Source organism: Actibacterium sp. D185-2 (assembly GCF_054954595.1).
On record NZ_JBPWNX010000002.1, the window covers coordinates 1 to 109732 of the forward strand.

The 109732-nt window shown below is 65.1% G+C and carries 119 protein-coding genes, 1 pseudogene and 1 riboswitch (1 of these 121 cut by a window edge); of the genes and pseudogenes, 76 read left to right on the forward strand and 44 right to left on the reverse strand.

Annotated features, from left to right (window positions below):
* Positions 1–267: transposase (locus tag ACSR1C_RS03440; RefSeq protein ID WP_460257943.1), on the reverse strand; the 267-nt coding region annotated here is incomplete at its 3' end.
* Between the two features lie 63 nt (positions 268–330).
* Between ACSR1C_RS03440 and ACSR1C_RS03445 the strand changes: the two are divergent.
* A pseudogene (locus ACSR1C_RS03445) lies at positions 331–591 on the forward strand (integrase core domain-containing protein); the annotation flags it as partial.
* 421 nt (positions 592–1012) lie between these two features.
* On the opposite strand, the gene ACSR1C_RS03450 reads toward ACSR1C_RS03445, so the two are convergent.
* Genes ACSR1C_RS03450 through rsxA form a run of 8 tightly spaced genes read right to left on the reverse strand, consistent with a single transcriptional unit; the run spans position 1013 to position 7560 of the window.
* Positions 1013–2065 (reverse strand): FAD-dependent oxidoreductase, encoded by a 1053-nt coding sequence (locus ACSR1C_RS03450; protein ID WP_460257944.1) that lies wholly within the window; start codon positions 2063–2065, stop codon positions 1013–1015.
* A gap of 28 nt (positions 2066–2093) precedes the next feature.
* Positions 2094–2351, reverse strand: a complete 258-nt coding sequence (locus ACSR1C_RS03455; protein ID WP_460257945.1) for an RnfH family protein — start codon at positions 2349–2351, stop codon at positions 2094–2096.
* Complete coding sequence (locus ACSR1C_RS03460) at positions 2348–3079, reverse strand: electron transport complex subunit E (RefSeq protein ID WP_460257946.1); 732 nt, start codon at positions 3077–3079, stop codon at positions 2348–2350. Before ACSR1C_RS03460 ends, ACSR1C_RS03455 begins: the two co-directional genes overlap by 4 nt.
* Positions 3079–3753, reverse strand: a complete 675-nt coding sequence (rsxG, locus tag ACSR1C_RS03465; protein ID WP_460257947.1) for an electron transport complex subunit RsxG — start codon at positions 3751–3753, stop codon at positions 3079–3081. The genes ACSR1C_RS03460 and rsxG overlap by 1 nt, the downstream gene beginning before the upstream one ends.
* Positions 3750–4826, reverse strand: a complete 1077-nt coding sequence (locus ACSR1C_RS03470; RefSeq protein WP_460257948.1) for an RnfABCDGE type electron transport complex subunit D — start codon at positions 4824–4826, stop codon at positions 3750–3752. The genes rsxG and ACSR1C_RS03470 overlap by 4 nt, the downstream gene beginning before the upstream one ends.
* The gene (rsxC, locus tag ACSR1C_RS03475; RefSeq protein ID WP_460257949.1) at positions 4823–6391 is read right to left on the reverse strand and encodes an electron transport complex subunit RsxC; all 1569 of its coding nucleotides are present in this window, start codon (positions 6389–6391) and stop codon (positions 4823–4825) included. The genes ACSR1C_RS03470 and rsxC overlap by 4 nt, the downstream gene beginning before the upstream one ends.
* Positions 6388–6957: an RnfABCDGE type electron transport complex subunit B gene (locus ACSR1C_RS03480; protein ID WP_460257950.1), complete on the reverse strand. Its 570-nt coding sequence runs from the start codon at positions 6955–6957 to the stop codon at positions 6388–6390. Before ACSR1C_RS03480 ends, rsxC begins: the two co-directional genes overlap by 4 nt.
* A 21-nt stretch (positions 6958–6978) precedes the next feature.
* A complete protein-coding gene (gene rsxA / locus ACSR1C_RS03485; RefSeq protein ID WP_460257951.1) occupies positions 6979–7560 on the reverse strand; it encodes an electron transport complex subunit RsxA in 582 nt (193 codons plus the stop codon).
* A gap of 414 nt (positions 7561–7974) precedes the next feature.
* Between rsxA and ACSR1C_RS03490 the strand changes: the two genes are divergently transcribed.
* The 26 genes from ACSR1C_RS03490 to ACSR1C_RS03615 all read left to right on the forward strand — a co-directional run bounded on the left by ACSR1C_RS03490 (position 7975) and on the right by ACSR1C_RS03615 (position 29529).
* Positions 7975–9288, forward strand: coding sequence for an FprA family A-type flavoprotein (locus ACSR1C_RS03490; protein WP_460257952.1), 1314 nt, complete (start codon positions 7975–7977; stop codon positions 9286–9288).
* Between the two features lie 22 nt (positions 9289–9310).
* Positions 9311–9598: a 2Fe-2S iron-sulfur cluster-binding protein gene (locus ACSR1C_RS03495; RefSeq protein ID WP_460257953.1), complete on the forward strand. Its 288-nt coding sequence runs from the start codon at positions 9311–9313 to the stop codon at positions 9596–9598.
* Positions 9599–9687: 89 nt separating this feature from the next.
* Positions 9688–9888, forward strand: a complete 201-nt coding sequence (locus ACSR1C_RS03500) for a 4Fe-4S binding protein (protein ID WP_460257954.1) — start codon at positions 9688–9690, stop codon at positions 9886–9888.
* 2 nt (positions 9889–9890) lie between these two features.
* On the forward strand, positions 9891–10391 hold the full coding sequence (locus ACSR1C_RS03505; RefSeq protein WP_460257955.1) for a SoxR reducing system RseC family protein: 501 nt from the start codon (positions 9891–9893) through the stop codon (positions 10389–10391).
* Positions 10388–11491: an FAD:protein FMN transferase gene (locus tag ACSR1C_RS03510; RefSeq protein ID WP_460257956.1), complete on the forward strand. Its 1104-nt coding sequence runs from the start codon at positions 10388–10390 to the stop codon at positions 11489–11491. The genes ACSR1C_RS03505 and ACSR1C_RS03510 overlap by 4 nt, the downstream gene beginning before the upstream one ends.
* 216 nt (positions 11492–11707) lie before the next feature.
* A complete protein-coding gene (locus ACSR1C_RS03515; RefSeq protein WP_460257957.1) occupies positions 11708–12079 on the forward strand; it encodes a 2Fe-2S iron-sulfur cluster-binding protein in 372 nt (123 codons plus the stop codon).
* 328 nt (positions 12080–12407) lie between these two features.
* Complete coding sequence (nifH, locus tag ACSR1C_RS03520) at positions 12408–13298, forward strand: nitrogenase iron protein (protein WP_460257958.1); 891 nt, start codon at positions 12408–12410, stop codon at positions 13296–13298.
* A 68-nt stretch (positions 13299–13366) separates the two neighbouring features.
* Positions 13367–14875 carry a nitrogenase molybdenum-iron protein alpha chain gene (nifD, locus tag ACSR1C_RS03525; protein ID WP_460257959.1) on the forward strand — a complete coding sequence of 503 codons (1509 nt, stop codon included), beginning with the start codon at positions 13367–13369 and terminating at the stop codon, positions 14873–14875.
* A 107-nt stretch (positions 14876–14982) separates the two neighbouring features.
* Positions 14983–16521: a nitrogenase molybdenum-iron protein subunit beta gene (gene nifK / locus ACSR1C_RS03530; RefSeq protein ID WP_460257960.1), complete on the forward strand. Its 1539-nt coding sequence runs from the start codon at positions 14983–14985 to the stop codon at positions 16519–16521.
* Positions 16522–16742: 221 nt separating this feature from the next.
* Positions 16743–18323 (forward strand): nitrogenase iron-molybdenum cofactor biosynthesis protein NifE, encoded by a 1581-nt coding sequence (gene nifE / locus ACSR1C_RS03535; protein ID WP_460257961.1) that lies wholly within the window; start codon positions 16743–16745, stop codon positions 18321–18323.
* A gap of 2 nt (positions 18324–18325) precedes the next feature.
* Positions 18326–19711: a nitrogenase iron-molybdenum cofactor biosynthesis protein NifN gene (gene nifN, locus ACSR1C_RS03540; RefSeq protein WP_460257962.1), complete on the forward strand. Its 1386-nt coding sequence runs from the start codon at positions 18326–18328 to the stop codon at positions 19709–19711.
* Entirely contained in the window at positions 19686–20162 is a 477-nt protein-coding gene (gene nifX / locus ACSR1C_RS03545) for a nitrogen fixation protein NifX (protein WP_460257963.1), read from the forward strand. Before nifN ends, nifX begins: the two co-directional genes overlap by 26 nt.
* On the forward strand, positions 20162–20635 hold the full coding sequence (locus ACSR1C_RS03550; protein ID WP_460257964.1) for a NifX-associated nitrogen fixation protein: 474 nt from the start codon (positions 20162–20164) through the stop codon (positions 20633–20635). The genes nifX and ACSR1C_RS03550 overlap by 1 nt, the downstream gene beginning before the upstream one ends.
* A gap of 146 nt (positions 20636–20781) precedes the next feature.
* Entirely contained in the window at positions 20782–20991 is a 210-nt protein-coding gene (locus ACSR1C_RS03555; RefSeq protein WP_460257965.1) for a CCE_0567 family metalloprotein, read from the forward strand.
* Positions 20992–20995: 4 nt separating this feature from the next.
* Positions 20996–21301, forward strand: a complete 306-nt coding sequence (gene fdxB / locus ACSR1C_RS03560) for a ferredoxin III, nif-specific (protein WP_460257966.1) — start codon at positions 20996–20998, stop codon at positions 21299–21301.
* Positions 21285–21839 (forward strand): nitrogen fixation protein NifQ, encoded by a 555-nt coding sequence (locus ACSR1C_RS03565; protein WP_460257967.1) that lies wholly within the window; start codon positions 21285–21287, stop codon positions 21837–21839. Before fdxB ends, ACSR1C_RS03565 begins: the two co-directional genes overlap by 17 nt.
* Positions 21826–22275 (forward strand): hypothetical protein, encoded by a 450-nt coding sequence (locus ACSR1C_RS03570; protein WP_460257968.1) that lies wholly within the window; start codon positions 21826–21828, stop codon positions 22273–22275. Before ACSR1C_RS03565 ends, ACSR1C_RS03570 begins: the two co-directional genes overlap by 14 nt.
* A 183-nt stretch (positions 22276–22458) precedes the next feature.
* Positions 22459–22779: a HesB/IscA family protein gene (locus ACSR1C_RS03575; protein WP_460257969.1), complete on the forward strand. Its 321-nt coding sequence runs from the start codon at positions 22459–22461 to the stop codon at positions 22777–22779.
* 15 nt (positions 22780–22794) lie between these two features.
* Positions 22795–23817 carry a Fe-S cluster assembly protein NifU gene (gene nifU / locus ACSR1C_RS03580; protein ID WP_460257970.1) on the forward strand — a complete coding sequence of 341 codons (1023 nt, stop codon included), beginning with the start codon at positions 22795–22797 and terminating at the stop codon, positions 23815–23817.
* Between the two features lie 12 nt (positions 23818–23829).
* Positions 23830–25047, forward strand: coding sequence for a cysteine desulfurase NifS (gene nifS, locus ACSR1C_RS03585; RefSeq protein WP_460257971.1), 1218 nt, complete (start codon positions 23830–23832; stop codon positions 25045–25047).
* An 11-nt stretch (positions 25048–25058) separates the two neighbouring features.
* A complete protein-coding gene (gene nifV, locus ACSR1C_RS03590) occupies positions 25059–26243 on the forward strand; it encodes a homocitrate synthase (RefSeq protein WP_460257972.1) in 1185 nt (394 codons plus the stop codon).
* Positions 26240–26992: a serine O-acetyltransferase gene (gene cysE / locus ACSR1C_RS03595; RefSeq protein ID WP_460257973.1), complete on the forward strand. Its 753-nt coding sequence runs from the start codon at positions 26240–26242 to the stop codon at positions 26990–26992. The genes nifV and cysE overlap by 4 nt, the downstream gene beginning before the upstream one ends.
* Positions 26993–27009: 17 nt before the next feature.
* The gene (nifW, locus tag ACSR1C_RS03600; RefSeq protein WP_460257974.1) at positions 27010–27357 is read left to right on the forward strand and encodes a nitrogenase stabilizing/protective protein NifW; all 348 of its coding nucleotides are present in this window, start codon (positions 27010–27012) and stop codon (positions 27355–27357) included.
* 41 nt (positions 27358–27398) lie between these two features.
* Positions 27399–28139, forward strand: coding sequence for a molybdate ABC transporter substrate-binding protein (gene modA / locus ACSR1C_RS03605; RefSeq protein WP_460257975.1), 741 nt, complete (start codon positions 27399–27401; stop codon positions 28137–28139).
* Positions 28139–28834: a molybdate ABC transporter permease subunit gene (gene modB / locus ACSR1C_RS03610; protein WP_460257976.1), complete on the forward strand. Its 696-nt coding sequence runs from the start codon at positions 28139–28141 to the stop codon at positions 28832–28834. The genes modA and modB overlap by 1 nt, the downstream gene beginning before the upstream one ends.
* A complete protein-coding gene (locus ACSR1C_RS03615; protein ID WP_460257977.1) occupies positions 28831–29529 on the forward strand; it encodes an ATP-binding cassette domain-containing protein in 699 nt (232 codons plus the stop codon). The genes modB and ACSR1C_RS03615 overlap by 4 nt, the downstream gene beginning before the upstream one ends.
* Positions 29530–29535: 6 nt before the next feature.
* On the opposite strand, the gene ACSR1C_RS03620 is transcribed toward ACSR1C_RS03615, so the two are convergent.
* Entirely contained in the window at positions 29536–29763 is a 228-nt protein-coding gene (locus ACSR1C_RS03620) for a hypothetical protein (protein ID WP_460257978.1), read from the reverse strand.
* Between ACSR1C_RS03620 and rpoN the strand changes: the two genes are divergently transcribed.
* The 8 genes from rpoN to ACSR1C_RS03660 all read left to right on the forward strand — a co-directional run bounded on the left by rpoN (position 29755) and on the right by ACSR1C_RS03660 (position 37116).
* On the forward strand, positions 29755–30987 hold the full coding sequence (gene rpoN, locus ACSR1C_RS03625) for an RNA polymerase factor sigma-54 (protein ID WP_460257979.1): 1233 nt from the start codon (positions 29755–29757) through the stop codon (positions 30985–30987). The genes ACSR1C_RS03620 and rpoN overlap by 9 nt on opposite strands.
* Before the next feature lie 263 nt (positions 30988–31250).
* A complete protein-coding gene (gene nifA, locus ACSR1C_RS03630) occupies positions 31251–33002 on the forward strand; it encodes a nif-specific transcriptional activator NifA (RefSeq protein ID WP_460257980.1) in 1752 nt (583 codons plus the stop codon).
* Positions 33003–33216: 214 nt separating this feature from the next.
* Positions 33217–34704, forward strand: coding sequence for a nitrogenase cofactor biosynthesis protein NifB (gene nifB / locus ACSR1C_RS03635; RefSeq protein WP_460257981.1), 1488 nt, complete (start codon positions 33217–33219; stop codon positions 34702–34704).
* A gap of 69 nt (positions 34705–34773) precedes the next feature.
* Entirely contained in the window at positions 34774–34968 is a 195-nt protein-coding gene (locus ACSR1C_RS03640; RefSeq protein ID WP_460257982.1) for a 4Fe-4S binding protein, read from the forward strand.
* A gap of 4 nt (positions 34969–34972) precedes the next feature.
* On the forward strand, positions 34973–35716 hold the full coding sequence (locus ACSR1C_RS03645) for a 4Fe4S-binding leucine-rich repeat protein (RefSeq protein ID WP_460257983.1): 744 nt from the start codon (positions 34973–34975) through the stop codon (positions 35714–35716).
* Positions 35717–35719: 3 nt separating this feature from the next.
* Complete coding sequence (locus ACSR1C_RS03650; protein WP_460257984.1) at positions 35720–36070, forward strand: nitrogen fixation protein NifZ; 351 nt, start codon at positions 35720–35722, stop codon at positions 36068–36070.
* Positions 36067–36285: a putative nitrogen fixation protein NifT gene (gene nifT / locus ACSR1C_RS03655; RefSeq protein WP_460257985.1), complete on the forward strand. Its 219-nt coding sequence runs from the start codon at positions 36067–36069 to the stop codon at positions 36283–36285. The genes ACSR1C_RS03650 and nifT overlap by 4 nt, the downstream gene beginning before the upstream one ends.
* A 3-nt stretch (positions 36286–36288) precedes the next feature.
* Positions 36289–37116, forward strand: coding sequence for an SIR2 family NAD-dependent protein deacylase (locus ACSR1C_RS03660; RefSeq protein ID WP_460257986.1), 828 nt, complete (start codon positions 36289–36291; stop codon positions 37114–37116).
* Between the two features lie 375 nt (positions 37117–37491).
* On the opposite strand, the gene ACSR1C_RS03665 is transcribed toward ACSR1C_RS03660, so the two are convergent.
* The 8 genes from ACSR1C_RS03665 to ACSR1C_RS03700 all read right to left on the reverse strand — a co-directional run bounded on the left by ACSR1C_RS03665 (position 37492) and on the right by ACSR1C_RS03700 (position 46161).
* Complete coding sequence (locus tag ACSR1C_RS03665) at positions 37492–38541, reverse strand: ABC transporter ATP-binding protein (RefSeq protein ID WP_460257987.1); 1050 nt, start codon at positions 38539–38541, stop codon at positions 37492–37494.
* Complete coding sequence (locus ACSR1C_RS03670; RefSeq protein WP_460257988.1) at positions 38523–39791, reverse strand: MGH1-like glycoside hydrolase domain-containing protein; 1269 nt, start codon at positions 39789–39791, stop codon at positions 38523–38525. The genes ACSR1C_RS03665 and ACSR1C_RS03670 overlap by 19 nt, the downstream gene beginning before the upstream one ends.
* Positions 39788–41023, reverse strand: coding sequence for a carbohydrate ABC transporter permease (locus tag ACSR1C_RS03675; RefSeq protein WP_460257989.1), 1236 nt, complete (start codon positions 41021–41023; stop codon positions 39788–39790). Before ACSR1C_RS03675 ends, ACSR1C_RS03670 begins: the two co-directional genes overlap by 4 nt.
* A gap of 64 nt (positions 41024–41087) precedes the next feature.
* Positions 41088–42335: a carbohydrate ABC transporter permease gene (locus tag ACSR1C_RS03680; RefSeq protein WP_460257990.1), complete on the reverse strand. Its 1248-nt coding sequence runs from the start codon at positions 42333–42335 to the stop codon at positions 41088–41090.
* Between the two features lie 76 nt (positions 42336–42411).
* A complete protein-coding gene (locus tag ACSR1C_RS03685) occupies positions 42412–43773 on the reverse strand; it encodes an ABC transporter substrate-binding protein (protein WP_460257991.1) in 1362 nt (453 codons plus the stop codon).
* 372 nt (positions 43774–44145) lie between these two features.
* Entirely contained in the window at positions 44146–45192 is a 1047-nt protein-coding gene (locus tag ACSR1C_RS03690) for a YeeE/YedE family protein (RefSeq protein WP_460257992.1), read from the reverse strand.
* A gap of 44 nt (positions 45193–45236) precedes the next feature.
* Positions 45237–45521 carry an ArsR/SmtB family transcription factor gene (locus tag ACSR1C_RS03695; RefSeq protein WP_460258560.1) on the reverse strand — a complete coding sequence of 95 codons (285 nt, stop codon included), beginning with the start codon at positions 45519–45521 and terminating at the stop codon, positions 45237–45239.
* A gap of 253 nt (positions 45522–45774) precedes the next feature.
* The gene (locus ACSR1C_RS03700) at positions 45775–46161 is read right to left on the reverse strand and encodes a hypothetical protein (RefSeq protein ID WP_460257993.1); all 387 of its coding nucleotides are present in this window, start codon (positions 46159–46161) and stop codon (positions 45775–45777) included.
* Between the two features lie 66 nt (positions 46162–46227).
* Between ACSR1C_RS03700 and ACSR1C_RS03705 the strand changes: the two genes are divergently transcribed.
* The 14 genes from ACSR1C_RS03705 to ACSR1C_RS03770 all read left to right on the forward strand — a co-directional run bounded on the left by ACSR1C_RS03705 (position 46228) and on the right by ACSR1C_RS03770 (position 58995).
* Positions 46228–46965: a cytochrome c biogenesis CcdA family protein gene (locus tag ACSR1C_RS03705; protein WP_460258561.1), complete on the forward strand. Its 738-nt coding sequence runs from the start codon at positions 46228–46230 to the stop codon at positions 46963–46965.
* 20 nt (positions 46966–46985) lie between these two features.
* Positions 46986–47561: a thioredoxin family protein gene (locus ACSR1C_RS03710; protein WP_460257994.1), complete on the forward strand. Its 576-nt coding sequence runs from the start codon at positions 46986–46988 to the stop codon at positions 47559–47561.
* Between the two features lie 158 nt (positions 47562–47719).
* On the forward strand, positions 47720–48202 hold the full coding sequence (gene soxX, locus ACSR1C_RS03715) for a sulfur oxidation c-type cytochrome SoxX (RefSeq protein ID WP_460257995.1): 483 nt from the start codon (positions 47720–47722) through the stop codon (positions 48200–48202).
* A 37-nt stretch (positions 48203–48239) separates the two neighbouring features.
* Entirely contained in the window at positions 48240–48656 is a 417-nt protein-coding gene (gene soxY / locus ACSR1C_RS03720) for a thiosulfate oxidation carrier protein SoxY (protein WP_460257996.1), read from the forward strand.
* Between the two features lie 18 nt (positions 48657–48674).
* The gene (gene soxZ, locus ACSR1C_RS03725; RefSeq protein WP_460257997.1) at positions 48675–49004 is read left to right on the forward strand and encodes a thiosulfate oxidation carrier complex protein SoxZ; all 330 of its coding nucleotides are present in this window, start codon (positions 48675–48677) and stop codon (positions 49002–49004) included.
* Positions 49005–49037: 33 nt separating this feature from the next.
* A complete protein-coding gene (gene soxA / locus ACSR1C_RS03730; RefSeq protein ID WP_460257998.1) occupies positions 49038–49892 on the forward strand; it encodes a sulfur oxidation c-type cytochrome SoxA in 855 nt (284 codons plus the stop codon).
* Positions 49893–50023: 131 nt separating this feature from the next.
* Positions 50024–51715 (forward strand): thiosulfohydrolase SoxB, encoded by a 1692-nt coding sequence (gene soxB, locus ACSR1C_RS03735; protein WP_460257999.1) that lies wholly within the window; start codon positions 50024–50026, stop codon positions 51713–51715.
* Positions 51716–51783: 68 nt separating this feature from the next.
* Positions 51784–53049: a sulfite dehydrogenase gene (gene soxC, locus ACSR1C_RS03740; protein WP_460258000.1), complete on the forward strand. Its 1266-nt coding sequence runs from the start codon at positions 51784–51786 to the stop codon at positions 53047–53049.
* Complete coding sequence (locus tag ACSR1C_RS03745; RefSeq protein ID WP_460258001.1) at positions 53033–54085, forward strand: c-type cytochrome; 1053 nt, start codon at positions 53033–53035, stop codon at positions 54083–54085. Before soxC ends, ACSR1C_RS03745 begins: the two co-directional genes overlap by 17 nt.
* A 186-nt stretch (positions 54086–54271) precedes the next feature.
* Complete coding sequence (gene phnC / locus ACSR1C_RS03750) at positions 54272–55096, forward strand: phosphonate ABC transporter ATP-binding protein (protein ID WP_460258002.1); 825 nt, start codon at positions 54272–54274, stop codon at positions 55094–55096.
* Positions 55097–55150: 54 nt separating this feature from the next.
* Positions 55151–56053 carry a phosphonate ABC transporter substrate-binding protein gene (gene phnD, locus ACSR1C_RS03755; protein WP_460258003.1) on the forward strand — a complete coding sequence of 301 codons (903 nt, stop codon included), beginning with the start codon at positions 55151–55153 and terminating at the stop codon, positions 56051–56053.
* Between the two features lie 65 nt (positions 56054–56118).
* A complete protein-coding gene (phnE, locus tag ACSR1C_RS03760; RefSeq protein WP_460258004.1) occupies positions 56119–56991 on the forward strand; it encodes a phosphonate ABC transporter, permease protein PhnE in 873 nt (290 codons plus the stop codon).
* Entirely contained in the window at positions 56988–58307 is a 1320-nt protein-coding gene (phnE, locus tag ACSR1C_RS03765; RefSeq protein ID WP_460258005.1) for a phosphonate ABC transporter, permease protein PhnE, read from the forward strand. The genes phnE (ACSR1C_RS03760) and phnE (ACSR1C_RS03765) overlap by 4 nt, the downstream gene beginning before the upstream one ends.
* A gap of 70 nt (positions 58308–58377) precedes the next feature.
* Positions 58378–58995, forward strand: a complete 618-nt coding sequence (locus ACSR1C_RS03770) for an LbetaH domain-containing protein (RefSeq protein WP_460258006.1) — start codon at positions 58378–58380, stop codon at positions 58993–58995.
* A 210-nt stretch (positions 58996–59205) separates the two neighbouring features.
* On the opposite strand, the gene ACSR1C_RS03775 is transcribed toward ACSR1C_RS03770, so the two are convergent.
* The 3 genes from ACSR1C_RS03775 to phnF form a co-directional block, all read right to left on the reverse strand.
* Positions 59206–60432, reverse strand: a complete 1227-nt coding sequence (locus tag ACSR1C_RS03775) for a glycerophosphodiester phosphodiesterase family protein (protein ID WP_460258007.1) — start codon at positions 60430–60432, stop codon at positions 59206–59208.
* Positions 60433–60524: 92 nt separating this feature from the next.
* Complete coding sequence (locus ACSR1C_RS03780) at positions 60525–61706, reverse strand: alpha-D-ribose 1-methylphosphonate 5-triphosphate diphosphatase (protein ID WP_460258008.1); 1182 nt, start codon at positions 61704–61706, stop codon at positions 60525–60527.
* Positions 61707–61786: 80 nt separating this feature from the next.
* Positions 61787–62497: a phosphonate metabolism transcriptional regulator PhnF gene (gene phnF, locus ACSR1C_RS03785; protein WP_460258009.1), complete on the reverse strand. Its 711-nt coding sequence runs from the start codon at positions 62495–62497 to the stop codon at positions 61787–61789.
* Positions 62498–62603: 106 nt separating this feature from the next.
* Here phnF and phnG point away from each other — a divergent pair, with 106 nt between their 5' ends.
* Genes phnG through ACSR1C_RS03800 form a run of 3 tightly spaced genes read left to right on the forward strand, consistent with a single transcriptional unit; the run spans position 62604 to position 64754 of the window.
* Positions 62604–63062 carry a phosphonate C-P lyase system protein PhnG gene (gene phnG / locus ACSR1C_RS03790; protein WP_460258010.1) on the forward strand — a complete coding sequence of 153 codons (459 nt, stop codon included), beginning with the start codon at positions 62604–62606 and terminating at the stop codon, positions 63060–63062.
* A 4-nt stretch (positions 63063–63066) separates the two neighbouring features.
* Positions 63067–63663 carry a phosphonate C-P lyase system protein PhnH gene (phnH, locus tag ACSR1C_RS03795; RefSeq protein ID WP_460258011.1) on the forward strand — a complete coding sequence of 199 codons (597 nt, stop codon included), beginning with the start codon at positions 63067–63069 and terminating at the stop codon, positions 63661–63663.
* Entirely contained in the window at positions 63663–64754 is a 1092-nt protein-coding gene (locus ACSR1C_RS03800; RefSeq protein ID WP_460258012.1) for a carbon-phosphorus lyase complex subunit, read from the forward strand. The genes phnH and ACSR1C_RS03800 overlap by 1 nt, the downstream gene beginning before the upstream one ends.
* Before the next feature lie 5 nt (positions 64755–64759).
* On the opposite strand, the gene ACSR1C_RS03805 is transcribed toward ACSR1C_RS03800, so the two are convergent.
* A complete protein-coding gene (locus ACSR1C_RS03805) occupies positions 64760–64906 on the reverse strand; it encodes a hypothetical protein (protein ID WP_460258013.1) in 147 nt (48 codons plus the stop codon).
* A 53-nt stretch (positions 64907–64959) separates the two neighbouring features.
* On the opposite strand from ACSR1C_RS03805, the gene ACSR1C_RS03810 reads away from it, so the two are divergent.
* The 5 genes from ACSR1C_RS03810 to phnN all read left to right on the forward strand — a co-directional run bounded on the left by ACSR1C_RS03810 (position 64960) and on the right by phnN (position 68887).
* Entirely contained in the window at positions 64960–65838 is an 879-nt protein-coding gene (locus ACSR1C_RS03810) for an alpha-D-ribose 1-methylphosphonate 5-phosphate C-P-lyase PhnJ (protein ID WP_460258014.1), read from the forward strand.
* Positions 65839–65923: 85 nt separating this feature from the next.
* Entirely contained in the window at positions 65924–66694 is a 771-nt protein-coding gene (gene phnK, locus ACSR1C_RS03815) for a phosphonate C-P lyase system protein PhnK (protein WP_460258015.1), read from the forward strand.
* 3 nt (positions 66695–66697) lie between these two features.
* Positions 66698–67648 carry a magnesium transporter CorA family protein gene (locus ACSR1C_RS03820; RefSeq protein WP_460258016.1) on the forward strand — a complete coding sequence of 317 codons (951 nt, stop codon included), beginning with the start codon at positions 66698–66700 and terminating at the stop codon, positions 67646–67648.
* Between the two features lie 16 nt (positions 67649–67664).
* Positions 67665–68345 (forward strand): phosphonate C-P lyase system protein PhnL, encoded by a 681-nt coding sequence (phnL, locus tag ACSR1C_RS03825; protein ID WP_460258017.1) that lies wholly within the window; start codon positions 67665–67667, stop codon positions 68343–68345.
* Positions 68345–68887 (forward strand): phosphonate metabolism protein/1,5-bisphosphokinase (PRPP-forming) PhnN, encoded by a 543-nt coding sequence (gene phnN, locus ACSR1C_RS03830; protein ID WP_460258018.1) that lies wholly within the window; start codon positions 68345–68347, stop codon positions 68885–68887. The genes phnL and phnN overlap by 1 nt, the downstream gene beginning before the upstream one ends.
* Here the strand turns inward: phnN and ACSR1C_RS03835 are convergent.
* Positions 68869–69561, reverse strand: coding sequence for a DUF1045 domain-containing protein (locus ACSR1C_RS03835; protein WP_460258562.1), 693 nt, complete (start codon positions 69559–69561; stop codon positions 68869–68871). The two genes, phnN and ACSR1C_RS03835, sit on opposite strands and share 19 nt — an antisense overlap.
* Before the next feature lie 80 nt (positions 69562–69641).
* Here ACSR1C_RS03835 and ACSR1C_RS03840 point away from each other — a divergent pair, with 80 nt between their 5' ends.
* Together ACSR1C_RS03840 and ACSR1C_RS03845 are read left to right on the forward strand one after the other, a co-directional pair.
* Positions 69642–70781, forward strand: a complete 1140-nt coding sequence (locus ACSR1C_RS03840) for an alpha-D-ribose 1-methylphosphonate 5-triphosphate diphosphatase (RefSeq protein WP_460258019.1) — start codon at positions 69642–69644, stop codon at positions 70779–70781.
* Between the two features lie 94 nt (positions 70782–70875).
* Positions 70876–71208: a phasin family protein gene (locus ACSR1C_RS03845; protein ID WP_460258020.1), complete on the forward strand. Its 333-nt coding sequence runs from the start codon at positions 70876–70878 to the stop codon at positions 71206–71208.
* A gap of 9 nt (positions 71209–71217) precedes the next feature.
* Here the strand turns inward: ACSR1C_RS03845 and argE are convergent, their stop codons facing one another.
* Both argE and ACSR1C_RS03855 read right to left on the reverse strand, forming a co-directional pair.
* Positions 71218–72375 carry an acetylornithine deacetylase gene (gene argE, locus ACSR1C_RS03850; protein ID WP_460258021.1) on the reverse strand — a complete coding sequence of 386 codons (1158 nt, stop codon included), beginning with the start codon at positions 72373–72375 and terminating at the stop codon, positions 71218–71220.
* 1 nt (position 72376) lies between these two features.
* On the reverse strand, positions 72377–73561 hold the full coding sequence (locus ACSR1C_RS03855; RefSeq protein ID WP_460258022.1) for a M24 family metallopeptidase: 1185 nt from the start codon (positions 73559–73561) through the stop codon (positions 72377–72379).
* 149 nt (positions 73562–73710) lie between these two features.
* Between ACSR1C_RS03855 and eutB the strand changes: the two genes are divergently transcribed.
* From eutB to ACSR1C_RS03875, 4 genes are all read left to right on the forward strand, one after another.
* Positions 73711–74715 carry a hydroxyectoine utilization dehydratase EutB gene (eutB, locus tag ACSR1C_RS03860; RefSeq protein WP_460258023.1) on the forward strand — a complete coding sequence of 335 codons (1005 nt, stop codon included), beginning with the start codon at positions 73711–73713 and terminating at the stop codon, positions 74713–74715.
* Positions 74705–75697 carry a cyclodeaminase gene (locus ACSR1C_RS03865; protein WP_460258024.1) on the forward strand — a complete coding sequence of 331 codons (993 nt, stop codon included), beginning with the start codon at positions 74705–74707 and terminating at the stop codon, positions 75695–75697. Before eutB ends, ACSR1C_RS03865 begins: the two co-directional genes overlap by 11 nt.
* 7 nt (positions 75698–75704) lie before the next feature.
* Complete coding sequence (locus ACSR1C_RS03870) at positions 75705–76187, forward strand: Lrp/AsnC family transcriptional regulator (protein WP_460258563.1); 483 nt, start codon at positions 75705–75707, stop codon at positions 76185–76187.
* Between the two features lie 140 nt (positions 76188–76327).
* Positions 76328–77698: an aminotransferase gene (locus tag ACSR1C_RS03875; protein WP_460258025.1), complete on the forward strand. Its 1371-nt coding sequence runs from the start codon at positions 76328–76330 to the stop codon at positions 77696–77698.
* Between the two features lie 139 nt (positions 77699–77837).
* On the opposite strand, the gene ACSR1C_RS03880 is transcribed toward ACSR1C_RS03875, so the two are convergent.
* The 11 genes from ACSR1C_RS03880 to ACSR1C_RS03930 all read right to left on the reverse strand — a co-directional run bounded on the left by ACSR1C_RS03880 (position 77838) and on the right by ACSR1C_RS03930 (position 89742).
* Positions 77838–79523, reverse strand: coding sequence for a bifunctional protein tyrosine phosphatase family protein/NAD(P)/FAD-dependent oxidoreductase (locus tag ACSR1C_RS03880; protein ID WP_460258026.1), 1686 nt, complete (start codon positions 79521–79523; stop codon positions 77838–77840).
* Positions 79524–79635: 112 nt separating this feature from the next.
* Positions 79636–80337 (reverse strand): HAD-IA family hydrolase, encoded by a 702-nt coding sequence (locus ACSR1C_RS03885; protein WP_460258027.1) that lies wholly within the window; start codon positions 80335–80337, stop codon positions 79636–79638.
* Positions 80334–80993, reverse strand: coding sequence for a phosphoglycolate phosphatase (gene gph, locus ACSR1C_RS03890; protein ID WP_460258028.1), 660 nt, complete (start codon positions 80991–80993; stop codon positions 80334–80336). The genes ACSR1C_RS03885 and gph overlap by 4 nt, the downstream gene beginning before the upstream one ends.
* Positions 80990–81547 carry a thioredoxin family protein gene (locus tag ACSR1C_RS03895; protein WP_460258029.1) on the reverse strand — a complete coding sequence of 186 codons (558 nt, stop codon included), beginning with the start codon at positions 81545–81547 and terminating at the stop codon, positions 80990–80992. The genes gph and ACSR1C_RS03895 overlap by 4 nt, the downstream gene beginning before the upstream one ends.
* Positions 81547–82491: an MBL fold metallo-hydrolase gene (locus ACSR1C_RS03900; RefSeq protein ID WP_460258030.1), complete on the reverse strand. Its 945-nt coding sequence runs from the start codon at positions 82489–82491 to the stop codon at positions 81547–81549. Before ACSR1C_RS03900 ends, ACSR1C_RS03895 begins: the two co-directional genes overlap by 1 nt.
* 67 nt (positions 82492–82558) lie before the next feature.
* Positions 82559–83254, reverse strand: coding sequence for a ribulose-phosphate 3-epimerase (gene rpe / locus ACSR1C_RS03905; RefSeq protein ID WP_460258031.1), 696 nt, complete (start codon positions 83252–83254; stop codon positions 82559–82561).
* 84 nt (positions 83255–83338) lie between these two features.
* Positions 83339–84727, reverse strand: coding sequence for a ribulose-bisphosphate carboxylase (locus ACSR1C_RS03910; RefSeq protein ID WP_460258032.1), 1389 nt, complete (start codon positions 84725–84727; stop codon positions 83339–83341).
* Positions 84728–84743: 16 nt separating this feature from the next.
* Positions 84744–85826: a class II fructose-bisphosphate aldolase gene (fba, locus tag ACSR1C_RS03915; protein ID WP_460258033.1), complete on the reverse strand. Its 1083-nt coding sequence runs from the start codon at positions 85824–85826 to the stop codon at positions 84744–84746.
* 21 nt (positions 85827–85847) lie between these two features.
* Entirely contained in the window at positions 85848–87836 is a 1989-nt protein-coding gene (tkt, locus tag ACSR1C_RS03920) for a transketolase (RefSeq protein ID WP_460258034.1), read from the reverse strand.
* A gap of 12 nt (positions 87837–87848) precedes the next feature.
* Positions 87849–88721 (reverse strand): phosphoribulokinase, encoded by an 873-nt coding sequence (locus ACSR1C_RS03925; protein ID WP_460258035.1) that lies wholly within the window; start codon positions 88719–88721, stop codon positions 87849–87851.
* A gap of 13 nt (positions 88722–88734) precedes the next feature.
* On the reverse strand, positions 88735–89742 hold the full coding sequence (locus ACSR1C_RS03930; protein WP_460258036.1) for a class 1 fructose-bisphosphatase: 1008 nt from the start codon (positions 89740–89742) through the stop codon (positions 88735–88737).
* Positions 89743–89845: 103 nt separating this feature from the next.
* Between ACSR1C_RS03930 and cbbR the strand changes: the two genes are divergently transcribed.
* Positions 89846–90766: a LysR family regulator CbbR gene (cbbR, locus tag ACSR1C_RS03935; protein WP_460258037.1), complete on the forward strand. Its 921-nt coding sequence runs from the start codon at positions 89846–89848 to the stop codon at positions 90764–90766.
* Between the two features lie 6 nt (positions 90767–90772).
* Here cbbR and ACSR1C_RS03940 read toward each other — a convergent pair whose 3' ends face one another.
* Both ACSR1C_RS03940 and ACSR1C_RS03945 read right to left on the reverse strand, forming a co-directional pair.
* A complete protein-coding gene (locus tag ACSR1C_RS03940; RefSeq protein WP_460258038.1) occupies positions 90773–91261 on the reverse strand; it encodes a hypothetical protein in 489 nt (162 codons plus the stop codon).
* Positions 91258–91812 (reverse strand): permease, encoded by a 555-nt coding sequence (locus ACSR1C_RS03945; RefSeq protein ID WP_460258039.1) that lies wholly within the window; start codon positions 91810–91812, stop codon positions 91258–91260. The genes ACSR1C_RS03940 and ACSR1C_RS03945 overlap by 4 nt, the downstream gene beginning before the upstream one ends.
* A gap of 117 nt (positions 91813–91929) precedes the next feature.
* Positions 91930–92133, forward strand: a riboswitch (cobalamin riboswitch).
* Between the two features lie 138 nt (positions 92134–92271).
* Between ACSR1C_RS03945 and ACSR1C_RS03950 the strand changes: the two genes are divergently transcribed.
* The 9 genes from ACSR1C_RS03950 to ACSR1C_RS03990 are packed head-to-tail and all read left to right on the forward strand — an operon-like array spanning position 92272 to position 99661.
* Entirely contained in the window at positions 92272–94119 is a 1848-nt protein-coding gene (locus ACSR1C_RS03950; RefSeq protein WP_460258040.1) for a TonB-dependent receptor plug domain-containing protein, read from the forward strand.
* On the forward strand, positions 94094–94954 hold the full coding sequence (locus ACSR1C_RS03955) for an ABC transporter substrate-binding protein (RefSeq protein WP_460258041.1): 861 nt from the start codon (positions 94094–94096) through the stop codon (positions 94952–94954). Before ACSR1C_RS03950 ends, ACSR1C_RS03955 begins: the two co-directional genes overlap by 26 nt.
* The gene (locus ACSR1C_RS03960; protein WP_460258042.1) at positions 94954–95943 is read left to right on the forward strand and encodes a FecCD family ABC transporter permease; all 990 of its coding nucleotides are present in this window, start codon (positions 94954–94956) and stop codon (positions 95941–95943) included. The genes ACSR1C_RS03955 and ACSR1C_RS03960 overlap by 1 nt, the downstream gene beginning before the upstream one ends.
* Entirely contained in the window at positions 95940–96698 is a 759-nt protein-coding gene (locus ACSR1C_RS03965) for an ABC transporter ATP-binding protein (RefSeq protein WP_460258043.1), read from the forward strand. Before ACSR1C_RS03960 ends, ACSR1C_RS03965 begins: the two co-directional genes overlap by 4 nt.
* Positions 96695–97483 carry a cobalamin-binding protein gene (locus ACSR1C_RS03970; protein WP_460258044.1) on the forward strand — a complete coding sequence of 263 codons (789 nt, stop codon included), beginning with the start codon at positions 96695–96697 and terminating at the stop codon, positions 97481–97483. Before ACSR1C_RS03965 ends, ACSR1C_RS03970 begins: the two co-directional genes overlap by 4 nt.
* The gene (locus ACSR1C_RS03975; protein WP_460258045.1) at positions 97480–98097 is read left to right on the forward strand and encodes a MotA/TolQ/ExbB proton channel family protein; all 618 of its coding nucleotides are present in this window, start codon (positions 97480–97482) and stop codon (positions 98095–98097) included. Before ACSR1C_RS03970 ends, ACSR1C_RS03975 begins: the two co-directional genes overlap by 4 nt.
* Entirely contained in the window at positions 98097–98471 is a 375-nt protein-coding gene (locus tag ACSR1C_RS03980) for an ExbD/TolR family protein (RefSeq protein ID WP_460258046.1), read from the forward strand. Before ACSR1C_RS03975 ends, ACSR1C_RS03980 begins: the two co-directional genes overlap by 1 nt.
* Before the next feature lie 12 nt (positions 98472–98483).
* The gene (locus tag ACSR1C_RS03985; protein ID WP_460258047.1) at positions 98484–98864 is read left to right on the forward strand and encodes an ExbD/TolR family protein; all 381 of its coding nucleotides are present in this window, start codon (positions 98484–98486) and stop codon (positions 98862–98864) included.
* Positions 98861–99661, forward strand: a complete 801-nt coding sequence (locus tag ACSR1C_RS03990; RefSeq protein WP_460258048.1) for an energy transducer TonB — start codon at positions 98861–98863, stop codon at positions 99659–99661. The genes ACSR1C_RS03985 and ACSR1C_RS03990 overlap by 4 nt, the downstream gene beginning before the upstream one ends.
* On the opposite strand, the gene ACSR1C_RS03995 is transcribed toward ACSR1C_RS03990, so the two are convergent.
* The 6 genes from ACSR1C_RS03995 to ACSR1C_RS04020 all read right to left on the reverse strand — a co-directional run bounded on the left by ACSR1C_RS03995 (position 99658) and on the right by ACSR1C_RS04020 (position 106562).
* The gene (locus ACSR1C_RS03995) at positions 99658–99888 is read right to left on the reverse strand and encodes a formate dehydrogenase subunit delta (RefSeq protein ID WP_460258049.1); all 231 of its coding nucleotides are present in this window, start codon (positions 99886–99888) and stop codon (positions 99658–99660) included. The two genes, ACSR1C_RS03990 and ACSR1C_RS03995, sit on opposite strands and share 4 nt — an antisense overlap.
* Positions 99878–100702 carry a formate dehydrogenase accessory sulfurtransferase FdhD gene (gene fdhD / locus ACSR1C_RS04000; protein ID WP_460258050.1) on the reverse strand — a complete coding sequence of 275 codons (825 nt, stop codon included), beginning with the start codon at positions 100700–100702 and terminating at the stop codon, positions 99878–99880. Before fdhD ends, ACSR1C_RS03995 begins: the two co-directional genes overlap by 11 nt.
* Complete coding sequence (fdhF, locus tag ACSR1C_RS04005) at positions 100699–103572, reverse strand: formate dehydrogenase subunit alpha (RefSeq protein ID WP_460258051.1); 2874 nt, start codon at positions 103570–103572, stop codon at positions 100699–100701. The genes fdhD and fdhF overlap by 4 nt, the downstream gene beginning before the upstream one ends.
* Positions 103569–105110, reverse strand: a complete 1542-nt coding sequence (locus ACSR1C_RS04010; protein ID WP_460258052.1) for a formate dehydrogenase beta subunit — start codon at positions 105108–105110, stop codon at positions 103569–103571. Before ACSR1C_RS04010 ends, fdhF begins: the two co-directional genes overlap by 4 nt.
* Positions 105107–105583, reverse strand: a complete 477-nt coding sequence (locus tag ACSR1C_RS04015; protein WP_460258053.1) for a formate dehydrogenase subunit gamma — start codon at positions 105581–105583, stop codon at positions 105107–105109. The genes ACSR1C_RS04010 and ACSR1C_RS04015 overlap by 4 nt, the downstream gene beginning before the upstream one ends.
* Positions 105584–105671: 88 nt before the next feature.
* A complete protein-coding gene (locus ACSR1C_RS04020; protein WP_460258054.1) occupies positions 105672–106562 on the reverse strand; it encodes a LysR family transcriptional regulator in 891 nt (296 codons plus the stop codon).
* A 194-nt stretch (positions 106563–106756) separates the two neighbouring features.
* Between ACSR1C_RS04020 and ACSR1C_RS04025 the strand changes: the two genes are divergently transcribed.
* The 3 genes from ACSR1C_RS04025 to ACSR1C_RS04035 all read left to right on the forward strand — a co-directional run.
* Positions 106757–107341 carry an ANTAR domain-containing response regulator gene (locus ACSR1C_RS04025; protein ID WP_460258055.1) on the forward strand — a complete coding sequence of 195 codons (585 nt, stop codon included), beginning with the start codon at positions 106757–106759 and terminating at the stop codon, positions 107339–107341.
* Complete coding sequence (locus tag ACSR1C_RS04030; RefSeq protein ID WP_460258056.1) at positions 107338–108516, forward strand: CmpA/NrtA family ABC transporter substrate-binding protein; 1179 nt, start codon at positions 107338–107340, stop codon at positions 108514–108516. Before ACSR1C_RS04025 ends, ACSR1C_RS04030 begins: the two co-directional genes overlap by 4 nt.
* A gap of 265 nt (positions 108517–108781) precedes the next feature.
* Positions 108782–109732, forward strand: the 5' portion of a protein-coding gene (locus ACSR1C_RS04035) for a CmpA/NrtA family ABC transporter substrate-binding protein (RefSeq protein WP_460258057.1). The gene runs 417 nt beyond the window's last position; the window shows 951 of its 1368 coding nt (coding positions 1–951); it begins with the start codon at positions 108782–108784; its stop codon lies off the right edge, out of view.

Genomic DNA, 109732 nt, shown 5'->3' on the forward strand with positions numbered 1-109732 from the left:
ACCGTCCCGATCACGCGGCACGGCAATTGGCACCTCGCCGTCCTGCCCCTTCAGCCGCTTGGAGGATGTGCCGTTGCGACGGTTGCGCTGTCCCGCGGGCGCGTCCTTGCCATCCTCATAGCCAAGATGCGCGGTCAGCTCAGCCCCCAGCATCCGCTCCATCAGCCGGATCTTCAGCTCCTTCATAAGTCCGGCATCGCCAAGCAAATCCTCAGGCCGCTCGCAGCCCTTCAGAAGTTCGTCCAGCAGTTCTTTGGAAATCGTCATCGTCCTTGCTCCTCTCAGGAAGCATGGACCAAACCGAAGTTACACAGAAGATCGGACACTCTCATCAGTGGAAAGCTAATGGAATGGGCCGAGAAACAGGGAATTACCATCCAGCACATCCAACCCGGACAGCCACAACAGAACGCCTACATCGAGCGCTACAACCGAACGGTTCGGCATGAATGGCTCGACCAATACATCATCGAAAGCATCGAGGAGGCACAAGATCACGCCACGCAATGGCTATGGACTTACAATAACGACCGCCCGAATATGGGCATCGGCGGCATCACACCCGCACAGAAACTGAAAATGGCCGCGTGAATTCTACGGCTGAACCCCGTTAAAAATGGGGGGATTACCTTTTGACAAAGAATGAGCCGTACACGCCGAGAACCGCCTAAAAGGATCTGAACAACACGAGATAGCAAGACCTGCGAAATGATGGTGCAAAAGTCAGCCGCAACAACCAAGACACCCCGTCGAATGTCCCAGGCGTTATTGCCCGCAAAGCAGAAAGGGACTTGGTATGCGGAACCCATCAGGGCCAGCGGTCGAAACCGCGCAAACAGGCCGGACACAAGACTGCTTCTGACAAATGCACAAATCGGATCAAAAATGTCTTGCTATGCAGGAGCCATCCACACAAGACATTCGCTTGTTAGGATTTTGGATTTGGCAGCTATCCAGACCGCCGCCCCCGCGATGGCGACCGGATTGCGAACCGCCGTCATCTGTCTTGCTTTCAGGTCGGCCGGTCATCGAGGGCGGCGGTCCGCGCGGACAAGACCGCGCCTTCAATGGTGCGCGCCGATCCTGTCCGGGCGTCCCCGAGGATCGAAACCCGGGCGCGCAGCGTGGATCGGCCCTGCGGGTCGCAGGGGCACCAGCCGCTGGCATCCACAAGCCCGGCGCTGCGGGCGATCTGTCCGGCGCCATGGGGTGTCACGAAGTTCACCACATCGGCGCGCAGCAGGCCGGCATCGGTCTCCAGCAGGCCACGCCGGGCATCGACGCGCAGAACGGTCCCGCCCTGCGTCCTTGACCGCCACACGGTCTGGTCAAGGCCCCCGGTCTTTCCGGCTGCCATGGCAAAACTGTCGGCAAGACGCGGGTCAGATGTGGCATCCAGAACGGTCAGTCGGGCCCGCGGGCGATGCCGGTCCAGGAAAGACGCAAGGTCACAGGCGCGCGACAGGGCGGCCTTGGGGTGGCTCAGGGGACCGGCTGGCAACCGCAGCACGACGTGGCCGGTTTCGGGCAACGCGGACAATTGCGCCGACAGGCGCAGCGCTTCGCGGGGGCTGCCCCAGGCGGCAGGCCAGCGATGATGGGCAATGGCGTCCATTCCCTCGATCGCCTCGTCAACCGGCGCCGTTCCGGGCGCCATCAGGAGCCTGTCGAAGGCCACGCCGCGCCCGCTGAAGAGTGAAAGCCGCGATGCGGTCCAATCCACCTCCACCACTTCGTCCAGCGCGACCTCGACGCTGGCAGCGCGCAGGGCGCTGAAGTCAAGCGCTGTGGAGGGACGCGAGAAAGGGCGTGGCGCAGGGCGGTTTTCGGCAAGTCGGCCGGGATCACGTTCGATGAGCAGGATCGCGAGGTCCGGGCGCATGTGGCGCAGCGCCAGCGCGGCGGCGGTGCCGGCGGGGCCACCGCCAACGATGACGGCCTTCCCGGATGCACGCGCCTGGCGGAGGGCGCTGCCGGTACCACCCAACAGGACGGCACCGGCAAGCAGGGAGTGGGCAAAGCGGCGGCGGTTCAGGGTCTGCATGTTCAGCTCTCCAGTCGTCATGCGGGGTCCGCGGATCGGGCGGACAGGGTCAACGCTTCTTTTCCAGCAATTCGGCGTCGGGATGGATGGGGCGGTAAATCTCGACCCGGTCACCTTCCTTCACCAGCTTGTCCAGTCTGGCGACCGAGCCAAAGATGCCGACCTTGTTGACCTCCAGGTCGATCTCGGGGAATTGCTGCAAGAGCCCCGATTGCTCTATGACGTTGCGCACCGTGGCACCCTCGGGCGCCTCGATATTCTTCCATATCTGCGCGGTCGGTTTGGCAAAGGCGACACCTACGTTCATGATGGTTCTCCGGCTTCGCGCCGCGGCGACAGTACCCCGGCGGCGGTGAAAATCTGTTCGGCGGGCAATCCGTCGGCGCCCAGGGCACTGCTGCGACGCCGACTGCCAGCGGCGGCTTTCAGGGCGAGCAGAAGGCCAAGCGCAATGAACCCGCCCGGCGGAAGGATCAGCAGCAAAAACCCGGGATAGTCCGGAAAGATGGTGAGTTCGAGAAAGCCGAACCGTGGCCCCAGAAGCACCGAGGCATTGGCAAAGAGCGTACCGGAGCCAAGGACCTCGCGCATCGCGCCAAGGGTAACCAGCGCAAGGGCAAAGCCCGCGCCCATCATCAGACCGTCGAAGGCCGCGGCCAGAGGATGCTGGCGCGATGCAAATGCCTCGGCCCGTCCGAGAATGGCGCAGTTGGTGACGATAAGCGGGATGAACAGGCCCAGCACCTTGTGCAGGTCATGGGCCCAGGCATTCAGGACCATGTCCACCATGGTCACGATACAGGCGATGACCAGAACGAAGGCCGGGATGCGGATTTCCGGCGTAATGGCACCGCGCAGCAGCGACACGGCCAGACCAGAGGCCACGAGCACGGCCATCGTCGCAAGGCCCATGCCCAGGCCGTTGGTGGCGGTGCCGGTGACGGCCAGCAGCGGGCAGAGCGCCAGAAGCTGGCCGAAGACGATGTTGTTGTCCCAAAGCCCGTTGCGGGCGATCTTTGCATAATCCGTGGCCATCAGCCGCTCTCCTTGTCATGGGTGCCGGGCGGGGGGCGCAGCAGTGTTTCGCGACTGCGTTCGAACAGTTCGAGCCCGCGATGAACGGTGCCGACCACGGCACGCGGGGTGATCGACGCCCCGGAGAACTGGTCGAAAACGCCGCCGTCGCGCTTGACCTTCCAGCCCGCCGGGCCGGGATCGCCGAGCGAGCGGCCCTCAAAGCCGTGGACCCAGCCGCTTTTGGCCAGTTCGACCTTGTCGCCCAGCCCGGGGGTTTCGGAATGGCTGAGCACCCGCACCCCCAACAGGCTGCCGGTGGGCGCGATCCCCATGAGAACCCGGATCGCGCCGGAATAGCCGTAGCCGGTCAGCTCGAAGGCAACAGCGGTCACGGTCGGGCCCTGCGTCGCCACATAGACCGGGACCGCGCCTTCCCGGGCATCCGCCAGTATCCGCAGGCCGGCGCTCAGGTCGTTGTCGTGCAGCGCGTCCGGGATCACCTGCGCGAGCGACGCATAAAGGTCTTCGGTGGCGCGGTCGTCGATCGCCTGGCGCGTCATCTGGTCCGAAAGCGACAGCAGGAACGCGGTGACGAGGGAGAAGAGGGCCAGAAGCACGGCAGGCGCGGCAGAGCCCTTGCGGAAAGTCGCAATGCGAGAGATCGGTGCGGCCGGATTTGTCCTGTCGGTCATCTCCGCGCCTCCAGTTCGAGTGGCTTGCCGGCGCGCGTCCGTCCGAAGATGCGCGGGCGTACATAGTGGTCGATCAGCGGCGTGCATGCGTTCATCAACAGGACGGCAAAGGCGACGCCCTCGGGGAAGGCCCCCCAGGTGCGGATGACGAAGATCAGCGTGCCGGTGCCCAAGCCGAAGATCAGCTTTCCCATTCCGGTGACCGGCGAGGTCACGTAATCGGTGGCGATGAAGAAGGCGCAGAGCATCACCGCGCCAGAGGTCAGATGCAGTTGCGGCGGCACGAAATGCGCCGGGTCGATCAGCCAGGTCACGCCGGAGAGTGCGGAAATCGCGCCGAGGACGCCGAGAGGCGTGAGGGGGTTGATAATCCGGAGCAGGACGAGACACAGCCCGCCCACCAGCAAAAGCAGAGCGCTGGTTTCGCCAAGGCTTCCTGGTACGAATCCAAAGAACTGATCGCGAAGATCATGGGTCTGGGCCAGGATCTGCGGCATCGGCAGGCCGGCATCAAGCTGGCTTTTCACATACCCGAGGGTCGAGGCGCTGCTGACCGCGTCGACATCCAGCGACTGGCCGAAGGTAATGGCCAGCGCCTGTGCGAACGCCGGCGCGCCGGGGGTGCCGATGGGCGCGGGCATCACCCAGACGGTCATCTGCACCGGCAGCGCCACCAACAACATCGCCCGTGCCACCATGGCCGGGTTGAACAGGTTCTGTCCCAGCCCGCCAAAGACATGCTTGCCGATCACGATGGCAATTCCGGCGCCGGTGACCGCAACCCACCAGGGCGCCCAGGGCGGCAACGTCATCGCCACCAGCCAGCCGGTCAGAAGTGCCGAACCATCTGTCGCGAAGCGGAGCACGGGCTTGCCCGCGATGACAAGACAGAGGACCTCGAAGATGTAGGAAGATACGATGGTCAGCGCGAACAGAAAGATCGCGGGCCAGCCGAACTGGTACAGCCCGAAGGCGGTGGCCGGGGCAAGACAGGCCATGACGGCGACCATCGTGCGCGCCACATTGAACATCGAGTGGCAGTGGGGGGCGGGGCGCAGCGTAAGATGCGTCATTGTGCGGCCTCGCCGGATGGGGCGCTGCCGGCCGTCGGAACATCCGCCGGGGCGGACGGTTGCGCCGCCGCTTCCGCTTCGCGCCTTTTCTTTTCCGCCATCTCGGCCCTGCGTCTGGCCATGGCCTGACGCTTGGCTTCGGCGATGGCCTCTTCGCGCGCCTGCCGGGCGGCGGCCAGGCGCTTTGTCTCTTCCTGCTGGTGTTTCTGGCTCTGTTTCTCTGCGAGTTTGCCTTTGGCGAAGTTGAACCCCTGGACCAGCGGAATGTTGGCCGGGCAAATATACGAGCACGACCCGCACGAGACACAATCAAGCAGGCCGATGCCGACCGCGCCATCCAGATCGCCCGACTGGATACGGGCGTTCAGTTCCAGCGGGGTCAGGCCGCAGGGACAGACCTGAACGCACGAACCGCAGCGGATGCAGGGCATGATTGCGGTCGTGCGGGTCTCTGCCGCGGTAAGGGCAAGGATGCCGTTCGTTCCCTTGACGACGGGCACGCGCAGGTTCCGGATGGGCTGCCCCATCATCGGACCGCCGAGCAGCAGCCGGTCGGGTTCGCCCACCAGGCCGCCGCAATGCGCCAGGATATCCGCCACGGGCGTCCCCATCAGAACCCGGATATTCGCGGGCCGCGCCACGCCGTTCCCCGACACCGTGACCACGCGGGAAATCAGCGGTTCGCCATAACGCACAGCCAGATGCACCGCATGGGCGGTGGCCACATTATGCACGACGATGCCCAGTTCGGCGGTCAGCGCGCGGGCGGGCGTTTCCGCCCCGGTCAAGGTCTGGACAAGGTGCTTTTCCGACCCCATGGGATATTGCGTCGGCACGGCCTTGACTTGGGCAGAGTGGCCCAGCCCGGTCAGGTGCCGCTGCATGGCCGCGATGGCGGCGGGCTTGTTCGATTCGATGGCAATAAGAATCCGCGTCGCGCCCAGGGCCCGGGCCATGATCTTCACGCCGTCGGCGATCTCGTCGGCATATTCGCGCATGAGGCGGTCGTCGCAGGTCAGATAGGGCTCGCATTCGGCGGCATTGATGATCAGCGTGTGCAGGTCGTATTTCGCCCGCAGGTTCAGCTTGACCGCCGAGGGAAAGGTGGCGCCGCCCATGCCGACGATGCCGGCCTCCAGAACGCGGTTGGCGATCTCTTCGGGGTCCGAAGCTTCGGGCCGCAGACGGGGCAGGCGGGGTCCCCAGCGATCTTCGCCATCGGGGCGGATGGTGATCGTGGGGATCGGCAGACCGGACGGGTGGGGCGCCGCGAACTGGCCCACGGCGATCACCCGGCCCGACGTCGGCGCATGAATATTGGCTGAGATCACGCTTCGCGCCTTGCCGATAAGCTGCCCCTTCAACACATGATCGTCGCGTTTGACGACCGGGATGGCCTCGGCCCCGATATGCTGTTGCAACGGCACCCGGATCAGGGCCGGGATCGGCATCGGTTCGATGGCGCAGTTGGCGCTCAGGAACTTGCGGCTTTCCGGGTGGACCCCGCCGCGGACGGGGAACAGCCGCGACGGGTCTTTCAGCGCGGCGAGAGACAGAAGGTTCATGCCTGACCTCCCGTGGCGATCCGGGCGAACGGTTGTTCGGGCTTTTCCCAGTACCAGTTGCGCAGGGTCCGGGGCTTGGTGCGGTGAATGATCGCCTCGGTCGGGCAGACCTCGATACAGGCGTCGCAGCCGATACAGGCATCGAAGACCACGGTATGGATTTGTTTGGCCGCGCCGACGATGGCGTCGGTCGGGCATCGCTTGAAGCATTTGGTGCAGCCGGTGCAGTGGTCTTCGAAGATGAAGGCGACGATGGGCTGGCTTTCCTGCATCTCGCCGACATCGGGGCCGCCATGGCAGTCCACACCCACGATATCAGCCAGCTGAAGCGCCACATCGCGCCCGCCCGGCGGGCAGAGCGTGACCGGCGCCGCGCCCTCGGCGACCGCCTCGGCGGCGCCCCGGCACCCGGCATAACCGCATTGGCCGCAATTGGTGCCGGGCAGAAGGGTTTCGATCTCATCCACGATGGGGGGCGTCTCGACGTGGAACCTGCGCGCAGCGGCCCCAAGCAGCAGACCGAGCCCCAGACCAAGAGCGGACATGGATGCGACGGCGTGGATCATGGGCTGTCTCCTTTCTGTCGATCAGTTCGGGACCAGCCCGGCGAAGCCCATGAAGGCCATGGACAGCAACCCGGCAGAAATGAAGGCGACCGGCGGCCCGGCGAACGGGGCCGGAACCGAAAGCTGGGCAAGCCGTTCGCGCATGCCTGCGAACACGACAAGCACAAGGGTGAAGCCAAGCGCCGAGCCGAAGCCGTAGAGCAGGCTTTGCGCGAAGCTGTGGCCTTCCTGGATGTTGAGCAGGGCGACGCCGAGCACGGCGCAGTTGGTCGTGATCAGCGGCAGGTAGATGCCGAGCGCGCGATAGAGCGCAGGCGAAACCTTGCGCAGGACGGTTTCGGTGAACTGTACAATGGCCGCGATCACCAGAATGAAGCTGAGGATGCGCAGGTATCCCAGATCCAGCGGCACGAGGATCAGCGTTTCAACCGCCCAGCTTGACGCTGCGGCGAGGGTCAGGACGAAGGTCGTCGCGAGTCCCATTCCGATGGCCGCGTCGATCTTTTTCGAGACCCCCATGAACGGGCAGAGCCCCAGGAACTTGACCAGAACGACGTTGTTGACCAGTGCCGTTCCCAACAGGATCAGAAAGAACTCGTGCATGTGGCATTTCCTATTTTCGGCGACGGTTTCCCTTTGACACCGCGGCGGCAGAGGGCACGTTGCCTCGTGGCTCATCAGGAAATGCAGCACGAAGTGTGCCAAGTGCGCGGGGCGGACGCGGCGGGCTGCGTTCCCGGCCAGTTTCCGCGCGTGATTGCCTGAAGACCCCGGAATCGCGCCGGGGCCGGGGGGCGGCGCGCCGGATCCGACAAGGTGGACAGTGTTGCCTTGCCTACAATTTGTCGGACGGCTTGTGCGGTGCGATCTGCCTGGTGACGCACGTCACCGCCTTCCCGGGTGGGGTTTGCGCGGCGTTTTCAGGTGCCGCAGGGCTTGGCATGCTCCTTGCTGCATTTCTTGCTGAACGTAAATCCGAGACCGAAAGCCGAAGCCGCCGACGAGGATCGCACACCTATGCCATCATCCATTGTCCCACCTGTCGTCCGCGAAGGGCGGCCCGTGTCGCCGACCTCGCCCGGCGCGACGCAGGTCGCGGATGGGGTTACGTGGATTGGCGCGCTGGACCCGATGTTGCGGAATTTCGACGTCATTCTGAAGACGGCCAACGGCACCAGCTACAACGCCTACGCGGTGCGGGGCAGCACTGGTGTGGCCATCATCGATACTGTCAAGCAGGAGTTCACGGAGGTCTTCCTCGGGCATCTCGAACAGGTTGCGGGGTATGACGAGATCACCACGCTGGTGCTCAACCACCTCGAGCCCGATCATACCGGCGCGGTGCCAGAGCTGCTGCGCAGGGCGCCACATGTGAACATCTGCGTCTCGCCCCGCGGCATGCAAGTGTTGCGCGCGCTTTTGAAAGACGACTTCGACCGTTATTCGATTACTGCTGTTTCGACGGGGGATACTATTTCCCTGGGCGACCGGACGCTACGGTTTCTCACCACGCCTTATGTTCACTGGCCGGATACGCAATGCACCTATCTCGAAGAGCTTGACCTGCTCTTTACCTGCGATCTTTTGGGGTGCCATTTCTGCGACGCGCGGCTTTTCAACGACAAGGTCGGCGATTTCCGCTTTTCGTTCGAGTATTACTTCGAACATATCATGCGACCGTTCAAACGCTTTGTCGCGGACGCGCTCGACCTGATCGAACCGCTTCAGATCGAGATGATCGCACCGGCACACGGGCCGATCCTGCGGTCGCATCCGCGCGAATACATCCGCCATTACCGCCGCCTGACCAAATCCCGGCTGCCCAGCGAGGTGGGGACCGAAAAGACGCTTCTGATTTTCTATGTCAGCGCTTATGGCGCGACCTCGCAAATGGCCTATGCCGCCTATGCCGGTGCTGCGGAAAGCCCGGATGTGCGGGTGTCGCTGTTCGATCTTCAGGGCGGAGAGGTCACGCCTTTCATCCATCTGATCGAAGAGGCCGACGGGCTGGTCTTCGGCACACCCACGATCAACGGTGACGCGGTGCGCACGGTCTGGGACCTGCTGTCGGGTCTCGTGGATATCGAAACCAAGGGCAAGCTTGGCGCGGCCTTCGGTTCTTACGGCTGGACCGGAGAGGCCGTGCGCATGGTCGAGGCGCGCCTGCAGGGGCTGAAGATGCGGGTACCCGAAGAGGGGCTGCGCATCAAGCTTCATCCGACCGAGGACGAACTGGAGGAATGCCGCGACTTTGGCCGGCGCCTGGCGGCGCACCTGACCGGTCGGAATGCCCCGCAAGAAATTGACATGTCACAGATTCTCGCCCCGTGACACCCAAGAGAAGGAGGCCGAAATGGCCAAGGCAAAACTGACCTTTACCGATGTCGCCCTGACGGTGAACGTGCCCTCGGGGACCCGGATCATCGAGATTTCGGAAAAGATCGGGGCGGGTATCACCTATGGCTGCCGCGAGGGCGAATGCGGCACCTGCCTGACCCATGTGATCGAAGGGGCCGAGAATCTGTCTGAGCCTTCGGTGCTGGAAACCCGGGTGCTGAAGGAGAACCTTGCCGGCCATAACGACCGGCTGGCGTGCCAGTGTCAGGTGCTGGGCGGCGAAGTGAAGGTGCGCCCGGGCTGACCAGTCCCATTCATTGCGCGCGACATTACAACAAACCGCTCCGTCCGTGGCGGCCGGGGCATCAAATGCCAGGAAGAAAGGACCAACTCATGGCCATGTTTATCGTATCCGACCTCTGCACCGCCTGCGGCGATTGCGAACCCGTCTGTCCGACCGGCGCCATCGTCCCCCGAAAGGGGGTCTTTTTCATCAATGCCGACGTCTGCACCGAATGTGAGCCGGACCACGACATGCCGCAATGCCTGAATGTCTGTATGGAGGACGGCTGCATCATTCCGGCAGAGGCATAGGAATGGCCGGGGCCGGCGCGCAAGAGTGCGGCCGCGGCACGCCCCGCGCCCTGCGCCAGACCCTGCGGGTTGTCGCGGTGGGCCGGGACCGGGTCGTGCTGGAAGGGGATAGGCAGTCGGCCTGTTCCCGCTGCGCCGCGCGGTCGGGGTGCGGGACGGCGGCACTGACTGAAATCTCTGGCGGCGGGCGTCTGCGCCTCGACCTGCCGCGGACCAAGGCGGTCGTCCGGCCCGGCGACGAGGTTGTGGTTGCGATGCCCGCCGCGGCCTTTCTCGGGGCGGCGGCGCTGGCTTATCTGCTGCCGCCAGCGGCGATGGTCATCGCAAGTGGGGTGCTTTCGGCCCTTGGCTGGTCCGAATTGGCGGTGGCGCTGTCATCCCTGCTGGTGTTGGCGGTGTCGCTGGTTCCGCTTGTGCGGGTCGAGCGGCGGGGCCGGATCAGGGGCGAACTGCGGATCGAAACGGTGGTGGCGCCGGAAAACGCGGGGCGGGACGCGGCATGAACCGCGCGGCCTTTTTTCGCCTGGCCCTGGGGCTGGCCGTTCTTGTGGCGCTGCCGCTTTCCGGGGCGATCGGCACCGACCGGAACAACCGGGAATACCATGAAACACTGTATGTGTTCGGCACCCTGGTCGAGATCGTGATCTATGGCGAGGACGAGGCCGGGGCACGCGCGGCGACCGCCCGGATCGGGCAGGCGTTCCAGACCTTTCACGACGACTGGCACGCCTGGCGCCCCGGCATGTTGAACAATCTGAACGCCGCGATTGCCGCCGGAGAGAGTTACAGGGTCGATGACACCCTCGCAGCGGTTCTGCGGCAGGGGCGTGATCTGTCCTGTGCCAGCGGGGGGCTTTTCGAGCCCGCCATCGGGGGGCTGATCGGGCTGTGGGGATTTCATGCCGATACGCCGCCGGCGGGTGCGCCGCCCTCTGCGGCTGCGGTCGAGCGTCTGCGCGGGGCGCGTCCGAGGATGGTCGAGCTGCGTTTTGACGGCACCCGCATCAGTTCGGTCAACCCGGCGGTACAGCTCGACCTCGGCGGGTTCGCCAAGGGGGCGGCGCTGGATCTGGCGGCGGCGCAATTGCAGGCCGATGGCATCCGCGACGCGGTGCTTAACGCGGGGGGCGACGTGAATGTCATCGGCACGCACGGCCCGCGCGCCTGGCGGGTGGCCATTCGCGATCCCTTTGCCTGGGGGGCGGTGGCCGCGATTTCGCTTCGGCCGGGCGAGGTTCTTTATACGTCGGGGAATTACGAGCGGTATTTCGAACACGATGGCCAGCGCTTCACCCATATTATCGACCCGCGCACCGGCGCCCCCGTGCGCGGGATCGTGTCGGTGTCGGTGCTCGATACCAATGGCGCGCGGGCGGATGCGGCGGCCACCGCGCTGAGCGTGGCCGGGCGCGACGGCTGGGCGCGCGTTGCCGCACAGATGGGGATCAGCGCTGCCCTGCTGATCGCCGATGACGGGGTGGCCTATGCAACACCAGCGATGAGGGACCGGCTGGAGCCGGTCGGCACGCGATTGTCCGACTTGCGTGTGGTCCCCCTGGCACTGGCGCCGGGAACACCGGATGCGGATTGCATGATGGACTGAACGGGGCGTTTGGCCGCTTACGTCACGACAATTCGTGTCGGTCTTCCTACAAAACCCGCTGACGGCCGCTTGATCCGCCTGAATATCGCGGGAACCCGCTTGGCATGGGCGTTGCTGTCCCCTCGGCAGGGCCTTGCGCGCGTGTGATCCCGGTCGAAAGACGGCGGGGTGTCATGTGCGCTGTGCCGAACCTCCATGTCCGAAAGGGATCAGCCAATGGCAAACCTCACCTTCAAATCGCCCATCATGCAGCGGGACAAAACCGTCTATGCCGTCGCAGGAAACACCAAGACCATCCTTGCACTCGCCGACGAGCACAAGGTGCCGATCCCGTTTGAATGCCGGGACGGGAACTGTGGCTCGTGTCTGATCGAGGTCACATACCTGAACGACAAGCCCCGGATGGGCATGGCGCTGACGGAAAAGGAAAAAGCGCGGCTCAAGGAACTGCAGAAACTGACGCCCGAAGAAATTGAGGACGCGGAAACAAATGACATGCCGCCGCGCTGGCGTCTGGCGTGTCAGTTCATAGCCCGTGACGAGGATGTGCTGGTCCGCTTTCCCGGCACACCGGGCGGCTCCTTCTGATCGTTGCAGTCATTTGCGTGTGCGGGCGGTCTGGTCCGCACAGCCCCCGGGCGAGAGCCCGCGCATGTCGCGTGAAACGCCCCGCCGGAGTGGCCTCCGGCGGGGATTTTCTTTGTCGGTGCCTGGGTGCCCTTTGGCCGCAATCCGGGGCCGGTCGCCATCGTTGTGGGGGTTTGTCGCATATGCTCCAATTGCCGATTTCAGCTAAGGCATTGATAACCAATGGTATAAATCGGGTGTGGGCTTGGCATGCTTCCTGCTGATTGAGAACTGAGCTCGGTCGAGCACCGTCTCAACCAGTGTGATGAACAAACCAAAGGAACCGGATATGAGCGCACCACTCCGTCAGATCGCCTTTTACGGCAAGGGGGGGATCGGTAAGTCGACCACCTCGCAGAACACCCTCGCCGCCCTCGTCGAAATGGGTCAGAAGATCCTGATCGTGGGCTGCGACCCCAAGGCGGACTCGACCCGTCTGATCCTCAACTCCAAGGCCCAGGACACCGTGCTGCACCTCGCCGCCGAAATGGGCTCGGTCGAGGATCTGGAACTCGAGGACGTCCTCAAGACTGGCTTCAAGGACATCAAATGCGTCGAATCCGGCGGCCCCGAGCCGGGGGTCGGTTGTGCCGGTCGCGGCGTGATCACCTCGATCAACTTCCTGGAAGAAAACGGCGCCTATGACGATGTGGACTATGTGTCCTATGACGTTCTGGGCGACGTTGTCTGCGGCGGCTTCGCGATGCCGATCCGCGAAAACAAGGCGCAGGAAATCTATATCGTCATGTCGGGCGAGATGATGGCGCTTTATGCCGCCAACAACATCGCCAAGGGCATTCTGAAATACGCCAACTCCGGCGGTGTGCGTCTGGGCGGCCTGATCTGCAACGAGCGCCAGACCGACAAGGAACTGGAACTGGCCGAAGCCATGGCCGCCAAGCTGGGCTCTCAGCTCATTCACTTCGTGCCGCGCGACAACATCGTGCAGCATGCGGAGCTGCGCCGCCAGACCGTGCTGCAATACGCGCCGGACAGCAAGCAGGCGGGCGAATATCGCGAGCTGGCCCGGAAGATCCACAGCAACTCGGGCAAGGGTGTGATCCCGACCCCGATCACCATGGAAGAGCTCGAAGAGATGCTGATGGAATTCGGCATCATGCAATCCGAGGAAGAGCGTCTGGCTGCCATCGCGGCCGTCGAGGCGCAGGCCGCAGGCTGAACCCCGTGACAACGACCGGCCTGCGACAGCGGGCCGGTTTCCACCCTGAGTGAAGAGGAGCCAAAAGGATGGCCAAGGATCACGTCAGCGGGCCGGAAGACTACGAGAGCCTCATCGAGGAAGTGCTCGAAGCCTATCCCGCCAAAGCCAAGAAGAAGCGCGCCAAGCATCTGCAGGTGTCGCAGCCCGATCCCGAGGGCGACCCCGACCCGGCGACCGGCATCGCGTCGAAATGCGACACCACCAAATCCAACATCAAGTCGATTCCCGGCGTGATGACGGTTCGCGGCTGTGCCTATGCCGGATCGAAAGGTGTGGTCTGGGGCCCGGTCAAGGACATGGTTCACATCAGCCACGGTCCCGTGGGCTGCGGCCAGTATTCCTGGTCCCAGCGGCGCAACTACTATATCGGCAAGACCGGCGTCGACAGTTTCGTCACGATGCAGTTCACCACCGATTTCCAGGAAAAGGACATCGTCTTTGGCGGCGACAAGAAGCTGGCCAAGACCATTGACGAAATCCAGGAGCTGTTCCCGCTGGCCAACGGCACGACGATTCAGTCGGAATGCCCGATCGGCCTGATCGGCGACGATATCGAAGCCGTGGCCCGCGAAAAGCACAAGGAATACGGCAAGACCATGGTGCCCGTCCGCTGCGAAGGTTTCCGCGGTGTGTCGCAATCGCTGGGTCACCACATCGCCAATGACGCGGTGCGCGACTGGGTGTTCGAAAAGGGCGAAGGCGCCGGTGCCGGTTATGAAGCCGGACCCTATGACGTCAACGTCATCGGCGACTACAATATTGGCGGCGACGCCTGGGCCTCGCGCATCCTTCTGGAAGAGATGGGGCTGAACGTCGTGGGCAACTGGTCGGGCGACGCGACCCTGGCCGAGATAGAGCGGGCGCCGAAGGCCAAGCTCAACCTCATCCACTGCTACCGGTCGATGAACTACATCTGCCGCTACATGGAAGAGAAATACGGCGTCGGCTGGCTGGAATACAACTTCTTCGGTCCGACCCAGATCGCGGCAAGCTTGCGCGCCATCGCCAAGCAGTTCGACGAGACGATCCAGGAAAATGCCGAGAAGGTCATCGCCAAGTATCAGCCGCTGGTTGACGAGGTCATCGCCAAGTTTCGCCCGCGTCTCGAAGGCAAGTCGGTGATGCTCTATGTCGGGGGCCTGCGTCCGCGCCACGTCGTCACCGCTTATGACGACCTTGGCATGGTCATCGCGGGCACCGGCTATGAGTTCGGGCATAACGACGACTACAAGCGCACCGGCCACTATGTGAAGGAAGGCACGCTGATCTACGATGACGTCACCGGCTATGAGCTGGAGAAATTCATCGAAAAGATCCGCCCCGACCTGGTCGGCTCGGGCATCAAGGAAAAGTACCCGGTGCAGAAGATGGGCATCCCGTTCCGTCAGATGCACAGCTGGGACTATTCCGGACCCTATCATGGCTATGACGGGTTCGCCATTTTCGCCCGCGACATGGACCTTGCGATCAACAACCCGGTGTGGGGCATGTACGACGCACCCTGGGACAAGCCCGCAGCCATCGCGGCCGAGTGATCCGGCCACATTGGCCTTTGGAGGGCGTTCGCGCCCTTCATCCCCTGAAAGTTTCCTCACAACCGGCGCGTCCCGGAATGCGGACGGCCAACCGAAAGGACAGACAGATGCCTCAATCGGCGGACAAGGTGCTCGATCATGCACCGCTCTTTCAGCAGCCCGAATACACCGAGATGCTGGAGAACAAGAAGGTCAAATTCGAATGCGGCCATCCCGACGAGATGGTCAAGGAGATCGGCGACTGGACCAAATCCTGGGAATACCGCGAAAAAAACCTGGCCCGCGAAGCGCTGACCGTGAACCCGGCCAAGGCCTGCCAGCCGCTCGGCGCCGTGTTCGCCGCGGCGGGCTACGAGCGGACCATGAGCTTCGTCCACGGCTCGCAGGGGTGTGTGGCGTATTACCGGTCGCACCTGTCGCGTCACTTCAAGGAACCGGCCTCGTGCGTCTCCTCCTCGATGACCGAGGACGCGGCGGTATTCGGCGGGCTGATCAACATGGTGGATGGTCTGGCCAACACCAAGGCGCTGTATGACCCCAAGATGATCGCGGTCTCTACCACCTGCATGGCCGAGGTGATCGGCGACGATCTCAACTCCTTCATCCTTCAGGCCAAGGAAAAAGAGTCGGTGCCGGCGGATTTCGACGTGCCCTTCGCCCATACGCCCGCCTTTGTGGGCAGCCATGTGGACGGCTACGACAACATGCAAAAGGGCATCCTGAGCAACTTTTGGGAAAAGACAGAACGCACCGAGACCGACAGCATCAACATCATTCCCGGCTTCGACGGTTTCGCGGTCGCGAACAACCGCGAAATCAAGCGGATGCTGGACGATATGGGGGTCGATTTCACCTTTCTGTCGGATGTCTCGGACGTCTACGACACCCCGTCGGACGGCGAGTTCCGGATGTATGACGGCGGCACGAAACTTGAAGATATCAAGGCCGCGCTGAACGCCAAGGCAACGCTGTCGATGCAGGAATACTGCACGCCCAAGACGCTGGAATATGCCGCCAGCAAGGGTCAACAGGTTGCCAGCCTGCATTATCCCATGGGCATTCAGGGCACCGACGAATTCCTGATGAAGATCAAGGAACTGACCGGCAAGGAGATCCCGGAATCCCTGCGCAAGGAGCGGGGCCGCCTGGTCGATGCCATGGCCGACAGCCAGGCCTGGCTGCACGGCAAGACATATGCCATCTACGGCGATCCGGATTTTGTCTATGGCATGGCGCGCTTCGTCATGGAGATGGGGGGCGAGCCGGTGCATTGCCTGGCCACCAACGGCTCCAAGAAATGGGCCAAGCAGATGGAAGAGCTGTTCGCGTCCTCGCCCTTCGGCAAGCAAGGGCAGGTCTGGGCCGGCAAAGACCTGTGGCACATGCGTTCGCTTCTCAACACTGAGCCGGTGGACCTGCTGATCGGCAACTCCTACGGCAAATATCTGGAGCGCGATACCGGCACGCCGCTGATCCGGCTGATGTTCCCGATCTTCGACCGGCATCATCACCATCGCTTTCCGACCTGGGGCTATCAGGGTGCGCTGACGGTGTTGGTCAAGCTGCTGGATATGATCTTTGACAAGCTCGACGACGAAACCATCATCCCGGGCGAGACCGACTACAGTTATGACCTGACCCGTTAGTCCCTGTGCGGGCGGTCAGCGAAACCGGCGGGCAAATTGCCCGCCGGTTTTCGTTTGCGGGGCTTCGCGGATCTGCCACAGCGGTTGGTCCTGTTCGCCAATGTCGGGAACCCTACAACGAGGGCCTTCCAAGGAGATGTGGACAAGACTTTGAAATAACAGGGTTCTACCGTTTGGCACGGTGTTTGCTGAACCAGTTGTAAACCCGCAGGGAGAGCCAGATGGCCGATACATTGAAAAACAAGATCGCCGATGTCTTTAACGAGCCTGCCTGCGGGCATAACACGAACAAGTCCGACCAGCAGCGCAAGAAGGGCTGTGCCAAGCCGCTGACACCCGGTGCGGCCGCGGGCGGCTGTGCCTTCGATGGCGCCAAGATCGCCCTGCAACCCATCGTGGACGCGGCGCATCTGGTACATGCGCCGCTGGCCTGCGAGGGAAATGGCTGGGATAACCGCGGCGCGGCGTCGTCGGGGTCCGAACTTTACCGCACCGGATTCACCACCGATATGACCGAGCTCGATATCGTGATGGGTTATGGTGAGAAAAAGCTCTTTCGCGCCATCCGGGAACTGGTCGAGGTCCACCAGCCCCCCGCAATCTTCGTCTATTCCACCTGCGTTCCGGCGCTGATCGGCGACGATATCGACGCGGTTTGCAAGGCGGCGACAAAGAAATTCGGAACCCCCTGCATCCCCGTCAACGCGCCGGGCTATGTGGGCTCCAAGAACTTGGGCAACAAGCTGGCAGGCGAGGCGCTGCTTGATCATGTCATCGGCACGCTGGAGCCCGAGGAAATCACGCCCTACGATGTCAATATCGTGGGTGACTATAACCTGTCGGGCGAGCTTTGGCAGGTGAAGCCGCTATTCGACAAGCTGGGCATCCGTATTCTGGGCAGCATAACCGGCGACGCGCGCTATCGGCAGGTGGCCATGGCACACCGGGCGAAGGTAACGATGCTGGTTTGCTCCAAGGCGTTGATCACGCTGGCCCGCAAGCTGGACGAACGCTATGGCATCCCGTTCTTCGAGGGCTCTTTCTACGGCATTTCCGATACCTCGCAGGCGCTGCGCACCATGTGCACCATGCTGGTGGCACAAGGGGCCGACCCCGAGCTGCTGGACCGCTGCGAAGCCCTGATCGCCGAGGAAGAGGCGAAAGTCTGGGCCCATCTCGAAGCATTCCGCCCGCGCGTTCAGGGCAAGCGGGTGTTGCTTTACACTGGCGGGCACAAAAGCTGGTCCGTCGTTTCGGCGCTTCAGGAACTGGGTATGGAGGTTGTTGGCACCTCTGTCCGCAAGGCGACCGAAGAGGACAAGGGCCGGGTCGTCGACATCATGGGCGACGACAAGCACATGTTCGACAACATGGCACCCAAGGACATGTACCGTCTGTTGAAGGAGGCCGGAGCGGATGTGCTGATGTCCGGTGGCCGCAGCCAGTTCGTGGCGCTGAAGGCGAAAATGCCCTGGGTCGACGTGAACCAGGAAAAGCACGAACCCTATGCCGGCTACATGGGCATGGTCGATATGGTGCGCGCCATCGACCGGTCGGTGAACAACCCGATGTGGAAAGATCTGCGCGATCCCGCGCCCTGGGACGAACCGCTGACCGCGGGTTGTGTGTTGCCGGCCCCCACCGGCACCTGTCCGGTGACGAATATTCCGGCCGGTCTGGCCCGGCCGGTCTCGCTGGTCCCGCCGTTGCGGCCCCGCGCCCAGGCGACGACCGGAATTTTCGGGGAGTCCGCGCCGATCGCCGAGTTCGCCTCGACACAGACCGATTTCGAGGATTGCTGAACATGGCCCGCCTGACCCATCCGAAACGCGCCCTGTCGACCAACCCGCTAAAAAGCTCCGCGCCCCTTGGCGCCGCGCTGGCCTATCTGGGGATCGAGAAGTCGGTGCCGCTGTTCCACGGCTCTCAGGGCTGCACCGCCTTTGCGATGGTTCACCTTGTGCGGCACTTTAAGGAAGCCGTGCCGCTGCAGACGACGGCGATGAACGAGGTTTCGACCATTCTTGGCGGCGCGGACCAGATCGAAGAAGCCATCGGGAACCTGCGCGCGAAATCATCGCCGAAATTCATTGGTATCGCTTCCACCGCGCTGACCGAAACACGCGGAGAGGACGTGCCCGGCGAGTTGAACGAGATCATCGCCCGCCGAACCGATTTTGCGGATACCAAGATCGTCTATGCCTCGACCCCGGATTTCAGCGGCGGGTTGCAGGACGGCTGGGCCAAGGCCGTCGAAGCCATCGTTGATACGCTGGTTCCACCCGTCACCGAACGCGACCCTGACCTGAGGCAGGTCACGCTGCTGTGCGGCAGCCATCTGACCCCGGCCGATATCGAGGAATTGGTGCGCATGATCCGGTCTTTCGGCCTTTCGCCGATTGTGTTGCCCGATCTCTCGACCTCGCTCGACGGGCATGTAAGCGACGACTGGTCAGGCACGTCGCTCGGCGGTACGCCGCTGAAGCAAATCGCGGCGGTTTCACGCTCTGCCTTCACCCTTGCCATAGGCGAGCAGATGCGCAAGGCGGCGCAGATCATAGAGGACCGCGCACTCGTCCCGTATCGGGTTTTTCAGTCTGTGACGGGGCTAAAGCCCGTCGACGCCTTCGTGCGGACGCTGATGGGACTGGCAGGCCAGCAGGAGCCGCCGCCCTCGATCCGGCGCGACCGTTCGCGTCTGGTCGACGCGGCGCTGGATGCGCATTTCCACATCGGCGGGCTGAAGGTTGCCATCGGCGCCGACCCGGACCTGCTGTTCGCGCTGTCGAATGCGCTGGCCTCGATGGGGGCCGGGATCGTCACCGCCGTTACCACCTCGCAGCATTCGCCTGTGTTCGACCGGGTCCCGGCGGACGAGGTGATCCTCGGCGATCTGGGCGATTTCGAGCGCGGCGCGCGCGACAACGACGCGCAAATGCTGATCACCCATTCGCACGGTCGCCATGCCGAGCATCGTCTGCATGTGCCGCTGGTCCGCGCGGGTTTCCCGATATTCGACCGGATCGGTGCGCAGGACGTCTGCCGGGTCGGATATCGCGGCAGCCGGGCGTTTCTTTACGAGATCGCAAACACGGCCCAGGCCCAGCATCACCGGCAGCAGCCCGAAGATTTCGGCGCCGCCCCAATTCCAGAGGAGTTCGATCATGTCCCGCACGTTGCGCCTTGTTGACAGCGAAGGCCCGGCGCCCGGCGAAACGCCGCTGCGCATCGCCGTCGCCACCAATGACCTGGAAAATCTGAACGCCCATTTCGGTTCAGCCCGGAAATTCGCGGTTTACGAGGTCTGGAAGACCGGCGCGCGTTTTATCGAGGCGCATGAGTTCGGCAACGTGACCGCCCAGAAGGGCAAGCACGACGATCAGGACGACAAGATCACACCCAAGATCGAGGCGCTGACGGGATGTGCGCTGCTCTTTGCGCTGGCCATCGGGGGGCCGTCAGCCGCCAAGGTCGTGAAGGCCGGGATCCACCCGATCAAACGCAAGACGGCCGAGCCCATTTCTGACGTGCTGGAACAGGTTCAGGTGATGCTGAACGGCACGCCGCCGCCCTTTCTGCGCAAGATTCTGGGCACAGACCCGAAACCGGATTTCATGGAAGAAGAAGAGGAGTGGGTCTGATGACCACAGACACGGTTGAGATGCCCCGCGGCGGCGAGATGGTCGAAAGCGCCTTTCTCAAACAACTGGCCGCCGTCATCCGGGCCGAGGACAGCTATGGCCAGTGGGACGACAAGAGCGACGCCGACATCATGTCGGACTTCATCGTCACCAAAGAGGAACGGCGCGACATTCCGATCATCGGCGATCCGGATCCGGATGTGATGTGGCGGGTGGGTAAATTCTATGACGCCATCGGTCTGATGATCGAAAAGCGCAGCGGTTGCATGGCCAGCCAGATGCAGAAGATGAGCCACGAGGGCTTTGGCCGGATTGTGCTGATCGCGGGCAAGCTGGTGGTCGTGTCGAAGCATCTGCGCGACATTCACCGCTTTGGCTTTGAAAGCTGGGCCAAGCTGGCCGAGGCCGGGGAGAAGGTTGTCGACAGCGCGGCGGCGGTCATCGACCAGTTTCCCGACGCGGCGAGGGCCTGAGACATGATTCAGATCCAACCGCTCCGCAAGCCGCGCAAACCCGCCCCGCCGCCACCGCCGCTTGTCCTGAAGCCGTCGGCCGGGCGGACGCCCATGTCCCGCTGGCTTCGCGCTGGTGCCGCGAAACCGACACAAGGAAAACTGTCATGAGCCTGGAAGAGCTGGAAACCCGCGTCAAGAAACTGTCGATGCGATCGACGGACGCCAAGATGACCCTGCATGACCTCTCTGAGGAACTGCCGACCGATTGGGAAAAGATCCCCGAGATCGCCGAGCGGACCTATCAGGTGTTCAAGGAATTGAGCGAGGCGCGCAAGGCGTTGAAGGCGGCGAAGAAAGCCGCCGCGGAGGCCTGATCCCATGCCCGTGACAGCATTCACCCGCGGGGGCGAGGAATACGTCCCGGAATTCCTGATGGCCATCGACCCCGCGAAATGCATCGGTTGCGGCCGCTGTTACAAGGTCTGCGGCCGGGATGTGATGACGCTTCATGGTGTGACGGACGAGGGCGTGATCCTGACACCGGGCACCGAGGAGTATGAGGATTACGAGGACGAAATCGTCAAAAGCGTAATGACCATGGTCGCGCCCGGAAACTGCATCGGATGCGGTGCCTGCGCACGGGTCTGCCCTTCGGATTGTCAAAGCCATGCGCCCCTCGATTGACATTGCGCCGGTCCAGGCCGGGCTGGCCGCGCGGGCGATGCTTTCGGTCTCGGATTTCTGCTGTATCGTCGATCATGCCTTGTCCGAACGCGAGGCGGGGCAGGGGCCTTTGACCGAACGGCTGGGTCTGCCCGGGTGGGGGATCGCCGCCTTGCGCGACCGATGGTTGCCATCCGTCACGCTGCCCGATCTCGATTTGCCCGCGCCAAGGATCCCGGCGGATCAGCAGGCGATCGCAACGCTGATCTTGTGGCGCGGCGGTTCGGGTGAAGACGAGGCGCGCTGGCTGGCTGCCATTCTGGCGCGCCGCGCGATGGAGCCGCACCACCTGTGGGAGGATCTGGGCCTGCCTTGCCGTCGGGCCCTTTCCGAGATGATCACGCGCCATCTGCCGGGCCTCGCCGCCGCGAACAGCCAGAACATGCGGTGGAAGAAATTCTTCTACCGGCAAATCTGTTCTGACGCGGCTTTTTCGCTTTGCCTGTCACCGTCCTGCGACGCCTGCCCGGAACGGGGCGAATGCTTTGCCCCCGATTGACCCTGCACACCTGTTGGCCGGGGCCGAAGCGGCGTGCAGCCGCCCGACCGAAAGCGCGGCGGTCATCGCCCGCGCGTTGCAGGCCGCGCCGGACGATCCCGGCGTGCGGCTCGCGGCCTATCGGTTTTATTTCTACACGCATGACCACGGCGCGGCGCTGGAGCAGGCCCGCGCAGTGCTTGGCCATGCTGCGCGGCGCCTGAATCTCGCGCCCGACTGGGCCGAGGTGCGCGCACGGGATGCCGCGTTCACCGCCCATGAGGCCGCACCCGGTCTCTACCTTCAGGCGCTGATTGCCGTGGGATATTGCGCCGCGCGCACCGGCGCGATGGAAACCGCGCGCGCGGCACTTGCCAAGGCCGCAGAGCTTGACCCCACCGACCGTTTCGGCGGCGCCTGGCTGCTGGCGCGTCTCGACCGCGCGGACGACGACTGATTGCGACACCCCGCGGGCGCATTCCTGTCCGGGTCGCTGCAATCGCTCTTGTCGCGAATCCGCCAATGTAGCGCGCGCGCCCTGATTGTATTTGGTTAACCGGCTGACAAAAAACAAAAATACAGCTTGGCCCGCTTCTTGCTGAACCTTTCCCAAAGGTCATCACCGAACAGGAGAAAGTACATGATCGCGATCACCGATCCCGCCCGAAGCGCAATCAAGACGGCCATCGACGGTGCCGGCCAACCCGTTGCGGGGTTGCGCATCATGGTTCAGGGGGGCGGCTGTGCCGGCCTGAAATACGGCATGGCGCTGGAGCTGGAAGCCCAGCCCGACGACGCGGTGGTGGAGGCCGGCGAAGTGACCGTCCTGATCGACCCGGAAAGTCAGGAACACCTGAATGGCACCACGATCGATTTCGTGGCCGGGCTCGAAGGATCGGGCTTTGTTTTCAATAACCCCAACGCCTCCCGCTCCTGCGGCTGCGGCAAGTCGTTCTGTTGAAAGGGGACCCGGCCGATGTGGGACTATAGCGACAAGGTCAAGGAGTATTTCTTCAACCCCCGCAATGCGGGCCCGCTGGAGGATGCCAATGCGGTGGGCGAGGTCGGCTCGCTGTCTTGCGGCGATGCGCTGAAGCTGATGCTGAAGGTCAATCCCGAGACCGACATCATCGAGGACGCCAGATTTCAGACCTTCGGTTGCGGTTCGGCCATTGCGTCGTCCTCGGCCCTGACCGAGCTGATCATCGGCAAGACCATCGCCGAGGCGCGGAAACTGACCAATCAGGACATTGCCAATTTCCTTGACGGTCTGCCGCCCGAAAAGATGCATTGTTCGGTCATGGGGCAGGAGGCACTGAGCGCGGCGGTCGCCGCCTATACCGGCGAAACGCCGGAGGAGGACGACCACGAGGAGGGCGCGCTGATCTGCAAATGTTTCGGCATCGATGCCGGCATGATCGAGCGCGCGATCCGCACCAACAAGCTGACCACGCTGGAGATGGTGACCTTTTACACCAAGGCGGGCGGTGGCTGTAGCTCCTGCCGCGAGCCGCTGGAAGACCTGCTTGCCGACGTCAACCGGGCGATGGCCGACGAAGGTCTGATCAAGGCCGACGAAGCCTATGTCTTTGGCTCAGCGCCGAAGCCGCAGAAGAAAAAGGCCCGGGGCTTCGTCATTCCCGACCAGCCGCCCGCGCCGACGCAGCCGCCACAGCCTTCGGCCCCGGTGCAGATCGCGATCCCCGCAGCACCCGCACCCGCCGCCGACGTTGCTGTCGCCGAAGCGCCGGCACCGGCGGTGAGCCCGGCCAGGGAGGCGATTCTGGTCGCCAGGGTGTTCGACGAACTGCGCCCGGTCTTTCAGCGCGACGGCGGCGACGTGGAGCTTGTCGACATGGAGGGATCAATGATCCTCGTCCACATGACCGGCGCCTGTGCGGGGTGTCAGCTTGCCAGCCAGACGCTTGGCGGGCTTCAGAAGAAAATATCCGAGACGCTGGGCCGCGCCGTCCGCGTCATGCCCGTGGCCAAGTCCTGAGGAGCCGGAACGATGACAAAGACCGCCCTTTCCCCCGTCTATCTCGACAACAACGCCACGACCCGGGTTTTCCCCGAAGTGGTAGAGGCGATGCTGCCCTATTTCACCGAGCAGTTCGGCAATGCCTCGTCGATCCACGCCTTCGGCTCCGAAGTCGGGGGCGCGCTGCGCACGGCGCGTCGGTCGCTTCAGGCCCTGATCGGTGCGGAATTCGACCACGAGATCATCTTCACCTCCGGTGGCACCGAGTCGAACAACACGGCGATCCGCTCGGCCCTTCAGGTGCAGACGGGGCGGACCGAGGTGATTACGTCGACTGTCGAACATCCCGCAATCCTGTCGCTTTGCGACTGGCTCGAAAAGCACGAGGGCGTAACCGTCCACCGCATCCCGGTGGACAAGCAAGGCCGGCTCGACATTGACGCCTATCGCGCGGCGCTTTCGGCGCGGGTGGCTGTCGTGTCGTTCATGTGGGCCAATAACGAAACCGGTACCGTTTTTCCGGTGGACGGACTGGCAGAACTGGCCCACGAGGTCGGTGCGCTGTTTCATACCGATGCGGTGCAGGCGGTCGGCAAGCTGCCGATCGACCTGAAGAGCACCGAAATCGACATGCTGTCGTTGTCGTCGCACAAGTTCCACGGTCCCAAGGGTCTTGGCGCGCTTTACCTGCGCAAGGGGACCCGGTTCCGCCCGCTTCTGCGCGGCGGACATCAGGAGCGCGGCCGCCGCGCCGGGACCGAGAACGCCCCGGCGATCATCGGCCTTGGCCGTGCGGCCGAGAATGCACTGGCCACATTGGCCGAGGATGGCACCCGCATGGCGGCACTGCGCGACCGGCTGGAAAAGGGTCTTGTGCAGCAGATCGGCCATTGCTTCGTGACCGGCGACCCCCACGACCGGCTGCCGAACACCACGACCGTGGCGTTCGAATATATCGAGGGCGAGGCGATCCTGCTGAAGCTGAATCAGGCGGGGATCGCCGCGTCGTCCGGCTCTGCCTGCACCTCTGGTTCCCTTGAGCCGAGCCATGTGATGCGGGCGATGGACATTCCGTTTACCGCGGCCCACGGCGCCATTCGCTTTTCGCTCAGCCGCGAGACCACCGAGGCCGAGATCGACCGGGTGCTCGATGTCATGCCGGGTATCGTCGCCGGCTTGCGCGAGATGTCTCCCTTCTGGGCTGGCGGCGGGGCGCAACCCGACGGGTTCAGCCCCGCCTACGCCTGAGGAGCCGCCCGATGTCCTTCGATCTTCCCATCTATGAGCGTTCCCTACGCGCCGTCGCGATCTGCGATACGACGCTGCGCGACGGTGAACAGACCGCCGGTGTGGCCTTTTCGCTGGACGAAAAGCGGGCCATCGCCCGCGCCCTGGACCGGGCCGGCGTGGCCGAGATCGAGGTCGGCGTTCCGGCAATGGGCTATGACGAAGTGGCCGAGATCCGCTGTGTGGCCGCAGACCTGTCGCGGGCCGTGCCGGTGGTCTGGTGCCGCCTGCGCCTCGGCGATCTCGATATGGCACAGAAAACCGGGGTGCGGCGGGTGCATTTCGCCATTCCCACCTCTGACCGGCAGTTGATGGGCAAGCTTCGCTCTGATCGCGACACTATCCTGCGCGAGACCGCGGCGATCGTCTATTGCGCCACCAGCCGCGGAATGGAGGTGTCGGTTGGCGCCGAAGATGCCAGCCGCGCCGATCTTGCGTTCCTGGTGCGGCTGGCCGAGGTCGCCGCGATTGCCGGGGCTATCCGCTTTCGCATCGCGGACACGCTTGGCCTGCTCGACCCGATGACCGCCTACAGGCTGGTCGCCGAGCTGGCGTCGCGGGTATCGCTCCCGCTCGAGATCCACGCCCATAACGATTTTGGCATGGCGACGGCGAACACGATGATGGCGGCCCATGCTGGCGCGACCCATTTGTCGGTGACGGTCAACGGCCTTGGCGAGCGGGCGGGTAACGCGGCGCTGGAAGAGGTCGGATCGGCGCTGGAGGCCGGCGGAGTCGCGACCGGCTTGAACTTGCGCACCCTGCCGGAACTGTCTGCGGTGGTGGCCTCGGCCTCGGGCCGCGCGCTGCCGCCCTGCAAACCGATCACCGGCGCGATGGTTTTCGCGCATGAAGCGGGCATCCATGTCGATGCAATCCTGAAACAACCCGATACCTATGAGGACCCCCGCTGCGCGCCGGCCCGTTTCGGGCGTGAACGCCAGTTCGTGATTGGCAAGCATTCCGGAATTGCGGGCCTGCGCGCCGCTTTGGCCGAGGCCGGTCTGCCGGCGACAGAGAAGATGGCGTTGCGGCTCAGACCCCTTATTCGCGACCTGGCGGTGCAAGAAAAGCGGCCCGCGACGCTGGCCGATCTGCGCATGATGGTTGCTCAGGTCAGCCCCAGGCGGATGAGTCGGAACGGGGAACTGGCATGAATGGTGTTCTATCCCTGATCCGGTCCGATTTCCGCGCCATCCGCCACCGCGACCCGGCGGCCCGTGGCCCGGTCGAGACGGCGCTGACCTATCCCGGTCTGCACGCGCTTGTGGCCCATCGCGCGGCGCATGTGCTTTGGCAGGCCGGTTGGCGCAGTCCGGCGCGGATGATCGCCTATCTCGCCCGCATGACGACAGGTATCGACATTCACCCCGGTGCGCGTATCGGCCCCGGCTTCTTCATCGATCACGGTGCAGGCGCCGTCATCGGCGAGACCGCAGAGGTGGGCCGCAACGTGACCATCTATCACGGCGTCACCCTGGGCGGGGTGTCGTGGTCGCCGGGCAAGCGGCATCCCACACTCGGTGACGGGGTGATGGTCGGCGCAGGGGCCAAGATACTCGGGCCGATCTCGATTGGTGCGGGCACCCGGGTCGGGGCCAATTCCGTTGTGGTCGAGCCCGTGCCCGCCGATGCGACGGTGGTTGGCATCCCGGCGCGTATCGTCCAGAACGAGCCCCCCGTTTCGACCGACCCCTATCGGGTCGATCTGAACCACCACCTGATGCCCGATCCGGTGGGCCGCACCCTTGCGCGGTTGGCTGACCGGGTCGCCTTTCTTGAAGCGCGTCTTGCCATGCGCGATGCGGCCCTTTCCCGACACGAGGCCCAGTGCCAGGCGCGCCGTGCACAGGGGCTGGCGACTTTGAGCGACGTTGTCGACACCGCGCGCGACCTTCAACATTGACAAGACAGGAGACCGACATGCCCAAGGACTTTGAACCGGCCGGAGTGGTTGATCACATCGACAGCCTGTCCTCGGCCGAGGAAATCTTTACCTATCTGCTGCTGCCCTTCGATCAAGCGGTGCTGAACGTCTCGCGGCTGCATATCATGAAACGCTTTGGCGCCTATCTGCGCGAGGCCAGTTTCAGCGGCCTGGATCAGGAGGCGGTGTTCTTGGAATGCCGCACGATCCTGAAACGCGCCTATGGCGATTTCGTCGAGAGCACGCCGTTGAAGGAGAAGGTGTTCAAGGTCTTCCGCGACGAGGAGGAAAAGCTCAAATCCCGCTTTATCGGTGTCGATGCGCTGAAGCTCGCCGTGAAATGAGGGCGCGGAGCCGCCATCCAAAAGCCCAAGGACGTCATCCCATGTTCAGACCGCTCCTTCTTTCCCTGACACTGGCCTTCGCGCCCCTCGCGGTGTGGGCCGATCCGCTGATCCTGGCCGCGGCCTCGACCGGGCGCGCGCTTGATGCGGCGCTCAGCCGGGGCCAGTTGCAGGCGGTGACCAGCTACGGCGCGTCAGGCATGCTGGCACGCCAGATCGAACAGGGCGCGCCCGCCGATCTGTTTGTCTCGGCCAATCCGAAATGGATGCAGTTTCTTGTGGAATCCGGTCTGGTCGAGGCGGACGCCGTGTCGGTCCTGATGTCCAACCGCCTGGTCCTGATCGGGCCGGAAGGGGCGGGGCCGTTGACGCCCGAAACCGTTGCCGAAAGGCTGGCCGGCGAAAACTTCGTCATGGCCGATCCGCAGACGGCCCCGGTTGGCGTGTATGGCAAGACGGCGCTGGAAAACATCGGGCTCTGGTCCGGCATCGCACCGCATTTCGTCCCCATGCGCAACACGGTTGCCACGGTCGCCGCAGTGGCGCGGGGCGAGGCGGCGCTTGGCCTCGTCTATGCCAGCGATGCCGCGGGCGTGGCAGGCGTGTCGGTGCTTTGGGAGGTGCCGGAAGACAGTCATCCGCCGATCCGGTATCTCATCGCGCCGCTTGCGCAGGGCGAGGATCCCGAAGGCGCGGCACCGGTGCTGGACTTTCTGACGGGTGACGAAGGTCAGGCCGTCCTGGCGCAGTTCGGCTTTCTGCCGGTGCGGGAGGGCATGTGATGTTCGGCCTCAGCTCCGCCGAGACCGCCGCATTGGCGCTATCGCTTGGCGCGTCGGCGCAGGCCGTGCTGTGGTCTTTGCCGCTGGCGGTCGGGCTGGGCTGGCTGCTGGGATCCCGGCGCTTTCCCGGCCATGCGGCGCTCAACGCCCTGGTGCATCTGCCGCTGGTGTTGCCGCCCGTGGTTCTGGGGTATCTGCTGCTGGTCCTGCTGGGGCGCAACGGTCCGGTCGGCGGCCCGCTTTACGACTGGTTCGGTCTGCGCGTGGCCTTTACCGGCGAGGCGGTGGTCATCGCCTGCGCCGTCGTGGGCTTTCCGCTGATGGTGCGGGCAATCCGCCAGTCGGCCGAGGCGATCGACCCGCGTTATGCCCGCGCGGCGCGCAGCCTTGGCGCTTCTGAGCCCCGGATCTTCACCACGGTCACCTTGCCGCTGATGGCGCCCGGGATCCTGACCGGCATCACCCTGGCCTTCGCGCGGGCGGTTGGCGAGTTCGGCGCCACGATCACCCTGGCCGGCAATATTCCCGGCCGCACCCAAACCCTGCCGCTGGCCCTGTTCACCGTTACCCAGAGCCCCGGCGGCGAGGCCGATGCGACGCGGCTTTGCATCCTGTCGCTGGTGCTTGCCGGGGCGGCGCTGCTGGCGTCCGAGGCCATCGCGCGGCGGATGACACCGGGCGAGGTGCGGGCATGATCGACATGCATCTGCGTCACCGCCAGGGCGATTTCCGCCTTGATATCGACCTGTCGCTGCCGGCGCGCGGCATCATTGGGCTGATCGGGCGGTCGGGTTCGGGAAAATCGACGTTGTTTTCCTGTCTCGCCGGTCATGTTCGTCCGACACAAGGCTGTATTTCCCTGCGGGGTCGGCCGCTCTATCACAGCGATGCACGCATCAATGTGGCACCCGCGCAGCGCGGGATCGGCGTGGTGTTCCAGGACGGGCTGCTCTTTCCGCACATGAGCGTGGAACGGAACCTTGCCTACGGCGCGCGCAATGTCGGCACCGAGTTCTGGCATGAGGTGATCGCGGCGCTCGAACTCGGGCACTTGCTTTCAGCGCGTCCGGGGCGGCTGTCGGGCGGCGAGCGTCAGCGCGCCGCCATCGCCCGCTCCCTTATGGCCGAGCCCGAACTTCTGCTGCTGGATGAGCCGGTCTCGGCCCTGGACCCCGCGCTCAAGGCGCGGACGCTCGATCTTGTTGCAAGGGTGCAGGAACGAACGCGCGTACCGATGATCTATATCAGTCACGCCCCCGAAGAAATTCGCCACCTCTGTGATCATGTCGTGACGCTGCAGAACGGCCGGATTCAGTCCGTCACGGCGGTGGCCGAACGGTCCTTGCGTCCCTATCCTGCACTTGCGGGGGGCTTGGGCTGTGCGGTGTGAGTCTGCTCAACGCGGTGGCTTCGCCATGCTGCCGTCGCGGTTCGCGAAACTGATCATTCCCGCGCCGGTCATCCCATTTGCGGGGCGGATTCCGGCCAGCGGCGCCATCCTGCGTCCCGGTTCTCCTTCAGCGTCTGCGCCGGAGCAAAGCGCGGTGGTAGGCTGATGTCCATGCAATTCGGCCAGAACCTTTCCCAGCGTCAGACGATGCAAATGGGCGGGCAGATGCTTCATTCGCTCACCATTCTCGGCATGTCCTCCGTTGACCTGTCGGAGCATCTCAGGGAACTGGCGGCCACCAACCCCTTTGTCCGCTACGAACCGCCGCGCGCTTTTGCCCCCAAAGGTGGCGAAGAATTCGATGCTGCGGCCGCCCTTGCCGCGGACCGGCCAAGTCTGATGGCGCATGTGGTCGATCAGATCGAGTTGGCCTTTCCGGCGGCGGCGGATTGCATGGTCGCCCTGCGTTTCGCCGAAGCGCTGGAGCCGACCGGCTGGCTGGGTCAATCTGTCGATACCATCGCGCTTCTGGCCGGTGTACCCGAACCCAAGGCGGAAAGGGTGTTGGAAGTCCTGCAGGATTTCGAGCCCGCCGGCCTGTTCGCGCGCTCGCTCTCGGAATGCCTGATGATCCAGGCGAAGGACGCCGATCTGCTGACGTGGGAGGTCGAGACCCTGCTGCAGAACCTTGATCTGCTGGGGGAAGGCCGAACCGCCGAACTGGCGGCGCTATGCGATTGCGAGCCCGCCGACATACCTGTCATCCTTGGCCAGATCCGGGGATTGGATCCCAAGCCGGGACTTGCATTTTCGCATGTGATCGCCCCGGTCTTTCCGCCCGACCTGATTGCCACCCACGGCGCGGACGGCTGGACGGTCGAGCTGAACCGCGACAGCTCGCCCACGATCACGGTGCGCGAGGATCGGTTGCCCGACGGCAGCGCCGACGCCGAAGCGCGGGCCGAGCGGCGCAAGGCATTGGCCGAGGCGCGCGCGCTTGCCCTGGCCTTGCAGCGCCGCGGCGACACGCTTTTGCGCACCGCCGCCGTTCTGGTGGCGCGGCAGGCAGGCTTTCTTGATCACGGCCCGGCACATCTGACGCCGCTCACGCTGGAGGACGTGGCGGGCGAGCTGGGGCTCCATGCCTCGACCGTCAGCCGCGCGGTGTCGGGGCGGATGATCCAGACGCCGACCCGTGCGCTGCCCCTGCGCGCCTTCTTTTCGCGGGCGATGGCGGCGGGGCCGGGCGGCGAGGCGATCTCGCGCGATCGCGCGCTCGACTTCGTTCAGAAGGTCGTACGGAGCGAGAACCCCAATGAGCCGCTCAGCGACGATGCCATCGTCGCGATGGCCAGGCGGTCCGGGTTGAAAATCGCCCGCAGGACGGTCGCAAAATACCGCGCCGCGTTGGGGATCGGGTCGTCCTATCAGCGCCGCCGCGCCGCCCTGAAGAAATAGGCAATCCCTGATTCGGTCGCAGCCGCATTCATTTTTCGCTCAATTGGGGGTAAACCCGACCGATCAACGCCGAAAGGTTGTGCATGTTCTGTGCTGCGACATTGCAGCCGTGCCAAGCCGCCCGGTTTCGCCCGTCGCGCCGCCCGCCGTTTTTTGCAAACTGATACACTTTGTTTGGTAAGGGCGTGGCGTCGAACAGACGACCTGCGACGCTTCACCCAATCCTGAAATGAGCAATCCTTACCTGATGGGGAGTACTCCCGATGACTATCTTGGGGACCGACAGCAGAAATAGGACCCAAGCCCGGAACACGACCCTGCCGCCCTCCGGGCCTTCGGCAGACCGTCTTGCCCTTGATGCGATCTATGAAATCGCCAAGTCCGTAGCGACAGCGCCGGATCCGATTGAGGTGGTGCCGGAGATTCTGAGCGTCCTGTCGTCGTTCCTTGACCTGCGGCATGGCGTTCTTGCGTTTCTGGCCGAGCCGGATGCTTGCACGCCCCCCGGATCGGTGAACCCGTACGTGATCGCCGCCACGTCTTTCGTGCTGGATGAAAACGCGCCGCCGTCCGACGTGGTCCCCGACGCTGCGGCCCGCCTGGTCTTTCGATCGGGTGTGCCGCTCGTCATTTACGACGTGGAAAAGGAATATGGGCCGGACGCGGTTCCCACCCGGTTGCGCGACAGTGGCCAGAGCCTGATTGCAGTGCCTTTGCGCGACCCCGAGCAAAGCAATTTCGTGCTGGGTGTTCTCTTTGCCTATCGCAGCCACGACAACGCGCGCGCCGGCCTTTCCGACATTGACGTGCGTGTACTGACCATGGTTGCGTCTTTGCTGGAACAGGCGTTGCGGTTCCGCAGGCGTATTGCGCGTGATCGCGAGCGCGCGCTGTCCGATACCAAACGCATTCTGGAAGACGTCATCCACCAACGAAACGTGCGAATCCCCCCGGTCGCAGTGGACGGCATTGTCGGCGACAGCCCGGCCATCATGGACGTGATCGACCAGGTCAAGCGCGTCGCGGGGACGAAGACGCCGGTCCTGCTTCGCGGTGAAAGCGGCACCGGCAAAGAACTCTTCGCCCGCGCCATTCATGCCAATTCCGAGCGCAAGTCGGCGCCCTTTGTCAGTGTGAATTGCGCCGCCCTGTCCGAGACCCTGCTGGAATCCGAGTTGTTCGGGCATGACAAGGGTGCCTTTACCGGTGCGACGGCGCTGAAAAAGGGGCGCTTCGAGCTGGCCGACAAGGGCACGCTCTTTCTGGACGAAATCGGCGAGATAAGCCCGACGTTCCAGACCAAGCTGCTCCGGGTCTTGCAGGAAGGGGAGTTTGAGCGGGTCGGGGGAACGCGGACGCTGAAGGTCGATGTCCGCATCGTGGCGGCGACCAACCGCGATCTGGAAGTGGCGGTCGCCAACGGCACGTTCCGCGCCGATCTCTACTTTCGGATTTGTGTGGTGCCCATCATCCTGCCGCCCCTGCGCGAACGGAAAAGCGACATTATCCCGTTGGCGCAATTGTTCCTTAACCGTTTCAACGAGGTGAACGGCACGAATGTGCATTTTGCATCCGACGCGTTCGACACGATCTGCCACTGCAAGTTTCCCGGCAACGTGCGTGAGTTGGAGAATTGCGTCAGCCGGGCCGCGGCGTTGTCGGATGGCCAGGTCGTGCTGGGCAGCGAACTGGCCTGTCGTCAGGGGTCGTGCCTTTCGTCCGAGCTTTCGCGCCTGCAAAGTGATGCCTCGCCGATCGGCGGCCTGGCGGTGGGCCGTGTCGTGACCCCCACGATCAAGGGGTCTGCGGCCCCAAAGCCGCCGGAGGCCCAGCCGACCGAAACAGCGGCGCCCTTCGGCAGGCGCAGCACCGCCAACACCGCGAAGGAAGAGTTGGTTGCCGCCATGGAGCAATCCGGCTGGGTGCAGGCAAAGGCCGCCCGCCTGCTGGGCATGACACCGCGGCAAATCGCCTATGCCCTGCAGAAACACGGCATCAAGGTCCAGAAGTTCTGATTGCACCGGCATTCCGCCGGGTTTGCGGCCCTGTCCCTGCCGGACGGGGCCGCCGCCTGTTCAAGGCACGCGCCCTGACATTTCCCTGTCGGTCTCATTGTTTGATGTCCGACAATCAATTTTCCATAAAACAAACTGAAAACAAAGACTTATGTCTTGGCCCACTTTTTGCTGTCAAAGCTATGAACAGACCAAACACAGCAAAGGGTGCCCCATGTCCGAAAACGTCATCTCACTGGACGGCCTGTCGGTCGGGTCCAAGAACAGCCTGAGCAAGGCGATGGAATCGTCGGGATGTTCGTCATCAAGTTGCGGGTCTTCCGACGCGCCCGAGGATATGGACCCGGCGACCTGGGAGAAGGTGAAGGATCACCCCTGTTATTCCGAAGAGGCGCATCACTATTTCGCGCGAATGCACGTCGCCGTGGCGCCCGCGTGCAACATCCAGTGCAACTACTGCAATCGCAAGTACGATTGCGCCAATGAAAGTCGCCCCGGCGTCGTCTCCGAGCGGCTGACCCCGGAACAGGCCGCGCGCAAGGTGATCGCGGTGGCCAACGAGATTCCGCAGCTTTCCGTGCTGGGCATCGCGGGCCCTGGCGACAGTGCCTATGACTGGAAAAAAACACGCGAGACCTTCGCCCGTGTTGTCGAGACGCTGCCGGATATCAAGCTCTGCCTGTCGACCAACGGCCTTGCCCTGCCGGATCACGTGGACGATCTGCTGGAGATGAACATCGACCACGTCACGTTGACGATCAACATGATTGACCCTGCGGTGGGCACGAAGATCTATCCTTGGATCTACTATCAGCACAAGCGGCGCACCGGGTTGGAGGCCAGCCAGATCCTGCACGAACGCCAGATGCTCTCGCTCGAACTGCTGCACGAGCGCGGGATTCTGGTGAAGGTCAACTCGGTCATGATCCCCGGGATCAATGACAAGCATCTTCTGCAGGTGAACAAGGAGGTCAAGAAGCGCGGCGCCTTCCTGCACAACATCATGCCGCTGATCTCGGCGCCCGAGCACGGCACGGTCTTCGGTCTCGAAGGTCAGCGCGGCCCCACTGCCGCCGAGTTGAAGGAATTGCAGGACGCATGTGCCGGCGGCGCCAACCTGATGAAGCATTGCCGCCAATGCCGGGCCGACGCGGTGGGCCTTCTGGGCGAGGACCGGGGCCAGGAATTCACGATGGATCTGGTGCCCGATGAGGTGACCTATGACCCGTCCAAGCGCGAGACCTACCGCGACTGGGTGGCCAAGGAACGCGGCGACCGCCGGGCGGCGGCCGAGGTGGCCAAGGCCGAGACCGAGACCGCCGTGGCCAACGACGCAGGGGCGATGCTGGTCGCCGTCGCCACCAAGGGCGGCGGGCGTATCAACCAGCATTTCGGCCATGCCACCGAGTTCCAGATTTTCGAGGTCGACGCAGCCGGCGTCCGCTTCGTCACCCATCGCCGCTGCGACAATTACTGTGTCGGTGGCTATGGCGAAGACGACAAACTGGAACTGGTGATCAAGACGCTGGAAGGGATCGACACGATCCTGTGCGCCAAGATCGGCGACTGCCCCCGAGAGGACCTCGCCGCAGCGGGGATCGAGGCGGTCCAGGATTACGCCTACGACTATATCGAGACGGCCGTGTCCGCAGTCTATCGCGCGCGGATGGGCCTGCCCGCGGTCGAGGCGGAAACCGCCTGAACCCCACAGGCGCGGCGGATCGGTCCGCCGCGCCGTATGCCCCGAACCGCCACCGCAAAGGAAAAGCCCATGGCCCTGACGATCGTTCAATCCAATTGCACCGTCTGCGGTGCCTGCGAATTCGAATGCCCCAACGCCGCTATCAAGTTCGAGTCCGACACCTATATCATCGACCCCGAGCTTTGTACCGAGTGCAAGGGCCACTACGACCTGCCGCAATGCGCCGAGGTCTGCCCGGTTCCCGAAACCTGCGTTCCGGCCTGAGCCGATGCCCGAGGGTCCGGCACCGGTCGATTGGCAGGGTGCGTCGCTTGACTGCGGCGGCTGCCGCTTTCGCGCCCGGCTGGGTCTGGGCCAGTGCGGACTGGGTTGGGCCTGCGCCCATGACCGCTATGCCAAACGGATCGAACGCTTCTTCCTGCTCAATCCCGACCTCGCTGACGAGAGCCTGAGCCACCCCTATTTCGAAACCCGGATGAATGCCGCCCGCGCGGCGTCGGTCTTCCGGTTGCCGCGCCTTCTGACCGACCCGGATGCCGGCGTCCGTGCCATGGCCATCCTGCGTCTTCCGCCGAAACATGCCGAGCGCCGGATCAATGATCCCGACCGGCGGGTCCGCATCGCAGTGGCCCACCGCCTGCCAGTGGCAAAGCTGCTGCCGATGGCGGCGGACATGGACGGGTATGTCCGCTCTATCGTGGCGCGCCGCGCCGCGCCGGGAATGCTGCCGGTGATGATCGGCGATGCAGATCCCGAAATCCGCCGCATCGTCGCCCGCCGGGTGGGCGAGGGCTGGCTTGACCGGTTCCGCCGCGATCCGGATCCGCTGGTCCGGCGCGAGGCCGCGCAACGCCGCGCCGGATTGTTCGTTGGCGATAAGGACCTGCGCGTGCGTCATGCCGCCGCCGAAACCGGCGGGTCCGATGTGGCGGCCGCGCTTTTGAACGATCCCGAAGACATCATCCGCGAGGCCGCGTCCGCGCGCCTGGCTCAGCTGCAGGAAGGGGCCTGACCCATGTCCACCGACGATCGTGAAATCGAGGTTTACCGCGACCCGGCCTTCGGGCCTGGCGACAAGGTGATCTCGAAGAAAAACGTCAAGAACGACGGCACCATGGCCGGCAAGGAAATCGGGGAGGTGGTGGTGAAGAAGGGTGATGTGGGCTACGTCCGCGACATTGGTGTCTTTCTTCAGCAATTCTATATCTACGCCGTCGATTTCGCGGGCCGCGACAGCATCGTGGGCATGCGCGAGCGCGAGCTGATCCCGGCCGAGCCGGCAAGGCGCCGCACCGAAGATCCAACAGCCCTGCAACCTCATATCGTCACTCAGCCGAACCCCGCGCCGAAGGAGCCTGCCGCATGAAGATCATGATCCGCAACACGCCAAAGGGCCTTGAGGCCTATGTTCCCAAGAAGGATCTCGAGGAGATGGTCGTCGAAACCGAAAACCCCGGGCTCTGGGGCGGGTGGGCGAAACTGGCCAATGGCTGGGTCTTTGCCATGCCCGCCTTTGACGAGCCGCCCGCGCTGCCGATCACCGTCGAGGCGCGCCGCCTTGCCACCGCCGAGGAGGACTGAGCCATGTCCGATTTCGACCTGCTCGAACAAGCGATGAACGAAGTCGCCGCCGGCACCCGCATCGCCTATCTCGGGCCGGAGGTGTCGGCGCTCTCTGGCGGTGGGGCCCCCACGACGCCCGCCGAGCTTTGCGCGCGGATCGAGGCCGAAATCCGTGCCCCGCGGCGTGCTGCTGGCAATCTGTGGTCGGTCGCGCAGTATGTGGAAAGCCGCAAGTTTCGCGCCACGCTGGACGATATCACACGCCGCGCTTTCGATGTGGCACCGGCGCAAAGCAACCCGGTCCATGACTGGCTGGCGCGCTGCCGTCCGCCCATGGTGGTCGACACCTGGTATGACGATGGGATTTTGGGGGCGTTCGGCAAGGGCGACTGGGGCCTGGTTCAGGGGGTCAGCCGCAACGGCGAATGGATCGACATCTTCACCCGTGCCTATGACAGCACCGGGCAGGAAGTGCCCGATGCCGATCCTGCCTGGGGCTCGCTGATCTACAAGCCGCATGGGCTGGCGCGGGCTGGGTCGTCTTACCTCATGTCCGACAGCGATTATGTCGAGGTCCTTACCGAAATCGATATCCAGCGGCCAATTCCCCAAGAGGTCCAGAACCGCCGGACGGGGCACCCCTTCCTGTTTCTCGGCTGCCGGTTCGATGACCAGATGCTGCGCATCTTCGCCCGTCAGATCGCCAAACGCTCGGCCCCCGGCCATATCGCCGTCATGCCCGGCCCGCTTACCCGGATGGAAGGCAAGTTCCTTGCCGAGTTGGGTATCCGATGGCTCGATCTGCCGGTTTCCACCGTCAGTGACGCCCTGACCGTGCCGGAGGGATGAATCCCGGAAAAGTCCTTCTACAGCAACGCCACCCGCCCACCTTGGATGAATCAGGATGAACCTGTCGCGGTTTGGTGCCGCACCTTTGCCGGCATATTCTGCACCAAAGGAGGCGGCCCCTGCGGCGTCCACGGACGAATGAATTCCGCAATGCTGCGGTGCGTATCGCCCTTACCAGCGGGCTGACACGCAAGCAGGGGCGAACGATCTTGGTGTCGGCATGTCGACGCCGGGCAATCAGCCGATCGGCGCGTTGCCCCCCGGCTGTCGCCACAGGCGGGTCTTCAGGAAACCGACGGTCTGTAGCGGATCGGCCTGAAGATGACCGTGTCGGATTTCACCCCCGGCGACGGGACGACCTGACGGCGGGCGGGTTCAGCGCACCGCCAGTCCGGCCGTATCGAAGAAATGCAGCCGGGCGGGATCGAACCGCAGCCCCAGATGCGCGCCGCGCTGCAGGCCGTTGTCGCCCTCGCCGCGCAGGGTGATGTGGCCCAGCGGCCCGCAATCGACGATCAGATAGGTATCGGCCCCCAGATATTCGACCACATCCAGTGTACCGTCGCATTGCCCGTCGCCTTCGGCGCAGGGGGTGATGTGTTCGGGCCGGATGCCAAGCTGCACCGCGGCGTGATCGCCGGAAAACGCGCCGCCGCGCCCGCCCTCCAGGCGATAGGCGCCGTCCGAGGTGGTGCAGGGAATGACATTCATCTTGGGGCTGCCGATGAACTGCGCCACGAACAGGTTGGCCGGGGTTTCATACAGATCCTTCGGGCTGCCCACCTGCGCGATAAAGCCCGCGTCCAGTACCACGATGCGGTCGGCCAGGGTCATCGCCTCGACCTGATCATGAGTCACATAGATCATCGTGGTTTCAAGGCTGCGGTGCAGCTTGGCGATCTCATAGCGCATCTCGACCCGCAGCGCGGCGTCGAGGTTGGACAGCGGCTCGTCGAACAGGAACGCCGTGGGCGCGCGCACGATCGAGCGGCCGATCGCCACCCGCTGCCGCTGCCCGCCCGACAGCGCCTTGGGCCGTCGGTCGAGATAGGGTTCAAGCTTGAGGATCCGGGCCGCCTCGTTCACCTTTTCGTCGATCTCGGCCTTGGGGGCGCCGGCGGTTTTCAGCGAAAACCCCATGTTGTCGCGCACCGACATATGCGGATACAGCGCATAGGACTGAAACACCATCGACAGCCCGCGCTTGGCGGGGGGCTGGTCGGTCACATCCTGCCCGTCGATCAGGATCGACCCGCGCGAGGTTTCCTCAAGCCCGCCGATCATCCGCAGCAAGGTGGACTTCCCGCAACCCGAGGGCCCGACGAAGATGATGAATTCGCCATCCTCGATCTTCAGGTCGATCCCCTTGATGACCTGCACCGCGCCGAACCATTTTTCGGCATTCCTCAGTTCGATGCTGCCCATCTGTCCCTCCCTGTTGTTGGCGACGCCCAGCCCAGCCAGACCGCGGCCGTCCATGTGAACAGCCGCCCTCCGGCGGGGCTTCCGTCGCGCGGGTCGAAATATTCGGCAAAGCCGTTCTTTGCGATCATCTCGGTGGTTTCGTTGCGGATGCGTGTGGCTTCGTCCACATGCCCGGATTCGAACAGGCCGATGCAGATCAGCATGTTCATCATCGCCCAGACCGGCCCGCGCCAATAGCGCTTCGGTTCATAGGCGGGGCTGGCGGGGTCGTGGCTGGGCACCGAATAGCGCACCAGCTTGGCGATGCGCGTCAGATGCGGCAGCATCCGGTCGCCGCCCACACCGGCATACCAGTTCAGGAACGAGGCATTGGAAATGCAGCCGGCAAAGCGCCCGGCGCGGGTGTCGAAACAGTCGTAGCTGCCGATGTCGGGGTTCCACAGGGTTTCGGCGCCCGCCTCCTGCCCGGCGATCCAGGCGTCGATCTCTTCGGTGGGCGCGCCCAGGGCCAGCGCCATCGCCCGCAGGTCGCGGTTGGCCCGCAACAGGGTGAAGGTCATCGTCGGATCGGCGACCCGGAACGGGGTGATCTTGCGCAGATGCGCCTCGTCCCAGCCGCAATCGCGCCCCAGCTTCACCAGATACAGATAGCGGTCGTAATCGTATTTGCGGGGCCGTTCGTCATCGACCACATGATGGGTGTCGCGCCGGTCGTAGCCGTCGATGCCTTCGGGGTGGATCGCGGCAAAGGGGCCGTCCCAGTCGGGGGCATTGTCGCGCCCGGTTTCCCACGGGTGGGTGACGACGATGGCGCCGTTTTCGGTGCGCCAGTCATGGAACCAGCGGTGCCAGGCCATCAGTTTTGGGAACAGCGCGCGGGCGTGGGCCGCACCGCCGTCGGGGTCCATCTGCCACAGCATCCGGATGAAGGTGGCCGCGATCGGTGGCTGGCTGATCCCGGACGAGGGCAGGGGCCCGACCCCGCCCCAGACATCGGGGCCGGGGAAATAGCTGGGATCGACCTTGTGGAACAGGATATGCGGCACCATGCCATTGGGCCACTGACCGGAAAACAGCATGTCGATCTCGGCCCAGGCGCGGGTCATGTCGTATTGGGCAAACCCGAAAGCGGCAAACACGCTGTCCCAGTTCCACTGATAGGGATAAAGCCCCGCCGTGGGCACGGTATAGCCGCCCCGGTCGTTGCCGGTCAGGATCGCGCGGGCCTGTTCGTCCAGATCGTTGCTCATCCCTTCACCGCGCCCGCTGTCAGGCCCCGTGTCATGAACCGCTCCAGGCTCAGGAACAGCAGCATGATCGGCACCGTCGCGATCACCGCGCCGGCCATCAGGTGCTGGCGCGGAATTTCGGACGAGTTCAGCATCGCCACCCCGCGGGTCAGCGTGAATTTCGACGGATCGTCCAGCAGCATGAAGGCCAGCAGAAACTCGTTCCATGCGATCATGAAGACATAAAGCGACACCGACGCCATCGCCGGCAGCGACAGCGGCAGGGTGATCTTCCAGATCACCTGCAGCCGGCTCAGCCCGTCCATCAGTCCGGCATCCTCGATCTCGGACGGCAAGCCACGGAAATAGCCCTGCAACATGTACAGTGCCACGGGGATCGTGGTCACCGGATAGATCAGGATGATCCCGACGATCGAGTTGCGCAGCCCGGACATCGAAAAGGCGATATAGATCGGCAGCGCCAGCACGATCATCGGCACCATGTAGATCAGCAGGATCGAGCGCGAAAACGCCGCCCGCCCCTTGAACCGCAGCCGCGCCACCGCATAGGCGCCGGGCACCGAAAACAGCAGCGTGACCAGAACCGTCAGCACCGACACATAGAACGAGGTCCACATGTAGCGGCCAAAATGATACTGGGCGAAGAGTTCGGTATAGCTGCGGAACAGTCCCAGACCCTTGTTCAGATCGATCGAGAAATCCAGCGGGTTCAGAAGCAGCGCCTGCTGCGATTTCAGGCTGGTCATGAACATCACATAAAACGGGATGACCACGATGGCGGTGAAGAAGATATAGCCGGTGCCGGTCAGGAAATGGATCACTGCCGCCTCGAACTCATGCCGGTTCAGCGTGCCGAAGGGCAGGCCGCGCAGGATCATGCGCAACGGGATGATGCAGCCCGCCACATAGATCACCAGCGCCAGCGCGGTGGCGCCGATGCCGGTCTCGGCCCCGCCGGCCAATGGGGGGGACAGCACGGTCAGTACCAGCAGCAGGCACAGCGCGGCCGCCGCCAGCGCGACGATCCGCGCCTTGCCGGGGGAAGGCCGGACCGCGCCGGGCAGCGCCAGCAGGCCAAAGCCCACCCCCGCGATCAGCGCCGACATCCCCACCGGGCGCATCGCCGCGCTGGTCACGAAGGACACGATGATGGCGGCGCAGATCGCGATGACCAGCGACCACAACGCCCCGAGCAGCCCCGCCGTCAGATAGCCGCGATACAGAAGCTTCATGCTCGCGCCCCTTCTTTTTCGTTAAAATATCCCCGCCGGAGGCATGAAATCCTGTGCGCCTTGGTCATAGCCCTTCCTCCCGGCTGATATATTTGAAGAACAGCACCGAAAACAGCAGCAGGCAGCAGAAGATCACCATCGCCACCGCCGCCCCCGCGCCGATATTGCCGATCGCGAAGGCCTGCTCGTACACCTCGACCGTCAGAACCCGCGTGCCCGCATTGCCGCCGGTCAGCAGGAAGATGTCGTCGAACTTGTTGAAGGTCCAGATGAAGCGCAGCAGGAACACCACCGACAGGATGCCCAGAAGCTGCGGCAGCGACAGGTACCAGAATTTCTGGAACGGGCTGGCGCCGTCCATGTCGGCGGCTTCGTACATATCTTCGGGGATGGCCTGCATCCGCGCCAGGATGAACAGAAAGGACAGCGGGAAATAGCGCCATATCTCGAACACCGTCACCATGATCAGCGCCAGCGGGCGCTGGCCGAAAAAGTTGATCGGCCCCTCGGTCACGCCCATCTGGATCAGCAGCGCATTGGCCGAGCCGGAGAACGGATCGAACAGGTTGACCCAGGTAAAGGCCACCGCGATCACCGGCGCCACATAGGGAAACAGGTACAGCCCGCGCAAAACCCCCTGTCCGCGGAAGGACTTGTTCAGCAGCAACGAGGCGAACAGCCCCGTCACCAGCGCGCCGACCGTGCCGAAGATGGTGTAAAACAGCGTCGCATAAAGAACATGCATGAATTCGCTGCTGTCGAAGATGCGGGCGAAGTTCTTGAGGGTGAATTCGCCGTTGATCAGGATGTTTTCCGACGTGCCGGTCATGCGGGCCGGGGTGTCGTTCAGGTCGGGGTCGGCATCCAGAAAGTCCTGACTGACGGTCACCGGAAACTGTAGCCGGTCGCGAAAGCCCGGCTCCCAGTCGCCCAGATCGCAATAAAGCTTGCGCCCCTTCAGGGTACAGTGCGGATCCACCGCGCCGACGATCAGCCCCTCGGGCAGGGTGTCGCGCAGGGTGACGCCGGTGATCGGCTTGTCCTGGCTGGAATTGCGTATCCGGTATTCCAGCGTCGCGTCGTCGCCCGCGGCCTCGGGGCGGCCGCGCAGGGTTTCGCGCACGACCGGGGTCGGCATCCGCAGGTCGGCCAGGCCGATGGGCTTGAAGCTGATCCAGACGATCGCGAACAGCGGCAGGATCACCACCAGCGATACGCTGATGATGCTGGGCATCAACATGCCCCAGGCCAGACGCGCCTCGCGCTTTGCCAGGGGGCCGGTCCCCTTGGGCGGCAGTGCCGTGGTGGTCATGATCGTCCTTTCGGGCCGGGTCGGGCGGGGGCGGCAGGGCGCGGCCCCCGTCCGGTTTTCGTAAACGGGCGGTCCCTTAGTGGATTTTCGCCAGTTCTTCGTTCAGGGCGGCGACGGTCGCGGCGGCGTCGCGGCGTCCGTCGATATATTCGCGCACCAGCCGGTTGATGACCTGCGAGTTGATCATCTTCGACGCCAGCGAAAGCTGCCCGTCGGCCACACCCCAACGCTGGGCCACGTCCAGGCCGCCGACGATCTCGTCGATCATTTCAGGCGCATACAGCTCGGCCAGCGGGGCCTTGCGGTCCACGCCCACGTCCAGTTTGGACCAGGCCTCGGTGAACTTTTCGGGGTGGTCGTGCGTGCCCTTGCGCACCGGGAACTTGCCCTCGGGCGCGATCGACAGGGTCTGGGTATAGCCTTCGTCCATCGAGTATTCGACGAAATCCATTGCAGCCCCGGTGTCGGCGTCGGCGGTGATCCCGAAATAGCGGATATCGCCCCAGGCGGCGCCGGCGGGGTTCGACGGGCCGGCGAAGGTGGTCACGATCCCGGTTTTCGAGGCCAGCTCGGCCGAGGTCGGATCGCCGGTGATGGTCGGCGGGGCGCTGTCGCGCAGGCCGGCCAGTTCATCCAGAATGAAGGGCGACCAGATGATCATCGCCGCCTTGCCCGCGAAATAGACCTCGCGCGATTGCTTCCAGTACAGCTCGCCCGGCGGCGAGGCTTCGGAGATCGCCTTGTAGAAATCCAGCACCTCGGTGGTGGGGCCTTCTTCCAGCGGTTTGAACCCGTCGGGGCCGACCGGCGAGACGCCGTTGGCCAGGAACACATGCTCCAGCACCTGGCTCATGAAATTCTCGTCCACCTTGGTGGCCGAGACGAAGCCGTACATTTCGGGCGGGTTGTGCAGCTTTTCGATTGCGGCCAGCACATCGGCATAGGTGTTGGGCGCGGCCAGCCCGTTGGCGTCGAACAGGTCCTTGCGATAGACGATCATCTGGGTCCAGCCGTCGACGGGTACCGCGGCCACTTCGCCGTCGAACGCGGCCATCGCCAGCGCGCCGGGGGCGAATGTGTCGCGGCCCAGCTCTTCGACCACATCGGTGGCGGCGCCGGTGTCCAGAATACCGGCCTCGGCCCAGGGCAGGGCGTATTGCAGCGTATGATAGATCACGTCGGGCAGGTCGCCTGCGGCAAAGGCGGCGGTGGCGCGGGTGCCCAGATCGCTTTCGGTGACGGGGATCACATCGACCTTGATGCCGGTTTCAGCCTCGAACCGGGTGGCCATGTCCTGTTGCTTGGCCAGGCGTTCGGGCTGTTCTTCGGTGGTCCAGAAGCGGAGCGTGTCGGCCGAGGCGCCCAGGGCGCTGAGCCCAAGGGCAAGCGAGGCGCCCAGCAGCAGCCGGGCTTTGCCCTGTGGAAAGTGAAATGTCATCGTAACGTCCTCCAATCGTTGGTCTCGAATGTCGTGCCGTCCGCACCCTTCGGGCCGCGTCGGGCATATGAGCCGTGCCAAATGCGCGGCCTGTGTCCGGGCCGGGCGGATCTGGTGGAACCGATTGTACGATCCGCAGATATTTCCCCTGCCTGCGGGACATCGGTCTCCTCCTGCCGGAACTTTTGACCCGCAAGTCAAAAAACGCAAGGCCGCGTTGGCAAAAGACCGGATTGTTCGGCCCCATGCCGGGTTCCGGCGAAGTTTGCGCCAACCTATGGGGCGCGGGGCGGTTATGTATTTGACCTGAATCATCTTTTGCCGGGTTCGACTCCGGCTTACGTCACGGAATGCGGGGGCCGTCGGGGCGGGTCAGTCCGGCTGATGCCCCAGGATCAGGCGGCGCAGCCCGTAAAGCGCGCCCAGATAGATCGCGCCCAGCGTGACCGGGGCGGAGTAGGCCAAGGTGGCAAATCCGGTCACGCCCTGACCGATCGAGCAGCCCATGGCGATGATCCCGCCCACGCCCATCAGCGCCGCGCCCGAGATCTGGCGCCCCAGTTCGCGCGGGTCTTCGCAGGCTTCCCAGCGGAAATGCCCCTTGATCGCCGAGCCCAGCAGCGCACCGGCCAGCACGCCCGCCACCGACCCCACCGCAAAGCCCAGACCGCCCGAGGATGAGGTCATCAGCCACAGCAGGGTCCGCCCCAGCGGCGCGGTAAAGCTGTGGCCCTCGACCGGGATTTCGCCGAAACTGATGTCGTTCAGCGTGCTGGTGCCCCACAGCGCGAAGCTGACCGACAGCCCGGCGGCCACGCCCCAGCCGATCTGGCGCGGGGCATGGCGCAAAGGGGCGTGCGACAGTGCCCAGATCGCGACGGCCACGGCCACCAGCGTGGCAAAGGCCAGCGGCGGGATGCCAAGCTGGCCGTGGATCAGCCCGGCATAGCCTTGTGGCTGGGTGGCGGGGGATTGCGGAAAGGCAAGGATGCGCAGTTCGGCCAGCGGGCCGTTCAGGGTGACGAAGCCGAACACCGCCATCACCACCACGACCACCATCGCGCGCAGATCGCCGCCACCGAACCGGACCAGCGCGCCGAAGCCGCAATTGCCCGCCAGCGCCATGCCGTAGCCGAACACCGCGCCGCCGACGATGCTGGCCAGGGGGTTCCAGGCAATGGCGTGATAGATGGTCTGGCCCAGGTCGATCAGCCCGGCCCCGGCCAGCAGATGGGTGGAAAAGATCGCCGTGGCCAGCACGATGCCCCACAGCCGCAGACGGCGCTGATCGCCGCCATAGACCGCGCTTTCGATCGCGCCCAGCGTGCAGAAATCGCCCAGCCGGGCCGCCAGCCCCAGAACGGCGCCGGTGGCCAGACCAATCAGCGCGGCAATGGCGCCAATCGGAAGCATGTCCATGCTATCCTCCCTATGGGCCGTGCGCGGCCCTCTGTCCGTCGGTCTTATGCCGACCCGCAGAACATGTCGTAAACCAGTTCGATCATTCGCCGGGCGCGGTCGTCCGACAGCGAATAATAGATCGCCTTGCCTTCGCGCCGATGCGCGACCAGACCTTCAAGACGCAGCCGGGCAAGCTGTTGACTGACCGCAGCCTGACGCGACGACAGCAGCGTCTCCAGCTCGGTCACGGTCTTTTCGCCGGTGGACAGGTGGCACAGGATCATCAGCCGTCCTTCATGCGACAGCGCCTTCAGGAAACTTGACGCGGCCTCGGCCTGGCTGACCATATCGTCGGCAATGACCGGGGTGCAGTGGGCCTGCGCGGCGTCGTCGCCTGCGCGCATATCGAATGGGTGAACTGCTTGTGCCATTGTCTGTCGCATCCCTGGGCCGCCGCGCGGCCCGCTCTTGTGTTTCGTCACGTTCTTTGCGGGCATTTCAAAGAGCAATAGCATGGCCCAAATCAAAATGCGACTCGGTCGCAGGCGCAGTTCGCCGGGCGTTGCAAGAATGCAAGTGCGGCAAACCCAACCTTCCGCCTCAGCCTTCTGCGGCGGCGGCCTCCCATTCGGGTTGCTGCTGCAGCATCTTGCCCAGAAGCCCCCAGAAGAAATCCTCGCCCGGATAGCCTTCGAGCCGGCTCACCTCGACCCCGTCACGGACCAGAATGAAGGTGGGGGTGAAAACCGGCTTGCTGCGGATCGTCAGATCCGCGGGCAGCTTTGCACGCAGATCGACCTTGCGCAGCGGCGCAAGCCCGGCCTCGGGGGTCAGCGGATAGATCGGCCCGATCTCGCGGTCCCACATGATGCAATAGGCACAGCCCGCCTGCTCGAACATCAACAGTTGCAAATCGGCCCGCGCGGGGGGCGTCAGGGCGGTCAACGCGATCAGAAGGCCGGCAAGGCCGGTAAGAATTCGCTTCATTGTATCTTTCCCGAAAGATAGAAACATCGTAATTTGTTTCTGCAATCACGGCAAGGGAGGGCCATGGTGCTAGATATTTCCTTTGGCGGTGCGGCGTTAGCCGGGATTCTGTCGTTTCTGTCGCCCTGCATCCTGCCGATCGTTCCGTTCTATCTGTGCTACATGGCCGGGATTTCAATGTCCGAGTTGCGCAGCGATGACAGCATCGCGCCGGGCGCGCAGCGGCGCCTGGTGCTGTCGGCGGTGTTCTTTGCGCTGGGGGTCACGTCGATCTTCGTGACGCTGGGGATGGGGGCGACCGCACTGGGCCAGGCCTTTGCCCAGTGGAAACAGCCGCTGTCCTATGTCGCCGCGGCGATGCTGATCGTGTTCGGGCTGCATTTTCTGGGGATCGTGCGGATTCCGTTCCTGTACCGGGAGGCACGGATCGAAAGCAAGGCCGAGCCCACCACCATTCTGGGCGCTTATCTGATGGGGTTGGCTTTCGGTTTCGGCTGGACACCCTGTGTGGGCCCGGCGCTGGCGGCGATCCTGATGGTGGCCAGCGGCATGGGCGACATCTGGCGCGGCGGGTTGCTGCTGCTGGTCTATGGGTTGTCGATGACCGCGCCGTTCGTGATCGCGGCGCTGTTTGCCCGGCCGTTCCTGGGCTGGGTCCAGCGCAACCGCAAATATATGGGCTATGTGGAAAAGGCGATGGGGGTGATGCTGATCCTGTTCGGGGTTCTGATCGCCACCAACTCGATCTCCTACATCGCGCAATTCATGATCGAATATGTCCCGTGGTTCACATCCATCGGGTAAATGCAGGGAGGACTGACAGAATGAAACTGACCTCGTTTCTGATTGCCGGGATGCTGGCGCTGGCCGCCCCGGCCTTTGCCACCGCCCCGATGGGCGACGATGGGCTGCACAAGCCCGACTGGCTGCAGGACACGTTCAAGGACATGTCGGACGATCTGGACACCGCCACCGCCGAGGGTAAGCGCCTGCTGGTGATCTGGGAGCAGCGCGGCTGCATCTATTGCAAGAAGATGCACGAAGAGGTGTTCCCCGATCCCGGGATCGGGGCGATTCTGAGCGACGAGTATTTCGTCGTGCAGATGAACCTGTTCGGCGATGTCGAGGTGACCGATTTCGACGGCACCACGCTGCCGGAAAAGGAAATGGCGCGGCGCTGGGGCGTGATGTTCACGCCGACGATGATGTTCATGCCCGACGAAACGCCCGAGGAGGGGAACGCCGGCCGCGCCGCCGTGGTGACCATGCCCGGCGCCTTCGGCAAGTATACCACCAAGAGCCTGCTGAACTTCGTTCTGGAGAAAGGCTATGAGGGTGACGAGCATTTTCAGAAGTACCTCGCGCGCAAGATCGCCGAGGATCAGCCGCAAGGCGACTGAGTCTTGCACGAATCCCGCGCTGCCGTCAGTGTGATGCGACACTTCATCGTGAAGGAACGTGAAGGAGGTATGCAAAAAACAAGATTTGTTGTTGCATACCATTGGATGCCTCCGCTACGTTCTGGCGGACGGACAAAGACACTGGGAGGAGTCTTTTAATGAAACGCGCAATCCTGACTGCCGCATGTTTTGTGGCGGGAACCGGCCTCGCTTCGGCCGAAGTGGCACCGCAGAACGTCTCGTTCGACGATTATGGCGCAATCGCCGAGTCGCTGACCGGGACGCCCGGTGATGCCGCGTCCGGCCGCAAGATCGCGGGCACCAAGAGCCTTGGCAACTGCGTGTCGTGCCATGCGATTTCCGAAATGGTCGAGGACGTACCGTTCCACGGCGAGGTCGGCCCGGTACTGGACGGCGTCGCGGATCGCTGGACCGAGGCCGAGCTTCGCGGCATCGTCGCGAATGCCAAGATGACCTATGATGGCACCGTGATGCCGTCCTTCTACAAGACGACCGGTTATATCCGCCCCGGTGACGCATATACCGGCAAGGCAGCAAAATCCGATCCGATGCCGCCGCTTCTGTCGGCGCAGCAGATCGAGGATGTCGTCGCCTATCTGATGACGCTGAAAGAGGAGTGATCCCGCAGCGGATCTTCCCCCTATCAAGGAGAGAGCAATGGAACTGACAAGACGTGGGGCGATTGCGCTTGGGGCCGGTGTCGCGGCAACCATCGCGCTGCCCATCCGTGCCATGGCCAGTGTGGACGAGGCGATCGCCGCCTTCACCGGCGGGGCCGAAATGGCCGATACCGGCGTGACCCTGACCAGCCCCGAGATCGCCGAGAACGGCAACACCGTTCCGGTCAGCGTCGACGCGCCGGGTGCGGTATCGGTCATGCTGCTGGCCTCGGGGAACCCGACGCCTGGGGTGTGTACCTTCAACTTCGGTCCGCTGGCCGGCTCGCAAAGCGCCTCGACCCGTATCCGCCTGGCGGGCACGCAGGACGTGGTCGCCATCGCCAAAATGGCCGATGGCAGCTTCGCGACCGCCTCGAACACCGTGAAAGTCACCATCGGCGGCTGCGGCGGCTGATTTAAGGAGAACTGAAAAATGGCAACTGGTGTAAAACCCCGCGTCAAGGTCCCGAAAACGGCGGCGGCTGGTGAATCGATCACCATCAAGACGCTGATCAGCCACCCGATGGAATCGGGTCAGCGCAAGGACAAGGACGGAAACGTCATCCCGCGGTCGATCATCAACCGCTTCACCTGCGACTTCAACGGGCAGAACGTCATCGACGTGACGCTGGAGGCCGCGATCTCGACCAACCCGTATTTCGAGTTCGAGGCCCTGGTGCCCGAAGCCGGTGAATTCAAGTTCACCTGGTACGACGATGACGGCTCGGTCTACGAGGACGCCAAGCCGATCGCGATCGGCTGAGCGGCTGGTTTCATACATTCAGGGAGGAAACGCATGAAACTTTTTTCGCTCAAGGCCGTGACGTCCGCGGTTGCACTGCTTGCGCTTGGCGCAGGCGGTGTTGCGGCTGATGAAAACGCCCAGCTCGTCATTAACGGGGAAACCGAGCTTGTGACCCGTACGGCGGCGCCCGCGCATATGGAATATATCGACGAAATCCGCTCCGGCTGGACCTTCCGTTCCGACGAGACCCAGGCGCTGCAGATGGATGACTTCGATAACCCCGGCATGATCTTTGTCGATCAGGGGATCGACACCTGGAACGCGGTTGACGGGTCCGAGGGAAAGTCCTGTGCCTCCTGCCACGAAGGGCCGGAGAGCCTGGCAGGTCTGCGTGCGGTGATGCCGAAATATAACGAGGCGGCCGGCGAAGTCTGGACGATGGAAATGTACATCAACGACTGTCGCCAGAACCGCATGGGCGCCGAGAAATGGGGCTGGAATTCCGCCTCCATGGTCAACACGACCGCCCTGATCACGCTGCAGTCGCGCGGGATGCCGGTGGATGTGAAGATCGACGGCCCGGCGGCCGAGACCTGGGAAAAGGGTAAGGAAATCTACTATACCCGCTACGGTCAGCTCGAACTGTCCTGTGCGAATTGTCATGAGGACAACTATGACAATCTGATCCGGGCGGACCATCTGAGCCAGGGCCAGATCAACGGCTTTCCGGCCTATCGCCTGAAGAACGCCAAGCTGAACTCGATCCACAACCGGTTCAAGGGCTGCATCCGCGACACCCGCGCCGAGACCTTCAAGGAAGGCTCGCCCGAGTTCATCGCGCTGGAGCTTTACGTCGCCTCGCGCGGCAACGGCCTGTCGGTCGAAGGCCCTTCGGTGCGTAACTAAGCACACTTCCCCGCGCGGACCTGTTTCGCGCGGGGCATTCGTTAGTTCCTTTACCAAGCTTCTCGCCACCGGCACGCGCGCCTTGCGTTTGCCGGACGGCAGTTTGCAACCTGAACGGAGAGACGACGAACATGATTTCGCGGCGAGATTTCTTGCAGGCCACCGTGGCCGCTTCGGCGATCTATGGGGCTTCGGGCGTGGGCAACTGGTCGAAACTGGCCGCCCAGCAGGTGCTGACCCAGGATGATCTTCTGGGGTTTGACACCTATGGCAACATCACCCTGATCCATGTCACCGACATCCATGGCCAGCTGAAACCGGTCTATTTCCGCGAGCCCGAGATCAATCTCGGGGTGGGGGCCGTGAACGGGCTGCCGCCGCATGTGACCGGCGCCGATTTCCTGAAGATGTTCAACATGACCCCCGGCACGCCCGAGGCGTATGCGCTGACCTATCCCGATTTCGCGGCCCTGGCCAAAAGCTATGGCCGGATGGGCGGGCTGGACCGGGTGGCGACGATCCTGAACGCGATCCGCGCCGACCGGCCCGACGCGCTGTTGCTGGATGGCGGCGATACCTGGCACGGCTCCTATACCTGCCTGAAGACCGACGCGCAGGACATGGTCAATGTCATGAACGCGCTGAAGCCCGACGCGATGACCAGCCATTGGGAATTCACCCTGGGCGTGGACCGGGTGAACGAGATTGTCGAGGGGCTGGATTTCGCCTTTCTGGGGGCCAACATCTTCGACAATGAATGGGACGAACCGGCCTACGAGCCCTACAAGATGTTCGAACGCGGCGGCGCCAAGGTCGCGGTGATCGGCCAGGCCTTCCCCTATCTGCCGATCGCCAACCCGAAATACATGTTCCCCGGCCTCAGCTTCGGCGTGCGCGAAGAGCGCATGAACGAGGTAGTGCAGGAAGTGCGCGACGCCGGCGCCGATCTGGTGGTGGTGCTGTCGCACAACGGCTTCGACGTCGATCGCAAGATGGCCGCCCAGGTGCCCGGCATCGACGTGATCCTGACCGGCCACACCCATGACGCGCTGCCCGAGCCGGTGATGGTCGGCGGTACGATGCTGATCGCGTCGGGCTCGAACGGCAAGTTCGTGACCCGACTGGATCTGGATGTGCAGAACGGTCAGCTCATGGGCTTCCGTCACAAGCTGATCCCGGTATTTTCCGACGTGATCGCCCCCGACAAACAGGTCGCCGCCCTGATCGACGAACAGCGCGCGCCCTACGAGGCCGAGATGTCCGAGGTTCTGGGCCACACCGACAGCCTGCTGTACCGGCGCGGCAATTTCAACGGCACCTGGGACGATCTGATCTGCAACGCGCTGATTGATGAGCGTGAGGCCGATATCGCCCTGTCGCCCGGTTTCCGCTGGGGGCCGAGCCTGCTGCCCGGCGATGCGATCACCCGCGAGGATCTGTTCAACGCCACCTCCATGTCCTATCCGGCGGCCTATCGGTCGGAGATGACCGGCGAAACGATCCACGTGATCCTGGAGGACGTGGCCGACAACCTGTTCAACCCCGACCCCTATTACCAGCAGGGCGGGGACATGGTGCGCGTCGGCGGCATGGGCTATCACATCGACGTCAGCAAGCCGCAGGGCAGCCGCATCACCGACATGACGCTGCTGAAAACCGGCGAGGCGATCGACCCGGCCAAGAGCTATGTCGTGTCCGGCTGGGCCAGCGTGAACGAGGGCACCGAAGGCCCGGCGATCTGGGATGTGGTGGAAAGCTACGTCAAGCGCATGGGCACGGTCAGTATCGATCCGAACAAATCGGTCAAGGTGACCGGGGCGTGACCGATCATCGCATTCATACATCGAACAAACCGAATATAACCCACGCATCTTCAGAGGAGGTTGCAGATATGACGGACAAGTCAGACCCCACGACCACCCGGCGCGGCTTTTTGAAAGCCGGGCTTGCCGCGGGTGGTGCCGTGGCCGCCGGTGGTGCGGCCCATGCGGCGGGCGATCCGCTGATCACCGAGATCCAGCCCTGGGCGCAGGGCCTGGGCGACGGCGTCGACGCCACGCCCTATGGCCTGCCGATCAAGTATGAGGGCGACGTGGTGCGCCGCAACGTGGAATGGCTGACCGCTGACACGATCAGCTCGATCAACTTCACGCCGATTCATGCGCTGGACGGCACGATCACCCCCCAGGGCTGCGCCTTCGAACGCCACCATTCGGGCGCGATCGAGCTGCGCAAGGAAGATTACCGGCTGATGATCAACGGGCTGGTCGATACGCCGCTGGTGTTCACCTATGCCGATCTGGAACGGTTTCCGCGCGTCACGCGGACCTATTTCCTGGAATGCGCGGCGAACACCGGCATGGAATGGGCGGGTGCGCAGTTGAACGGGTCGCAGTTCACGCATGGCATGATCCACAACATGGAATATACCGGCGTCACCCTGCGCACTCTGCTGGAAGAGGCGGGCGTGAAGCCCGAGGGCAAGTGGGTCTATGTCGAAGGGGCGGATGCCTCGTCGAACGGCCGTTCGATCCCGCTGGAAAAGGCGCTGGACGACTGCCTTGTCGCCTTCAAGGCCAATGGCGAGGCGCTGCGCATGGAGCATGGCTATCCGGTGCGCCTGTGCGTGCCCGGCTGGGAAGGCAACATGTGGGTCAAATGGCTGCGCCGCATCGAAGTGGGCGACAAGCCCTGGGAAAGCCGCGAAGAGACCAGCAAATACACCGACACGCTGGAGGATGGCACCAGCCGCAAATGGACCTGGGTGATGGATGCCAAATCCGTCGTCACCAGCCCCAGCCCGCAGATGCCGATCACCCATGGCAAGGGGCCGCTGGTCATCACCGGCCTGGCCTGGTCGGGCCGCGGCGCGATCACCCGCGTCGATGTGTCGGTCGATGGCGGCAAGAACTGGAAAGAGGCGCGGCTGGCCGCGCCGGGCCAGGACATGGCGCTGACCCGGTTCTATCTGGATCATGACTGGGACGGCTCGGAAATGTTCCTGCAAAGCCGAGCGATCGACAGCACCGGCTATGTGCAGCCCACGAAGACCCAGCTGCGCGAGGTCCGCGGGCTGAACTCGGTCTATCACAACAATTGCATTCAGACTTGGTGGGTCAAGCCGAGCGGGGAGGCAGAGAATGTCGAAGTATCGTAATCTTTTGATCGGCACGGCGCTGGCCGCATCGCTGACCGCAGGCGCCGCGCTGGCCGAGCCGCTTGGCCTTGGCCGTCCGGCGCTGCCCGAAGAGGTGGCCGCCTGGGACAAGGACGTGCGCCCCGACGGGTTGGGCCTGCCCGAAGGTTCCGGTTCGGTCGAGGATGGCGAGATGATCTTTGCCGACAAGTGTGCCGTCTGCCACGGCGATTTTGCCGAAGGTGTGGGTAACTGGCCGAAGCTGGCCGGCGGGAAGGATACGCTGGATCGCGAAGATCCGCTGAAGACGGTCGGTTCCTACTGGCCGTATCTGTCCACCACCTGGGACTATGTCCACCGCTCGATGCCCTTTGGCGACGCTCAGACCCTGAGCGCGGACGAGGTCTATGCGATCGTGGCCTACATCCTGTATTCCAACGATCTGGTAGAGGACGACTTCGTTCTGTCGAAGGCGAATTTCCTGGATGTGGAAATGCCCAACGCGGACGGCTTCATCGTCGATGACCGCGAAGCGACCGAACTGCCGCTGTTCAGCGCCGCGCCCTGCATGGAGAACTGCAAGGACACGGTCGAGATCACGATGGAAGCCACGGTTCTGGACGTGACCCCGGAAGAGACCACCGCCAAGGCGGCTGTCGCGGTCGAGGAGGCCGCCGCCGCTGAAACCCCCGACGTGGTGGAAGACGCCCCGGCTGCGGTTGAAACCGCCGCGCTCGACCCTGAAATGGTCGCTGCGGGGGAAAAGGTGTTCAAGAAGTGCAAGGCCTGCCACCAGGTGGGTGAGAGTGCCAAGAACAGGACCGGCCCGGTTCTGAACGGTGTCTATCACCGCGCGGCGGGGGCCGTTGAGGGTTTCAAATACTCCAAGACAATGGCCGAGGCCGGCGAAGAGGGGCTCGTCTGGGATGACGAGGCGCTGAGCGGCTATCTGGAGAATCCGAAGAAATATCTTCCCAAGAACAAGATGTCCTTTGCGGGACTGAAGAAGGAAGAGGATCGCACGGCCGTGATTACCTATCTGCGGTCATTCGAGTAACGCAAGCGCCACCACTCACACGGTACTGGCGGGCGGTCCGGATTGGGCCGCCCGCTTTTTCATGTCCGCCCTGAAGTGGCGGGTATTTCGCATTTCCCGCAGGGCGTCACAAAACCTTCAGAAAACTGAAACATTCACTTCGCACCCCACCTGTATCCGGCCCGAGGACAGTCAATTGGGGATGACATGCTGCTCAGCGTCGAAAACGTCACGAAGGCTTTCGGGCGGAACATCGCGGTGGACAATGCAAGCTTCACCGTCGAGCAATCGGCGATGATCGGCATTATCGGTCGGTCCGGTGCAGGCAAATCCACCTTTCTGCGGATGATGAACCGCCTGACCGATGCCAGCACCGGCGCGATCAATTTCGAAGGCCGCAACATCCTGTCGTTGCAGGGCGGGGCCAAGCGGGCCTGGCAATCCGAATGCGCGATGATCTTTCAGCAGTTCAACCTGGTGCCGCGCATGGATGTGGTCAGCAATGTGCTGCATGGCACGCTGAACCGCCGCTCGACCCTGGCCACCATGTTCAACCTGTTCCCGCAATCCGACATTCACCGTGCCATCGACATTCTGGACCGTCTGGGCATAGCCGAGCAGGCCTCCAAACGGGCCGAGGCGCTGTCGGGCGGCCAGCAGCAGCGGGTGGCGATCGCCCGCGCGCTGATGCAGGATCCCAAGATCATCCTGGCCGACGAACCCATCGCCAGCCTGGACCCGATGAATGCCCAGGTGGTGATGGACGCGCTGCGCCGCATTCACGAAGAAGACGGCCGCATGGTCATCGCCAACCTTCACACGCTTGATACGGCGCGGCGCTATTGTGACCGCGTGATCGGGATGCGCGACGGGCGGATCGTGTTCGACGGCACCCCCGATCAGCTGACCACCGGCGCGGCCCGCGACATTTACGGCGCCGATGCCTCGTTCTCCGAGGCGGCGACCTCCACCTCCATCGACGCGCTGGACGAAAACACGCGCGCGATGATGGAGGCCCGCGAAACGATCTGAGTTTTCATCGGCGCCGCACCCTTGCGGAGCACATTCAACCTGGAGAGAGACAAGATGAAAAGACTGCTCGCTGCCCTTGTGGCCACCACGACCCTGGCCGCACCGGCCATGGCTGAAGACATCACGGAATTCCGCATCGGCATCCTCGGCGGCGAGAACGCCCAGGACCGTCTGAACAGCCATGAATGCCTGAAAAACTATACCGAGGAAACGCTGGGCGTTCCGGTCAAGCTGTTCGCACCGGCCGACTATAACGGCGTGATCCAGGGCCTGCTGGGCGGTACCATCGACATGGCCTGGCTGGGCGCGTCCGGTTATGCCAAGACCTTCCTCGAAGATCCCGAGGCGGTCGAGCCGGTTCTGGTCAAGATCAACCTCGACGGCTCCTACGGCTATCACTCGATCGGGTTCGCCCGCAAGGACAGCGGCATCACCTCGCTGGCCGACATGAAGGGCAAGAGCTTCGGCTTTGGCGATCCCAACTCCACCTCGGGCTATCTGATCCCCTCGATCGAGATCCCGATGGAAACCGGCGCCTCCATGGAGACGGGTGACTATTTCGGCGAAGTCAAATTCACCGGCGGTCACGAGCAGACCATCGTTGCCGTGAACAACGGCGACGTGAATGCCGGTGTGACCTGGGCCGACGGCCAGGGCAACTGGGAAGACGGCTTCAACTCGGGCGCGCTGCGCAAGGCGGTCGACGCCGGCCTGATCGACATGAACGACCTGGTCGAAATCTGGCGCTCCAAGCCGATCCCGGAAGGCCCGATCGTGCTGCGCACGGCGCTGCCTGCCGACGTAAAGACCAAGATGACCGCCCTGATCGACGGCATGTATGACACTGACAAGGACTGCACCTACAGCATCTCCGCCGGTGAATCGCTGGGCTTCGACCCGATCACCCACGACGCCTATCTGTCGATCATCGAAGCTCGCAAGGCGAAATCCAACTAAGCGTGTAACGCTGCGAACGGGTCCCGGATGCCGGGGCCCGTTCTTTCTGTTTGAAAGCACCCCGCATGACAGATCTGACAGCTTCCGGCGACGCGCGGGTACCCGACATCCGCGCCCATTACATAGAACTGACGCGCCGCAAACGCCTGTATGGCGGGTTGACGGTGACGGTCTTCATGCTGCTGCTGATTTCGGGCTTCGTGCTGGCCGATCATCGCAACGCCGGCGGCTTTTGGGACGGGTTCCACAATATTCTGGATTTTCCCAGAATGGTTGTATCCGAGGCGTGGCAGAAGAAAGAGCTTCTGCCGGCCCATCTGGTGCATTTCTTCCCGTCGCTGATCGAAACGATCAACATCGCCGCCGTGTCCACCCTTGTGGGCGGCGCGTTCGGTCAGGTGCTGTCGCTGTTGTCGACGCGCGGGCTGGCGCGGTATCCGCGGCTGATCCCGGTGTTCCGCCGGGCCATGGACATCATGCGCGCCATACCCGAGATCGTGATCGCGCTGGTGTTGATCTTCGTGCTGGGCGGCGGCCCGGTGCCGGCGATGATGGCGATCGCCTTTCACACCTCCGGCGCGCTGGGCAAGCTGTTTTCCGAGGTTAACGAAAACGCGTCGCTCAAGCCGGTCGAGGGGCTGCAATCGGTCGGCGCCAGCTGGGCGCAACAGATGTGGCTGGGCGTGATCCCGCAGGTCGCGCCGAACTACCTCAGCTACACCCTGCTACGGTTCGAGATCAATATCCGTGCCTCGGCGATCCTGGGCTTCGTCGGCGCGGGTGGCATCGGCTATGACCTGAAAAACGCGATGAGCTGGGGCCAGGGCAAGTTCGACGAGGCCGCGGCGATCTTCATCCTGCTGTTCGCCTCGATCGTCTTTTTCGATCAGCTGTCCAGCTATTACCGCAACCGACTGACCCGCGGAGGCCGCGCATGAGCACCGAGGCGCTGAAACTGCAGGCCGACACACTGTTCGTGCGCAAGCGCCTGATGGCCTTCGGGCTGCCGGCGGTGGTGCTGGCCTATCTGATTTACATTTTCTTTGCCTTCGATCTGATCGGGCTGGCACGGGATGCGCGGATGGACAATGCCCGCACCCTGGTCGCCGACAGCTATAGCTACAAGACCCATGTGACCCGCGACAACCGCACCGGCGATGTCAGCGTCGCGATCGAGGGCGAGCGTAAGGGCACCTATCCCCCCGGCACCTTCCCGGCCTGGGTTCATGCGCAGGGCGGCGCCACGGTGGTCGACCTCGGGCACGGCCATGTTGTCACCTATCTGGCCGATGGGGGAATGCGCTATGACGTGCCCGGTTTTGGCGAGATCACGGCGCATCCCAGCGGTCGGGGCGTAGAGACCAACCTCGACCCCGACACCGTGCCGGGCTGGATCAACCTGTCGAAAAACCGGCTGGCGATCACCAGCGAGGCCGGGCGCGTCTCCGTCACCCGCAACCGGACCGAGGTGTTCCGCTATTTCGCGGGGTGGGAGATGTTCTTTTTCACCCTCGACAGTCCCTATCACGGTCGCGGCCCGGGCCAGATCCTGTTCGGCCCGCAGCTCGATCCTGACCGGACCAACCTAGCCGGCGCGTGGCAGGATTTCTGGGCCAACGCCATGTGGCGCCACCGCGAGGTGGCCTGGGCGATGTTCGAAACCATTCTGATGGCCTTTCTGGGCACCATGGGTGCGGCGCTGATCGCGCTGCCGCTGGCCTTCCTGGCGGCCAAGAACTTCACGCCGATCCTGACGCTGCGCTTCGGCGTGCGCCGGGTATTCGACTTCGTGCGCGGGGTGGACGGGCTGATCTGGACCATCATCCTGTCCCGCGCCTTCGGTCCCGGCCCGATGACCGGCGCGCTGGCGATCCTGCTGACCGATACCGGCAGCTTCGGCAAGATGTTCTCGGAAGCGCTGGAAAACGTGGATGACAAGCAGATCGAGGGCGTGCAATCGACCGGCGCGCGCCCGATGCAGCGCTACCGCTTCGGGGTGATCCCGCAGATCACGCCGGTGCTGCTCAGCCAGGTTCTGTATTATCTGGAATCCAACACCCGTAGCGCCACCATCATCGGCGCGATCACCGGCGGCGGTATCGGTTTGCTGCTGACCCAGGCGATCAACACCCAGAAGGACTGGGAAGAGGTCAGCTATTACATCGTGCTGATCGTGCTGATGGTGATGCTGATGGACTGGCTGTCGGGCCTGCTGCGCCGCCGCCTGATCCAGGGCGACGAGGGCGGGCATTGATCCTTGTTTCTTTTTCGTGAAAATATCCCCGCCGGAGGCATGAAATCCTGTGGCGCAACGAAAGCCGGCCATGCCCCGTCTGAGCGAAGACCAACCCTTTGTGCACTCCGACTGCGCGATCACCGACAGCCGCTTTGGCCGCTATGTCGAGATCGGGCAGGGCTCGCGCGTCGCCTATTCCGAATTCGGTGATTATTCCTATTGCGACCGCTATGCCGACATCGCCAACACGACGATCGGCAAATTCGCCAATATTGCCAGCTTCACCCGGATCGGTCCGACCGATCACCCGATGCACCGCGCCGCGCTGCATCATTTCCTGTACCGCTCGGCCGATTATTGGGACGATGCGGAAAACGACCCGGACTTCTTCGCCCATCGCCGTTCGCGCCGCGCTGCGATCGGTCATGATACCTGGATCGGGCACGGTGCCATCATCCGCCCCGAGGTGACGGTGGGCCATGGCGCCGTGGTGGCCGCGGGGGCGGTGGTGACACGCGATGTGGCGCCCTACATGATCGTGGCCGGGGTGCCGGCCACACCGCTGCGCGAACGCTTCGCCGCGCCGATCGCCGACCGGATCATTGCACTGGCCTGGTGGGACTGGCCGCACGCTGCGCTGCGCGCGGCGCTAAGCGATTTCCGGGTGCTGGAGATCGAGGCGTTCTTGGAAAAATACGGCGGCTGACGCGCGAAAAGGGGGCGGCCCTGCGGCCACCCCCGAGAGTGATGAAAATTCTGATCTAAATTCGATTTGCCGCACAGGTCCCGGCATCATGATGAACGGTGTCTGAATGCCGCGGCGGTGTAAAATTTCCGTGACGCCCGTGCGAAGGTTTGAAAACGCAAAAGGGGCGGCTTGCGGGCCGCCCCTTCGTCGTTCCGGCTGCGCCCGTGCCTAGTTCAGGCCCATGCAGCTTGCGTAATAGCTGACGGTCGCGGGCCAGTCGCTGAACACGCCTTCGACGCCCACGTCCTGCGCCAGCACGTCGAGGATTTCGAAATAGTCGGCGTCATTGTCGATGGTGTCGGCCACCGACTGGAAATACCAGCCACCGCCGGTCGCCAGCGGGCCCGAGCGTTCCAGCGTCCAGGTGATGATCTTCAGCCCGGCGGCCTTGGCCTGTTCGGTATAGGCCGACGGCACCATCTTGCCGTCTTCCAGCGTCACCAGCATCCACATCGGCGGTGCGATGTACTGAACGCCCATGTCGGCCAGTTCCTGCATCGTCGGCTGGAAGGTTTCGGGTTTCATCGGGTCGAGCAGGCCGCCATCGCCTTCCACGGCTTCATAGCGGTCGTCCAGATAGACCGCCTGCGCGCCGAACTCGGGCTCGTGCTCGATCCAGTACAGGATGTCCTGCAGATTGAAGCTTTGCGCCCAGACATCCGAGGCGGGGACGCCGGCGGCCTTGTAGTCGTCGATCATCTTCTGGGCGTAATCGGCCTGGGTGAAACCGTCATAGGGCATCTCGACCGAGGCGCTTTTCAGTTCGGGCGTGAACTTGACGCCCAGCTCCTTGAACAGCGCGATCGACCCGGCATGGGTCATCAGCGTGCCGTTGGTGGCGTACAGGTCGGTGCGCCAGGGGGCAGTCGCGTTCATGTAATCCTCGGCGGTGGTCGCGGCCTTGTTGCCCGCGTCCATCTTGCCGCTGAGGCTCTGGAATTCGGCCAGGGTCAGGTCCGAGGTGCGGCATTCGACCTTGGCGCTGTCCTCGCCCATGGCGGGGGCGAAGGGCGTGGTGCATTTCGCGGCCAGATCGGTGGCCAGGATGTTGGTGGTGGTGTGCAGGTCGTTCTGGGCGTGGCGGCAGACCAGTTCCTTGTCGGCGGTGAAGGTCACGTCGCATTCGACGATTCCCGCGCCCATGCGCGCGGCGGCGCGATAGCTTTCTTCGGTATGCTCGGGGAACATCAGCGCCGCGCCGCGGTGACCGATGGAAAACAGGGTGCGCTTGGCCGGGGTGTCGGCACAGGCGGCCAGCTTGTCCTTCAGCGCGCCGTCTTCCATACGGTCGATCAGGTAATAGGGGCGGGGGCCCAGTTCAACGGCGTCGGCCAGCGCGGCAGAGGCACCGCAGGCGGCGATCAGGGCGATCAGGCTGCAGGTCTTGGTCAGCATCGGGGGTCCTCGGGTGGTTGGAAATTTCCCGGAAACCTATGCGATGTATCGTGACACCGGCTTAAACGCTGTGTGACGGCTGTTTGAAGCTTTTATTCGGCGGCCATGTCCAGCGCGCCGATCCGCCCGGCAAACCGGTGCGCGGCCTCGCCCGCCAGATAGCTCAGCCGGCCGCCGGAAATCGTCATCTCGACCCGCCGGGTGTCTTCGTTGATAACGCAGATATCGGCGCGCTTGCCGAAATCCAGCCGTCCGCGATCCGGCAGGCGCAGGATTTCGGCGGGCTTTTCGGAAATCATCGCCCAGGCGGCGGGCAGGGGCAGCACGCCCTCGTCGACCAGCCGCCAGGCCGCAGCCGCCAGCGCGGGGTAATAATAATCCGAGACCAGCGCATCGCACAGACCCTGCGCCACCATGTCCAGCGCCGCGACATTGCCCGCCTGCGATCCGCCGCGCACCACGTTGGGCGCGCCCATCAGCACCGGATCGCCCATCGCCTTGGCGGCGGCGGCGGCGCGGCGCGAGGTCGGGAATTCCGCGATCCGCGCCCCGATCATCGAGAAATGCTCGCGGGTTTCGCCGTCGGGGTCGTCATGGCTGCCATAGACCACGCCCAGCCGGTCGAACGCCTCGGCCAGGCGGCACAGGTGGCGGGGCACGTCCTTGTTGCGGGCCAGCGCGCCCTCGACCAGGGCCATGTGCTGCTCGGGCGTGCGCCCGGCCTGACGCGCCCAGTGAAAGATCACCTCGGGCTGTTCGCGGGCATATTCGGCGGCTTCCTCCAGGTGATTGTTGAACACGACATAGTCGATCCCGTGCCGCTCGACCGCGGCCAGAAGGCGCGGGCCGCTGTCCACCAGATGGGTTTCACAGCGGATCTGAAGTCGCAGATCGGTCAGCGCCTGGCGGCGATAGCTGTCCAGCGCGGCCATGACCGCCTCGGCGTGATCGGGGCCGCGATGGCCGCCTTCCCAGGACCAGCATTGCGCCAGCCAGGCGGTGGTCACGCCGTTAGAGGCCGCGTCGCGGTCGGTGCCGGCCAGGCCCAGGCCCAGCTCGAACGGGGCGCTGGGGCGCGGCGCCACATGGCGCTCGAACGCATCGCCATGCAGGTCGATGATACCGGGCAGGATCAGATAGCCCGACAGATCCACCTCGGGCAGGGGGCCCTTGGTGATGCGCCCGTTGGCGATCGCCAGCGACCGGCGCTGCAATTCGCCGTCGCGTAAGATGGTTGCACCGGTCAGGCGCAAGGGGTGAAGAAGGTGAGGCATCTGTCTGCTCGCCACTCGCGTTTTACTTGTGGATAACCCGACTCTGTATCGCGGGTATGACAATAGGCTAAGGGTTTTAGCTATTCCGGCGTCACCGTCAGGCTGATCCGGTCGCCGGCGAACCAGGTATGGCCGTATTCAACGGGCATATTGTCGGAATCGACGTTGATGCTGACGGTGCGCAGGATCGGCGCGCCCTCGGTGATGCGCAGGTGCAGCGCCTGGGTGGGATTGGCCAGCTTCGCCGTCAGCCGGGTCGAGGCGCGGGTGTAGTCGTCCAGGCCCCCCCTTGCCAGCGCCGCGGTGACCGACCGCGTCTCGCCCAGGGCGGCCAGCAAATCGGGAAACCGCGCGGCGGGAAAGATGCTGCGGAACAGTGCGATCGGCGTGTCATCGGCCAGCGAGATACCCTCATAAACCTGCACCATGTCTTCGGGCGTCAGGTGCAGCGCCGCGGCCTCGCGCATATCGGCCAGCCGGGTCTCCAGCCGCAGAATGCGCTTGTCGGGGGTCTGGCCGGCGGCCTGAAGGTTCTGGTGAAACCGCACCCGCCGCCCGATCGGATAGTCGGTCGGCTTGGCGGCCACATAGACCCCGGCGCCGCGCCGCGCGTGGACCATGCCGCGCGCCGCCATGTCGGCCAGCGCCCGGCGCACCGTGTGCCGGTTGACGCCAAAGCGCTGCGACAGCTCGGCCTCGGTCGGCAGCTTGTCGCCGGGGCGATAGTGCCCCTCGCCGATTTCGGCGCTCAGGGCCGCGGCGATGGATTTCCAGATCGGGGTGCGACCCATGACTGTTACCTAAAGTTCACATCTATGCGCTTGCGCGACTCGGGCGGGCCGCGTATCCATTTGTCTAGTTGTATAGTAACGCAGACAAATCGGCAAGCTGTCTAACATGACAAAGATCGACACGAGACAAGACTGGATGAGCCTGCTGGCCCAGACCCCGGCACCGGCACTGGCGCGCCACTGGGCCGCGCTGGGGGCCGAACTGGGCCCCGAGCCCGCCTTTCGCTGGTTGCGCGCGCCCGAGGTGGGCGGCGTGATGGTGCGCGGCCGTGCGGGCGGTACCGGCGCGCCCTTCAATCTGGGCGAAATGACGGTTACCCGCTGCGCCGTGACGTTGGAACAGGGTGGCGCGGTCGGCCATGCCTATGTGCAGGGGCGCGACCGTGAAAAGGCGCGTCAGGCGGCACTGCTGGATGCGATGATGCAGACCGGCGCGGCCGACACGGTGCGCGCCAGGGTGCTGGTGCCGCTGGCGGCCGAGCGCGAACAGGCCGCCGCCGCCCGCGCCGCCAAGGCCGCCGCCACCAAGGTGGATTTCTTCACGATGGTCCGGGGGGAGGATTGAGCGCATGGACATGCAGGCCCTGACAGGCGGATTTGCCGACGCGCCGGTGCAGGCGGCGCAGGCGTTTCGCGCCGCGCTGAACGCCATGGCCCGGCCTGGCCGGATCCAGACGCTGCGCGGCGCCACGCCGCCCGCGCCGCTGTCGGTTGCGGCGGGCACGCTGCTGCTGACGCTGGCCGATGCGGAAACGCCGGTCTATCTGGCGCCCTCGCATGATCTGCCCGAGCTGCGCGACTGGCTGGCCTTTCACACCGGCGCGCCGATCGTCGGACCGGCCGAGGCCGTGTTCGCCGTCGGCGGCTGGTCGGCGCTGCACCCGCTGCGGGCCTATCGGATCGGCACGGCGGAATATCCCGACCGTTCGGCCACGCTGATCGTCGAAGTGGCGCTGCTGAGCAAGGCGGGCGCGACCTTGACCGGGCCGGGGATCGAGACGACCGAGACCCTGCGCCTGCCCAATATCACTGCCTTGCAGGCCAATGCGGCGCTGTATCCGCTGGGGCTGGATTTCTATTTCACCGCGGGCGACCAGCTTGCCGGGTTGCCGCGCACCACGCAGGTGGCCGCGCCCACGGGCGACAGCGACATGGGGGTTGTCTGATGTATGTAGCTGTCAAAGGCGGCGAGCGCGCCATCGACAACGCCCATGCATGGCTGGCCGAGGAACGCCGCGGTGACAGATCGGTGGCGGAACTGTCGGTCGATCAGATCCGCGAGCAACTGGCGCTGGCGGTGAACCGGGTGATGGCCGAGGGGTCGCTTTACGACCCCGATCTGGCGGCGCTGGCGATCAAACAGGCGCGCGGCGACATGATCGAGGCGATCTTTCTGATCCGCGCCTATCGCACCACGCTGCCGCGCATCGGCCATTCCAACCCGGTCGAGACCGGCGCGATGGCCTGCGACCGCCGCATCTCGGCCACGTTCAAGGACGCGCCGGGCGGGCAGGTGCTGGGCCCGACCTTCGATTACACCCACCGGCTTCTGGATTTCAAACTGGCGGCCGAGGGTGCGCCGCCCGCCGCCGCCGAGGCCGCGCCGCTGGCCGGGCCGGTGCCGCATGTCACCGGGATGCTGAACCGCGACGGGCTGATCCAGACCGAACCCCATGCCGACGACACCCCGCCCGATTTGACCCGCGCGCCACTGGAATTTCCCGCCAACCGCGCGCTGCGGCTGCAGGCGCTGACGCGCGGCGATGAAGGTTTCGTGCTGTCGATGGCCTATTCGACCCAGCGCGGCTATGGCAAGAACCACCCCTTCGTGGGCGAGTTGCGCGTGGGCCGGGTTCCGGTCGAGATGGAGATCCCCGAACTGGGCTTTGCGGTCGAGATCGGCGAGGTCACGCTGACCGAATGCGAAACCGTCAACCAGTTCGTCGGATCAAAAACCGAACCGGCCCAGTTCACCCGCGGCTATGGGCTGACCTTCGGTCATACCGAGCGCAAGGCGATTTCGATGGCGGTTGTGGACCGGGCGCTGCGCTGGAAAGAACTGGGCGAGGACAGCGCCGGCGTCCCCGCGCAGGACGAGGAATTCGTGATCAGCCATTCCGACAATATTCAGGCGACCGGGTTTCTGGAGCATATCAAGCTGCCCCATTACGTCGATTTCCAGTCGGAACTGGAACTGGTGCGCAAGCTGCGCGCCGAGGCGGCTGCGGTCGCCCGGACGCGGGAGGCCGCGGAATGAGCGGATCAATTGTCGCCGGTATCCACCAGCCAGCCGCCGGGGCCGGCCACCGCGTCGGGCAGCAGGTGGATCATCATCTCGCCAACCGCGCAGCAGCAGATCGCGCTCAGGATGATCTGATCGCAGGTTATCGTCGCCATCCAGTTGAGCATATGTACACCCCGTTTGCGTTTTCGTTAATCTCGCTGAAAAAGAAGGCGAAAAAATGACCGAAGCCGGCCAATATAATTTTGCCTATCTGGACGAGCAGACCAAGCGGATGATCCGCCGCGCGCTGCTCAAGGCGCTGGCGATCCCGGGCTATCAGGTGCCGTTTGCCAGCCGTGAAATGCCGATGCCCTATGGCTGGGGCACCGGCGGTGTGCAGGTCAGCGCCGCCTGCCTGACGCCCGAGGATACCTTCAAGGTGATCGACCAGGGCGCCGACGATACCACCAACGCGGTGTCGATCCGCAAGTTCTTTGAACGCACCGCCGACGTCGCCACGACCGAGCACACCGCCGAGGCCACGGTGATCCAGACCCGCCACCGCATCCCCGAGCAGACCCTGACCGAGGATCAGATTCTGGTCTATCAGGTGCCGATCCCGGAACCCCTGCGCTTTCTCGAACCGCGCGAGACCGAGACCCGGAAGATGCACGCGCTGGAGGAATACGGCCTGATGCATGTGAAGCTCTATGAGGATATCGCGCGCCATGGCAGTATCGCCACATCCTATGCCTATCCGGTCAAGGTCGAGGGGCGCTATGTGATGGATCCGTCGCCGATCCCGAAATTCGACAACCCGAAGATGGAAATGGCTGCGATCCAACTGTTCGGCGCGGGCCGCGAGCAGCGCATTTATGCGGTGCCGCCCTATTGCAAGGTGGTCAGCCTTGATTTCGAGGATCACCCGTTCGACCCCTCCAAGGCGGATCATCCCTGCGGGTTGTGCGGGGCCGGGGATACCTATCTGGACGAGGTGATCCTGGATGACGCGGGCGGGCGGATGTTCGTATGTTCCGACACCGACTATTGCGCCGACCGCCGTGCGGCGGGTCACCTGGGCGAGATGGGCGTGCCTTTCGGGGAGGGTACGGCATGAGCGGGACCGGAAAAATCTTCACGAAGATTTTTCAGCCGAAAATTTTTCGGGAAAAATTTTCATCTGCCGGAATCGGAGGCTTGCGATGACACCGCTGCTGAAGGTGGACGCCATCACCAAGCTCTATGGCGCGCGGATCGGTTGTGCCGATATTTCGTTCGATCTGTACCCGGGCGAGGTGATGGGGATCGTCGGCGAGTCGGGCTCGGGCAAGTCCACGCTGCTGAACTGTCTGGCCGGGCATCTGACCCCCGACAGCGGGCAGGTGCTGTTCGACACCCGCACCGACGGGCTGAAGGACACCGTGACGATGAGCGAGCCCGAGCGGCGGATGCTGTCGCGCACCGACTGGGCCTTCGTGCATCAGAATCCGCGCGACGGTTTGCGCATGGGCGTCAGCGCCGGCGGCAATGTGGGGGAACGCCTGATGGCGGTGGGGGCGCGCAACTACGGCCAGATCCGGGGGCAGGCGCTGGACTGGCTGGGCCGGGTCGAGATCGCGGATGACCGGATCGACGACCGCCCCAGCGCGTTTTCCGGCGGGATGCAGCAGCGGTTGCAGATCGCGCGCAATCTGGTGACCGGGCCGCGGCTGGTGTTCATGGACGAACCGACCGGCGGGCTTGATGTCAGCGTACAGGCGCGGCTGCTGGATCTGTTGCGCGGTCTGGTGCGGCAGATGGGGCTGTCTGCGATCATTGTGACCCATGATCTGGCGGTGGTGCGGTTGCTGGCCGACCGGCTGATGGTGATGAAATCGGGTCATGTGGTGGAAACCGGCCTGACCGATCAGGTGCTGGACGACCCGCAGCACGCCTATACCCAGCTTCTGGTCTCTTCCGTGTTGCAGGTGTAACCGATGCTCAAGGCCTATCGGCAAAACGGCAACGGGGTGCAGCCGCTGAAGGACGCGGTGCTGGCCGATGCGATCTGGATCGACCTCTATCGCCCGGATGCGGACGAGGTCCGCGCCGTCGCCGCGCTGGGCCATGCGGTGCCCTCGCTGGACGAGATGGAGGAGATCGAGATCTCGAACCGTCTGTTCCGCGAGGCGGGGGCCGATTTCATGACCGTGGTCCTGCCGGGGCTGACCGAGGCCGATACGCCGCTGGCGGGGCCGGTCAGTTTCATTCTGTCCGAGCAGCGGCTGATTACAGTGCGCCACCACGCGCCGCGCCCGTTCGACACGTTTCCCGACCGGGCCGATAAGACTGCCACCGGCACCGGCTCGGCCGAGCATATCTTTCTGGGATTGATGGATGAAATCATCGCCCGGCTGGCCGACCTTCTGGAAGGCGTGGGCAAGGCGCTGGACGGTCTGTCGGCGCGGGTCTTCGGCGGCGACGGGTATCACCAGCACGGCAAGATGCGCGCCGTGCTGCAGGAAATCGGCCGTCAGGGGGAATTGCTGGGCCGGGTGCGGCTGGGCCTGCTGACGGTGGAACGCGCGCTGAGCTTTTATGATCAGACCCTGGACAGCGGCGATGCGGCCCTGCGCGCCGTGGTGAAGGGCGCGCAGCGCGATATCAGTGCGCTGGGCGTGCATGCGGATTTCCTGTCCTCGCGCATCAGCCTGATCGACGACGCGACGCTGGGCATGATCAACCTGGAGCAGAACGCCACCGTGCGCATCTTCTCGATCGTGGCGGTGCTGTTCATGCCGCCGACGCTGGTGGCCTCGGTCTACGGGATGAACTTTCGCTTTATGCCCGAACTGGCCCATCCCTGGGGCTATCCGGCGGCGCTGATTGTGATGGTGGCCTCGGCGCTGGTCACTTACCTGTTTTTCAAATGGCGCCGCTGGCTCTAGCGGCAAGGATGACGTGATGATCGAAATTCGTGACCTGCACAAAAGCTTTACCCTGCACAATCAGGGCGGCGCGGTGATCCCGGTGATGGCAGGGGCGGCCCTGTCGGTGGCGCCGGGGCAATGCGTGGCGCTGATCGGCGCCTCGGGGGCCGGCAAATCGACCCTGATGCGGATGATCTATGGCAACTATCTGGCGCAGAGCGGCCATATCCTGGTGGGCGGAGTCGATGTCGCCCGCGCCGAGCCGCGCGAGATACTGGAACTGCGCCGCCGCACGCTGGGCTATGTCAGCCAGTTCCTGCGCGTCGTTCCCCGCGTGCCCACGGTCGAGGTGGTGGCCGAACCGCTGTTGAACACCGGCCACGACCGCGACGCGGCCCTGGCCCGTGCCCGCGATCTGCTGGCCCGGCTGAACATCCCCGAGCGGCTGTGGGCGCTGTCGCCCACCACCTTTTCGGGGGGCGAGCAGCAGCGCGTGAACATCGCGCGCGGCTTTGCCTATGAATATCCCGCGCTGCTGCTGGACGAACCGACCGCCAGCCTTGACGCCGCCAACCGCGAGGTGGTGCTGACGCTGATCGAAGAGGCCAAGGCCCGCGGCGCGGCGATCATCGGCATCTTTCATGACGAAGCGGCGCGCGACCGGGTCTGCGACCGCGAAGTGGACGTGTCGGCCTTTACGCCGGGGATGGCGTGATGGCGGGGCGGCTGTTCGCGGTGGTCGGCCCGTCGGGTGCGGGCAAGGACACGCTGATGGTGGCGGCGCGGGCGCGCCGGCCCGATCTGCACCTTGTGCGCCGGGTGATCACCCGCCCCTCGGATGCGGGCGGCGAGGATTTCGAGGGGGTCAGCGAGGCCGATTTCGCGGCGCGGTGCGCAGCCGGGGGCTTTGCCCTGTGGTGGCAGGCGCACGGGCTGTCCTACGGCATCCCGGCGGCGATCGACACGGCGCTGGCGGGCGGGCAGGACGTGCTGTTCAACGGCTCGCGCGGGGTGCTGGCCGACGCGGTGCGCGCCTATCCCGGCCTCACGGTGCTGCATGTGACCGCCCCGGTGCCGGTGCTGGCGGCGCGGCTGGCCGAGCGGGGACGCGAAAGTGCCGAGGACATCGCCCGGCGGCTGGACCGCGCGGGCTATGCGTTGCCGGCGGGGCTGCGGGTGCGGGTGATCTGCAACGACGGCGATCTGGACACGGCGGTTCAGGCGATGCTGAACGCGGTTCAGCCGGAAAGGGTATAGCGGTGCAGCAGCCGGAAACGCCCGTCTGCCGCGGACTCGCCGAACAGGCACAGGCTGTTGACCTCGAACGGGCGCGGCAGCAGGGGGGCGATCAGCGGGGCCAGCGCGGCCTCGGTCGCGGTCGCGTATTCGTCGGACAGTCGGCCGGTCAGGGTCAGGTGAAAGCGGAATTCTTCCATCACATAGGGATATCCCCAACGCGACAGCAATGCGCGCTGTGTCTCGGTCAGCGCGCCGGGGCGGCGGCGGGCCAGTTCGGCCGGGCCGGGCGGCGCGCGGAAACTGTCCAGTTCCATCACCACATGCGCGGCGAGCGAGGCCAGCGCGGTGGTGCGTCCGGTGGGCGTCAGCGCCAGGAAATGGCCCAGCCGCGACAGTTCCAGCCCGTCCAGCGTGACCGGGGCCAGGTGCCGGGCCAGGGTGGCGGCGGCGCGATGCAGCGCGGGCTCGGATTTGCCGTCGGCCAGATGGAAGGGCGGCTTGATCGTGCCGTGAAACCCGTATTTACGCGGGGTTTCGGTGATTTCGGGCAACGGGCGCGGCAGATCGGGCAGGGCGGGCGCATCGGGCACCGCCCCGATCGCGGCGTCCCAGCCCAGCCAGCGCGCCCCGAAATCCGCCAGCGGCCCCGGCTCGGGTGCGAAATAAATCGCATATCGCTTATACTCGTTCATAGTCTGAGCCATAGGGGCCTCACGCAACAGTTGCATGACAGCCATCGCACGGCACAGGACCGATCTTCAAGGAGCCTTCGATGACCGATATCACCCTGGCCAACGCCCTGCTGGTTCTGCCCGACGAGGTGGTGCATGGCGCCCTGCGGATCGAGGACGGCCATATCGCCGCCATCGATCAGGGCCGCGCGGTGCCGCCGGGCGCCGTGGATTGCGGGGGCGACATGGTGATGCCCGGCCTGATCGAGCTGCACACCGACAATCTGGAACGCCACATCCAGCCGCGCCCCAGCGTCGACTGGCCCCATGCCAGCGCGATCATCGCCCATGACGCGGAACTGGCGGGCGTCGGCATCACCACCGTGTTCGACGCGATGCGGGTGGGTTCGGTCCCCAGCGGCAAAACCCGCTATAAGCCCTATGCGCGCGGTCTGGCGGCCGAGTTGTTGGATTTGCGGGCGAAGGATGCGCTGCGGATCAGTCATTTCCTGCATTTGCGGGCCGAGGTCTGTTCGGAAACCCTGATCGCCGAACTGGCCGAATTCGGCGCCGAGGATCGGGTCGGCATTGTCAGTCTGATGGATCACACGCCGGGGCAGCGGCAGTTTCGCGATATCTCCAAGCTCAAGGCCTATGTGATGGGCAAGAACAACCTGAGTGAGGCCGAGTTCATCGAGCATGTCGCCAATCTGCGGGACATGCGCGACCGGCTGGGCGATGCGCATGAGGCCGCGGCGGTGGCCGAGGCCCGGCGCTATGGCGCGATTCTGGCCAGCCATGACGACACCACCGGCGCCCATGTGGGGGTTTCGGCGCAGCATGGCATCAGGCTGGCCGAGTTTCCGACCACGGTCGAGGCGGCGCAGGCCTGCCACGCTCATGGCATCGCGGTGATGATGGGCGCGCCGAACCTGATCCGGGGCGGGTCGCATTCGGGCAATGTGGCGGCGGCAACACTGGCCGAGATGGATCTGCTGGATATCGTGTCGTCGGATTACGTGCCTTCGGCGCTGCTGATGGCGGCGGTGATGCTGGGCGATCTGTGGGATGACATGGCGCGCGGTATCGCCACCGTCACCCGCGCGCCCGCCGATGCCACCGGTCTGCGCGATCGGGGCCGGATCGCCCCCGGCGCGCGGGCCGATCTGGTGCGCGTGGCTCGCATCGACGGCACCCCGATGGTGCGCGAAACCTGGGTGCAGGGGCGGCGGGTCGCCTAAGCCGGGGGGCGCGGCAAAGAAGCACAAACAACTGATACGGGAATCAGTGTAGACTGCGCCGATAACCCTGTCCCCCGAACCGCGAGGAAAGACCATGGCAAACACCCCGACACCGAAGCTGGGCGATCCCGGCGCCTTTTCCGGAATGCAGACCGAAGGGCTGGCGCTGCTGGGCGGCTTCGGCACCGCGATGATGGAAGCGATGGGCCGTTCCGGGGCCGAGGTGATGGAATTCGTGGGCAACCGCCTGAAGGAAGACATGAAGTTGCAGCAGGAACTGATGAACTGCCGCGACATGAACAAGATCGGCGAGATTCAGGCACAGTTCATGAAGACCGCGATGGCGCAATACAGCGCCGAAAGCGGCAAGATCATGCAGATCAGCACCGACGCCTTCGAAAAGATCATGAACCGCACCAAGGGCTGACGCGCCGCGCTATGCCGCCAGTTGCGGCGTCAGCCGCGCCAGCATGTCCAGACACTGCGAAAGCTGATCCAGCGCGATATATTCGTCGGGCCGGTGCGCCTGCCGGATCGAGCCCGGCCCGCAGACCACGGCCGAACAGCCCAGGGCCTGAAACAGCCCCGCCTCAGTGCCGAAGGGTACGGTGTGGCTGCTGTTCTGGCCGGTCAGTTTCGCCAGCAGGGCGCGGGCGGCGTTTTGCGGCATATGTTCCAGCCCGGCCACCTCACCGATCACGCGGGTGGTGATGTCGGCCTGCGGGTGGACCGCGCGCATCGCGGGCAACAGAACATCGTTCACATAGCGCCCGATCTCGTCCTTCACGAAGGCCGCGTCGGAATTTTGCACCGGGCGCATTTCCCAGTCGATTTCGGCCCGGGCGGCGATCACGTTGCTGGCGGTGCCGCCGCTGATCCGGCCCAGGCTGAGCGTGGTAAAGGGCGGCTCGAACGGGCTGTCGGCGGGTGCGCGGGCGATCAGCGCGTCGCGCAGTTCCAGCAGCCGGGTGACATAGCGCACCGCGTATTCGGCGGCGTTCACCCCGGCGCCGGGATCCGAGGCGTGGCCGTCCAGGCCGTGAAACTCGGTCGTATATTCGCAGCAGCCCTTGTGCGCCTCGATGATCTTCATCTCGGTCGGCTCGCCGATGATGGCGATGGCGGGGCGAATGCCCCGCGCCTCCAACTCGGCCACCAGGGCCTGACCGCCCATGCAGCCGACCTCTTCGTCATAGGTGAAGGCAAAGTGCAGCGGCCGGGTCAGCCGCGCGGTGGCAAAGCCGGGCGCCATCGCCAGCGCGGCAGCGATGAACCCCTTCATGTCGCAGGTGCCGCGGCCATAGGCGCGCCCGTCACCCTGCCGCAGCGCGAAGGGATCCGAGGTCCAGTCCTCGTCCTCGGCCGGTACCACATCGGTATGCCCCGACAGCACGATCCCGCCCGGCGCATCGGCGGGGCCCAGCGTGGCGAACAGATTGGCCTTGGTGCCGCTGCCATCGTGCATCAGATCGACCTGCGCGCCGATATCCGACAGCCGCGTGGCCATATGCGCGATCATGTCCAGATTGCTGTCCGAGGATACGGTGGCGAACCCCACAAGCTCGTCCAGAATGGTGCAGGTCTCTTTCAGCATGTCAGTTTTTCACGAAAAGCTTGCGGGGGCGGTTGCAGAAGGTTTCGGCCGGACCTTCGTCGCGGATCAGGATGGATTCGGTGATTTCCAGCCCCCAATCCTTCATCCACAGGCCGGGCATGAAATGGAAGGTCATGCCGGGTTCCAGCACGGTTTCATCCTCGGCCCGGAAGGAAATCGTGCGCTCGCCCCAGTCGGGCGGATAGGAAATGCCGATCGGATAGCCGCAGCGCGCGCCGCGTTCGATCCCGGCGCGGGTCAGCGGCGCGGCCAGCGCGTTGGCCACGTCACAGGCGCGGTTGCCGGCGCGGGCGACCTCCAGCCCGGCCTCCAGCCCTTCGACCAGGGCCGCCTCGGCGCGCAGCAGGAAATCGGGCGGGGTGCCCAGAAACACGGTGCGGCAGAACGGCGCGTGATAGCGGCGATAGCAGCCCGACAGCTCAAAGAACGTGGCCTCGCCGGTCACGAAGGGGCGCCCGTCCCATGTCAGATGCGACGCCGCCGCGTCCGAGCCCGACGGCAGCAGCGGCACGATGGCCGGGTAATCGCCCCAGTCGTCGCCGATGCCGCGGATCGCATCGCGGTAGATTTCGGCCACCAGCTCGTTCTTCTTCAGGCCGGGCTCGACCCGCTCCAGCACCCCGTCGACCAGCTTTTCCGAAATCGCCGCCGCCTTGCGGATGAAGGCGATCTCTTCGCCGGATTTCACCGCACGCTGCCAGTTGACCAGCGCGGTGGCGTCCACCAGCGCGGCCTCGGGCAGTTCGGCCAGCAGGGTGACATAGGCCTTGGCCGAGAAATAGTAATTCTCCATCTCGACGCCGATCCGCGCGTGCCCCAGACCCAAATCCTTGATGATCCCGGCCAGATCCTGCATCGCGTGACGGGTGGTGGACTGTACGAAGGTGTCGGCATAGCCGCGCACCCGGTCATCGGCCATCCACGCGGTGCGCAGCGCGCCGTTGACATCCTGATTGCGGCCCCACCAGATCGGGTCGGCGTCAGGGAACACCAGAACCCCCTGATGCACATAAAAGGACCAGCCGTCATAGCCGGTCAGCCAGGCGATGTTCGACGGATCCTCGACAAACAGCACGTCCAGCCCCCGCGCGGCCATTGCGGCACGGGTTTTCGCCAGGCGGCGGGCATATTCCGCATCGCTGAACGGAACACGTTTCTGGATCATGCGCGATTCTCCTGCAGGGCGGGTGTTGACTTCCCGGGGCTGGGCGTGTTGGCCTCAGGGCGTTGTGCCAGTCTGAGCATGAAGCGGTTCTGCCGCAAGCCCCCGCACAGGGGCGACTGCAAATTGTTCATTACCGACAGAGGGATGCGATGAGTCCGACGCTTGCCGATATTCTGGCCGCCCGTGCGCAAATTGCGGGCGTTGCGGATAACACGCCGCTGGTGCCGTCGCCGTTCTTCAGCGGTCTGGCCAGGCGCGAGGTGTTGCTGAAGCTGGAGATCGCGCAGCCCATCGGCGCGTTCAAGCTGCGCGGCGCGCTGAACGCGGTTGCGGGGCTGGGCGATGTGGCCGGGGTGGCCTGTTGCTCGACCGGCAATCACGGGCACGGCGTGGCCTATGCGGCGCGGGCGCGCGGGATGCGTGCAGTGGTGTGCATGTCGGATCTGGTGCCGCAGGCCAAGGTCGATGGCATCCGCGCATTGGGCGCCGAGGTGCGGATCGTCGGGCACAGCCAGGACGACGCGCAGCAGGAGGTGGACCGCCTGGTGGCCGAGGACGGATTGGCCGAGGTGCCGCCCTTCGACGACCCATCGGTGATTGCCGGGCAGGGCACGATCGGGGTCGAGATGCTGCTGGCGCGACCCGATCTGGCCACGCTTCTGGTGCCGCTGTCGGGCGGCGGGCTGGCGGGCGGCGTGGCCTTGGCCGCCAAGACGATCAACCCCGGGATCCGGGTGATCGGGGTGACCATGGACCGGGGGGCCGCGATGCATGCGTCCCTGCGCGCGGGCCATCCGGTCGAGGTGACCGAACGGCCCAGCCTGGCCGACAGTCTGGGCGGCGGGATCGGGTTGCAGAACGTGTGTTCATTTAACCTGTGCCGCGACTATCTGGACGACACCGTTCTGGTCAGCGAGGATCAGATTTATCGCGCCATGCAGGCGCTGTATTACGAGGACCGGCTGGTGGCCGAGGGCGGCGCGGTCGTCGGGCTGGCGGTGCTGATGGCGGGCGGTCTGGACCTGCCTGCCGGGCCGGTCGGCACGATCCTGAGCGGCCGCAATCTGGACATGACGCTTTTCACCCGTGTGGTGGCGGGACAGGACGTGGCGCTGGGCGATCTGACCGTCAAGGGGGTCAGCTATGGCGCATGACGTATCGATCCTGACCGAGGTCGAGCTGCGCGCGGCGGTCAAGCTGGACCTTGCCGCCGTCGATGTGGTCGCGCGTGCCTTCGCCGCCCTTGCGCAGGGCGGGGTGGTGATGCCGCCGGTGATGTCGATGGACCTGCCCGCCGCGCATGGCGAGGTGGATGTGAAAACCGCCTATATCCCCGGATTTGACGGGTTCGCGATCAAGGTCAGCCCCGGCTTTTTCGACAATCCGAAACTGGGCCTGCCCAGCCTGAACGGGCTGATGATCCTGTTTTCGGCGCAAACCGGGTTGGTTCAGGCACTGTTTCTGGACAATGGCTATCTGACCGATATCCGCACTGCGGCGGCGGGGGCCGTGGCCGCGCGCCATCTGGCACCTGAAACCGTGCACTGCGCCGGGGTGATCGGGGCGGGTGTGCAGGCGCGACTGCAAATCGAGGCCGCGCATCTGGTGCGCCCGTTCCAGCGCGTGCTGGTTTGGGCCCGCGACCCGGCCAAGGGCGCCGCCTGCGCCGCCGATCTGGCCGCGCGCCTTGGTGTCGGGGCGCGCTATGAGCCCGATCCGGCCCGGCTGGTCGCCGACAGCCAGCTGGTCGTCACCACCACGCCCGCGCGCGATCCGGTGCTGCGGGCCGACTGGCTGCATCCGGGCCTGCACATCACCGCCATGGGCGCCGATCAGGCCGGCAAGAATGAAATCGACGCTGCGGCACTGGTCCGGGCCGATCTTTATGTGGCCGACAATGCCGCCCAATGCCGCGCGCTGGGCGAGTTGCGCACCGCCGAAGAGGCGGGCCTGTGGACCGGCGGCCTGCCGCCCGAACTGGGCCAGATCATCACCGGCGCCGTGCCCGGGCGCACCGCCCCCGATCAGATCACCATTTGCGACCTGACCGGCACCGGCGCGCAGGATACCGCGATCGCCACCCATGCCGCCGCCCTGACCCGCGCCGCCGGCGCGGGGGTCACGATCAAGGCGTGACATCATGATAAAACTGGACGATCGCGATATCGAAATCCTGCGTATCCTGTCGCGCGAGGGCCGCATTACAAAATCCGACCTGGCGGCGCGGATCAACCTGTCGCCGACCCCCTGCTGGGAGCGGCTGAAGCGGCTGGAACGCGCGGGCGTGATCGAAGGCTACCGCGCCGAGATCGCCCCGTCGGCGCTGGGGCCGCATGTGACGGTCTTCGTGACGGTGGAACTCGACGGTCACAAGGCCGCCGATTTCCAGCGGTTCGAACGCGGCATCGCCGCGCGTGATCAGGTGGTGGGCTGCTGGGCGCTGGGCGGCGGGTTCGATTACCTGATGCAGGTGGTGACGCCCGGTATCGACAGCTATCAACGGTTGATCGACGAGATCCTCGAGGCGCAGATAGGGCTGGCGCGGTATTATTCCTATATCGTGACAAAGCAGGTCAAAACCCCCGGCACCCTGCCGCTGGACCTGTTGGCGGGGCAGATGAAATAGCTGCCGAACCCGCGCGCGGCAGGTGTTTTTTCTGCGGCGACGGGGGTGTTTGGATACATTTTCGCCCCGGTATTTGCGATGTTGGGGAATTCCTGAAATCATGACGTGGCCGTGTGCCGCAAACCGCAAAAGGACAGCCGATGCTGAAGAATGATCTGCTTGAACAATGGGATCGGGAAAACTTCTTTCACCCCTCGACCCATCTGGCGCAGTTCGCCCGGGGCGAGGCGCCGCAGCGCGTCATCACCAGCGCCAAGGGCTGTCATATCGAGGATCGCGAGGGGAACCGCCTGCTGGACGGGTTTGCCGGGCTTTACTGCGTCAACGTCGGCTATGGCCGCCCCGAAATCGCCGAGGCGATCGCGACCCAGGCGCGCGAGCTGGCCTATTACCACGCCTATGTCGGCCACGGCACCGAGGCTTCGATCACCCTGTCGAAAATGGTTCTGGACCGCGCGCCGGCGCATATGTCCAAGGTCTATTTCGGGCTGGGCGGGTCCGACGCGAACGAGACCAACATCAAACTGGTCTGGTATTACAACAACATCCTGGGCCGGCCCGAAAAGAAGAAGATCATCAGCCGCTGGCGCGGCTATCACGGCTCTGGTCTGATGTCGGGGTCGCTGACCGGGCTGGAACTGTTTCACAAGAAGTTCGATCTGCCGCTGAGCCAGGTCATCCACACCGAGGCGCCCTATTATTACCGCCGCGCCGATGACGCCATGTCCGAAGCGCAGTTCAGCGCCCATTGCGCGGCCGAGCTGGAAGCGCTGATCGAACGCGAAGGACCCGACACCATCGCCGCCTTCATCGGCGAGCCGCTGCTGGGCACCGGGGGCATCGTGCCGCCGCCCGCCGGATATTGGGACGCGATCCAGCCGATCCTGGAAAAGCACGATATCCTGCTGATCGCCGACGAGGTGATCACCGGCTTCGGGCGGCTGGGCACGATGTTCGGCTCGGATCTGTACGGGATGAAACCTGACCTGATCACCATCGCCAAGGGGCTGACCTCGGCCTATGCGCCGCTGTCGGGATCCATCGTCGGTGACCGGATGTGGAAGGTGCTGGAGCAGGGCACCGATGAAAACGGCCCGATCGGCCATGGCTGGACCTATTCGGCGCATCCCATCGGGGCGGCGGCGGGGGTGGCGAACCTGAAGCTTCTGGATGATCTGAACCTGGTTCAGAATGCCCGCGACGTCGGCGCCTATCTGCGCGCGGGAATGGTGGATGCGCTGGGCGAGCATCCGAATGTGGGCGAGATTCGCGGCGAGGGGATGCTGTGCGCGGTCGAACTGGTCGAGGATCGCGCGGCGCGCAAGTTCTTTGATCCGGCGGGCAAGGTCACGCCGCAGATCGCGGCGGCGATGGCGGCAGACGGGCTGATCGGGCGGGCGATGCCGCAGGGCGACATCATCGGCTTTGCCCCGCCGCTGTGCCTGACCCGCGCCGAGGCGGACGAGATCGTGGCCAAGACCGCCAAGGCGGTGACGGCGCATTTTGCCTGATTGAAAAACCGCCCCCGGATCTGATCCGGGGGCGGTTCGATCTGCGCGGACAGCGGAAAAATCTTCACGAAGATTTTTCAGGTCAGAAGAAAATTCGTGAATTTTCTTCCTTTCCGAACCGTAAAAAGCTCGGCTGGCGTTACTCGGTCCCGATCTTCTTGAAGGTCATGTCCGGCTCGGCCAGGTATTCGCGGCCACGGAACATGCCCTGCCAGTACATCGGCGGCAGCATCCGTTCTTTCAGGAACCAGGCGCGGCGCGACGGCTTCTTGCCGTTGATGATCCAGTCCGGGAAGGACGGCATCAGCTTGCCGCCATAGCCGAATTCGGCGAGCACGATCTTGCCCCGCTCGACCGTCAGCGGGCATGAGCCGTAGCCGTCATATTGCGCCGCCAGCTCCTTGCCCTCCAGCACCGCGATCGCGTTCACCGCGACCACCGGGGCCTGTTTGCGCACCGCGGCCGCCGTCTTGGCGTTCGAGGTGTTGCAGCCATCGCCCAGCCCGAAGACATTGGCGAATTTCTTGTGCTGCATCGTGGCCGGATCCACATCGACCCAACCGGCGGCATCCGACAGCGGCGACGCCTTGATGAAATCGAGCCCGGTCTGCGGCGGGCAGACATGCATCATCTCGAACTCTTTTTCGACCAGGGTCTTGGTCTCGCCCTGGGTCACCTCGAAGGTCGCGACCTTGTTGGGGCCGTCGGCCTTGACCAGATTGTGGAAGAAGGACAGCGTGGCGTCGTATTTTTCGACATATTCCATCAGCGCGGGCACGTAATCGGCCACCCCGAACAACGCGCCGCCAGCGTTGCAGAACTCGACATCCACATCCTTCAGAACGCCGGTGCGCAGCCAGTAATCGGCGGACAGATACATCGCCTTTTGCGGCGCGCCCGCGCATTTGATCGGCATCGGTGGCTGCGTGAACAGCGCCTTGCCGCCGCGCATCTGCTGGACCAGCTCGAACGTGTAAGGCGCCAGATCATAACGGTAATTCGAGGTCACACCGTTCTTGCCCAGTGTCGCCGGCAGACCCTCGACCGCTTCCCAGGCCAGTTTCAGGCCGGGGCAGACCACCAGCACCTCATAGGCATAACGCGCGCCGTTTTCCAGCGACACCTCGTTCTGGCCGGGCAGGAAACCGGCCACCGCACCGCGCAACCATGTCACCCCGTCGGGCAGCACATCTGCCATCTTGCGCATGGTCTGGGCCTTGCTGAACACGCCCGCGCCGACCAGCGTCCAGCCGGGCTGATAGTAATGCTCCGCCCGCGGCTCGATGATGGCCACCTTGGCCTGCGGCCGGCGTTTCAGGATAGAGGCCGCCGTGGCCACGCCCCCGGCGCCGCCGCCGACGATCAGCACATCGTATTTTTCCGGGCGCGCGGCATAGACATCGGTGCCGAAGCGTTCCTCCATCATCGGGCGCAGACCCGACAGATCATACCCCGCCTGCGCGGTCGCGGTCAGGATCGCCTCGGGCGACAGCATCTTTGCGCGCGCCAGCGCCCATAGGGTGGACGAGCGCGTGCCGGTGCGGCAATAGGCCAGGATCGGCGCCTTGCAGCCCTTGAGCGCGTCATCGAAGCTTTGCAGGATTTCGTCCGAGATCATGCCGGGCTTGATCGGAAGATAGCGGAACTCGACCCCGGCGGCGCGCGCGGCCTCGGCGATTTCGGCGGCGGGGGGCTGATCGTCGGCTTCGCCGTCGGGACGATTGCAGATGATCGTCTTGTACCCCGCCTGCGCGGCGCGGGCGACATCGGCCGGCTTGATCTGCGGCGAAGCCGCGAAGCTGGGCGCGATCGGTTTGATTTCCATGGTGTCCTCCCAAAGGGCGTGAGCGGCAGTGAATGTCACGAAACATACAAAATGGTGAATGTTTCGCAAGGACCGGACGGTCTGTTATGTGAACTTTGGCGCGCGCGTCAAATCAAGGGATAAGTGCCGCGGTCAGAACCTCGGGCCAGTTTTCCCGTGCCAGCGAGGGCACGCACCATGTGGCCGCGCCGTGATCTTCGTCGTCGGTATAGGTGCTGGGCGTCATGATCACCCGCAGGCCTGCGCCCTGGGCCGATTTCAACCCGTTCAGGCTGTCCTCGAAGGCGATGCAGGCGTCGGCGGGCAGGCCCAGCAGGTCCAGCGCCAGCCTGAACACATCGGGGGCGGGTTTCTTGGCGCGCACCTCATCCCCGGCGGCGATGGCGTCGAAGACCCGATCGGCGGGCAGGCCCCAGCAGGCGCGGGTCAGCGCCTCGACATTGGGGCGGTTGGTGGTGGTGGCGACGGCCAGTTTCAGCCCGGCGGCGCGGGCGGCGGCGATCAGCGCGGCCACGCCGGGGCGCAGGGCCAGATCGCCGCGCGCCAGAATCGCGCCGTAGCGGGCGGTTTTTTCGACATGCAGCGCGGCGATCCGGTCATCGCTCAGGCGCGGCGCGGACGCGGGCAGATGCGCCTGCCAGGCGCGCATCCGTTCCTTGCCGCCGGTCGTCTTCAGCAGCCAGCGATACTCCGACATGGTCCAGTGCCAGCCCAGATCATGGGCCGCGAACACCTCGTTGAAAGCGGCGCGGTGGGCCTCTTCGGTTTCGGCAAGCGTGCCGTCCACGTCGAAAATCAGGGCAGACAGGGTCATGCGGGCAGTGGCGCAAGGCGGGCGACGATCCCCGGCAATTCGGCGAAATCTGTGAATTTCGCGTCATAGGTCAGATCCGCCACCGGCAGTTTGCGGTAGCCTTCGGTGAACAGGGCGAAGGGCAGCCGGGCGCGCTGGGCGGTTTCGGCGTCGATCTCGCTGTCGCCGACATAGATCGTGGCGGCCCCGTCCAGCGCCTTGGCCGCGGCCAGCAGCGGCGCGGGGTCGGGTTTCTTGACCGTCAGCGTATCGCCACCGATCACCGCATCGAACAGCCCCTCGATCCCGAAGGCGGTCAGAATATCGCGGGTTGGGCCCGCGGGCTTGTTGGTGCACACGCCCAGACGAAAGCCTTCGGCGCAGAAATCGGTCAGCACCTTTTCCACATTGGGATACAGCGTGGTCAGCGTTGCCGGATCGGCGTTGTAGTAGCGCATGAAAATGTCATGCATCACCTTGTGATAGGCCATGCCAAGCCCCCTGGCGCCGATTACCCGCTCGATCAACATGGGCACGCCGTTGCCGATGAACGACCGGACCACGTCAAAGGTCAGGTCCTGCTCGCCGATCTCGGCCAGCATCCGGTTCACGGCGGCGTGGATGTCGGGCGCGCTGTCGATCAGCGTGCCGTCCAGATCGAAGATTATCGCCTTCACGCGGCATCCTTCCATTTGATTGAACAGCCCATCGACGGGATCTGATCGGCCGGCCCGTGCCCTGTTTCGGCGATCTGCGTCATGGCCTCATACAGGTCGCGGCGCAGGTCGGGCGGCCCGGCCGCTTTGCGCGAGGCATCCAGACGGCCGCGATATTGCAGGCCCAGACCGGCGTCGAAGCCGAAGAAATCCGGGGTGCAAACCGCGCCATACGCGCGCGCCACCGACTGATCCGCATCATAAAGATAGGGGAAGGGCAGGGCGAGCTGCACGGCCAGATCTGTCATCCGGTCGAAACTGTCCTCGGGATAGGCGGTGGCGTCGTTCGAACTGATCGCGACCACGCCGATCCCCAGCGCCTGCAGGTCCTTGGCATCGCGGATGATCCGGTCCCGGACCGCGATCACATAGGGGCAGTGATTGCAGATGAACATCACCAGCGTGCCCTTCGGCCCGGCGATATCCGACAGCGCATGGGTCTTGCCATCGGTGCCGGGCAGGGCGAAATCCGGCGCTTTCCATCCGAAATCGCAAACAGGGGGCGAGACGGCCATTATTCGAACTCCATTTCCGTGAACACGACGCCGGCGTTCTTGGTGGCCAGTTCCTCGAACGTATCAAGATGGGCATAGGGCGACTGATCGACGTAATAGGCATCGTCCAGCGCGCCGCCCGCGTCGATATGTTCGCCGATCCTGCCGCGCAGATAGACCAGATAATCGCGGGTATAGCGGGTGACCTGCGCCATGTTGGTCGGGTGGCCGTGGCCGGGGATCACGTAAAGTGCGCCCAGTGGTTCGAACGCGGTTTCCCAGGTTTCGATCCAGCAGCTTGTGCAGGTCTCGGCAAAAATCGGCGGCATCCGTTCGTGAAAGGCGATATCACCGGCGATGATGAATTTCTCGGCCGGAATCCAGACCTGGATGTCGCCGGGGCTGTGCGCCGGGCCCAGATGCAGCACCTCGATATGAAAATCGCCCATGTCGATGATGTAGTTATCCTCGAAGGTGATGGTCGGCCCTTGAATTTCGGTGCCCTCGGCCTTTTCTCGGGCATAGCGTTTCATGCCCTCATGCGCCTGAAACGCGGTCTCCTCGAACTCTTGCGCCGCGTCCGCATGGGCCAGCACGTCGATGCCCTGCGCAACCCAATAGGCGTTGCCCAGCATCGCGTGACCCTGGCCGTTCTCGTTGATCACCAGCTTCACCGGCTGATCGGTCACCGCCTTGATTTCGTCATGCAGCGCGCTGGACAGCAGGGAATTCGCGCCCGCGTTGATCACGATCACCCCGTCGCCGGTCACGATGAAGGACAGGTTGTTGTTATGGCCCGCGTTCTCATAGGTCGGCGGTGCGGTGGCGCCGATGGCGGTGAAGATATGCGGGATCACCTCGACCGGTTTCGAATAGAGCGGCGATTGAGGATACTGGTCGGGGATATCCTCGCTGGCCACGGCGGGCGCGGCCAGCAGGGTGAAAAGAAGCGCCGTGCGGATCATGCTGATTGTCCTCCCATTTGACGGGTAAATCATAGACACATTCGCATACGTCCCGCCAGTGGCGGCATCAGGCCGCCTGCGCCACGGCCTGTGCCGCGTTGCGGATGGCGCGGATATTGTCGCCGTAAACGCCGGGGTTGGCGACCGAGCCGCCCTTGAACACGGCCGATCCGGCCACCAGCACATCGGCCCCGGCCGCCGCCATCAGCGGTGCGGTTTCGGGGGTGATGCCGCCATCGATTTCGATATGGACCGGCCGGTCACCGATCATCGCGCGCAGCCGCTTCACCTTGTCGATCTGGGAGTGGATGAATTTCTGCCCGCCAAAGCCGGGGTTCACCGTCATCACGCAGATCAGATCGACCATATCCAGCAGATAGTCGATATCCTCGATCCCGGTGCCGGGGTTCAGCGCCAGACCCGCCTTGCAGCCCGCGCCGCGAATGGCCTGCAGGGTGCGGTGGATATGCGGGCCCGCCTCCAGATGGGCGGTAATGATGTCGGCGCCCGCATCGGCGAAGGCGTCGATATAGGGATCGACCGGCGAGATCATCAGATGCACATCCATCACCGTCTTGATATGCGGGCGGATCGCGGCGCATAGCGGCGGCCCGAAGGTCAGGTTGGGAACGAAATGGCCATCCATCACATCCACATGCACCCAATCGCATCCCTGGGCTTCGATGGCCTGAATTTCCTGGCCGAAATTGGCGAAATCTGCGGAAAGGATCGACGGGGCGATCTTGATGGAACGGTCAAACATGGTCGTGTCTCGCGGTTGAGGGTGGGGACGGCGCGAGTCGCCCGCGCCGTCGATTTGGGGCCGGTTTAACCGATCCCGACGGGATTATGCAGCGGAATTGATCCGCAGCGCGCTGCGCCAGTCCGGGAACAGCTTGTCCGCGTCGCCGGGGAAGCTTTCGAAGGCGCGGGCGAACTCTTTGTGGTCCTTGGCGAATTCCAGCGGATCGGCGCCGGTTTTCCAGCACTGTTCGGCCTGCCGCAGCGATGTCGCCCCCGCCGCCGCGCCGTCGATATGCCCGAACGAGCCCCCCCCGGCGGTCAGGATCAGATTCGAATGGCCCAGATTCGCGAAGAAACCGGGCATCCGCAGCGCATTCATCCCGCCCGAAATGATTGGCGTGGTGGCGCCCATGCCTTCCCATTCCTGGTGGAAATAGGGGCCATCGGCGCTGTCATCGGTGATCATGTAGGCCATCAGCCTGTCGGCGGCTTCGCCTTCCATCTTGCCAAAGCTCATGGTGCCGGTGTGAATGCCGCTGGCACCCTGCATCCGGGCCATTTTCGACAGCACGAAGGCGGTATAGCCGCGCATCGACTGGGGCGAGGTCACGGCGCCGTGGCCCGCGCGGTGATAGTGCAGATACTGCTTGGGGAAATTGCGCCGCGCGGTGGTGATCGCCGCCGGGCCGGTGACATAGCCATCCACCAGAAAGGCGACATGATCGGCGTTTTCGGCGAAGGTTTCCAGGATGAATTCGCCACGCGCGATCATCTCATAATGATCGTCGGCGGTGATGTTGGCCGAAAACAGCTTGGCCTCGCCGGTCTTGTCCTGCGCGCGCTTCATCGCGTCGGCGACCAGCGGGATGGTTTCCTTCAGCGGCGCGAACAACTGATTGCCTTGCGGTTCGTCGTTCTTGATGAAGTCGCCGCCCAGCCAGAAATCATAGCAGGCATCGGCAAAGGGCTGCGGGCGCAGGCCGAGCTTGGGCTTGATGATCGTGCCGACGATGAAGCCGCCATCCACATGCGGCCGCCGCAGCACACGCCACAGATCCGAAATCGTGGTCGAGGGGCCGTCGAACAGCTTCAAAAAGGCGGGCGGCACCCAGAAATCGTGCATCTTGGCGTATTCCACATCGCCCATGCCCTGATTGTTGCCAATGGCCAGCGTCAGGAACGAACAGATCATCGCCCGCCCGTCGATGATGTTGCGGTCGAACAGTTCGACCGGATAGGCGATCTTCATCAACTCTTGCGCCTCGTCGATTTCATAGACCAGCGCATCGACGCCGCGGGTGAAATCGTCGGTCGTGGACACGTCCACATTGGTCCCGGTCGAACTTTCGGCGGCAAAATGCGCCGCGGTGGCGAGATAGCCGTCAAAGCCGGCCTTCGGCTTCATGATATAGGCCACCAGCACATGCTTGCCGCCGGCGATCAGGTCTTCCTCTTTCAGGTCGAGACGGGCGTAACGGTTTGATTGGTCCATTTGGGATTCCTCCTGTTTATTCGGCCGCTTTGGCCTGCGCGATCTGGGGATCAAGGCTGCCATCGGCATAGCGCGCGGCCATGTCGTCCAGCGGGATCACCTTGATTTTGCCGGCGTTTCCGGCAGTGCCGAACCGCTCAAACCGGTCGCGGCACAGATTTTCCATTTCGGCCATTGCCGGGATCAGGAATTTGCGCGGGTCGAATTCCTGCGGGGTCTGGGTGGCGACCTTGCGGAACTGGCCGGTCATCGCCATGCGGCAATCGGTGTCGATATTCACCTTGCGCACGCCCATCCTGATGCCGCGCTCGATTTCCTCGACCGGCACGCCATAGGTTTGCGGCATCTCGCCGCCGAAACTGTTGATCAGATCCTGCAGGTATTGCGGCACCGAACTGGACCCGTGCATCACCAGATGGGTGTTGGGCAGTTTTTGGTGGATCGCCTCGATCGTCGACATGGCCAGGATGTCGCCGGTCGGCTTGCGCGTGAACTTATAGGCCCCGTGCGAGGTGCCGCAGGCAATGGCCAGCGCGTCGCATCGGGTTTTCAGCACGAAATCGACCGCCTGATCCGGGTCGGTCAGCAACTGATCGTGGCGCAGCTTGCCCTCGGCGCCGGATCCGTCCTCGGCCGCGGCCTCGCCGGTTTCCAGGCTGCCCAGCACGCCCAGCTCGCCCTCGACCGAGGCGCCGACCCAGTGGGCGGCGTCGGTGACGGCCTTGGTGATCGCGACGTTATAGTCATAGGAGGCGGGCGTTTTCATGTCGGCCTCAAGCGAGCCGTCCATCATCACGCTGGTAAAGCCGTGGCGGATGGCGGTCAGGCAGGTGGCTTCGTTATTGCCGTGGTCCTGATGCATGCAGACGGGGATGTCGGGGTACATTTCCGACAGCGCCTGCACCATGTGGCGCAGCATGATGTCGCCGGCGTATTTGCGCGCGCCGCGGCTGGCCTGCAGGATCACCGGCGCATCCACCGCTTTCGCGGCGTTCATGATCGCCAGACCCTGTTCCATGTTGTTGATGTTGAAGGCCGGGACGCCGTAGCCGTGCTCGGCCGCGTGGTCCAGAAGTTGCCTTAGCGTGATCAGTGCCATCGTAATATCCTTTCTGGTGGGTCAGGCCGTCAGGGTCCGGGCCGCGTCGGCCACGGCCTCGGGGGTGATGCCGAAATGCGCGTAAAGCGCGCCCGCCGGGGCCGAGGCGCCGAAGCCCGACAGGCCGACGAAGGCGCTGTTGTCGCCCAGCAGTTCGCCCCAGCCTTGGCGCACGGCGGCCTCAACGCCGACGCGCGGGGCGGTGCCCAGAACGGCGGCGCGATAGGCGGCATCCTGCGCGGCGAACAGTTCGAAACACGGGGCAGACACGACGGCGGCACCGATGCCGCGCGCGGCCAGCAGATCGGCGGCCTTCACCGCGATCTCGACCTCCGATCCGCTGGCGATCAGGGTCACGTCGCGGGGGCCGTCCGTATCGCGCAGCACATAGGCGCCCCGGGCGGTCAGGTTGATGTCGGTGTGATCCGTGCGCAGGGTCGGCAGGCCCTGACGCGACAGGGCCAGAATGCTGGGCGTGCTGGCCGAGGTGGCGGCGATCTGCCAGGCTTCGGCGGTTTCCACCGCGTCGCAGGGGCGCAGGACATTGAGGTTGGGCATGGCGCGCAGGGACGCCAGATGTTCCACCGGCTGGTGGGTCGGGCCATCTTCGCCCAACCCGATGCTGTCATGGGTCATGACATAGGTCACCGGCAGGCCCATCAGCGCCGACAGACGGATCGCCGGGCGGCAGTAATCGGTGAACACCAGAAACGTGCCGCCATAGGCAACGAACCCGCCATGCAGCGCGATGCCGTTCATCGCCGCGGCCATGCCGTGCTCGCGGATGCCGTAGTGGATGTAGTCGCCGCCGTAGCTGTCGCGGCCGACCGGGGTCATGCCCTTGGTGCGGGTCAGGTTCGATCCGGTCAGGTCGGCCGAGCCGCCGATCATGTTGGGCAGGGCGGCGGTGACCACCTCCAGCGCCATTTCCGATGCCTTGCGGCTGGCCACCTTGGGGGCCTGTGCCGACAGGTGCGCCTTGTAGGCGTTGATCGCGGTGGTCAGCGCCGCCGCGTCCGGCGTGGCGACCGAGGCGTTGAACGCGCCCGCCTTGGGCGAACCCGCGAGACGTCCTCCCCACGCCTCGCGGGCTGCCTTGCCCCGCGCCGAAACCGCGTGCCAGGCGGCGTATACTTCCTGCGGCAGTTCGAACGGGGGAGAGGTCCAGCCAAGGGCGGCGCGGGCGGCGGCGATCTCTGCCTCGCCCAGTGGCGCGCCATGGGTGGCGGAAGTGCCCTGCTTGTTCGGCGCGCCAAAGCCGATGATCGTGCGGCAGGCGATCAGGCTGGGGCGCGGATCGTTGCGGGCCTCGTCGATCGCATCGGCAATTTCGGCGGTGTTGTGGCCGTCGACCGACAGCACATGCCACCCCGAGGCGGCAAAGCGCGCCTTCTGATCGGTCGAGGTGGACAGCGCGGTGGCGCCGTCGATGGTGATCTCGTTGTCGTCCCACAGCACGATCAGCCGGCCCAGGCCCCAGTGCCCGGCCATGTCGGCGGCTTCCTGGCTGATGCCTTCCATCAGACACCCGTCACCGGCGATGACATAGGTGAAGTGATCGACCAGATCATCGCCGAAACGTGCGTTGTGCATCCGTTCGGCCAGCGCCATGCCGACGGCGGTGGTGATGCCCTGACCCAGCGGGCCGGTTGTCATCTCGATCCCGTCCGCATGGCCGTATTCGGGATGGCCCGCGGTGCGCGATCCCATCTGGCGAAAGGCGCGGATCTGATCCATGCCCATATCGGCGTAGCCCAGCATGTGATTGATCGCGTAGATCAGCATCGAGCCATGCCCGGCCGACAGCACGAACCGGTCCCGGCCGGGCCATTTCGGCGCGGCGGGATCGATTGCCATGAAACGGTTGAACAGCACGGCGGCGACATCGGCCATGCCCATCGGCATGCCGGGATGGCCGGAATTGGCGGCTTGCACGGCGTCCATGGTCAGAGCGCGGATGGCATTGGCCATAAGCGTCTCGGCGGCGGTGGAAACGGTCATCTGGTTCATCTCGGGTCCTCCTCAGGCGCGTCTGGAGTCGTTGACCAGGCGCTCGATCATCGGGGTGAAAATCAGCTGCATCGCCAGATCCATCTTGCCGCCCGGAATGACGATGGAATTGGCCCGGCTCATCCAGCTGTCGTGGATCATCGAGGTCAGGTAGGCGAAATCGATGCCGCGCGGATTGGCGAAGCGGATCACCACCAGGCTTTCGTCCGGGGTGGGGATCCAGCGGGCGATGAACGGGTTCGAGGTATCGACCACCGGCACGCGCTGGAAATTCACATCCGTTTGGGTGAACTGGGGCGTGATGCAATGCACATAAGCGTGCATCCGGCGCAGGATCACATCGGTCACCGCCTCGGTCGTATAGCCGCGCTTTTCCTTGTCGCGGTGGATCTTCTGGATCCATTCCAGATTGACCACCGGCACCACACCGACCTTCAGATCGGCGTGTTTGGCCAGGTTGACCTCTTCGTTCACCACCGATCCGTGCAGCCCTTCATAGAACAGCAGATCGCTGTCGGCCTCGAAATCGGCCCAGCCGGTGAATTCACCCGGCGGCACGCCATAGCGCGCGGATTCGTCATCGTCGTGCACATAGTGGCGGGTCTTGCCGGTGCCGGTCTTGCCATAGTCGCGAAAGACGCGCTCCAACTCGGCCAGGGCGTTGGCCTCATAGGAAAAATGGCTGAAGGTCGGGTTGCCCTCGGCATAACGGCGGTCCAGCTCGGCCTTCATCTCGGCGCGGTTGTAGCGGTGAAAGGCGTCGCCCTCGATCGACACCGCCTTGATGCCCTCGCGGCGGAAGATCTGATCGAACGTGTGCTTGACGGTCGAGGTGCCCGCGCCGGACGACCCGGTGACGGAAATGATCGGATGTTTCTTGCTCATGACTGGGCTTTCCTTAGACGCGGAACAGGCCGCGATTGCCGAACAGGGCCGAAACCTCCTGCTCGGGCAGATCGAAATAGGCGGCGACGCGGCTGACCTTTTCAGGCGAACCGAAAACGAAGGGGGTGCGGGCGTGCAGGCCGGGCGCGGTCTTGGCCATGATCCGGTCGTGCCCGTCGGTGGCGCCACCGCCGGCCTGCTCCATCACAAAGGCGATCGGGGCGCATTCATAAACCATGCGCAGGCGGCCCATCTCATAGCCTTCGCGTTGATCGCCGGGGTACAGGAACACGCCACCGCGGGTCAGGATGCGGTGGGTTTCGGCGACCAGCGACGCCACCCAGCGCATGTTGAAATTCTGTGCGCGCGGGCCTTCCTCGCCGGCGATGCAATCGTCGATATAGGCGCGTACCGGCTGTGGCCAGTGGCGATAGTTCGAGGCGTTGATCGCAAACTCGCGCGAGGTTTCGGGCACGCGCACCGCCGGGTTGATCAGCAGCCAGTCGCGGCTGTCGGGATCCAGCAGATATTCCTGTGTGCCATTGCCGAAGGTCACCACCAGCATGGTTTGCGGGCCATAGATGATATAACCGCCGGCCAGTTGCTCGGTGGCCGGGCGCAGTACGCTGTCATTGGCGTCCGCGCGGGCCTCGAAGATCGAAAAGATCGTTCCGATCGACACGTTCACATCGATATTCGACGAGCCGTCCAGCGGATCGATCGCCAGCGCATAGGCGCCCGCCGGGTCCAGCGCGACGACCTCGTCCTGTTCTTCGGAGGCGTACCAGCGCACGCCCGCGGTTTTCAGTCGCTCGGCAAAAGCCGCGTCGGCCAGGATATCCAGCGCCTTCTGCCCGTCCCCGCCGGTATTGGTGCCGACCTCTGCCCCCAGCTTGCCGCCCAGCGGGCCGCGCTGGATGAGATGCGAGAGTTCTGCCCCGACATCGCACAGGGCCAGGATCAGCGGCCGCAGGGCATCAGGGACGTGCCCCGATTCCGCGATCGGATCGAATGTCTGCATGGTCTCCTCCCGAATCTGGCACCGAAATGCGCATGGCTTGCTATTCCAGACTGGGGAATGTTATAGAATTTAATAAATGGTAATTCGGATTAGGGAAAATTTAATGCCAAGGGCCGATGCGGTTAGTTTCAAGCAGTTGCGCGCGTTGGGGGCGGTGGCGACCTGCGGCTCGATAACGCAGGCGGCGGCGCAGATCGGTCTGACCCCGCCGGCGGTGCACACCCAGCTGCGGCTGCTGGAGGAGAGTTTCAACTGTAAATTGCTGCATCGCGGCGCCAGTGGGGGGGCGACGCTGACCCGTCAGGGGCAGGTCGTGCTGGCCGCGACCCGGACGATCGAGGCCACGCTGAGCGCCTGCACCGCCCATGTCCGCGCGATTAACAACGGGATGGAGGGGCTGGTGGTGCTGGGGGTGGTGTCCACCGGCAAGTATTTCGCGCCGGGGTTGGTGGCGCAGTTGCAAAAGGCCTATCCGAAGATCGAGGTTCTGATGAAAATCGGCAACCGCGACATGATTGTGGCCGCACTTCAGACCGGGGCGATCGACATGGCGATCATGGGCCGCCCGCCGCGCACGCCTGTGGTGAACGCCATCCCGCTGGGGCCGCACCCGCATGTGATGATCGCGCCGCCCGGCCATCCGCTGGCGGGGCTGGAACGGGTGCCGTCCGACGCGCTGATCGAGGAAACCTTTCTGGCGCGCGAGGAAGGGTCGGGCACACGTATCCTGATGAGCCGCCTGCTGGACCGGCTGGGGCAGGGGCGCACCTACAAGATGGTCGAGATGGGCACCAACGAGACGATCAAGCAGGCGGTGATCGCGGGGCTGGGGCTGGCGCTGATTTCGCGCCATACGGTGACCGAGGAATTGCATTCGGGCCGTCTGGTCGAGCTTCGGGCCGAGGGGCTGCCGCTGTTGCGGCAATGGTTCCTGCTGCATCCGGCCGAGGTGGCGCTCAGCGCCGCCGGGCAGCGGGTCGAACGGTTCATCGCCGATCAGAACGGCGCGTTCCTGCCGGTGTGACCGGCGTCAGAGCAGCAGCATCACCACGCCCAGGATCAGTGGCAGCGGCAGCGACAGGGCCGAGCGGATCAGCATGAACCGCCGCCCCATCAGCGGCAGCTCATAGGCGATGGCGCGGTTCAGGTTCATCACCGACCAGGCGGTGACATAGGCCATCAGCGGCGCCCAGCCGGCCCCGGCCTTCAGCGCCGAGGCACCGATCGCGAAGGCCACGAACGGCCCGCCCGGCGTGGCCGCGCCAAACAGCGTGGCCAGCGCGACCCCGGTCAGGCCCGAACTGGCGCCGAACAATCGCTCGATATGGTCGACCGGCAGCAGCTCGGCCAGAAAGCCCGCGCCGACCAGCCCGACAAAGATGCGCGGCACCATGAACAGGGTGGTGGCGCGGGTGCGGGCGATCACTGCGGGCATCATGTCGGGATGGGTCGCGCGCAGGCGGCGCAGCAGCACCAGCGCCAGCGCCCACAGCAGAACGGTGCCGATCAGGATATTCATGCGCGCCGCCCCGCCGCCCAGAAATACCGCACCGCCAGCCCCAGCAGCACCGGGCCGGGCAGCGACAGCGCCATGCGCAGGGCGACGAAATCGGCGGGCAGAAAGGACAGCTCCCAGATCAGGGTGCGGTTCAGCCCCAGCAGCACCCAGCCCGACACCAGCGCCACGCCCGCGCCCAGATCGGCCCCCGCCGCCATCAGCCCGATGGTCAGCGGATAGGTCACGCTGGGTCCGCCGGGAATCACCGCGCCCGCCACCGTGGCGATGATCAGCCCGCGCAGCCCGCTGTCGGGGCCGATCAGCGCCTGTATCCGCTCGCGCGAGATCAGCATGGGCAGGATCGAGGCCAGCAGGACCCCGGCCAGAATCTTGGGCAAAAGCGCCAGAGTGAACCCGGTTTCGGTCAGAAAGATATGCCAGAACACCGCGCTGCCCTTTTGCCACCAGACGGCGGCGCCGGACAGGACGGCGATGGCGATGATGAACAGCAGGCTGCCGTCGATCATCTTGTGCGGGGTGCTGGCGCCGGGGCGCGGCGGATCAGGTTGCATGGGTCAGCTTTGGCACGGTACGCGACCCGGCGCAATTTCAGATGTGGCATGGCGGGCTTTGCGCCCCGTCGTGCGGCCCGGCCCGGATTTGGCCTTTGACTCGGGGCCGCGATGCGCTAAGGACCGTCTCACTTCGGTTCCCCCCTTCGGGGTGGATGAAAAGGGAACGCGGTGACGCCCATTCGGGCCATTCCGCGGCTGCCCCCGCAACTGTAGGCGGAGAGCAAGGCTGACAATGCCACTGGGGCCATAGGACCCCCGGGAAGGCCAGCCAAGCTGTGACCCGCTAGCCAGGAGACCTGCCGAGGTGATCACCCTTTCCGGGGCGCGGGGCGCGCAGCGGAGGCGGCCAGACCGCAGTGGTGACGTTTCACCGTCTGCGGCGGGGCCATGCCCTTTCCCGAAGACATATCGACAAAGACGGACGGGCACAGACCCGTCCCGGACGAGGGCTAGGATATGACCGTCAAACTGCTTGCCACCACTGCCACCGGCGCCCTGCTGACCGCACTGGCGGCCCCGGCCACCCATGCGCAGGAAGTGATCCTGCTGGACAAGATCACCGCATCGGCCAATCTGGAAGACACCGACGCCGACCGCAGCGGCCCGTCGGTGGTGATTGTCACCGAAGAAGAGCTGGACCAGACCGCCGAGACCCGCGTGGTGGATTATCTGGCGCGTCTGCCCGGCATCAGTGTGCGCAGCCGCGGCCCGCTGGGCGGCCAGACCGGCCTGACCATCCGCGGCGTCAGCCAGACCAATATCGCGGTGCGGGTCGACGGCATCGACGTGTCCGATCCCTCGGGCCCGCAGGTGGCTTTCGATTTCGGCAGCCTGACCACGATGGATATCAGCCGGATCGAGGTGCTGAAGGGGTCGCAATCGGCGCTTTACGGGTCCGAGGCGATCGGCGGTGTGATCGACATCACCACCAAACGCGCCACCCGCGACGGGGTCGAACAATCGGTGGGGCTGGAATATGGCAGCTATGACACCGTGAAGGGCAGCTACAGCTTCGCCGCCCGTGGTGCGGATCACGAACTGGCCTTCACCCTGTCGCATATCGAAACCGATGGCTATTCGGCCGCCGATGAAAACGACGGCAACACCGAGGAAGACGGGTTCAGCGCCGACCGGTTCAGCTTTTACGGCGAATACGTGCTGGATAACGGGGTGAAATTCATCGCCTCGGGTTTTTATGAGGATGCCGAATACGACTATGACGAAAGCGGCCCGGTCGACGGCACCCCCGACGAGGTGACCGCCAACCTGAGCAAGGGCCTGCGCGGCGCGGTGCAATTCGCCACCGGCGCGGTCGATCACGAGGTGGAACTGGCCTGGTTCGACATCGACCGCGAGCTGACCGGCACCAACATGTTTGGCCCGTTCGAATACGACTATGTCGGCGAACGCCGCACCATCGGCTATCGCGGTGCTACCGATCTGGGCGCGGCGGCGCGGCTGGTCTTTGGCGCGCAAAGCGTCGAGGAAACCTATGAAAACGATTTCGGCTTTGGCAGCTCGGGCTATGACAGCACGGTCAACAGCGCCTTCGGCGAAGTCAGTTTCGCCCCGTCGGAGCGGGCCGATGTGACCGCCACCCTGCGCTATGACGACCATTCGGAATTCGGCGATTACGTCACCGGGCGGCTGGCCGGCGTGTACCGCGCGCGCGAGGATCTGCTGTTCCGCGCCAGCCTGGCCAACGGCTTTCGCGCGCCGTCGAATTACGAATTGTACGATGTCTATTCCGGCAACCCCGATCTGGATCCCGAAACCAGCGTCAGCGCCGAGATCGGTGTCGAGAAACGCTATGGCGATCGGGGTGTGGTCAAGGCGACGGCCTTTTATATCGAGGCCGAGGATCTGATCGACTACAGCTATACCACCTACACCTATGTCCAGGCCGATGGCAAAACCCGCCGCTCGGGGCTGGAACTGTCGGGGGCGTGGAGCGTGACCGAAGAGGTCGAGCTGGCGGGCGCCTATACCTATACCGACAGTTCGGGGTCGGCGGTGCTGGACAGCTCGTCCTGGCTGACCTCGACCCCGCGCCATCTGCTGTCGCTGGCCGCGTCCTATGATGTGACCCCGGTGCTGAACGCGACGCTGACCGCGCTGCACGGCGCCGACCGGGCGGCGCTGCCGGACATGACGGTGTTCGACGCGGCCTTCACCTATGCGTTCGACGACAGCACCGCGGCCTATCTGCGGGTCGAGAACCTGTTTGACGAGGAATATCAGGTGGTGCCCGGTTATGGCACCACGGATCGGGCGTTCTATGTCGGGCTGCGCAAAAGCTTCTGAGCGCATAATCGCGCTGACCGCCGCGCTGGGCCTTTGGCTTGGCGCGGCCCTTTCGGCGTCCGCCGCCCCGCCCGAGCGCGTGGTGTCCCTGAATGTCTGCACCGACCAACTGGCGATGCTGCTGGCCGCGCCGGGGCAACTGGTGTCGGTGTCGTTTCTGGGGCAGGATCCGCATAGCTCGGCCATGGCCGCGCAGGCGCGTGCCTATCCCGTCAACCACGGTCGTGCCGAAGAGGTGTTTCTGCTGCGCCCCGATCTGGTGCTGGCGGGCAGCTATACCGCGCGCCCGGCGGTGCGGATGCTGCGCCGGCTGGGGGTCGAGGTGGTGGAATTCCCGCCCGAGCGCAGCTTGCAGGATGTGCGCGATCACCTGCTGGCGATGGGCGATCTGCTGGACCGGCAGGCGCAGGCCCGCGCGCTGGTCGCGCGGTTCGATGCCGGGCTGGCGGCATTGCACGAAGAGGTGGCCCATCGCCCCCGCGCGGCGCTTTACGGCCCCAACGGCTATACCACCGGGGCGCAGACCCTGGCGGGCGAGATTTTGCAGGCCGCCGGTTTCGCCAATATCGCGACCGAGGCCGGGCTGGGCGCGGGCGGCACGCTGGCGCTGGAGCGGCTGGTGATGCTGCGGCCCGACCTGATCGTCACCGGCACCCGCTATCCCGGTGCCTCGCGCGCCGAGGCGTTGCTGGATCACCCGGCGCTGGCGGCGCTGTTGCGGGATATGCCGCCGGTGCCCGCTACCGATGCCAACTGGGTCTGCGGCACGCCGCATGTGCTGACGGCGATCGCGGGGCTGGTGGAACTGCGCCACAGGCTGGAGGATGCGCCATGATGAGCTATCGCAGCCTGATCATCACCCTGTCGCTGGCCGTGGCGGCGCTGTTCACCGCGTCGCTGCTGATCGGTCCCGCCGGTCTGGGGCTGGGCGACAGTCTGGCGGCGCTGATCGCCGGGCGGGGCGAGGCCGAGGTGCTGGTGATGCGCGAGATTCGCCTGCCGCGTGCGGTGCTGGGGGGGATGCTGGGCGCCTCGCTGGGCCTGTCGGGGGCGGCGATGCAGGGCTATCTGCGCAACCCGCTGGCCGAGCCGGGGCTGATCGGGGTCAGCTCCTCCGCCGCGCTGGGCGCGGTGCTGGCGTTGCAGACCGGGCTTGCGGCGGCATTCGCGCTGGCGCTGCCGCTGATGGCGCTGGGCGGCGCGCTGCTGTCGGTGTTGCTGTTGCTGGTGCTGGCCGGGCCGCGCGGGTCGTCGCTGACGCTGATCCTGGCCGGGATCGCGGTCAGTGCTTTCGCCGGCGCGCTGACGTCACTGGTGCTGAACCTGTCGCCCAATCCCTATGCCGCCGCCGAGATCGTGTTCTGGATGCTCGGCTCGTTGGCCGACCGCTCGTTCACCCATGTCTGGCTGGCGCTGCCTTTCATGGCGCTGGGCTGGGTGCTGCTGGCGACATTGGGCCGGGGGCTGGACGCGCTGACCCTGGGCGAAGACGCGGCCGCCGCGCTGGGCATCCGTCTGGGCCGGGTCAGGCTGGTGCTGATCCTGGGCGTGGCCGCCTGCGTTGGCGCGGGTGTCGCGGTGGCGGGCGCGGTCGGGTTCGTCGGGCTGGTGGTGCCGCATCTGTTGCGCCCGCTGGTCGGCGCGCGGCCGGGGCGTCTGTTGCCCGCCTCGGCGCTGGGCGGTGCGGCGATGCTGCTGGCCGCCGACATCGCGGTGCGGCTGATCGCGCCCGACCGGGATCTGAAGCTTGGGGTGCTGACCGCGCTGGTCGGCGCGCCGCTGTTCCTGCATCTGATCTACAAGACGCGGAGGGCGGGGCTGTGACGCTGCTGACCCTTTCCGACCTCACCGTGTATCGCGGCCCGCGCGCCGTGGTCGATGGCGTGTCGCTGTCGGTCGCGCCGGGCGAGTTCATCGGCCTGATCGGTCCCAACGGCGCGGGCAAGACCACGCTGCTGCGTGCGGCCCTGGGCCTGCTGCCCGCGTCCGGGCACAGCGCGCTTGCGGCGCTGCCCGCCGCCGCCCGTGCCCGCGCCGCCGCGTGGCTGCCGCAGATGCGCGAAATCGCCTGGCCGGTATCGGTGGAAACGCTGGTGGCGCTGGGCCGCACCCCGCATCTGCCCCCCGGCGGACGGCTGGGCGCGGATGATCGCGCGGCGGTGGACGGCGCGCTGGAACGGCTGGATCTGGCCGGGTTCCGATCCCGCGTCGTCACGCAGCTTTCGGGGGGCGAGCAGGCCAGAGTGCTGATCGCGCGGGCATTGGCACAAGATGCGCCGCTGCTGCTGGCGGATGAGCCCATCGCCGGGCTGGATCCGGCACATCAGATCGCCGCCATGCAGGTTTTCGCCGCCATGGCGGGCGAAGGGCGTGCCGTTGTCGCATCCCTGCACGACCTGGGTCTTGCTGCGCGCCACTGCACCCGGCTGATCCTGATGGGACAGGGCCGGCTGGTGGCCGACGGCCCGCCGCGCGCGGTGCTGACCGAAGATAACCTGCGCACGGTTTTCGGCCTGCGCGCCTATTACGCCGACACGCCCGACGGCCCGGTGTTTCAGCCGCTGGAGGTGGTGAAATGAGCTTTCCGCCCCGCCGTATCGTCTGTCTGACCGAAGAAACGGTCGAGACGCTTTATCTGTTGGGCGAGGAGGCGCGCATCGTCGGCGTCTCGGGTTATGCGGTGCGCCCGCCACGGGTGCGGCGGGAAAAGCCGCGGGTGGGGGCGTTCACCTCGGCCGATCTGCCGAAGATCCTGGCGCTGGAGCCCGATCTGGTGCTGACCTTTTCCGACCTTCAGGCCGATATCGCCGCAGGTCTGATCCGGCAGGGCGTGGCGGTGCACGGGTTCAACCAGCGCGATCTGGCGGGCATCCTGGCGATGATCCGCATGATGGGCGCGCTGGTCGGCGCGTCTGATCGGGCCGAGGCATTGGCCACGGGGTTCGAGGCCCGGCTGGCGCGGCTGCGCGACACGCCGCGCACCACCCGCCCGCGCGTATATTTCGAGGAATGGGACGATCCGATGATTTCCGGCATCGGCTGGGTGTCCGAACTGATTGAACTGGCCGGCGGGCGGGACGTGTTCGCGCCGCTTGCGCGCTGTCAGGCGGCGAAGGACCGGATCGTGACCCCGGATCAGGTGATTGCGGCGCGGCCAGAGGTGATCCTGGCCTCGTGGTGCGGCAAGAAGGTGCGGTGCGAAAAGATTGCCGCGCGCCCCGGCTGGGGGGCGATTCCGGCGGTGCGCGATGGGCGGATACATGAGATCAAGTCGGCGCTGATCCTGCAACCGGGTCCGGCGGCGCTGAGCGACGGGCTCGATGCGGTCGAGGCCGCGCTATGGGGCGAAAGGGGGGCGGGATGACTGCGTTGGCCGAGTTTTTGCAAAAGGGCGGCCCGGCGATCTGGGTGATCGCGGCGCTGTCGGTTCTGACACTGGCGCTGATCCTGTGGAAGGTCTGGCGCCTGGCGGCGATGGGGGCCTGGGCCGGGGCGCGTGCCGAACGGGCCGTGGCCCTGTGGCAGGCGGGCGAACGTGACGCGGCGCGGGCGGCCGTGGCGGGCCGGGCCGGGATGCGCGCGCGGCTGGTGCGCGACGCGCTGGCCGCGCTGTCGGGCAGGCTGCCCGAGGCGGCGGCGCGCGAAGAGGTCACCCGCGTCGCCCGCGGCCTGCTGGCCGAGGCACGGTCGGGTCTGCGGGCGCTGGAACTGATCGCCGCCATCGCGCCGCTGCTGGGGTTGCTGGGCACCGTTCTGGGCATGATCGAGGCGTTCCAGACCCTGCAGGCCGCCGGTAATCAGGCCGACCCCGCCATCCTGGCCGGCGGAATATGGGAGGCGCTGCTGACCACCGCCGCCGGCATGGCGGTGGCGATCCCGGCGGCGATGGCGCTCAGCTGGTTCGAAAGCGTGGTCGACGCGGCCCGCCATGACATGGAGGATCTGGCGACGCGCATTTTCGTGACGGGGGCGGGCTGATGTTCAGTTTCGCGGCCCCGCGCAAACCCCGCCGGCCCAGCCTGACGCCGATGATCGACGTGGTGTTCCTGTTGCTGGTGTTCTTCATGCTGGCCGCGCGGTTCGGGCCGCAGGCGGGGCTGGATCTGCGTCTGGCGGGGGGCGGCGCCTATTCCGGCCCGCCCCGGCTGGTCGATGTCACGCCGGACGGGCTGCGGCTGAACGGTGTGGCGCTGGATGCGGGCGCGTTGCCCGGCGCGCTGACCCGGCTGAGCGAAAGCACCGCCGATACGGTGGTGATCCGCCCGCGCGAGGGCGCCGATCTGCAACGGCTGGTCGATGTCATGGGCCAACTGCGCGCGGCCGGGTTTACCGCGCTGGCACTGGTGGAGTAGGGAGTAGGGCGGATGGAATTTGCACAGCAGCAGCAGCGGCGGATGCGGGGCGAGGATATCGTGCCGATGATCAATGTCGTGTTCCTGCTGCTGATCTTTTTCCTGATGACCGCGCAGATCGCCCCGCCCGATCCGCTGGATGTGACCCCGCCGCAGGGCGTGGGCGAAACGGTGGCGCCGGGCGATACGCTGTTCATCGCCGCCGACGGCGCGCTGGCCTTTGGCGACGCGCGGGGCGCGGCGGTGTTTGCGGCGCTGGCCGGGCGCGACGCGGCGCAGCCGCTGGTGCTGCGTGCCGATGCCGGGGTGCCGGGCGCGCGTCTGGCCGCGCTGCTGGCGCGTCTGGCGCAGGCCGGACAGGGGCAGGTTCTGCTGGTGGTGGGCGGATCATGAAACGGCTGGCCGAGATCGCGCTGTTCGTGCCGGTGGCCGCCGGGCTGCATCTGGCGGCGTTCGGTCTGGCCGGGGGCGCGCTGAGCAGCAGCAGCGGCGGGGCGCAAGGCGCGGGCGGTGACAACCTGATCACCCTGGCCGCCGCCGCGCCGCAGATGGCGGCGCTGGTCGAAACATGGGACGCCCCGCCCGAGGCCGCGGCGCAGACCCCCGCACCACTATCGCCGCCGCAGCCCGAGGCCGCCGCAATGGCGGCCCCCACTGTCCCCGTCGCGCCGCCCCGGCCCCCGCTGTCAACCGCTACGCCAACCCTGGCCACCCCCGATCCGCGCCCCGAAATCGCGACTGAACCGGCCCCCTGGCCCGAACCCGCAGACCCCCGGCCCGCGCCGGCAACCAAACCCGCCAAGCCATCCGCCGCAGCCCCGGCCAAGCGCGCGGCGGGCAGTGGCGGCGGCGCGGCGGCGGGGCAGGCGGGCAGCGCCGCCGATGCGGGCCAGCAGCGCGCGCTGGCCTCGGGCTGGGCCGCGCAGATTCAGGCCCGGGTGGCGCGTGCGCACCGGGTACCTGCGACCGCCGCGCGGCAGGGCCTGACGGGCGAGGTTCTGGTGCGGATGGTGGTGGGGCGCGACGGGCGGCTGATCTCGGCCGGGGTGCGGCGCGGCTCGGGCCATGCGGTTCTGGACCGCGCGGCGCTGCAATCGGTGCGCCGGGCGGGGCGGTTTCCGGCGGCCCCGGCGGGTTTTACCAGCGACCGGCTGGGGTTTGACGTGCCGCTGGTCTTTGCGCTGAACTAGGGCGCGCTGGCCGGGGCCGGGGAGCGGATCAGCGCCGCGGCCTGCAGCACCACGGGCGACAGCCCCGCGCCACCCGTCTGTCCCATGGCCAGCAGTTGCGCGCGCATCCGGGGATCCCAGAAATCGTTGATATGGCTGGCTACGGCCCGCGCCGCCCGGTCGTCCGGCAGCGTGGCGAAGGCGGTGGCGATCTGGTTGGCCATATGGGCAAGTTTCTCAGGCGACATTGCTGGTCTCGTCTATCGTGATGCGGTGGGGATGGGTGAACAGCTCGAACCGGTCGTCGCGGGCCAGCGCCACCAGCGTCAGCCCCGCCGCCTGAGCCAGCCGCACCGCATGGGCCGTGGGGGCCGAGACGGCGATCAACACCGGCGCGCGGGCCAGAACCGCCTTTTGCACCATTTCGACCGACACCCGGCTGGTCAGCAGCACCGCGCCCTGCGCCGCATCGCGCCCGTCGCGGGCCAGTGCGCCGATCAGCTTGTCCAGCGCGTTGTGACGGCCCACATCCTCGCGCATTGCGGCCAGTTCGGCGTCCGGCGTCAGGAACCCCGCGCCATGCATCGAACGGGTGATGTCATGCAGCGCCTGGCCCGCGCGCAGTTGCGCCATCGCGGTGCCGATCTGCGCCGGGGTCAGGGTCAGCGGGTTGTCGGGCAGCGGCGGCAGCGGGCGCAGCGCCTGTTCCAGACTGTCGATGCCGCACAGCCCGCAGCCCACCGGCCCGGCCATGTGGCGGCGGCGGCGGGCCAGCCGCGCCTCGGCCCCCGGCGCCAGCCATATCTGCACCTCAAGGCCGGTATCGTGCTGGACCAGTTCCATCCGCTCGATCTGGGACAGATCGGTTATGATTTCCTCGGACAGGGAAAAGCCGGTGGCGAAATCCTCCAGATCGGCGGGGCTGGCCATCATCACCGCCTGGGTGGTGCCGTTATAGGACAGCGCGACCGGCAGTTCCTCGGCCAGGGCGCGGGTGCCGGCGTGGGCCGCGCCGCCCGCCACCGCCAGCGCGGGCACCGACAGATGCGCGCGCCCCCTCATTGCGCCGCCGGAAGGATGCGCCGGGCCCGGGCGGCCTGTTCGGCGTAATCCTTTTGCCAGTCGCTGGGCCCGTTCGACGGGCTGACCTGTACCGCCGTCACCTTGTATTCGGGGCAATTGGTGGCCCAGTCGGAATAGTCGGTGGTGATCACGTTGGCCTGGGTTTCGGGGTGGTGGAAGGTGGTATAGACCACGCCCGGTGCCACCCGGTCGGTGATCCGCGCGCGCAGCGCGGTCTCACCCGAGCGCGAGGCAAGGCGCACCCAGCCGCCATCGCGGATGCCGCGCTGTTCGGCGTCATGCGGGTGGATCTCCAGCACGTCCTCGTCATGCCAGACCACGTTTTCGGTGCGCCGGGTCTGCGCGCCGACATTGTATTGCGACAGGATCCGCCCGGTGGTCAGCAGCAGCGGAAAGCGCGGGCCGGTGCGTTCGTCCGTGGGCACATATTGGGTGACCACGAAATTGCCCTTGCCGCGCACGAAGCCGTCCACATGCATCACCGGCGTGCCTGCGGGCGCGGTGGCGTTGCAGGGCCATTGCACCGAACCCTCACGCTCCAGAAGATCGTAATTAACCCCGCTGAAAGAAGGGGTTGTGGTTGAAATCTCATCCATCACCTGCGCCGGGTGGCTATACTGCCAATCGGCCCCCAGCGCCTGGGCCAGCTTTTGCGTTACCTGCCAGTCGGCATAGCCCGCCTTGGGGGCCATCACCCGGCGCACCCGGTTGATCCGGCGCTCGGCATTGGTGAAGGTGCCGTCCTTTTCAAGGAAGGTCGAGCCGGGCAGGAACACATGCGCATAATTGGCGGTTTCGTTGAGGAACAGGTCATGCACGATCACGCAGTCCATCGCCGCCAGCCCGGCGGCGACATGGCGGGTGTCGGGGTCCGATTGCAAGATATCCTCGCCCTGAACATAAAGACCCCGGAACGATCCATCCACCGCCGCGTCCAGCATGTTGGGGATCCGTAATCCGGGTTCATTGCTGACCGTAACCCCCCACATCTTATCGAAAATCGCGCGGGTGGCGTCGTCATGCACATGGCGATATCCGGGCAGTTCGTGCGGGAAGCTGCCCATGTCGCAGGCGCCCTGTACGTTGTTCTGGCCGCGCAGCGGGTTCACGCCGACGCCGGGGCGGCCGATATTGCCGGTGACCATGGCCAGGTTGGCGATGGCCATGACGGTGGTGGAGCCCTGGCTGTGCTCGGTCACGCCCAACCCGTAGTAAATCGCGCCGTTGCCGCCGGTGGCGTAAAGCCGCGCGGCGGCGCGCAGGTCGGCGGCCGGAACGCCGGTCAACTGCGCGGTGGCCTCGGGGCTGTGGCGCGGATCGGCGATGAATGCCGCCCAGTCCTGAAAAGTATCTATATCACAGTTAGTTCGGATGAAATCCTCATCCAATAACCCGTCGGTCACGATGACATGGGCCATGGCGCTGAGCACTGCGACATTGGTGCCCGGCGTCAGCGCCAGATGGTGCGCGGCCTGCACATGCGGGCTGCGCACCAGATCGATCCGGCGCGGGTCGATCACGATCAGCCTGGCGCCCGCCCGCAGCCGTTTCTTCAGCCGCGAGGCAAAGACCGGGTGGCCATCGGTCGGGTTGGCGCCGATCACCAGAACCACATCCGCAGCCTCGACACTGTCGAAATCCTGGGTGCCGGCCGAGGTGCCGAAGGTCGTCTTCAACCCATAGCCGGTGGGCGAATGGCAGACCCGCGCGCAGGTATCGACATTGTTGTTGCCGAACACCGCGCGGATCAGTTTCTGCACCAGATAGGTTTCTTCATTGGTGCAGCGCGATGAGGTGATGCCGCCAATCGCATCGCGCCCGTATCGCGCCTGAATGTCCCGCAGCCGGGTGGCGGTGAAATCCATCGCCTGATCCCACGTGACCTCGCGCCAGGGCTGATCGATGCGGTCGCGGATCATCGGCGACAGGATGCGGTCCGTGTGGGTGGCATAGCCCCAGGCAAAGCGCCCCTTGACGCAGCTGTGGCCGCGATTGGCCTTGCCGTCCTTCCACGGCACCATCCGCACCAGCGTGTCGCCCTTCATTTCGGCCCGGAAACTGCACCCCACGCCGCAATAGGCGCAGGTGGTCACGACCGAATGATCGGGCAGGCCCATGTCGATGACGGATTTTTCCTGCAAGGTCGCGGTCGGGCAGGCCTGCACGCAGGCCCCGCAGGACACACAGTCCGAGCTCAGGAAATCCTCGCCCATTCCCGCCGCCACGCGGCTGTCGAACCCGCGCCCCGCAATGGTCAGGGCGAAGGTGCCCTGCACCTCTTCGCAGGCGCGCACACAGCGCGAGCAGGCAATGCATTTCGACGGATCATAGGTGAAATAGGGATTCGAGTCGTCCTTGGGGATGTAGTGCGGGTTTTCTTCGCCGTTCGCGCGGGTCGCAAAATGGTTTTCACCGGCCTGATACCGTACCTCGCGCAGCCCCACCGCGCCGGCCATGTCCTGCAATTCGCAATCGCCATTGGCCGCGCAGGTCAGGCAGTCGAGCGGATGGTCCGAGATATACAGCTCCATCACCCCGCGCCGCAGTTTCGCCAGCCTGTCGTTCTGGGTGTGCACCACCATGCCTTCGGCCACCGGCGTGGTGCAGGAGGCGGGCGTGCCGCGCCGGCCCTCGATCTCGACCAGGCACAGGCGGCATGACCCGAACGCCGCGACGCTGTCGGTGGCGCAGAGCTTGGGCACCTTGATGCCCGCCTCGGCGCTGGCGCGCATGACGCTGGTGCCCTCGGGGACGGTGATGGGGGTGCCGTCGATGATCAGCGTCACCATGGTGTCCGATGTCGCGGCGGGGGTGCCGTAATCGGCGTCGGGCAGGATGAAATCCTTCATTCGGCGGCCTCCTGCGCGGGGGTGAAATCATCGGGGAAATGGGTCAGCGCCGACAGGACCGGGTAGGGTGTGAAGCCCCCCAGCGCGCACAGCGATCCGTCGCGCATCGTGTCGCACAGATCGACCAGAAGGGCGGGTGCCTCGGTATCGCCCGCCGCGATCCGGTCGATGGTTTCGACGCCCCGGACCGCGCCGATCCGGCAGGGGGTGCACTTGCCGCAGCTTTCGATCGCGCAGAATTCCATCGCGAACCGGGCCTGGGCCAGCATGTCCACGCTGTCGTCGAACACCACGATGCCCGCATGGCCGATCAGCCCGCCTTGCTGGGTGTATTCCTCATACCCGAAGGCGGTCTCGAATTTTTCGCGGGGGAAATAGGCGCCCAGCGGGCCGCCGACCTGCACTGCCTTCACGGGGCGGCCGCTGGCGGTGCCACCGGCGATGTCATCGACGATCTCGGTCAGGCTGAGGCCGAAGGCGGTCTCGAACAGCCCGCCCTGCCTGACATTGCCGGCAATCTGCAACGGGATCGTGCCGCGCGACCGGCCCAGCCCGAAATCGCGGTAAAAGGCCGCGCCCTTTTCAAGGATCACCGGGATCGTGGCCAGTGAGATCAGGTTGTTGACGACCGTGGGCTTGCCCATGAACCCCTCATGCGCGGGCAGGGGCGGTTTGGCGCGAACCACGCCGCGCTTGCCTTCAAGCGAGTTCAGCAGCGACGTTTCCTCGCCGCAGACATAGGCGCCCGCGCCGATGCGCAACTCCAGATCGAAGGCATGGCCCGACCCAAGCACATCATCGCCCAGCAGCCCGTGCCGATAGGCGGTCGCGATGGCACCGCGGGTGGTCGCGGCGGCATCGGGATATTCCGAGCGCAGATAGATATAGCCCTGCGCCGCGCCCACCGCCAAACCGGCAATCACCATGCCCTCGATCAGGGTGAAGGGGTCGCCCTCTAGCAGCATCCGGTCGGCGAAGGTGCCGCTGTCGCCCTCATCGGCGTTGCAGATGACGTATTTCCGCGGGCTGTCGGCCTCTTGCACGGTGTTCCACTTGATCCCGGTGGGAAAGCCCGCGCCGCCGCGCCCGCGCAGGCCGCTGTCGGTGACCTGCTGCACGATCTCTGCCGGGGTCAGCGTCAGCGCGCGGCGCAGCCCCGCCAGCCCGCCATGGGCCTTGTAATCGTCCAGCGACAGCGGATCGACCAGCCCGCAGCGGGCGAAGGTCAGCCGGGTCTGGCGTTTCAGGAACGGAATGTCGGCGGTCGGGCCAAGCGCCTTGGCCGGGCCCCGCGCCGGAAAGCCCGCATCGAACAGGGCCGGGATGTCGGCGGGGGTGACGGGGCCGAAGGCGATGCGCCCGTCGGGTGTGGCGCATTCCAGCAGTGGTTCCAGCCAGGCCATGCCGTGGCTGCCGACACGGGTCAGGGTCAGATCAATGTCGCGCGCGCGGGCCTCGGCCAGCAGGGCGTCGGCCACCGTCTCGGCGCCGCAGGCTTTGGCAAAGGCGTCGCAGGACAGATATAGATGCAGCATCATCCGCGCGCCTCGGTCACGATACGGTCAAGGGTGGCGCCGTCCACGCGCCCGATCACCTGATCGTCCAGCATCGCGGCGGGCGCACAGGCGCACAGGCCAAGGCAAAACACCGGCTCCAGCGACACCGCGCCGTCGGGCGTGGTCCCGTGCCAGCCGATGCCCAGGGCGGTTCGGGCGCGCGCGGCCAGCGCATCCGCGCCCATTGCCTGACACGCCTCGGCGCGGCAAATTCTCAACACTCTGCGCCCGCCCGGCGCATCGCGGAAATCGTGGTAGAACGAGGCGACGCCATGCACCTCGGCCCGGCTGAGGTTCAGCACCTCGGCGATCACCGGCAGCGCGGGTTTGGGCAGGTGGCCGAATGCGGCATGAACGGCATGCAGGATCGGCAAAAGCGGTCCCTCCAGCCCGGCGTGTTCGGCGGCGATGGCGCGCACGCGGGTCCGGGTGTCGTCCTCGGGGGGCTGGGTCATGGGGGCCTCGCTGCCTTGTGAGGCGTTTGTGCGGCCAGGCGGGCCGGAAATCAATTCCGCAATCCCGTGGGGCGATAGGGGTTTTCTATCACCCTCCGGCCGCGCCCAGCCTGCGCGCCGCCGTGATCAGCGCCTCCAGCACCGGGGTGTGGGGTTCGCGGTGGGGCGCGATCAGCCCGACCCGATGCGCGGCCATCGGCGCGGTGATCGGCACTGCGGCCAGGTCGCCCGCGCGCAAGAACAACTGCGCGGTCTTCATCGGCAGGATCGTGGCCCAATCGCCGTCCAGCACATGGGCGATCAGCGCGATGACCGAGTTCGCTTCCAGCCGCGGGGCGGCCCCGGTGCCGGCCTCGGCCATATGCTGATCCAGGATGCGGCGGTTCTGCATGTCGGGCGTCAGCAGGCACAGCGGCAGGGCGGCCAGATCGGCCCAGCCGACGTCACCCCGCGCCGCCATCGGGCTGTCCGCGCGCACCACCAGATTATAGTGTTCATCATAGAGCGGTACCGCCGTCACCCGGCCCAGCGGCGCGTTGTCGAGATAGGTCAGCCCGGCGTCGATCTCCAGATTGTCCAGCATGTGCAGGATATCGGCCGATGTGCGCGACTGTACGGTGACGCGCAGGTTGGGGTGCGCCGCCATCATCGGTGCGGTCAGGCGTGGCACCATCGCCAGCGCGGTCGGCACCACCGCCAGCCGCAGCTTGCCCGACAGGCCCAGTTTCGTCGCGCGCATCTCTTCGCGCATGGTGCGGGTGTCCGCCACGATCCGGCGTGCCCAGTCCAGCACCCGCACACCTTCGGGCGTCAACCCCTGATAGCGCGCGCCGCGCCAGACCAGCATCACGCCAAGCTGTTCCTCAAGTTGCTTGATTGCGGCCGACAGGGTGGGCTGGGTCACGCCGCACTGATCGGCGGCGCGTCCGAAATGCTCTTCGTTGGTCAGGGCTATGAACATTTCCAGCTTGTCGATCATGGCGCCGATCATGGCACCGAAGCGGGGGGTGGAAAAGGGGCGTCCCGAATTTGCCTGTGTGATGGGCGGACCTGGAGAAAGTGATTAATAATTGCGCTTTTGATGAAAGCCACGTCACCAAGTGCCGCGCCCGGCCTTCCGCATCCCGCAGCGCTTCTATTGAAAGGGCGGCGGAGCCATGCGCCGGGATAATCATGCCAGAACGCCTTTCCATCGTTGTTGTCGAAAAGGATCGGGAACGCGCCTTGCTGATTGTCGACAGCCTGCGCGAAACCGGGGATTACGACATCTCGGTCATCGCCGAGGAAACCGGCCTGGCGCGACGGATTTCCGAGCGGAACCCCGATGTGGTTCTGATCGACGTGTCCAGCCCGTCGCGCGATATGCTGGAGGAACTGACGCTTGCCTCCAGCCCGATGGACCGGCCGGTGGCGATCTTTGTCGAGCGTTCGGATGACAGCCTGACCAAGGCCGCGATCGAGGCGGGCGTTTCGGCCTATGTGGTGGACGGGCTGCGCGCCGACCGGATCAAGCCGATCATGGATGCCGCGATTACCCGGTTTCACATGTTCCACCGGATGCGCGCCGAGCTGGAGGCGACCAAGCGCGCGCTGGAAGAGCGCAAGGTGATCGACCGGGCCAAGGGATTGCTGATGAAGGCGCGCGGAATTGACGAAGACGAGGCCTATGCGCTGCTGCGCAAGACGGCGATGGATCAGGGCCGCAAGGTGGTCGATGTGGCGCAGGCGCTGGTCACGGCGATGGGGTTGCTGTCATGAGTCTGATCACACTGACCGCGGGCTTCATCCCGCTTGTGGACGCCGCACCGCTGGTCATCGCGCGCGAGCTGGGCTTTGCCGAGGAAGAGGGGTTGGCGCTGAATCTGCGCAGCGCGCCGTCCTGGTCCACCCTGCGCGACATGCTGGCGCTGGGCCAGATCGAGGCCGCGCATATGCTGTCGCCGGTACCGGTGGCGATGGCGCTGGGGCTGGGCGGGATGGCGACGCGGCTGGATGCGCTGTCGGTGCTGTCGGTCAACGGCAACGTGATCGGCGTGTCGTGCGACCTGGCGGCAAAGATGCGCGCGGCGGGGCACATGTTCGATTTCGCCGATGCGCGCGCGGCGGGGCTGGCGCTGATCGCCGCGTCGGGCGCGCGGCCGCGGATCGGGGTTCCGTTCCCGTTTTCGATGCATGCCGAGCTGTTGTACCACTGGCTGGGCGCGTTGGGCGTGTCGGCGCCGCAAGATCTGCATGTGAAGACCGTACCGCCGCCGCTGATGGCCCAGGCGATGGCCGCGGGCGAGATCGACGCCTTCTGTGTCGGCGCGCCCTGGGGCTCGATCGCGGTGGAAACCGGGGTGGGCGAACTGCTGCTGCCCGGCTCGGCGATCTGGGCTTTCGCGCCCGAAAAGGTGCTGGCCGTGCGCCATGACTGGGCCGGGGACGAGCCCGACCTGACCCGCGCGCTGATGCGGGCGGTCTGGCGCGCCGGGCGCTGGCTGGGTCGCGCAGAGAACCGGATCACCGCCGCCGAACTGCTGGCGCGGCCCGAATATGTGAATGTCAGCGCCGAGGTGATCGAGCGCGCGCTGACCGGGCGGCTGGTGATTTCGCCGCGCGGCGAGCTGCGCGAGGTGCCCGGCTATATGGAATTCTTCAACGGCGCGGCGACGTTCCCGTGGAAATCGCAGGCCGCCTGGATCGGCAGCCGCCTGGCGGCGCGCACCGGGCTTGACCGGGCCACGGCCATGGCCGCGGCGCGCGACGTGTTCCGCACCGATCTGTACCGCCGCAACCTGCGCGATCTGGGCGCCGAGCTGCCCGGCGCATCGGAAAAACTGGAAGGGTCGCTGCGCCATCCTTCGGCCGTGGCCTCGGAAACCGGCAAGCTGATTCTACAACCAGACGCTTTTTTTGATGCACATGTCTTTGACCCTGATGCGACAGCGTGACTAATTTTTATGCAGCATCGGGGCTGAGCCCCCGCCGCGCCCGGGATTTTGGTTAATGACGGGTCACACTCTTGACGGGGTCATGCTGCACCTGCATTTTCGACTGCATTGACGGGACAAGGGCGTTCCATCACCGAATTCACCCTCACAGTTGTGGGTACCTGAGCACAGCCGCTCGACCCTTCGCTTCCGGCGAAGATGGTCAGCGGCTTTTTGCGTTTTTCAGCCCTTTCACCGGGCCCTCCGAACAAGGACCAGACGACACATGAAACGTGCATTTTCGATCCTCGCCGCCACAACCTGCCTGGCAAGCCCGGCTTTCGCCGAGATGCTGGATGTGGAAAAGGACGAGCTGAAATTCGGCTTCATCAAGCTGACCGACATGGCCCCGCTGGCCGTGGCTTATGAGAATGGCTATTTCGAGGACGAAGGCCTGTTCGTCACGCTGGAGCCGCAGGCGAACTGGAAGGTTCTGCTGGACCGCGTGATCGACGGCGAGCTGGACGGCGCGCATATGCTGGCCGGTCAGCCGCTGGCCGCGACCATCGGTTTCGGCACCGAGGCGCATATCATCACCCCCTTCTCGATGGATCTGAACGGCAACGGCATCACCGTGTCCAACGAAATCTGGGACCAGATGAAGCCGAATATCCCGACCGATGCCGAGGGCAAGCCGGTGCACCCGATTTCCGCATCGGCGCTGAAGCCGGTGGTCGACAGCTATCGCGCCGAGGGCAAGCCCTTCAACATGGGCATGGTGTTCCCGGTCTCGACCCACAACTACGAACTGCGCTACTGGCTGGCCGCCGGCGGGATCGAGCCGGGCTATTACAGCCCCGAAAACGTGTCGGGCCAGATTGCCGCCGATGTGCTGCTGTCCGTGACCCCGCCGCCGCAGATGCCCGCCACGATGGAGGCCGGCACGATCTATGGCTACTGCGTGGGCGAGCCGTGGAACCAGGCGGCCGTGTTCAAGGGCATCGGCGTTCCGGTGATCACCGACTACGAACTGTGGAAGAACAACCCGGAAAAAGTGTTCGGCATCACTGCCAGCTTCGCCGACGAATACCCGAACACCACGCTGGCCGTGACCAAGGCGCTGATCCGCGCCGCGATCTGGCTGGACGAAAACGACAACGCCAACCGCGAAGAGGCGGTCGAGATCCTGGCGCGCTCGGAATATGTGGGCGCAGATGCCGAGGTGATCGCCAACTCG

Excerpts from the sequence above, each read along its gene's own strand:
- ACSR1C_RS03450 (WP_460257944.1), bottom strand. The coding sequence starts at position 2,065 with ATGACGACTGGAGAGCTGAACATGCAGACCCTGAACCGCCGCCGCTTT.
- ACSR1C_RS03455 (WP_460257945.1), bottom strand. The coding sequence starts at position 2,351 with ATGAACGTAGGTGTCGCCTTTGCCAAACCGACCGCGCAGATATGGAAG.
- ACSR1C_RS03460 (WP_460257946.1), bottom strand. The coding sequence starts at position 3,079 with ATGGCCACGGATTATGCAAAGATCGCCCGCAACGGGCTTTGGGACAAC.
- rsxG (WP_460257947.1), bottom strand. The coding sequence starts at position 3,753 with ATGACCGACAGGACAAATCCGGCCGCACCGATCTCTCGCATTGCGACT.
- ACSR1C_RS03470 (WP_460257948.1), bottom strand. The coding sequence starts at position 4,826 with ATGACGCATCTTACGCTGCGCCCCGCCCCCCACTGCCACTCGATGTTC.
- rsxC (WP_460257949.1), bottom strand. The coding sequence starts at position 6,391 with ATGAACCTTCTGTCTCTCGCCGCGCTGAAAGACCCGTCGCGGCTGTTC.
- ACSR1C_RS03480 (WP_460257950.1), bottom strand. The coding sequence starts at position 6,957 with ATGATCCACGCCGTCGCATCCATGTCCGCTCTTGGTCTGGGGCTCGGT.
- rsxA (WP_460257951.1), bottom strand. The coding sequence starts at position 7,560 with ATGCACGAGTTCTTTCTGATCCTGTTGGGAACGGCACTGGTCAACAAC.
- ACSR1C_RS03490 (WP_460257952.1), top strand. The coding sequence starts at position 7,975 with ATGCCATCATCCATTGTCCCACCTGTCGTCCGCGAAGGGCGGCCCGTG.
- ACSR1C_RS03495 (WP_460257953.1), top strand. The coding sequence starts at position 9,311 with ATGGCCAAGGCAAAACTGACCTTTACCGATGTCGCCCTGACGGTGAAC.
- ACSR1C_RS03500 (WP_460257954.1), top strand. The coding sequence starts at position 9,688 with ATGGCCATGTTTATCGTATCCGACCTCTGCACCGCCTGCGGCGATTGC.
- ACSR1C_RS03505 (WP_460257955.1), top strand. The coding sequence starts at position 9,891 with ATGGCCGGGGCCGGCGCGCAAGAGTGCGGCCGCGGCACGCCCCGCGCC.
- ACSR1C_RS03510 (WP_460257956.1), top strand. The coding sequence starts at position 10,388 with ATGAACCGCGCGGCCTTTTTTCGCCTGGCCCTGGGGCTGGCCGTTCTT.
- ACSR1C_RS03515 (WP_460257957.1), top strand. The coding sequence starts at position 11,708 with ATGGCAAACCTCACCTTCAAATCGCCCATCATGCAGCGGGACAAAACC.
- nifH (WP_460257958.1), top strand. The coding sequence starts at position 12,408 with ATGAGCGCACCACTCCGTCAGATCGCCTTTTACGGCAAGGGGGGGATC.
- nifD (WP_460257959.1), top strand. The coding sequence starts at position 13,367 with ATGGCCAAGGATCACGTCAGCGGGCCGGAAGACTACGAGAGCCTCATC.
- nifK (WP_460257960.1), top strand. The coding sequence starts at position 14,983 with ATGCCTCAATCGGCGGACAAGGTGCTCGATCATGCACCGCTCTTTCAG.
- nifE (WP_460257961.1), top strand. The coding sequence starts at position 16,743 with ATGGCCGATACATTGAAAAACAAGATCGCCGATGTCTTTAACGAGCCT.
- nifN (WP_460257962.1), top strand. The coding sequence starts at position 18,326 with ATGGCCCGCCTGACCCATCCGAAACGCGCCCTGTCGACCAACCCGCTA.
- nifX (WP_460257963.1), top strand. The coding sequence starts at position 19,686 with ATGTCCCGCACGTTGCGCCTTGTTGACAGCGAAGGCCCGGCGCCCGGC.
- ACSR1C_RS03550 (WP_460257964.1), top strand. The coding sequence starts at position 20,162 with ATGACCACAGACACGGTTGAGATGCCCCGCGGCGGCGAGATGGTCGAA.
- ACSR1C_RS03555 (WP_460257965.1), top strand. The coding sequence starts at position 20,782 with ATGAGCCTGGAAGAGCTGGAAACCCGCGTCAAGAAACTGTCGATGCGA.
- fdxB (WP_460257966.1), top strand. The coding sequence starts at position 20,996 with ATGCCCGTGACAGCATTCACCCGCGGGGGCGAGGAATACGTCCCGGAA.
- ACSR1C_RS03565 (WP_460257967.1), top strand. The coding sequence starts at position 21,285 with ATGCGCCCCTCGATTGACATTGCGCCGGTCCAGGCCGGGCTGGCCGCG.
- ACSR1C_RS03575 (WP_460257969.1), top strand. The coding sequence starts at position 22,459 with ATGATCGCGATCACCGATCCCGCCCGAAGCGCAATCAAGACGGCCATC.
- nifU (WP_460257970.1), top strand. The coding sequence starts at position 22,795 with ATGTGGGACTATAGCGACAAGGTCAAGGAGTATTTCTTCAACCCCCGC.
- nifS (WP_460257971.1), top strand. The coding sequence starts at position 23,830 with ATGACAAAGACCGCCCTTTCCCCCGTCTATCTCGACAACAACGCCACG.
- nifV (WP_460257972.1), top strand. The coding sequence starts at position 25,059 with ATGTCCTTCGATCTTCCCATCTATGAGCGTTCCCTACGCGCCGTCGCG.
- cysE (WP_460257973.1), top strand. The coding sequence starts at position 26,240 with ATGAATGGTGTTCTATCCCTGATCCGGTCCGATTTCCGCGCCATCCGC.
- nifW (WP_460257974.1), top strand. The coding sequence starts at position 27,010 with ATGCCCAAGGACTTTGAACCGGCCGGAGTGGTTGATCACATCGACAGC.
- modA (WP_460257975.1), top strand. The coding sequence starts at position 27,399 with ATGTTCAGACCGCTCCTTCTTTCCCTGACACTGGCCTTCGCGCCCCTC.
- modB (WP_460257976.1), top strand. The coding sequence starts at position 28,139 with ATGTTCGGCCTCAGCTCCGCCGAGACCGCCGCATTGGCGCTATCGCTT.
- ACSR1C_RS03615 (WP_460257977.1), top strand. The coding sequence starts at position 28,831 with ATGATCGACATGCATCTGCGTCACCGCCAGGGCGATTTCCGCCTTGAT.
- rpoN (WP_460257979.1), top strand. The coding sequence starts at position 29,755 with ATGCTTCATTCGCTCACCATTCTCGGCATGTCCTCCGTTGACCTGTCG.
- ACSR1C_RS03620 (WP_460257978.1), bottom strand. The coding sequence starts at position 29,763 with ATGAAGCATCTGCCCGCCCATTTGCATCGTCTGACGCTGGGAAAGGTT.
- nifA (WP_460257980.1), top strand. The coding sequence starts at position 31,251 with ATGACTATCTTGGGGACCGACAGCAGAAATAGGACCCAAGCCCGGAAC.
- nifB (WP_460257981.1), top strand. The coding sequence starts at position 33,217 with ATGTCCGAAAACGTCATCTCACTGGACGGCCTGTCGGTCGGGTCCAAG.
- ACSR1C_RS03640 (WP_460257982.1), top strand. The coding sequence starts at position 34,774 with ATGGCCCTGACGATCGTTCAATCCAATTGCACCGTCTGCGGTGCCTGC.
- ACSR1C_RS03645 (WP_460257983.1), top strand. The coding sequence starts at position 34,973 with ATGCCCGAGGGTCCGGCACCGGTCGATTGGCAGGGTGCGTCGCTTGAC.
- ACSR1C_RS03650 (WP_460257984.1), top strand. The coding sequence starts at position 35,720 with ATGTCCACCGACGATCGTGAAATCGAGGTTTACCGCGACCCGGCCTTC.
- nifT (WP_460257985.1), top strand. The coding sequence starts at position 36,067 with ATGAAGATCATGATCCGCAACACGCCAAAGGGCCTTGAGGCCTATGTT.
- ACSR1C_RS03660 (WP_460257986.1), top strand. The coding sequence starts at position 36,289 with ATGTCCGATTTCGACCTGCTCGAACAAGCGATGAACGAAGTCGCCGCC.
- ACSR1C_RS03665 (WP_460257987.1), bottom strand. The coding sequence starts at position 38,541 with ATGGGCAGCATCGAACTGAGGAATGCCGAAAAATGGTTCGGCGCGGTG.
- ACSR1C_RS03670 (WP_460257988.1), bottom strand. The coding sequence starts at position 39,791 with ATGAGCAACGATCTGGACGAACAGGCCCGCGCGATCCTGACCGGCAAC.
- ACSR1C_RS03675 (WP_460257989.1), bottom strand. The coding sequence starts at position 41,023 with ATGAAGCTTCTGTATCGCGGCTATCTGACGGCGGGGCTGCTCGGGGCG.
- ACSR1C_RS03680 (WP_460257990.1), bottom strand. The coding sequence starts at position 42,335 with ATGACCACCACGGCACTGCCGCCCAAGGGGACCGGCCCCCTGGCAAAG.
- ACSR1C_RS03685 (WP_460257991.1), bottom strand. The coding sequence starts at position 43,773 with ATGACATTTCACTTTCCACAGGGCAAAGCCCGGCTGCTGCTGGGCGCC.
- ACSR1C_RS03690 (WP_460257992.1), bottom strand. The coding sequence starts at position 45,192 with ATGGACATGCTTCCGATTGGCGCCATTGCCGCGCTGATTGGTCTGGCC.
- ACSR1C_RS03695 (WP_460258560.1), bottom strand. The coding sequence starts at position 45,521 with ATGGTCAGCCAGGCCGAGGCCGCGTCAAGTTTCCTGAAGGCGCTGTCG.
- ACSR1C_RS03700 (WP_460257993.1), bottom strand. The coding sequence starts at position 46,161 with ATGAAGCGAATTCTTACCGGCCTTGCCGGCCTTCTGATCGCGTTGACC.
- ACSR1C_RS03710 (WP_460257994.1), top strand. The coding sequence starts at position 46,986 with ATGAAACTGACCTCGTTTCTGATTGCCGGGATGCTGGCGCTGGCCGCC.
- soxX (WP_460257995.1), top strand. The coding sequence starts at position 47,720 with ATGAAACGCGCAATCCTGACTGCCGCATGTTTTGTGGCGGGAACCGGC.
- soxY (WP_460257996.1), top strand. The coding sequence starts at position 48,240 with ATGGAACTGACAAGACGTGGGGCGATTGCGCTTGGGGCCGGTGTCGCG.
- soxZ (WP_460257997.1), top strand. The coding sequence starts at position 48,675 with ATGGCAACTGGTGTAAAACCCCGCGTCAAGGTCCCGAAAACGGCGGCG.
- soxA (WP_460257998.1), top strand. The coding sequence starts at position 49,038 with ATGAAACTTTTTTCGCTCAAGGCCGTGACGTCCGCGGTTGCACTGCTT.
- soxB (WP_460257999.1), top strand. The coding sequence starts at position 50,024 with ATGATTTCGCGGCGAGATTTCTTGCAGGCCACCGTGGCCGCTTCGGCG.
- soxC (WP_460258000.1), top strand. The coding sequence starts at position 51,784 with ATGACGGACAAGTCAGACCCCACGACCACCCGGCGCGGCTTTTTGAAA.
- ACSR1C_RS03745 (WP_460258001.1), top strand. The coding sequence starts at position 53,033 with ATGTCGAAGTATCGTAATCTTTTGATCGGCACGGCGCTGGCCGCATCG.
- phnC (WP_460258002.1), top strand. The coding sequence starts at position 54,272 with ATGCTGCTCAGCGTCGAAAACGTCACGAAGGCTTTCGGGCGGAACATC.
- phnD (WP_460258003.1), top strand. The coding sequence starts at position 55,151 with ATGAAAAGACTGCTCGCTGCCCTTGTGGCCACCACGACCCTGGCCGCA.
- phnE (WP_460258004.1), top strand. The coding sequence starts at position 56,119 with ATGACAGATCTGACAGCTTCCGGCGACGCGCGGGTACCCGACATCCGC.
- phnE (WP_460258005.1), top strand. The coding sequence starts at position 56,988 with ATGAGCACCGAGGCGCTGAAACTGCAGGCCGACACACTGTTCGTGCGC.
- ACSR1C_RS03770 (WP_460258006.1), top strand. The coding sequence starts at position 58,378 with ATGCCCCGTCTGAGCGAAGACCAACCCTTTGTGCACTCCGACTGCGCG.
- ACSR1C_RS03775 (WP_460258007.1), bottom strand. The coding sequence starts at position 60,432 with ATGCTGACCAAGACCTGCAGCCTGATCGCCCTGATCGCCGCCTGCGGT.
- ACSR1C_RS03780 (WP_460258008.1), bottom strand. The coding sequence starts at position 61,706 with ATGCCTCACCTTCTTCACCCCTTGCGCCTGACCGGTGCAACCATCTTA.
- phnF (WP_460258009.1), bottom strand. The coding sequence starts at position 62,497 with ATGGGTCGCACCCCGATCTGGAAATCCATCGCCGCGGCCCTGAGCGCC.
- phnG (WP_460258010.1), top strand. The coding sequence starts at position 62,604 with ATGACAAAGATCGACACGAGACAAGACTGGATGAGCCTGCTGGCCCAG.
- phnH (WP_460258011.1), top strand. The coding sequence starts at position 63,067 with ATGGACATGCAGGCCCTGACAGGCGGATTTGCCGACGCGCCGGTGCAG.
- ACSR1C_RS03800 (WP_460258012.1), top strand. The coding sequence starts at position 63,663 with ATGTATGTAGCTGTCAAAGGCGGCGAGCGCGCCATCGACAACGCCCAT.
- ACSR1C_RS03805 (WP_460258013.1), bottom strand. The coding sequence starts at position 64,906 with ATGCTCAACTGGATGGCGACGATAACCTGCGATCAGATCATCCTGAGC.
- ACSR1C_RS03810 (WP_460258014.1), top strand. The coding sequence starts at position 64,960 with ATGACCGAAGCCGGCCAATATAATTTTGCCTATCTGGACGAGCAGACC.
- phnK (WP_460258015.1), top strand. The coding sequence starts at position 65,924 with ATGACACCGCTGCTGAAGGTGGACGCCATCACCAAGCTCTATGGCGCG.
- ACSR1C_RS03820 (WP_460258016.1), top strand. The coding sequence starts at position 66,698 with ATGCTCAAGGCCTATCGGCAAAACGGCAACGGGGTGCAGCCGCTGAAG.
- phnL (WP_460258017.1), top strand. The coding sequence starts at position 67,665 with ATGATCGAAATTCGTGACCTGCACAAAAGCTTTACCCTGCACAATCAG.
- phnN (WP_460258018.1), top strand. The coding sequence starts at position 68,345 with ATGGCGGGGCGGCTGTTCGCGGTGGTCGGCCCGTCGGGTGCGGGCAAG.
- ACSR1C_RS03835 (WP_460258562.1), bottom strand. The coding sequence starts at position 69,561 with ATGAACGAGTATAAGCGATATGCGATTTATTTCGCACCCGAGCCGGGG.
- ACSR1C_RS03840 (WP_460258019.1), top strand. The coding sequence starts at position 69,642 with ATGACCGATATCACCCTGGCCAACGCCCTGCTGGTTCTGCCCGACGAG.
- ACSR1C_RS03845 (WP_460258020.1), top strand. The coding sequence starts at position 70,876 with ATGGCAAACACCCCGACACCGAAGCTGGGCGATCCCGGCGCCTTTTCC.
- argE (WP_460258021.1), bottom strand. The coding sequence starts at position 72,375 with ATGCTGAAAGAGACCTGCACCATTCTGGACGAGCTTGTGGGGTTCGCC.
- ACSR1C_RS03855 (WP_460258022.1), bottom strand. The coding sequence starts at position 73,561 with ATGATCCAGAAACGTGTTCCGTTCAGCGATGCGGAATATGCCCGCCGC.
- eutB (WP_460258023.1), top strand. The coding sequence starts at position 73,711 with ATGAGTCCGACGCTTGCCGATATTCTGGCCGCCCGTGCGCAAATTGCG.
- ACSR1C_RS03865 (WP_460258024.1), top strand. The coding sequence starts at position 74,705 with ATGGCGCATGACGTATCGATCCTGACCGAGGTCGAGCTGCGCGCGGCG.
- ACSR1C_RS03875 (WP_460258025.1), top strand. The coding sequence starts at position 76,328 with ATGCTGAAGAATGATCTGCTTGAACAATGGGATCGGGAAAACTTCTTT.
- ACSR1C_RS03880 (WP_460258026.1), bottom strand. The coding sequence starts at position 79,523 with ATGGAAATCAAACCGATCGCGCCCAGCTTCGCGGCTTCGCCGCAGATC.
- ACSR1C_RS03885 (WP_460258027.1), bottom strand. The coding sequence starts at position 80,337 with ATGACCCTGTCTGCCCTGATTTTCGACGTGGACGGCACGCTTGCCGAA.
- ACSR1C_RS03895 (WP_460258029.1), bottom strand. The coding sequence starts at position 81,547 with ATGGCCGTCTCGCCCCCTGTTTGCGATTTCGGATGGAAAGCGCCGGAT.
- ACSR1C_RS03900 (WP_460258030.1), bottom strand. The coding sequence starts at position 82,491 with ATGATCCGCACGGCGCTTCTTTTCACCCTGCTGGCCGCGCCCGCCGTG.
- rpe (WP_460258031.1), bottom strand. The coding sequence starts at position 83,254 with ATGTTTGACCGTTCCATCAAGATCGCCCCGTCGATCCTTTCCGCAGAT.
- ACSR1C_RS03910 (WP_460258032.1), bottom strand. The coding sequence starts at position 84,727 with ATGGACCAATCAAACCGTTACGCCCGTCTCGACCTGAAAGAGGAAGAC.
- fba (WP_460258033.1), bottom strand. The coding sequence starts at position 85,826 with ATGGCACTGATCACGCTAAGGCAACTTCTGGACCACGCGGCCGAGCAC.
- tkt (WP_460258034.1), bottom strand. The coding sequence starts at position 87,836 with ATGAACCAGATGACCGTTTCCACCGCCGCCGAGACGCTTATGGCCAAT.
- ACSR1C_RS03925 (WP_460258035.1), bottom strand. The coding sequence starts at position 88,721 with ATGAGCAAGAAACATCCGATCATTTCCGTCACCGGGTCGTCCGGCGCG.
- ACSR1C_RS03930 (WP_460258036.1), bottom strand. The coding sequence starts at position 89,742 with ATGCAGACATTCGATCCGATCGCGGAATCGGGGCACGTCCCTGATGCC.
- cbbR (WP_460258037.1), top strand. The coding sequence starts at position 89,846 with ATGCCAAGGGCCGATGCGGTTAGTTTCAAGCAGTTGCGCGCGTTGGGG.
- ACSR1C_RS03940 (WP_460258038.1), bottom strand. The coding sequence starts at position 91,261 with ATGAATATCCTGATCGGCACCGTTCTGCTGTGGGCGCTGGCGCTGGTG.
- ACSR1C_RS03945 (WP_460258039.1), bottom strand. The coding sequence starts at position 91,812 with ATGCAACCTGATCCGCCGCGCCCCGGCGCCAGCACCCCGCACAAGATG.
- ACSR1C_RS03950 (WP_460258040.1), top strand. The coding sequence starts at position 92,272 with ATGACCGTCAAACTGCTTGCCACCACTGCCACCGGCGCCCTGCTGACC.
- ACSR1C_RS03955 (WP_460258041.1), top strand. The coding sequence starts at position 94,094 with ATGTCGGGCTGCGCAAAAGCTTCTGAGCGCATAATCGCGCTGACCGCC.
- ACSR1C_RS03960 (WP_460258042.1), top strand. The coding sequence starts at position 94,954 with ATGAGCTATCGCAGCCTGATCATCACCCTGTCGCTGGCCGTGGCGGCG.
- ACSR1C_RS03970 (WP_460258044.1), top strand. The coding sequence starts at position 96,695 with ATGAGCTTTCCGCCCCGCCGTATCGTCTGTCTGACCGAAGAAACGGTC.
- ACSR1C_RS03975 (WP_460258045.1), top strand. The coding sequence starts at position 97,480 with ATGACTGCGTTGGCCGAGTTTTTGCAAAAGGGCGGCCCGGCGATCTGG.
- ACSR1C_RS03980 (WP_460258046.1), top strand. The coding sequence starts at position 98,097 with ATGTTCAGTTTCGCGGCCCCGCGCAAACCCCGCCGGCCCAGCCTGACG.
- ACSR1C_RS03985 (WP_460258047.1), top strand. The coding sequence starts at position 98,484 with ATGGAATTTGCACAGCAGCAGCAGCGGCGGATGCGGGGCGAGGATATC.
- ACSR1C_RS03990 (WP_460258048.1), top strand. The coding sequence starts at position 98,861 with ATGAAACGGCTGGCCGAGATCGCGCTGTTCGTGCCGGTGGCCGCCGGG.
- ACSR1C_RS03995 (WP_460258049.1), bottom strand. The coding sequence starts at position 99,888 with ATGTCGCCTGAGAAACTTGCCCATATGGCCAACCAGATCGCCACCGCC.
- fdhD (WP_460258050.1), bottom strand. The coding sequence starts at position 100,702 with ATGAGGGGGCGCGCGCATCTGTCGGTGCCCGCGCTGGCGGTGGCGGGC.
- fdhF (WP_460258051.1), bottom strand. The coding sequence starts at position 103,572 with ATGAAGGATTTCATCCTGCCCGACGCCGATTACGGCACCCCCGCCGCG.
- ACSR1C_RS04010 (WP_460258052.1), bottom strand. The coding sequence starts at position 105,110 with ATGATGCTGCATCTATATCTGTCCTGCGACGCCTTTGCCAAAGCCTGC.
- ACSR1C_RS04015 (WP_460258053.1), bottom strand. The coding sequence starts at position 105,583 with ATGACCCAGCCCCCCGAGGACGACACCCGGACCCGCGTGCGCGCCATC.
- ACSR1C_RS04020 (WP_460258054.1), bottom strand. The coding sequence starts at position 106,562 with ATGATCGACAAGCTGGAAATGTTCATAGCCCTGACCAACGAAGAGCAT.
- ACSR1C_RS04025 (WP_460258055.1), top strand. The coding sequence starts at position 106,757 with ATGCCAGAACGCCTTTCCATCGTTGTTGTCGAAAAGGATCGGGAACGC.
- ACSR1C_RS04030 (WP_460258056.1), top strand. The coding sequence starts at position 107,338 with ATGAGTCTGATCACACTGACCGCGGGCTTCATCCCGCTTGTGGACGCC.